A 111,307-nucleotide genomic window follows, 5' to 3' on the forward strand; every position below is an offset into this window, starting at 1 on the left:
GCCGGTCTTGACGAGCACGCCCGGCTGGCTGCCGTCGGCGATCGGCCCCGCGAAGGTGGCGGTGCCGAGGTCGATCTGCAGGGTGCCGGGGCCGGCCAGCGTGATCGGGCGGGCGGTGGCGAAGCCGTCGGCCAGGACCTCGAGGGTGCCGCCGCCGAGGGTCAGGCCGGTGCCGGCGGCGCCGAGATTGGCGTCGCGGGAAACGGCCAGGGTGCCGCCGAGGATGGTGGTGCCGCCGGCATAGGTGTTGGTGCCGGCAAGTTCGAGGGTGCCGAGCCCAACCTTAATCAGGTCGCCAGGCCCGGAGACGTCGCCGCCGAGGCTCGCAACATCGAGCGGGTTCAGCGCCGTCGTACTCATCAGGAAGACGGGAAGGCCGGTCGTGAATTGCGAGGCCAAGCTCAAGCTTCCCTGCAGTGCGATCATCGGCTGGGCAATGAGATCTGCACTTTCGGGGGCAATGCGCTGGTAACCCGCGAACCCGCTATCGGCGTCATAGATGAGATTGAAGCCGCGGAGGATCGTGATCGTCGTGTTGATATAGGTTGCGCCGGTATCAGGCATCGGCGTGCTCTCCGCATAGACCTCGCCCACCGGCGCAAGCGGATTGCGCGTGTCACCAACTCTGAAGCTGTAAAGCGCTACAGGCGGGCTCGTACGACCCGGCATGTAAACTGTTACGAGAGTTCCCTTGGGGATCCTCGCATGGGGTGTGAGGCTGCTGCCATCCGGGAGGATGATGTAGGAGTCGTAGAGGCCCGTATCAGGCAGAACAGTTCCGGAGCCGATGGCGCCCCCAGCCTGCAGGTCGCCCGGCGTCATCTGCCATTCGATGGCGTTCCCCGATTTCGGGCCGGCAGCTAACCTAAGGAACGTCGTCCCTTGTATATTCGCGGCGGTAAGTCCAAGTTGTATTCCGTCCTTAGTTATAATGTAGCCACGCACAAGCTTGGATGCGTCGCCAGCGGCGATATAGTTGATATTGAGCAACGGATTTGCATCGGGTGTCCCATTCGGGAAACCCTTTGCCTCACGGCCGAAGCCGACACCAAACATCTGTGTCTTAATTTCGCCGGTTACGGCAACGCCGCCCACTGTTTCCGCCGTCACCTGCAGTATGGGTACGCGCGCGGCAGCGACAGGTTTTTTCGTTGCCGGGTCGTAAAGCTGCACGGTGGTCTCGTAGAGCTGACCTGTTAAGACACGCTGGCTGCTAGAATATGTGATCTGTCCCGGTCCGATCGGCGCTTGGCCAGGAGCAGGTTGCCAAACTTTAGAGTCCTTTCCGATGGCTATACCCGTCGAACCAGTATCGAGCATGAAATTGCTTGGGCTCATGCCGTCGATACCGACACTCAGCGTTGCTCCGGGGCTATTGTTGCCAAATTCGTCCTTTGCCTTCCAGATAATTGGAGACGCAAATGGGATAGCAATACTGGTAGATTTGTCCGTATATAAGCCCCACGGCAGTCCCTCAGCGCTCCCGGCCGTGGCGGGCATTGAGAACGCCATACCCGCGAGCAGCGCAGCACGATAACGATAGCCGTCTGTCAAAATCATCCAATAAGACTTCTAAATATACGATCGGGAAGATTCAGAAAAGAAACGGAAACATTAACAATCGGTAAACCGTCTCTTAGGGAGTCATCCTCGTTTGTCGATCCGGAAGCTTTGCGCGTCCCATACGGCATTTCTCGAACGGTATAAGTGCTCGGCGTCGTTGACGATGCTGCTGCTCGCCTGCCACGCCGCCTGGGCGCCGTGCACGCCTAGTCCGATCGCCTTCGCGAGCGCCGAGTGCTTTGCAGCATAGCCGGCGACGACCATGGGATAGTCGTGGGGCAGGCCGAAGCGTGCGCGGTAGCTGTCCGGTGTCAGACCGTAGGCCGTGAGGTGCCGCTTCAGCGTCCTGTATTCGCAGCCGTTGATGAAGCTGATCAGCCTGTCCGGGTGGATGGACTTGCGGATCTGGGCGGGTGTCGGGGCGGGGCGGTCGGGCTCCGGCTCGGCGACGATCGGCGGGCCCGCGTCGCCCAGCGCGAGCAGGCCGTCGCGGACGGTGCGCATCAGGCCGGGCAGATCGGCCGCGGCCACCGCTTGGCGGCTGACGAAGGCCGCCACGATGCCGGCGGTGGGCTGAGGAGGTCGTCGGGGGAATCGGACATGGGGTTCTCCTGATCAGAGGGTCGATCGCGAGGACCGGGCGGATGAGGAGCGGCCACGATCAGGCCGCGGAGGTTGCCGTGGGCGGCAGCGGGCTCCCAAAGCGCCAGCCGTCCTGGCCGCCGATGTGGATGGGGGTTCATCATCGGCCTGCCGAGGCGCCGGTAGTGTGCGGCCCACGCTTCCCATCCGGGCGAGTCGTCGCGGACGAAGACGCGGCTGTGCGGCGCCCTGGGCTGGGCAGCGGGGCGAAGTCGGTCTGGCGCAATCACGTCTGCGACGCGAAGGCGTAGCCCGGCTTGCGCTGAGCGTGTGCCGCGTAGGCCCGTGCCGCGGCGATCGCCGCGAGTTGCTCGGATTCGGACAGCACCTCGAAGACGGCGCGGGCATCCCGGGCCCGGCTCCCGACGAGGCCATCCGGCCAGACCGTGACGAGATGCTCGAATCGTACGGCGACCGGATCGAGCTGGCCGCCGGCGGCTGGTCTTCCGCCGGTCCGTGACCCTGCAACTCCGAAGCTACCACCGTCGCTGCCAAGTATTTTGAATACGGGCTCCTTGCCGCTGCTGTGAGAGATGCTCTTCAGCGCGGAGGCCGAATGAGGCGCCGCAGCTGACGTGCTCTGAAGCACCTGAGCTCTCCGAGGTCGGAGATATGTACTCCCGCAGCGAACCGGCGAAATCAACCGGATCGCCCCAGATCAAATTAGATCTGTTCAATGCGCCATCTGTTAACGAAAGCAGCAATCCATGAAGTCCATTGTTGTTGCCGCAGCCATTTCGATCGCCTCGATCGGCGCGGCGAATGCGGGACCTATCATCGCCCTGGATAAGGCATTCACAACCTCCGATCAGCCCCTCGTGTCCAACGTCGCTTGGCTCAGCCGCTACGGCAAACTCTGCTATCACGGCACGAGGTGGATCCCCGCTTGCCATGCCACCAATCGGCCGGTTGGCTACATGAGAGGTCACTGGAACGCGACCCGTACTCGCTTCATTCCGGGGCGTTACTATTGAGGCGCCGGAAACGAAGTGATCCAACCTGCGCCTCATGTGAGGCGCGGTCCGGCCATGTGGCAATTGCAGTAAGCGCAGCTCGTGCTTCGAGATCACAAATGCTGCGCGATCAACACACCTCAAAATTACGACCGGAAATCTGTGGTTTGTTGCAGTATTACAGTCAGATCAGGTAGCAGTATGAGCAAGGCCGCTCTTCGCACCCTTGCCGGTGCATTTGCTGGCGCAGTGGCCAGCGTGACTTTGGTGCCCATGGCCCTTGCAGCGCCAAGTGCGCCCGCCGCTGAGACATGTGACTCGGACGACCCAACCATCTGTCTGAGCCGCCATGGCGAAGCGGCTGTGAATATGTTGTCTAAGGCTTACGCCGACGCATCCAAAAAGGTCGCTCCGATGTGCTTCGAGGTGATCGGCCCGGCCATCGGCGATTGCTTGGAGCGTGCTCAACGAGTCGCGGACAAGGAGCTCAATGAGACCTACGCCCGTGCGATGAAGTCGATAGGCAGCGACGATGACGCAGCCCGCAAATGGCGCGAAAAACTCAAGCTCGCACAACAGGCTTGGCTTCGATTTCGGGATGCCGACTGCGGCGATGTTATATCATTCGAGTGGATGGACGGTACAGGCGCCGGTCCAGCGGGATCAACCTGTCTGGTCGCGCATACCATAGAGCGAGCAGCAGAACTTAAGCGGCGCTACGACCGCAAATAGATTTGAGACGCGGACTTTGGGCCCCTCCTGGCCTTAACGCCCCCGTTTCTAGCCCTCGATGGATTTAGTTTGAGATAGATATACACCGCGCCGGACGAATAGGCGCATACGCTAAGGCAGCACCCGCGGAATATAAAGGTGTCGACGATGAAGGCTCTCGCTCTCTCTATTATTTTATCTGCCGGCTTTCTTAGCGCGGCATACGCTGCACCGAATGATGCGACGCCATCAGCCTCGAAAGAACCGCCGCCCTTGGCCTGCATGGATGACAATACAATAGACGCCTGCCTGAAACGTCATGGTGAGGATGCAGCGAAGGCGCTGTCGAAGGCCTACGGAGATGTTGCGGGCAAACTTGATGCTGCCTGTTCTGAGGTAATCAGCCCAGGGATGACCGCCTGCCTGGGTCGAGCCCAGGAAATCGCAGATAAGAAATTGAACACGATTTACGCACGCGCCATGAAATCGATCAGCATCGAGGATAACGGTAAGAAGTGGCAGGAGGAGCCCAGACTTGCTCAACAGTTTTGGATGCGATTCCGCAATGCCGACTGCGGCGATCTCATCACCGATGAGTGGCATGGCGGTACAGGGACTTATCCAGCTATCGCCACCTGCTTACTCGGGCATACGGAAGCGCGAACCGCGGAGCTTAAGCAGCGCTATGACCGCTGGTAAACGCTAGCATTCTTCTCCCGGTGATACCTCTAGAAGGGCCGCGAGACTGTCGTTGTCGCTACGAATATGTTTAGATGAATGTGCCGAAACGGATCTGACGCTATAGACCGTTTGAGGCCCCCGATAGCAGGCCGAGAATTTGCGCGGATGCAGTTCCATCTCAACGGCTACAAGTCCGGGGATCCAGCGATCGCCGAACCACCAGCGGTAGGAGGAAATCCACACTTAAAGGGCGCATCGCCGGATCTGGTCGATGTCCTAATAATCGGTTGCGGACCGACCGGCCTCACACTCGCCGCGCAACTCGCGGCCTTCCCCAACATCACGACTCGGATCATCGATCGGAAGCGCGGCCGCCTCCTCGTCGGTCAAGCCGATGGGATCGCATGCCGGACGATGGAGATGTTCGAGGCATTCGGCTTCAGCGAGCGCGTCCTCAAGGAGGCGTACTGGGTCAACGAAACCTGCTTTTGGAACCCCGATCCCAGCCAGTCGAACGTGATTACCCGCACTGGCCGCATCGTGGATACGGAGGAGGGATTGTCCGAGTTCCCGCACGTCATCATGAACCAGGCGCGGGTCCACGACTTCTTCCTCGCAACGATGCAGAACGCGCCCACTCGCCTGGAGCCGAGCTACGGACGCAACTTCCTCGATCTGGCTCTCAAGGACGCCGAAACGGGCGACGGCATCGAGCCATCCAGCGACTTCGACTATCCGGTCAACGTCAGGCTTGAGCGGATCGACGATTCGCAGACGTCTGCCGTCGAGACCGTACGCGCGCGCTACATCGTCGGGTGCGATGGGGCCCGCAGCGCCGTGCGTGGCGCTGTGGGCCTTACGGTGCACGGTGACTCCGCCAATCAGGCGTGGGGCGTCATGGATGTACTTGCCGTGACTGACTTCCCGGACATCCGCCTGAAGTCCGCCATCCACTCCGCCAAAGAGGGCAGCCTCCTAATCATCCCGCGCGAAGGTGGTTACCTCGTGCGCATGTACATCGAACTCGACAAGCTCGACGCGAATCGGCGCCTGGCAAGGGACGCGGTGACTGTCGATCACCTGATCGCGGCGGCGCGGCGCATCCTGCACCCCTACACGCTGGAGGTGAAGGAAGTCCCATGGTGGTCAGTCTACGAGATTGGGCAGAGGCTCTGCGAAGCCTTCGATGATGGCGGCCTTGCGCACCGTGAACATCGTTCGCCCCGGATCTTCATCGCTGGCGATGCCTGCCACACGCACAGCCCGAAAGCGGGCCAGGGCATGAACGTCTCGATGCAGGACGCCTTCAACCTCGGCTGGAAACTCGCCGCCGTGGTCCGCGGGCAGTGTACACCGCAGATTCTCCAGACCTACTCGATGGAGCGTCGCGCCGTCGCCCAGGAACTCATCGACTTCGACCGTGCGTTCGCCCGCATGTTCAGCGCCCCGCCCAGGCCATCCGACGTGACGGGCGGCGACGGCGTCGATCCGGCCGAGTTCGAGCGGTACTTCGTCAAGCATGGCCGCTTCACCGCCGGTACCGAGACCTGCTATCCGCCGTCCCTCATCACCGGCCAGTCCACGCATCAGAACCTCGCCGAGGGCTTCAGGATCGGGACACGCTTTCATTCGGCGCCGGTGATCCGGCTGGCCGATGCTAAGCCACTTCAGCTCGGCCACACCGTCAAGGCAGATGGCCGCTGGCGCTTGTTCCTGTTCGCGGATCCGGAGTCGCCCGACGCGCGATCCTCGCGATTGCGCGCCGTGTGCACGTACCTGGCCGAAGCGGACGACGCGCCCATCCGGCGGTTCACACCCGCGGGCGCCGACATCGACTCCGTCATCGACGTGCGGGCGATCCTGCAGCAGGGCCACCGGCAGTTCGTTCTAGGAGCGATGCCACCGCTGCTGCGACCGCCGAAGGGGCGTTATAACCTCGTCGACTGCGAGAAGGTCTTCTGCCCGGACCCGAAGGCCGGCGATATCTTCGCACTGCGCGGCATTTGGCGGGCGGACGGTTGCATCGTCGTCGTGCGGCCGGACCAGCACGTCGCGCATGTGCTGCCCCTGGACGCCCATGCCGAACTCGCGGCCTTCTTCGATCGATTCATGCTGTAGCGGGTGGAAACGCGATGCGCAGCGAGATCGACGCGATCCGGGCCTTCCTGCAGGCGCAGCCGCGGCCGGCGGATCTCGTCGCACGGCGCGCCCGGCTCGACAGCTTCGGCCGCCGCGACGCGCTTCCGCCCGGCACCCGCGTCACCCCTGTCGATGCCGGCGGCGTGCCGGGTGAGTGGACCCTCTGCCCTGGTGGCGATCCCGAGCGCGTCCTCATTTTCCTCCACGGCGGCGGGTACATGGCTGGATCCCTCGACAGCCATCGCCACGTCGTTGCGCGCGCGGGGCAGGACGCCGGCGTCCGCACCCTCGCACTCGCCTACCGGCTCGCCCCTGAGCACCCTTTCCCCGCCGCCCTCGACGACGCGGTGGCGGGCTATAGGTTCGTGCTGGAGCAGGGGATCTCGCCCGAACAGATCGCCTTGTGCGGCGAGAGCGCGGGCGGTGGCCTCGCCGTCGCCGCCGCGCTGCGCCTGCGAGAGGCGGGCGACCCGCTGCCCGGATGTCTCTGGCTCTCTTCACCCTGGATCGACTTGGCCTTGCGCGGCAACAGCTTCAGGACGAAGGCAGCGGTGGATCCCATGATCCAGCGCCTCTACCTCTCCGAACTTGCGGCGGCCTACCTGAGCGGCGCGGATCCTCAGAACCCTTTGGCCTCACCCCTCTACGCCGATTTAAGAGGCTTGCCCCCGACGCTGATCCAAGTCGGCTCGGACGAGACGCTCCTCGATGATGCGGTGTGTCTGGCCGGCGCGGCCGGCAGCGCGGGCATGAACGTCACGCTTCGGATCTGGCCCGCGATGATCCACGCTTGGCATCTGTTCTTCCCGAACCTTGCGGAGGGGCGCGCAGCTCTCTCGGAGGTCGGCACCTTCGTGGATGGCCACCTCAAGCCGAGAAACATGGAGCCTAATATGCGAACTGAGGCTGCGTCCGTATAGCCAGTCAACCGATCCTACCCGCGCATGACTATCGGCTGATGAGCGCAATCCCGACATGAAATTTAATAAGATTTTCATTCCGACTTCGTTCTTTGGAGATTTTAAGCCTAAATAGATAAGCTGAAAATGAACCGCCTCTGCAATCGCGGCAGACTTTCGTAAATCTCATCAGTGTGTCGGGAGGCGGATTGCCTGCCTATCCGGCCAACGATCTCGGAGTAGGTCCAGATTCTTTTGGCCAGACCGTGTTATTCCGCTGCTCGATTGCAATCTTGAGAGCCGCCTCTTGATGAAACGTGCGAGCACGCTGCAGTTCAGCTCTGATTGAAGAGACATGATCACGCAGCCAGCAATGCCAAGAGTTTGGATGAAGGACCGGCCGCGCTGCGGTCACCTTCAAACGAAACTGCCAGCGCTACGTCTTGCAGTCCTCGCACAAAGTGCTAACCATTACCCGTAGACGTTCGTTAGGCTACTGGCGGAAATAGCCTTTTTGGGTTGCAGGTTCGAGTCCTGCCGGGACCACCAGCCTCCCGCGATCGCGGGATCCGCCGGGGGGCAGGTCCCAACCTCCCGGATCGAACGCGCCCCCACCTGTGGCCGCGCGGCGACACCGGCCGACGACGTCGGGTGGACGGCGCGAATCGCTCCGGATCGGTCACGGGCGACCGGCCAGCCCGAGGGCGTCAGCCCGATCCACCCGTCGCGGCGCCCCCCTCTCGCCTTCGCCCCCCGCCATCGCGTAGGTCCAACCGTGCTCACCGCCACGCTCGACCCCGCCGACCGCCCATGCTCCCACAGTACCGCTGGCTCTGGGCCCTGACCCTCCTCCTCGCCTCCGGCGGGGCGGGCCTCCTCTACAACCTGCTCTTCGTCGGCGGGGCCTCGATGCTCGCCGGCCTGGTCTACGCCCTGGCGGTGGGCGGGACGGTGCTGGCCTTCGTGCCCGGCCTGGCCCTGTCGGGCGTCCAGACGCGGCTGCGCCGCCTGCCGGCGCTGGTCTACATGCTGGCTGCCGAACTGCTCTACGTGGTGCTGATCACGCTCGGCTGCGCGCTCGGCGGCTTGGTCGTCTGGACCTTCGGCCTCACCGCCGACAGCCTGTCCACGGCGGTGCGGATCACGCCGCGGTTCCTCGCCTACTCGCTGGCCGTGTCGGCCCTGCTGGTCTTCGTCATGCGCATGCGCGACCTGATCGGCGGCGAGGTGTTCGTGAACTTCATGATCGGCCGCTACCACAAGCCGGTGCAGGAGGAGCGGATCTTCCTGTTCCTCGACGTGGTCGGCTCGACGGCCTTCGCGGAGACCCACGGCGACCTGCGCGCGCAGGAATATCTCAGCGCCGTGTTCGCGACGCTCGCCGAGCCGGTGCGGCGCAACGCCGGCTCCACGGACGACTTCATCGGCGACCTCGCGATGATCACGTGGCCGATGAAGCGTGGCCTCAAGGACGCGCGCTGCGTCACCTGCGTGTTCGAGGTGCTCGACCGGATCGAGGCCGACGCCGCGGCCTGGCAAGCCCGGTTCGGGACGGTCCCGCGGCTGCGGGCGGCGCTGCACGGCGGTCCGGTGGTCACGGCCGAAGTCGGGGTCGACCGCCACAAGATCGCGTATTTCGGCGACGCTGTGAACGTGACGGCGCGGATCGAGGCCCTGTGCCGCCCGCTGGGCGTCGACATCCTGATCTCGCAGGATCTCCTCGACCGGCTGGACCGGATGCCCGACGGCGTCCGCGCCCGCCCGCTGGGGACGCACGCCCTGCGCGGCCGCGGCGCGCCCCTGGCGGTCGCCACTCTCGAGCGCGGCGCGGCGCCGGACCGGCTGATCCCGGAGCAGAGGCCGGCGCCGCCGGTGCTGGACCGCGCCGAGGCCGTCGCGGAACCGCGCTAGGCTCCCCGTAGGGGCCGCGTGTCGGTCGCGTCTCAGCGGCGGCGGACCCAGCGCTCCCACCCGTGCGCCCAGAAGCGCCGGCCCCGCGCGCTCGCCGCGCGCCGCGGGGTCGCGGCCGGGCCGGCCCAGTCGGAGGTTGCCCCGAGCGCCGCCGGCAGGGTGGCGACGAGCGCCGCCGGCCCCTCGATGTCCCAGCCGATCACGCAGCAGCCGCAGCCGGTGCTGCGCACGCGGGTGAGCCGGCCGGCATGGGCCAGCATCCAGCGCTCGGCGGCGGCGACGTCGTCCCCGTCGCCCACGTCCACGCACAGGGAGGCGCGGGCGTGGCCCGGGGCCGGCGGCCCCTCGGGCATTGGGTCGGCCCGCCCGTAGAGGGCCCGCAGGGCGTCGGAAGCCGGTCCGGCGTCGCCGGCGCTCACGGCGCGCCCATCTCGGCCAGCTGCCGTTTGGCGAAGGTGCAGGCCGCGAAGTCCGGGTTGATCGCACAGGCCATGTCGAACGCCGCCCGGGCCCGGGACGCCTCGGCGGCGACGCCCTCGCCGAGGCGATAGGCCTGGCCGAGCATGGCGCAGCCCCAGGCGCCGCGCCGGTCGCAATCGAGACGGAAGCTCCGGGCGAGGCAGGCATCCGTGTCGGCGCGCGGCGCGTCGCGGAAGGGATCCTCCGCGTAGCCGCCGTTCCGGATCCCGGCCGCCCGGTTGGTGCAGCCCGCCGGGAACCCGCCCGCGCAGGCGAGGGCGTAGAGCCGCTCCTTGTCGAGGATGTCGGCGACGTCGAGGGAGTGGTGTTCCAGGGCGAGGGCGAGGTCGAAGCAGGCCGGCGCGTTCGACCACCGGGTGCAGAGCGCGTAGCAGGAAGCGGGCTCGCGCGCGCAGCGGCGCTCGGTGGGCCGGCGGGGCGCGAACGCCCACCGCCAGAACGGGCGCTCCCGCGCGAAGGTGTCGGCCGGGCAGGTGCCGAAGCTGCGCAGCAAGGCCGGGTCCTGCCGCAGCGGCGCCGCGATCTCCGCGGCCTCGGCCTTGTTGAAGACGGGTGCGGCAGGCGCCTCGTCGGCCTGGGACGCCCCCGGTCCGAGCGAGAGGACCGGGGCCAGGGCGAAGAGCGCGGCGAGGCTGGTCCGGAGGTGCCCGGCCGGGAGGCTCCGGGCCAGGCTCATCGGCGCCGGCGCCAGCGGTGCAGCAGGCGTCGCAGGCCGAGGAGCAGGGCGACCGCGAGGACGAGCAGCCCGAGCGCCGGGTGCAGCAGGGCGGCCGCCTGAAACAGGACGAAGATCCCCAGGACGACCTTCCAGGGCTTCATCGGGGTGTCGTCGGGCTCGGCGCCCGCGTCCGGCGCGGCCTCCGCGCGGGCGGCCGGTTCCGGCGCGCCGAGACGCGGTCGCCCGGAGGCCGGCACGCCGCTGCGGCCCGGAACCGGCGCGGCCGCAGCCCTGGCCGCGGCCGCCTCCGCCTGCCGCGCGGCGGCCGCCTCGGCCTCGGCCAGGATCGGGTCCGGCTCGGGCGCGGGGCGGGGGGCCGGCACCCACCAGCGGGCGAGGGGCACCTCGCCCCGCGCGGACCGGGCGCGGAAGTCCGGCTGCCGGGGCGCCGTCACCGGGGCCGAATGGCGGTCCGCGAGGGCGCGGGCCTGCGCGACAAGCGGCGCGCCGGTCTCCGGCGTGACCATCCGGACGAACTGGGCGAAGCCGACCGCGGCGCGGAGCACGCCCGCCTCGCCGGCCGCGCCCCAGCGGCGCCCGGCCGGCCCCTGCCGCTCGAGCCCGTGCAGGAGGGCGCGGAAGCGGCGCAGGGTCTCGCGGGGCACGCCGACCCGCTCGTTGACGGTGAGCCCGGTCACCTCCTGGTGCCGGCCGCGGCGCATCACGCGGGTCTTGTCCGGATGGACGGTGAAGCCCTCCCCGGCAACGATGGCGTGGACGTATTTGAGCAGCGCGCCGACCTTCCCGGCGGCCTCGCCGGAGGCCGAGAAGGTCAGGTCGTCAGCGTAGCGCGTGTAGGTGAAACCGAGGCTGCCGGCGAGGCCGGCGAGCCGGGCGTCGAGCCGGGTGCAGACGAGGTTGGTGAGCGCGGGGCTCGTCGGCGCGCCCTGCGGCAGCCGGCGGGGCCCCCGGGCGGCGTAGAGGCGGGCGCCGTCGATCTCGACCGCGTCCACGTCCGGCTCGGTGCAGAGCAGCGCCAGCACGGTCGCCACCGGCTCGGCGTAGCCCAGGCCCCGGAACTTCCCCTTGATCCGCCGGTAGTCGAGGCTCGGGAAGAAATCCTTGAGGTCGAGATTGACCACGACGTCCCGCCCGACATGGGCGGCGGCGTTGGTGACGATCGAGCGGCCGGGCACGAAGCCGTGGGCCGCCGCGTGCACGGGGACGTGGGCGAGGAGCACGTCGAGGATCCAGTACTGCGCCCGCTTCAGGCGCGGCATCGGCGCCGAGATGCGGCGCAGGCCGCCGGCCTTCTTGGGGATGGTGAAGCGCCGGTAATGGCTCACCGCGCTGAGCGCCCGGTCGTAGGCGAGGAAGCGCAGCTCGCCGAGGCCGATCCCCATGGCCTCGGCCAGCGCCTTCGGGCTCGCCAAGGGCGGGAGACCGGGGGCGGGCCCCCGCCCCGGAGCGTCCGCGTGCGCGAGGCCGGCCGAGACGCCGTCGCCGAGATGGAGGATCTCCGCCTCCCGGCGCGCGTGCCATGCCTGCGCCCGGGCGTGGCGGTCGCGGGCGTTACGCAGCCGCGTCTCGCGCCGCCGCTCCAGCGCCGCCTTCTTGCGGCGGCGATGCATCTCCTTGAGGGCGGCCTCCGGGTCGCGCCACGCCGCCTCCCGCCGGTGCAGGTCGGCGAGGGCGCGGGCGATCTCGCCGCGGCGGCGGATCAGGTCGTCCGGCGGGTTGGGCTGCGCTTCCCCGTCCGGCCAGAAGCCGAGCCGGATCATCTCCTCGAGGATGACCTCGTCCTTCGAGCTCTCGCGGATCCGGTCGTAGAGCTGCTGGCGGGTCAGGCTGCCGGGCTGCTGGCTCATCGGCGGCCTCCGGCGCGGGCAGGAGGCGTGACGGGGGACGTCGGCCGGGATGCCTTCGTCAAGTCTCGGGACTGGCCCGGTCCACTCGACGCCGGCACGACCACCGGTGCGCGTTTGGGTTCAGCGAACCCAAACCGCGAACGCGCACCGGTGGTCAGTGCCGGCCCAGTGAAGAGCGGGCCAGTGACGCTTTGCCGGGCAGGGTGCAGGGACGGCGAATCGCCGCCCGAAATGCAAGGTCCGCCCCGGCCGACGCCCCTCGTCGCGGGGAGGATAGGCCAGGCGCGCGGCCGCATCAATCGGGTCCGTCTCACGCCTGCCACCGCACCGGCTTGCCCTCGACCTGGGCGTGGACGAGGCGGCGCACGGCCAGCATGTGCTCGCAGGGGCCCCGGGTCAGCCGGTTGTGGGTGTAGAAGCCGCACTGGCAGCTGCCGCCGACCATGCGGTCGTCGGAATCGAGCTCCACCGCGGGCGTCAGGCTCCGGCCGTCGTCCAGCACGGTCCCGCTCAGGCGCCGCCTGTCGCCGGCCTGCTCGACGGGCCCGAGGGTGACCAGTCCGGCCGCCAGGAACCGGTCGGCCTTGGCCTCCTGCTCGGAGGCGAAGCGCAGGGCGCCCGGCGCCAGCGGCTCCCGGGTCAGCTCCCGCAGGCGGTAGACCCGCTTGTCGAGGTCGAACATGGCGCGGCCCGCCTGCACGTAGCCGCCGAGCGCCGCCTCCACGGTCGACCGGTCGAGGCCCGTCTCGGCGGCGAGTTGCCCGGTGTCGGCGGCGTGATGGCGCCGGAGCGCCGCGAAAACCCGGGCGGCGGTGTCGGCGTCGACGTCGGCCCGGGGCGCGAGCAGGTCGAACTGCCCGGCCCGGGACCAGTCGTTGGCGGTCCAGCCCGACAGGCCGAGCGTGAAGCGCAGGCCGCCGAAATCCACCACCGCGAAGCTCGGCAGACCGGTGCCGAGGAGGTGCAGCCGCACCGACCGGGCGAGCGGCAGGGTCCGGGCCAGGATCGCGAGGCGCCGCCGGCCCCACAGGCGGATCTCCGCGGTCTCGCCCCCGCGGTAGATCGAGCGCCGGAAGGTCAGCCGCTCGTTCCAGGGCTCGATCAGCACGCTGACCGGCCGGCCGGGCTCGAGCAGGAACCGCAGGGAGCGCGGGCCGTGGCACTCGCGGCGCGCGGCGAGGCGGGTCAGGATCGCGTGCATGTCGACCGGGTGCAGGTCCACCACGTGGGCGGGCTGCGCCATGGCGCTCGACACCTGCAGGAAGCCCCGCATCCAGGAATCGGGCAGGTCGATCTTGTCCTCGCGGTAGGCGGCCTCGCCGGAGGTCTGGACCGCGAAGCCGGTCGGGTCGATCGCCAGCTCGGTGTCGCGGTAGCTGCGGATCTTCTGGAACTCGTCGTAGAGGGCGTGGCTGTAGTCGATGTTGGTCGTGCCGCAGGCCATGTCGCCGATCCGCGCGAACGTGTCGTGGTCGCAGGACAGGCGCCCGTAGCTCGATTCGTCGAGGCTGAACGCCTCGAAGAAGATCTCGTCCGGATGGACCGTGATGACCGGGTCGAGCACGATCCAGGCGTCGAGGTTCTCCCGGTAGAGATAGTCGAAGTACCGCTTCCGCGCGTCGTAGAACGACCGCATCACCGCGTCGGAGCGGGCGGCGATGTCCCGGGACTCGGCGCGCAGCGCCTCGATCTCGGCGCGCAGGCTGTCCTTCTCGGCGAGGGCCTCGGCCAGGAGCTCCTGCTCGTGGGCCTGGAGCCACGCGAAGTAGGCGGTGCGGTCCTTCGGCTTGAAGCGCAGGTCCGACACGACGACGTGGTGCAGGGCGGAGATCGCCTCCCGGAACGGCAGGTGCCGCGCCACCGTCCCGGCGAAGTAGGTCGGCTCGCGCAGGGTGTCGGGAACGAAGCCGAGCCGGGTCGCGTCCGCGTCCGAGACGGCCCGGCTCTCGCCGAGGTAGCGATGGACGAAGTTCATCAGGCCTCTTCCGAGACGGAGACGGGTCCCCGCGCCTCCGGCGGGCGCCGGACGAGGGGCACGGCGAGATCGGGATGCGCGTCGGCGACGTCGCGCAGGGCCAGGATCGCGGCGCTGCGGTCCCGGGCCGTGCCACTCAGGGTCAGGTCGGCGAAGAGCGGCAGCAGCGCCTCGGCGCGGGCGCGGCTGCGCAGGGCCTCGGCCCGGAGGAAGGCGACCATCCGGTCCTTGGCGACCCGGCCGCGCAGCACCTGCAGCATCACGATGCGGGCGAGGGGGATCAGCCGCGCGAAGGCCGCCTCGCTCGCCACGGCCTGCTCGGTGAGCAACTCGGTGAGCAGGAGGTGCATCGACGGGGCGGGGTGCTCCAGGAGGCGCAGGACCTGCGCCTCCGCGTCCTCGGGCCGGAGCCGGCTGCGCAGGAGGTGGCGGGCGAGGGCCAGGACCTCCGGCTTGACGCTGTCGGTGACGACGGCGAGCGCCTCGGGCGTCCAGGCGGTCTCCGGCCACGCGTCGAACAGGCCGCGGGCGAAGGCGAGGGTGTCGGGCCAGTCGCTCTCCACGAGGAGGACGGCCTCGGCCGCCGCGGCCTGGAACCGGGCCGGGTCGGCCGCGAAGGCCGCCGTCGCCCAGTCCCGCACCGCCCGGTACGGGTGGCCGCCGAGCCGGGCGATCTGGCGGACGCTGAGGGCCTCGGGGCGCCGGTCGGACAGGAGGGCGGCGCCGAGGCGGCGGGCGCCGTCGGCCCGCGCCTGCAGCAGGCGCCACAGGGTGCCGTCGTCGAGGGCGGCGCATTCCCCCGGCAGAGCCTCGCGCAGCAGGGCCACGGTGTCGGCCGCGTAGGCGTCGTCGGGCGCCGCGCGGAACAGGCTGCCGATCAGCTCCCCGGCGAGGCGGGGAGCGAGGCCCGGATCCGCCGCCGCGAGGCGCGCCACAAGGGGCCGGGCAGCCCGCCGGACGGCGCTGTCGGGCCCGCTGGCGAAGGCGACGATCCGGTCCGCGTGGGGCCCGAGCCGCGCGTCGTCGAGGCGCGCCAGCAGGACGAGGGCGGCGATCCGGATGTCGGATTCCGCGCCGATCAGCACGTCCCAGCTCTCCGGCGGCAGGCCGGCGGCCCCGGCCTCGGACTGCGCCAGGAGGGCGAGGCCGGCGGACCGGACCGCGGCGGACGGGTGGGCGATCAGGGCGGCGGCGGTCTCGGACGTGACCGGCAGGTCGCGGTCCGGCCACAGGAAGGGCAGGGCGGCGCGCAGACCCCGGATCGCGGCCGTCGCGGCCGCGTCGGGCTCCGGCGGCATCGCCCGCAGCCACGCCACCAGCCGCGCCACCAGGGGCGCCGCGAGCCCGGTGGGCAGCGCCCGCGCCCCGGCGAGGCCGGGGAGGGCCGCCTGGACGTCCGGCTCCGGGCTCGTGAGCAGCGCGGCGGCGAGGTCGGGATCCGACCAGACGATCGGCGCCTCCGCCTCGAGGCGCCGCAGGGCCAGCGCCCGCGCCTCCGGCTCCGGGCTCGCGAGCAGCGCCGCCACCAGGGCGGCGAGTTCGGCAGGCTCGGCGATCCCGGCGGCGAGACGCGCCTGGGCGGTCCGGAACGCGAAGGTCCGCACGGCGTCGTGCGGGGCGGCCAGCAGGCGCCCGATCTCGCTGGCCGTCAGGGCCGCGCAGGCCCGCGGGTCCGCGCACAGCACCCGCAGGCCCAGCCGCGCCACCGGCTCGATCCGCCCCTCCGCGGCGAGGCGGAGCGCCAGGTCCGGGCGGGCGCTCCAGAGGTCGGGGAAGGCCTCGTCGCGCCGGTCGGGATCGACGGCGCCGGTCTCCAGGAAAGTCAGCGAACCCGTCCGCGGCCGGGCCTCCGGGGCGTGACGGTACAGGAGCTGGCTCGCCGTCCAGTTGCGGCCGAGCGGTCCCCGCGCCCGCGCCTGCCGGCCCCAGGTCCCGTCCGGCTTCCGCCCCCAGGCGGTCCAGCGGGTCGGGGGATCGAGATCCTCCGGCCCGAGCGCCAGCAGGAAGCCCGCCGCCAGCGCCGCGAAGGCCGGGTCCCCGACGGCGCCGCGCTTGCGCAGGGCGCGCCAGATCCGCCGCTTCATGTAGGCGCGGGTGGCGGTGGACAGGCCGAGTCGCGCCTCCGGCCCCTGGCGCGCTGCGTCCACCGCGACGTAGCGCCGGAGGTCGGGGACGTAGGCGTGGCTCCGGCCGGCCTGATACATCGCCTGCGCGGTCTCGAAGCGCTGGGCGGTGGCGCCGAACAGGGCGGCATCGTCGGCCATCTCGGCGTGCTTGAAGAGGCGCCGCAGGCCGATCAGGTAGGGCGGCCGCGCCGGCAGCCGGAGCAGGGCGGCGCAGAGCGTCGCGTGCAGGCCGGGCGCCGCCTGCGCCCGGCGGCCGAGCGCCACCAGGGCCGGCCCGACCCGGCCCGGATCGTGCCGGGCAAGGCCGTCCAGCGCCCCGCACAACCCGTCGACGTCGCCCGCCTCGGCCGGCCGGGCGACCATGCCGGGCAGGTCCGGCTCGGCCTCCGGCGGCCGGTAGGGCCCGGTGAGCGGGGCGGTGAGCGCGAAGCGGGCGAGGTCGCGGACCACGCTGCCGGGCGCCTCGGCGGCGATCGCCGCGAGCGCCGGACCGGCCTGTGCGCCCGCCGCCCGGGCGAGCGCCCAGACCAGGGCGTAGCTCGCCCGCGCCGGGCCGAGGCCCCGCGCGAGGGCGATCAGGTCCGGGGCGGTCGCGGCCAGCCGCAGCTCGCCGATGCGCCAGAGCAGGCGGTCGCGGTCACGCTCGGCCCAGCTCTCGCGCAGGCAGGCGGAGAGCCGCGGCCGCAGCACGCCATCGCGCCCGTCGGGCGTCGCCTCGGGTGCGGCGGTCTCCGGGCCGTCGACCCGCCGGTAGCCGCCGTTGATCTTGGAGACGACCACGCTGTCGAACACCCGGGCGGCCGCCTCGGCGGTCACGGGCTGGGGCGTCTTGGAGCCCTCGCGCAGGGTCGCGCCGCGCCGGCCGTAGCGCGTGTTGACGAAGTAGCGCTCGGGCGTCCCGAGGGCCTCGTTCTCGATCAGGTCGACGTCGTAGACCTTGTCGGAGGTGGCGTCCCGCAGGTGGAGGCGCGCCGCGCGGACGACCCTCATGCCACCGCGCCGGCCCGCGCGGCCGGGCAGGGATGCGTCGCGCGCGCGCGACGGTCGACGGGTCCTCGCATCCGGGCTCCTCGCGAAACGACCGGGACGGGCCGGCCGGCGAATCGCGGCGCCCGAAGCCGCGGCAACCTGCCCCAGCGGGACCGAGGGGGCAACCGCGCGCGCACGATTCCGTGATCGGGCCTCATCAGGCCTCTTCCAGCCCGGGATCGTCGCGCATGGCGGCGACCCAGAGGGCGGCCCGGGCGAAGGGCTCGGACTGCGCGCCCGGAGCCGCCAGGGTGGCGGAGAGGAAGGCGGAGAGCCGCGCGGCGGTGGCCGGATAGCCGGTCGCGGCGAGGCGTGCGACTAGGTCGGCCCCGCTGGCGCGGGCGCTGGCCGCGAAGGCCCGCCGCCCCGCATGGAGGGCGTTCGCCAGGAGCGCGGCCGCCTCGTCGAGGAGCGTGGCCGGCCCCAGGTCCGGCGCCGGCGGGATCGGGTGGCCGGCGCCGTCGGGGACGGCGAGGTCGGGCACGACGAGCCGGTCGACCGACACCGACCAGGGATCGCAGACCAGGGCGCCGTCCTCGATCCGCACCGGGCCGGCGACCTGCCGCACGGGTCCCCAGCGCCCCGCGCAGGCGCCCGCGAGGGCGTCCAGGGCGTGCGGCGCGGCGGGGTCGTAGGCGCGGGCGAGATGCAGCGTGCCGCCCGCCCCCGGTAGCGCGACGGCGGCCTGCCACGTCTGGGCGCCGGGCGCCCAGGCCTGTCCCAGGACAGCCTCGACGGGGAAGACGTGGAAGGCCTCCAGCCGGTCGCGCGGGCGCAGGAAGACGGGCGGCCGGTCGGCGAGGCGGCGCAGGATCGACGGGACGTCCCGCGCCGCCAGGGGGGCCGGCAGGGCCACCAGGGCGTCCCGCGGCAGCAGCGCCGTGCGGCCCCGCGCGCCCTGGCCGAGGGCGAGGAGCCCGTCGGCCCGGCGCCGCGCGACGCTGGTCAGGATCTGGCCCTGGCCGGTGCCCGAGACGGACAGGCCCGGGCTCAGGAGGCGCCCGGGCAGGCCGGCCGCGATATCCGCCTCGGCCTCGCCCGGCGCGAACGCGCGCTCCAGCGCCAGGAGCGCGCCGGTATCGGTGTCGGCCAGCGCCACCCGGGCGGTGGCGCCGCGCCCGCGGGCGAGGAGCCGGGCACCCAGGGAGACGAGGCGCGTCTTGCCCATGGCGGTTTCGTAGGGCTGGCCGAGGCCGAGGGCGGCCTCCCCGCCCCGGACGCGGCCGAGGAGTTCCGTGGCGAGCGCCAGGACGACGGCCGCGTCGTAGGCGGCGTGGCGCGCGGCATAGGCCGCGACCTGCCCGTCGAGATCCGCCTCCGCCAGCAGGAGCTGCGTGGCGCCCCGCCTCTCGGCCGCCCGCCGGAGCCGGACGAGGGCCGCGCCGTGCGCCTCCGGTCCGGACACGACCCCGGCCTCCAGCAGGCCGGCGACCACCCGGTCGGCGGCCTCCGCGAGGTCCATCTCCGCCGGCTTCGCCTCCGCTCCGGCCAGGGCCGCGCCGCCGAGGCGGATCTCGGGGGCGCCCGCGGAATCCCGGAAGGCGCGGATCGCCAGGGCGACGTGGGCGCAGCCGCCCCCGGCCGCGCAGTCGCAGCGGGCGTAGCCGACAGCGTCGGGCACGAGGAAGCGCACGGTCGCGGTCGGGAGCCGCGCGGCCGGGACGGCGCCCCGCTCCAGCCCGACCGTGATCCCACCCGCCAGAAGGCGCCGCAACTCCGCCGCCGCCGCGCCGCCAAGCCCCGCCTCGAGGGCCGCGCCGTCGAGGGTGCCGGGATCCCAGGCGACCGGCGCCGCGGCCGGCACCGCCGCACCCTCGGCGGCCCCATCGGCGGCCCCCGCGGAAGACCCATCGGCCGGCCCGTCCGCGACCGGGGCGGCCCGGTAGGCGACGACGAGGGCGACCCGGTGCCGGCACATCCCGCTCGCCGGGCAGGTGCAGCTGGCCTCGCCGGGAGGCCGGCCGGGGCCGAGCCGCGTGACCGTGCCGTCGGCGAAGCGCGCCTCGACGGTGCCGTCCCCGGCCTCCGCGAGGTCCGGCCCCTGGCCGGCGGCCACCTCGCGCAGCGCCCGCTTCACCAGCCCGGCATTGGCGAGCTGGATCAGGCCGTCATCCGTGAGCGCGCGGAGGTCGGGGCGGGCCATCGGCGCCGCTCAGGCCCGGATCGCGGCGGCGAGCCAGCCGGCGAGCTCGCCGGGCGTCATCGCGCCGATCTCGGCGCCGGCCGCCACGAGCCGCTGGGCCATCGCCCGGTCGTAGGCGGGCCGCGCCTCCGAATCGAGGGCCGCGAGGCCCAGCACGCGGGTCCGCTGGCCGGAGAGCGCCCGCACCTGCTCGACCAGGGCGGCCTCGCTCGCCCCCTCGTAGAAGTCGGAGACCAGGACCACGATCGCCCGCTCCGGCGCGGTGATCAGCCCGGCCGCGTAGCGCACGGCGCCTCCGATATCGGTGCCGCCGCCGAGCTGGACCTTCATGAGCAGCTCGCAGGCGTCGTCGCAGTCGCGGGTCAGGTCCACCACCGCCGTGTCGAAGGCGACGAGATGGGTGCGGATGCCGGGGAGCTTCCACAGGCAGGCGGCCATCACCGAGGCGTGGATCACCGAATCGAGCATCGACCCGCTCTGGTCGACGAGCAGGATCACCTGCCAGGGCCGCATCTGGCGCCGGTTCCGGGCGAAGAAGTGCAGCCGCTCGACGGTGATCCGCCGGCTCTCGGGATCGTAGTGGCGCAGGTTGTCGCGGATCGTCCGGTTCAGGTCGAGGTCGCGGGCGCCGGGCAGGCGTGTGTGGCGCCGCCGGTCGAGCACCCCCGAGAACGCCACCGCGAGGTCCCGCGCCAGCCGCTCCATCAGCTGCCGCACCACCTCCTGCACGAGCTTGCGGGCCATCACCAGCACGTCGGGCGCCATCAGGTGCTTGGTGCGCAGGACCGCCTTCAGCAGCGTCTCGTTCGGCTCGACCCGGGACAGCACCTCGGGGTTCGTGACCACGTCGTCGATGGCGTAGAGCTCGATCGCGTCGCGCTCCAGCCGCTCGATCGTCTCGCGGGGGAAGAGCGTGTGGACCGCGTTGATCCAGCCCGGCACCGTCAGGGTCGAGCCCTCGCGCCCGCCCTGGCGGCGCTCCCCCCGCGCCGCGCCCTCGGCGTCGCGGCCGTAGAGCCAGTCGAGCGCCTGATCCATGGCGGCCGCATCGCCCGAGAGGGCGCAGCCGGCCACCGCGCAGGCGGAATCCGCCGCCTCGCCCAGGATGAGCCGCCAGCGCGTGACCGGGTCGAGGCTCACCGCAGCCGCGTCCCGGCAAGGAGGCTCGGCCCGCGCAGGAGCTCGCTCGCCGTCACCGGCGCGAGCTCGCCGAAGGTGCGCTGGCCCGGATCCGACCGGCTGCTCCAGGGCGAGCCGAGGGTCAGGTCGCCAAGGGTCTGCTCCCGGTCCTCGAACTCCACCGCGCCGGTGAACAGGCCCTCCGAGAAGGTCAGCGACGCTTGGCCGGCCGCCCCGCCCGGGAAGGTCACGGCGCGCTCGATCCACCACACCACCCCGGCATCCTGGGGCGCCCCGAGGGGCCAGCCCCGGGCGGCCATGCCGCGCAGGCGGTTGGCCTCCACGACGGTCCCGGCGAAGCGGCTCGTGGTCGATGCGGCGGCCTCGGCTTCCGTGAAGGCGTAGGTCTCGCGGGCGAGCTGCGGGAAGGGCTGGACGATCTCGTAGTCGCCGAACAGCGCCCCCCAGGCCGCCAGCGCCCCGGCGTCGAGTTGCAGGGGATGGACGAGGCCGATCAGGCCCGGGGCCGCCCCGGTCAGGACGAGGTCGAGCGGCGCGTCGTCGGCATCCGTGAAGGTCAGGTCCTCGGCCACCCGGAAGGTCACGCCCGGACCGGTCCGCGGGTCGGCATCCGCGAAGGTGGCCCAGACGAGGCGCTGGGCGAGGTGGCGCACGAGCGGGTGCGCGGCGAAGCAGGGGCCGAACACCGTCGGCTGGACCCGGCGGGCGCCGGCGAGCATCGCCTCCAGGCGGGCCACCTGCAGGCTCGCCACGGCCCGCGCGTCCTTCTTCACGGCGCCCCAGCGGGCCACCGCCGCCGCGGCCTTCCCGGCCTCGTCAGCCTTGGCGGGCTTGGGCAGATCCTTGAGCCTCTGGCCGGCGGCGTCCCGGACCCAGGGCTTGAGGGTCTCGTCGAACCCGACCCGGAACCCGCGGGGGCCGAAATCGAGGTCGAGGCCGCCGCGCTCGTCGAGGTCGAGGTCGGGGGCGAGCCGGTCGGCCAGCTCCTCGGGGGTGAGGCCGCGGGCCTCGGCGAGCTGGGCGATCTTCTGCCGGGCCTTCTCCTGGAGCCCCTTGAACTTCAGCTTCTCGGCGATGCCGTTGAGGTTCATCAGCGCAACGTCGGTGCCGATATCGACCAGCACGTCGAGTCCGGTGACCGCGCGGGCGTGGGCGGCCTCGCCGGGCCAGCGGCGGATCAGGCGGGTCAGGTCGCGGGCGGTGGCGTCGGTGCCGAACCAGCCCAGCGCGCGCAGGGCCCACCCGTCCTTGGAGGGCGTCCCGGCGGCGATCCAGGCGGAGAACAGGTCCCACGCGAAGGCCGCGAGGCTCGCCTCGGTGCAGGCCTCGCGGACCATCGGCACGCCGGCATAGACGGCGTCCGGGTTGGTGAAGGACAGCATCTCGCAGAGGGTCAGGATCGCCGCGTCCGGCAGGGCGGTCCCGTCCCGCAGACGCGGCCGGGTCAGCATGGACGGCACGACCCAGGCGGGCGGCTTGCCGACCTTGGCGGGGACGCGCGCGAGGGGATCGCGGTCGAGCACCTGCGCGACCGCCTCGGTCACGTCCGGTGCCTGGTCCGCGTAGCGCGCGACCACGGAAGCGATGATGGCGCGGCCGTCCGCCCGGTCCTGCGCCAGCACGCGCAGGGCGTGCTCGCCGGCGTCGCGCAGCGCCCCGGGCCGGCCCACGGCGTCGGGCAAGAGGCGGGTGAGGGCGGTCTCGGGATGGCGGCGCAGCCAGGCCAGGGCCGGCTCGCGGGCCTTCTTGAGCTTCGTGAGGGCGCGGGCGGCGGGCCCGGCGAGGCGGGCATCGTCCACCGCCAGGACCGCCGGCAGGAGCCCGACCGGATCGGCCTCGACCAGCCCGACGAGGCCCGGCATCGCCCGCTCGCCGAACCGCGACAGCATCGCCCACACGATCTCCGGCCACTGCGAGACGTGGAAGCATCCCGCGACGACGCGCGACTGGGCCCAGAGGGCGAGCGCCAGGGGCTCGGGCTGCCGCTCCAGGCTGCCGACCAGCTGGCGATAGGGCGAGTTCGCCCAGTAATGGCAGGCCTCGTCGATCTGGGCGACGCGGCCGGCGACCCAGGCGATCAGGGCCGGCGGATCGTCGCGCGGCGGCTCGGAGAGCGGGGGCGGGATCCGGCTCCAGCCCTGCGTCGGATGGGAAAGCTCGGCGGCCGCCACGAAGGCCCGCAGCGCCTCCGGGCCGTCGAGGGTGACGGCATTCCGCGCGCGCCAGTAGCTCGGCGCGACCTCCGGCACTGCGTGGGCGAACGGCGTCGGCAGCGGCGCGAGGGCGAGGACGAGGTCGTCCCGGGTCCGGGCCTTGGCCCGCCAGGGCGGGTCGCGCAGCACCCGCGGCCAGGCGGCGGGCTCCGCGAGGGGCACCGCGCGGGCTTCCGCCAGGGCGTCGAGGATGCCGGCCCCGCGCCCGCCCGACGCCGCGAGCCAGCCGCGGACCGTGTCGAGCCCGTGGGCGTCGAGCGCCCGGTTCACCCGGGCGCGCAGGGCGGGCTCGGACCGGCCGCCCGCGAGGGCCGCGAGGCAGCGGGGCAGGATCGCGGCGGGATCGGCCTCCAGCGCCGCGTCGAGGGCGGCCGCGACGGGCTTCTCGTGGAGGTGGGGCAGCAGGGCCGGGAGCGCCCCGGCCTCGCCCGTCGACAGGATCGCCAGGGCGACCGTGCGACGCTGCTCGTCGAGGGCGTAGTGCAGCAGCCAGTCGAGGGCCGGCAGGGCCGGCTGCCCGGCGGCGCGGGCCACCGCCAGCAGGGTCGCGGCCGCCTCGGCCGCGTCGAGGGCGCAGTAGACGAAGTAGAGGTGGTAGCTGCGCTTGGCACGCCAGCGCGCGACCGCTTCCGGCGGCGCGTCGGCCAGCAGCGGCAGGTAGGCCGTATCGGCCGTGACGTCGATCCCCGCCGACGCGGCGGCCTCGACCACCGCGACGGGCTGGAGCGGGTGCGGGGCGGCCCGGTCGTCGGCCAGGATGAACGCGAAGGCGCAGGCCGCCGGCCAGTCGTGGTCCTCGGCGATCCGGGCGTTCAGGAGCGCGACCGCGGCGTCGTAATCGGCCTCCGGGGCGTGCACGAGGGCGGCCCGCAGGGCGAGGTGGAGCGGCTCGGCCCAGGACAGGCGCTGGTAGGCGCGCGGCGTCTTCGGGGTCGGGCGGCGGCGATCGGCCAGCCGGGCGACGGTCTCCGTCCCGCCCTCGGCCACGGCGTAGCGCAGGACCGCCTCCAGTGCCCCTCGAAGGACGGCGTCGCCGGTGGCGGCCCGGGACGGGTTCCCCTGTCGGCGCGCCTCCGCGGCGTCGACGATCGCGTCCAGCCAGGCGGCAAGGCCGTCCCGGTCCGGCGGCGCGCCGGCGAGGCGCGCGGCCTCGGCATCGCCGAGCGCGGCCGCCAGCGGCGCCGCGATCGCCCGCCAGGCCTCCGCCGCGTCCGGGCGCGGACCGGGGCGCAGGCGGGTCGGCAGCGGCACCGCCGCGAAGACCGCGGCCGGGGCGGGGGGCGGGACGTGCTCCGGCGGAGCCTCGGCCGGCGGCGGGGCGGCCGCCGGCTCCGCGGCTCGCTCCGCGGCTGGCTCGACAACCGTCTCGCCGACCGGCCCGGACGCCTGCGCAGGGGCGGGCTTCGAGGTGGCGGCGGCGGTCGGTGCCGGGGTGGGGGCCGCGACCGGCGCCGGGGCGAGAGCCGCGCCGTCGGCGCGGACGTAGCCCTTGGCGGTCTTCTCGCGGACGAGCTTGTCCTTCTCCTTCACGGCCGCGGCCGCGTCGGCGCAGGTCTTGTCCTTGCTCTGGCCCTGGGTGCCGAGGCGCCCGAAGCGGACGGTGAGCGTCGGGCCGGAGACGCCGACCTCCCAGAACTTGGCCGCGCTGCCCTCGACCAGCTCGTAGCGTTCCATGGCCTGTCTCCCTCTCACGCGTCGCTGGCGGCGGCGAGCAGGCTCGGCGTCCGCAGGACCTCGCTCGCGGTCACCGGGTCGAGGTCGCCGAACCGGTGGGTCGCCGCGGCGCGCCAGCCGGTCTCCGACAGGGTCAGGGTACGCAGCGTCTGGATCCCGTCGCCCTCCGGGCCGGGCCGGTGCCAGAACCCGTCCTCGAATCGGAGGACCGCGACGAGGCGGGTGCCGTCGGGCAGCGCGACCGGACGCTGCACCGCATGGACGTGCTCGCTCCCCGTGTCGGTCGACCAGCCCTGGGGCCGCAGCCCCCGCAGGCGGCGGCCGCCCACCCGGACCCCGTCGAAGCGGTGGGTCTCGGCGGCGCCTCGCTCGGCCTCGGTGAACGCGAAGGTCTCGCGGGCGATCTGCGGGAACGGCTGGGCGATCTCGTAATCGGCGAACAGGCCGCTCCAGGTGGTCCGTTCCTCCGGGTCGAGGTGCAGGGGGTGGACGAGGCCGACCACGCCCTCGGCCGCCGCGACGTCGAGGGCGAGGGCGTGGTCCGCGGCGTCGGTCGGCGAGAGATCCTCCGCGAGGCGGAAGACGTGCCCCGGCGGCGTCGCGGGCGCGGCGTCCGGGTAGAGGCCCCAGACGAGCCGCCCGGCGAGGTGGCGGATCAGCGGGTGGGCGGCGAAGAACGGCCAGAACACCCCGGGGGCGACGCGGCGCTGGGACGCCAGCATGGCCTCGAGCCGGGTGATCTGCAGGCCAGCCGCGGCCTCCGCGTCCTTGCGCACGGCCGCCCAGTGCCGGGACGCCGCCTTGGCGGATTCGGGATCGTCCGCCTTGGTCGGGCGGGGCAGGGCGGCGAGCCGCCGGCCCTCGGCGTCGCGCAGGACGGGCTTCAGGGTCTCGTCGAAGCCGACCCGGAACCGGCGCTCCCCGAAGGACAGGTCGAGCCCGCCGCGCGCGTCGAGGCCGAGATCGGGGGAGAGCCGGTCGGCGAGGTCGACCTCGTCGAGGCCGCGGGCCTCGGCGGCGTCGACGATGGCGGCGCGGGCGGCCTCGCGCAGTTGCAGCAGCGGGCTCTTCTCGGCGATGGCGCTGAGGTTCATCAGCGCCACGTCGGTGCCGATCCCGGCGAGCACGGCGATGCCGGCCTTGCCGCGCGGCCTGAGGCCGGCCTGCCCCCAGGCGCGGATCTGCCGGGTGAGGTCGCGGGCGGCGTGGTCGCCCCCGATCAGGGCGAGCGCCTGCATCGCCCACTCTCCCGTCGCCTTGGCGCCGGCGGCGATCCAGGACTGGAACAGCGCGACGGCGAAGGCGTCGAGGCTCTCCGGCGTGCAGGCGGCGCGGACCTGCGCGACGCCCGCGTAGGGCGCGAGCGGGTCGGAGAAGGCGAGCATCTCGCACAGGGCGGTGACGGCGGCGTCGGGCAGGGCGCCGCCGCTCCGCAGGACCGGGCGGGGCAGGGCGGCGGGGACCACCCAGTCAGGGAGCTTCGGCGGCTTGGACGGCACCTGCTCCAGCGGGTCGCTGTCGACGCCGGCGGCCACCGCCCCGGGCACGCCGGGATCCCGCTCCGCGTAGGCCGCGACGGCGGCGTCGAGGGCGGCGCGCCCCGCGGGTTCGGCGGCGAGGAAGCGCAGGGCCGCGTCGGCCGCGTCGCGGTCCGGGCCGGCGGCCCCGAGGGTCTCGGGAAGGAGCCGCAGCGCGGCGGTACGGGGATGGGCGCGCAGCCACGCGGCCGCGGCCGGCCGGAGCTTGCGGGTGCGGTGGAAGGCCCGGGCGGCAACCGGGGCGAGGTCGGCGGCGTCCACCGGCTCGACCTCCGGCAGGAGCTGCGCCGGATCCGCCGCGACGAGGCGGACGAGGCCGGGCACGGCCCGCGCGCCGAAGCGCGACAGCATCACCGCGATGGTGCGCCGCCATGCGACGTAGTGGGCGCGCTGCGGCCCGGTCTTCTCCCACAGCATCAGCGCCAGGGGCTCGGGCTGCCACCCGACCATCCGGAACCAGGGCCCGTAGTTGAAGTAGAAGAAGCCGGTGAACGCGTCGCGGTCCAGGTCGAGCCGGCGGTCGAGCCAGGCCAGGGCGGTGGCCGGATCCGCGTCGGCGGCGGGCACGGGCTCGGCCGGCGGCGGGATCGGCATGTCGTAGAGGGCCTCCGCCTCGGTGGCGCGGATCCGCGCCGCGAGGTCCGTCATGGACTCCACCAGCGTCCCGGCCTCGAAGTAGAAGGTGCTGCGGTCGAGGGCCTCGTCGGGGTCGAAGCCGTGCGCGAAGGGCGTCGGGATCGGCGCCACCGCCCGTTCCGACCGGGCGCGCGCGGTCCCGCGCCGCCGCCAGGGCGCGTCCCGGAGCACCGGGGGCAGAGCCTCCGGCGCCGCCTGCGGCGCGCTTCCGGCGGCGAGCAGCCGGTCCAGGCGCCCTGCGCCCCGGCCGCCCTCGGCCGCCGCCCAGGCGCGGGCGGTCTCGTGCCCGTGGCGCGCGGCGAGGGTCACGGCCCGGGGGCCGTAGGCGGGCTCCCCCTTGCCCTGGAGCGCGCCCAGATAGGCCCGCAGCATCCAGTCGGGGAAGGCCGCGTCGGCGGCGTCGAGGGCGTCGCGGACCAGCTTGGTGCCCACGAAGGGCAGGAGCGCGTCGAGGGCGTCGGCGGCGCGGGTCTCCAGCAGGGCCCGGGCGACGATCGTGCGCTCGGGGCCGACCGCCCCCTCCAGGAGCCAGACGAGGCCGGGGGTGGCCGGCTCGCCGGCCGCGTCGGCGACGGCGATCACCGTCGCGGCGGCCTCCTCGGCCCCGACATCGCAGGTCGCCAGCGTCGCCCGGTGATACGGCGCGGCGTACCAGGGCGCGGCCTGCGCGGGCGGCAGGTCGACGATCAGCGGCAGGGCGACGTGGGAATTGCCGTAGGCCTTGGGATCGGGCGGGTCGCAGCGCGCCAGCACCGCGCGGGCGGAGAGAGCGTGGTCGGCGCCGGGCCGGTCGTCCGCGAAGATCACCGCGAGCCAGCGGGCGAGGGTGGGCTCCGGGTCCGAAGCGGCGAGCCGGTGGGCCGCGTCCAGGGCCTCCGCGTACGCCGCCTCGGGGGCGGCGACCAGGGCCGCCCGGAGACCCAAGGTGGTGGGGATGTCCCAGGCCGAGACCGGGAGCGAGCCGTAGCGGCCGGAGGGACGGGGCCGCAGCCGGTCGAGCAGGGCCACGAGCGTCCCCCCGGTGCCGGAGCGGGCCACGAGCCAGCGGGCGAGATGCGTGAACGCCGCCCGGGCCGCCGGCCCCTGCGGTCTGGGCTTGGCGCCCCAGGGGCGCTGGCTCAGCGCCGGGCAGGCCGCCTCGAGCCGCTCCAGCCAGGCGCGGACCTCGTCCGGGTCGAGGGCCGGCGGCGCGCTGTCGAGCCGGGCGGCGAGGGCCTCGGCCGGCGCGCGCGCCTCGTCCGGGGCGGCCTCCAGCAGCGGGCGGATCCGCGCCGCGAAGGCGGCCCAGTCGGCGGCGGCGTCGAGGGGCGCGCCGGGCCGGCTGCGGGTGGGCAGGGGCGTACCGGTGAAGATCGGGACGCGGCGCGCCTCCGCGCCGGCGGCGGGGGCGGGCGACATCCCGGCGGTCCCGGTCTCAGCGAACCGGGCCTCGGCGACCTGAGCTTCGGCCGCCGGGGATGCGGCGGCGTTGCCCGTCGCCGCGGCGCCCGCTCCGGAGGCCGGATCCGGTCCGGCCCGCGCGGCCTCACCCGCCGGGCGATAGCCCTTGCCGGTCTTCTCCCGTACCAGCCGGTCGAGTTCGACCTGGGCCGCCTGCGCGCTCGGAAAGCTCTTCGTCTTGGACTGCCCCTGCGTGCCGATCCGGCCGAATCTCACGATGAGAACGCTGTCCTCGGCTCCGGCCTCCCAGAACTTCGCCGATGTTCCCGCCGTCAGCTCGTAACGCTGCATGCAGTCCTCTCCCCATGGCGCGGCGGTAAAATTTTCCTTGTCGCGGCTCAGGTCAACCCGTGGCGGGCGAGCCGCGCGGCGACCCGCGCCTCGCGGGCCAGGGCCTCGGCCTGATCGGCAGGGCGGGCGCGCTGGCGCATCCAGGCCAGGGCCTCGACCTCGGCCCGGGCCTCGCCGAGGCCGCTCCGGCGCAGGATCGCGACGGCGATGCGCTCGCGCTCCCGGGGCGGGAACCACGCGAAGGCCATCCGCAGGGACGGCAGCGCGCGCAGGAAGTCGTCGTCGCCCCAGGCGGCCACCAGACCCTCGACGGAGGCGAGGGTCGCGTCGGCGGCGATCTCCTCGCGGGCGAGGGCGAACAGGCCGGCGAGGAAGTCGCCGAGCGTCGCGGGCAGGCCGAAGCGGCGCAGCCAGGCCAGGGCGGCCTCCGGGTCCGATCCGGCATCGCCGCAGGCGACGCGGAAGCCGAGCGCCGCCCCCGCGAGGGCCGGCGGCGTCTCCGGATCGGCGAGGCGGCGGCCGAGCATGGCGGAGAACGGTGCGCGCAGGTCATCGAGGCCCGGGATCTCCGCGCCGACCTCGCGGAACAGGTCGCGGCAGGCGAGGACCAGCGGGATGGCGCCGAGCCCCGCGCGCGGGTCCCGGACGGCCTCGACGACGAAGAGCGCCCGGGCCGCCAGGACGGCGCAGAGGCGGGCGAGGGCCGGCCGCGCCGGCGCGAAGGCGTCGCCGAACCGGTACAGCCGCACGATCCCGGCCCCGGCGGCGCCCAGGGCGGCAGCGTCGTGCGCCGCCGCGATGCCCGCGCTCAGGCGGGCGAGCAGTTCGCCCTTCAGGGTGAGGCCGGCGAACAGCGCGTCGGACAGGGCCCCGGCGAGGATTTCGAGGGAATCGGGCGCCGCCTCGACCCGGGCGGTGATCCGGGCGGAGGCGGCCATCTCCAGGGTCCCGCCCCCGAGCGAGGCCTCGATCAGGGCGCCGAGCCAGTGCGGGTGGCGCACGAGCGTGAAGCGCTCCCGCGGCAGGCCGGGCCCGGCGCGGTCCGGGCCCTCGCGGGCGATCCCCGGCAACCCGAGCAGGACCAGCCGGTGGAGCAGGTTCGCCCGCGCCCGGTCACCGGGCTCGGCCCAGTCGAGGTCGACGCTGCGGCGGGCCGGCCCCGGCTCCAGGTCGGCGACGCGCAGGCGCTCGGCGACGTCGGCCACGAGGGGCGGCTGCCGGGTGCCGGGGGCGAGGCGTCCCTCGCGCGGGCCGGTGAGCGCCCGCAGCATCGCGGCGAGCGCCGGGTGGCCAGGCGCGGCGCGGCCGGCCGCCCAGGCAGGCGGGCGGTCGAGGGCGTCCTTCACCAGGGCCGCGAGGGCCGCGTCGATCAGGTCGGCGCGCAGGATCGCGGGATGGGCGCGCAGCCGGGCGAGGGCCTCGGCGTGGACCCGCCAGGCGACGCGGTCGGCGGTGGAGACGACCTGCCCGGCCTCGCGCAGGGCCGCGGTGATCGCCGTCATCGCCCAGTCGGCCGCGGGGGCGAGGCCCGACTCGGCCACGCGCTCGTAGTAGCCCGGCGCCGGCATGCCGGCCGCGTAGCCCGAGAACCGGTCGAGCCGGGGATAGGCGTAGGGCACCACGTAGCTGCCGGTGCGCAGGTCCGGCTCCGGCGGCGCCGGCTCGGGCCGGGTCCCGTCCGCCCGCGCGGCGTGGCGCCGGACGGCGTCCGCGTGCCAGCCGCCGCAGACGAGGACGACCGGCCGGTCGCCGGCCGCCCGCAGGGCGTGGGCCGCGTAGGCGCCCATGAAGCGCTCGCGGGCCTCCTCGGCGGGATCGTCCGTGCCGGGCGGGCGCAGCAGGGCGAAGTAGCGGTCGAGCCGGGCCGGCAGCTCCGCCTCGGGCGCCGCCTCGGCGAGGACGTCCCAGAGGGCGTCCTGGTCGGCGACGCCGAGGGCGGCGGCCAGCGCCCGCTCGGCCGCCTCGGCGCGCGCCCCGTGCGGGTCGGCGTAGCGGTTGGCGCGGCGTCCGAAGGCCGGGTCCCAGGCCGGCAGGTCGCAGAACAGCGTCTCGGCACCCACCGCCCGGCCCGCCTCCAGGGCCTGCCATTCCGGCGAGAAGGCGCAGAACGGCGTGTAGGAGGCGGCGCTGCCCGCCGCGTCGGCCCGAAACGAGAAGATCGCCACCGGCAGGTCGTGGCCGAGGGCGAGGTCGGGCAGGTGCGGGTTGAAGTCGACCGGCCCCTCGATCAGCACGCAGGCCGGCCGCAGCGCCGCGATCGTGCGCCGGACGAGCCCGGCGCAGGCCGGGGAATGGTGGCGAACGCCGATGACGGTCAGGCGGCCGGGATCCGGCGCGGGACCGCTCGTTGCGGGGTTCATTGCGGGGTGAGGAGGTGCCGCGCCGCGTAGAACTCCCGCCACGCCGCGCCGGAGCGGCGGCTGACGCGCTGGTCGAGGTAGCGGCGCAGGCGGGCGAGGTCCTCGGCGTCGTCCTTGGCGGCGGTGCCGGCGAGGCAGGCGACGATGTCCTCCGGCCGGCCGGCATCGCCGCGCAGGAAATGGCCCTTCACGCCGATGGCGTGGGCGACGCTGACCGCCTCCGCGGTGCTCATCACGGACGAGAGCCGCTCCATGCCGGTGCCCTCGGTGTCCACGGCCTCGCGCAGCTCCCGGAAGCAGGTCACGAGGAGTTCGAGCACCTCCGGATCCGGGGCGCGGGGCACGCCGGAGCGGGCCAGCAGGGCGGTGGCCTCGCGCTGCACCAGGGCGAGCTCGGCGTCGAGATCGGCGATCGGGAAGACGGTCTCGAAGCCGAACCGGCGCTTGAGGGCCGCCGACATCTCGTTGACGCCCCGGTCGCGGGTATTGGCCGTGGCGATCAGGTTGAACCCCTCCCGGGCGTAGACCATCCCGTCCGCGCCGGTGAGTTCGGGCACCGCGAGCACCCGGTCGGACAGGACCGAGAGCAGGCTGTCCTGCACCTCCAGCGGGCAGCGGGTCAGCTCCTCGAAGCGGACGATCCGCCCCTCGCTGAGGCCGGTATGGAGGGCGCCCGGCACCAGGGCGCGCGGGCTCGGCCCCTCGGCGACGAGCAGCGCGTAGTTCCAGCCGTAGCGGATCTGGTCCTCGGTCAGCGACGCGCCGCCCTGGATCGTCAGGGTCGAGCGCCCGCTGATCGCGGCGGCGAGGAGTTCCGAGAGCAGGCTCTTGGCGGTCCCGGGCTCGCCGATCAGCAGCAGGGCGCGGGAGGTCGCCAGGGTGACCATGGCCCGCTCCACGAGCGCCGGGGCGCAGACCACCTTGGCGGGGGTCGCGCCGTCGCCGCAGATGAAGCGCCGGACGGCCTGGAGCGAGAGCTGCCAGCCGGGCGGCCGCGGCGCCGGATCCTCGGCGCGCAGGCGCGCGAGTTCCGCGGCGTGGACGTCCTCGGACGGGGGTCTCTGACGCGCCTCGCGATCGCCGCCCGCCCGCACCGCCTTCGCCATGCACCCGTCCCCTGCCGTCGCGCCGACCCTGTCGGCGACTCCTGCGATCGGCAGAGCATGCCCCGGCACGCGCGGGTTTCTCAAGCGTCTCCGCGCATCTCCAAGCATCGGCCACCCGGCCGGGGATCCGGCACCGCCCGGGGCGTGGCGGATCGGGCGTAGTCCCGAAGAAAGCCTACATCGACACCAAGCACAGCATCAGGATCGCGATCTCGAAGACGATCCAGCTGCCGAAGACGACGACCAGCTCCCAGTCGGTTCTCTCTCTGGTCTTGGCCAAAGCGTACATGTTCGACCTCCTCGCAGAGCCCGATAGGCCGCAAGCGAATTCAGTCACCACGATGGAATGCAACGCGTCCGAATATTCAAACAGATTCTGCCGCGGATTGCAATTGTGCGCGGCGGCTCAACTCCGTACATAAATCAATACATTGCCTCGCGGAACGGGCTCGCGCCCCGTCTTCGATGCAGAAATATCGCATCGCAGCAAGTATTGTCCCGCAACCCCGGCGCCCGCGCCGGTCCGGTCGCGGCGGCGTGAACGGGATCCGTCCGGCCGCGTTGCCCCGGTACGTCCGGAGAGGCGGCCTGGGGAAGCGCTTGAGGATTCGCACATGAAGACGCTGATCAGCCTGACCGTCGCCGGCCTCCTGGCGACAGGCGCGGCCGCCACGGCCGCGGAGAATACCGGGACCCGCATGCAGGGTTCGCCCAACGCGGCCGGCTACACGGGCCAGGGCGCGGCGGGCCAGGGCGCGACGGGCAAAGGCGAGACGACGGGCACGACGACCGGATCTCCGGGCTCGGAGATGCCGAAGCAGGACGGCCGGATGAAGGGGCCGCCGAACGCGGCCGGATTCCAGCCGGGCGGCAGCGATGGCGGCTCGGCCGGAGCCTCCGGCCGTCGCTGATCCGGCCCTGCCCCGGGCCGGACCGCGGCGGTTTCCCGGAGGTTTCCCGATCGCGGTCCCGGCGTCGTGATTGATGCCGGGGCCCCGGCCGCGATAGGCCTCGATGGCGGCCGAACCGGCTGCGCAACCCGGAAGCTCCCATGAAACACGGCGCGCGCAACGACATCCCCGCCACGGTGACGGCGATCAAGAGCGGGGACGTGATGGCCCAGGTCGAGGTGGAGCTGGTCGGCACCGCCTACCGCATGGCCTCGGTCATGACGGTCGACTCGCTGGAGGAGCTGGGCCTCAAGGAAGGCGACACCGTCCACGTGCTCGCCAAGGCGGTGAACGTGCTGCTGGTGAAGCCGTAGCGGCCTGCGCGGCCGGCATACCGCCGTCATCCCGTTGTCATCCCGTCGTCATCCGGCCGGCCTAGGGCGGCGCCTCCCGCCCACCCGATCGGCTGCGCTCACCCGATGGATTGGTTCGACCTGCCCGAAGACCCCCAGCCGCCGTCGGCCGCCGACGAGAGCCGGATGCGGCTCTACATCGCCGTGGGGCTGATCGGCATCGGCGCCCTCGGCATGGTCGGCGGGATGCTGCACATCCTCCCCGCCTGACGACCGTCCCGCCCGGCGACGGGCGCGGCCGCGGCGCGGGCGCCGTCAGGCGGCGCGATCCGCCACCGGCTCCGCCGTGGGCGCAGCGCGGTCGGCCGGACCGGCGCGCCCGAACCGCGCGTAGAGCGCCGGCAGCACCACCAGGGTCAGCAGGGTCGCGCTGATCAGGCCGCCGATCACCACGGTCGCCAGCGGCCGCTGTACCTCGGCCCCGGTGCCGGTGGCGAGCGCCATCGGCACGAAACCAAGGGAGGCGACCAGCGCGGTCATCGCCACCGGCCGCAGCCGGGTGAGAGCGCCCTCGCGGATCGCCGCCCGCAGCGGCCGGCCCGCGGCGACGAGCTGCTTGATGAAGGTCAGCATCACGAGGCCGTTGAGCACCGCCACCCCCGAGAGCGCGATGAACCCGACCGCGGCCGGCACCGAGAGCGGCATCCCCCGCAGCCACAGGGCCGCGATGCCGCCGGTGAGCGCCAGCGGCACCGCGCTGAACACCAGGAGCGCGTCCCGCGCGCTGCCCAGCGCCGAGGTGAGCAGCAGGAAGATCAGGAAGAAGCACACCGGCACCACCACGGTGAGCCGCGCCTGAGCCGAGGCGAGGTTCTCGAACTGGCCGCCCCAGGTGACGTACGAGCCCGCCGGCAGGGTCACCTGCGCGGCAACCTTCGCCTGCGCCTCCGCCACCAGCGAGCCGATGTCGCGCCCGCGGACATTGGCGGTGACCACGACCCGGCGCCGGCCGTTCTCGCGGCTGATCTGGTTCGGCCCCTCGCTCACCGAGAACTGCGCCACCTGCCGCAGGAGCACGGAGGCGGCCTTGCCGTTCGCGCCCGGGGGCAGGGGGACCGGCAGGTTCTCCAGGGCCTCCCGGTCCTCGCGGACCTGATCGGTCAGGCGCACGACGATCGGCACGCGCCGGTCGCCCTCGAACACGACCCCGGCGTCCCGGCCGCCCATGGCGGCGCCGATCACGTCCTGGATCGCCCCGGTGCTGAGGCCGAGCCGGGCCGCCTCGGTCCGGTCGATCCTGATCTCGAAGACCGGCAGGCCGGTGATCTGCTCGACCTTCACGTCGTCGGCGCCCGGGATCCCGCGCAGGATCGCGGCGATCCTGTTGGCGGTCTCCAGCATCGGCTCGAAGGCGTCGCCGAACACCTTCACGGCGAGGTCGCCCCGCGTCCCGGCGAGCAGCTCGTTGAAGCGTAGCTGGATCGGCTGGGAGAACTCGTAGACGTTGCCGGCGAGCTCGCTCAAGGACGCCTCGATCCGCTCCTGCAGCTCGGCCTTCGACAGGCCCGGGTCGGGCCAGTCCGCCTGCGGCTTGAGCATCACGAAGGTGTCGGAGGAATTCGGCGGCATCGGGTCGGTGGCGACCTCGGCGGTACCGGTCTTCGAGAACACGTAGGCGACCTGCGGGAACTTGGCGATCGCCCGCTCCACCTTGAGCTGCATCGCCTGCGACTGGGTGAGAGAGGTGGACGGGATCCGTGTGGCGTTGAGGGCGATGCTCTTCTCGTCGAGCTGCGGGATGAACTCGGTCCCGAGCCGGGTGGCGAGCAGCCCTGCGCCCGCGAGGAGGAGCAGCGCCGTCCCGACGAACGGGGCGGGCGCCCGGATCGCCGCCGCGAGGACGGGCCGGTAGAGCGCCTTCAGGCCCCGGACGAGAGGGTTCTCGGCCTCGGTGACCCGGCCGGTCAGCGCGATGGCGATCAGGGCCGGCACGAAGGTCAGCGACAGCACGAAGGCCGCCGCCAGGGCGAGGATGACGGTCAGCGCCATCGGCTGGAACATCTTGCCCTCGACCCCCGTGAAGGTCAGGAGCGGGACGTAGACCAGCATGATGATCGCCTGCCCGTAGAGGGACGGCTTGATCATCTCCTCGGCCGAGTCCCGCACCGTCTCCAGGCGCTCCTCCAGCGCGAGCGGCCGCCCGAGGGCGTGCTGCCGCTCGGCGAGGTGGCGGAGCGCGTTCTCGGTGATGATCACCGCCCCGTCGACGATGAGCCCGAAATCCAGCGCCCCGAGGCTCATCAGGTTCGCCGAGATCCTCCCCTCGACCATGCCGGTCACGGTCATCAGCATGGCGGCCGGAATGACCAGCGCGGCGATCAGCGCCGCCCGGATGTTGCCGAGCAGCAGGAACAGGACGACGATCACGAGGGCCGCGCCCTCCGCGAGGTTCCTGCCCACCGTGCGGATCGTGGCCTCGACGAGCTGCGTCCGGTCGAGGACGGTCTGGACGACGATGCCGGGGGGCAGGGCCCGCCGGATCTGGTCCATGCGGGCATCGACGGCGGCCGCCACCGTGCGGCTGTTCTCGCCGATCCGCATCAGGGCGGTGCCGATGACGGTCTCCTGCCCGTTCTCGCTCGCCGAGCCGGTGCGCAGGTCGCGCCCGATCCGCACCGTGGCGACGTCGCGGATCCGCACCGGCACGCCGCCGCGGCTCGCCACGACGACGTCGGCGATCGCCTCCGGACTCTCCAGGCGGCCGGCGGCGCGCACCACGTAGCTCTCGCCGTTATCCTCCAGGTAGCGGGCGCCCTGGTTCGCGTTGTTGGCCTGGAGCGCCCGGGCGACGTCCGCGAAGGACAGGTCGAGGGCGGTGAGCTTCGTGGGGTCCGGCTGGACGTGGTACTGCTTCTCGAAGCCCCCGATCCCGTCGACGCCGGCGACGCCCGGGACGGACTTGATCTGCGGCCGCACGATCCAGTCCTGCACCGTGCGCAGGTAGGCGACCTGCTCCAGTTCCGTCCTGAGCGCCTGACCCTCCGGGGTCCGGTAGCTCCCGTCCGGCTGCCAGCCCGGCCGGCCCGCCGGCACGGCCGCGCGCTCAGGCAACGGCGCGTACTGGACCGACCACATGTAGATCTCGCCGAGGCCCGTGGAGATCGGGCCCATCCGCGGCTCGACCCCGGAGGGCAGCTCCTCCCGCACCTGGGCGATGCGCTCGGCGACCTGCTGGCGGGCGAAGTAGATGTCGAGGGACTCGGCGAAGACCGCGGTGATCTGCGAGAAGCCGTTGCGCGAGAGCGAGCGGGTGTACTCGAGGCCCTTGATGCCGGCGAGCGCCGTCTCGACCGGGTAGGTGACCTGCCGCTCGACGTCGGCCGGCGACAGGGACGGGGCCAGGGTGTTGATCTGGACCTGGTTGTTGGTGATGTCGGGCACGGCGTCGATGGGCAGCCGCGTGAGCGCGGCGGCGCCGAAGGCCGAGGCCAGCAGCACGAGGAGCAGCACCAGCCAGCGCTGGCGGACCGAGACGGCGAGGATGCGGCTGATCATCGTCCGTCTCCTCAGTGGGCGTGGCCGGCGTCGGCCTTGCCGAGCTCGGCCTTCAGCAGGAACGCGTTGCCGACCGCGATCTCGGCACCGGGCTCGAGCCCGGCGGTGACCTCGTAGGCCTCGTCGTCGGAGCGGCCGAGGGTGACCGGCCGCTTCTCGAACCCCTCGGCCGTGCGCGCGAAGACGACGCTCTGGCCCTCGACGGTCTGGACCGCCGCCTTGGGGATCCGGACCGGGACCGCGTCCTGCGCGATCTCGACCTCGGCGGTCACGAAGGTGCCGGGCCGCCACGCGAGGTCGGGGTTCGGCAGGGCGACCACCACCCGGGCCGAGCGCGTGTCGGGGTTGAGGAAGGGGCTGACGAAGATCACGCGGCCCTCCGCCCGGCGCTCCGTCTCGCCCGTCCGGCCGGGCGTGACCGTCACGCGGGCGCCTTCCCGCACCTGGGCGAGGTCCACGGTCGGCACCGACAGCTCGATCCAGACCGTGGAGAGGTCCGCCACCGTGTAGAGGTCGGCCGGATCGCCCTCCTTGCCGACCGCCGTGCCGACATCGACCTTGCGCTCGACGATGCGTCCGGCGAGCGGCGACCGCAGGGGGTAGCGGCGCAGCGTCGACTGGTTCGGCGTCGCCTCGTCGCGCTTCTGGGCGAGGGCGACCTCGGCGGCGTCGAGGCCGAGCGCCGACAGCTTCTGGCGGGCGAGGTCGACCCGGAGCCGGTTCTCCAGATAGGCGGCCCGGGCGGTCTCGAACGCGGCCTCGGAGGCGCTGCGCGAGGCGAGCAGCTTCTGCTGGCGCTCGAAGTTGATCGTCTGCAGCTCGGCCTGGACTTGGGCAGTGAGGTACTCGCTCTTGGCGTCGGCGACCTCGCGGCTGTCGAGGATGGCGACGACCTCGTTCGCCTGCACGGCGTCGCCGAGGCGCTTGCGCATCTCGGCCACGGTCCCGACCACCCGGGCCGGGACCCGGGCGATCCGGTCGGTGTCGGGCGTGATCGTGCCGGGGACGAGGAGGTGGCGCGCCAGCGTGCCGCCCTCCACACTGCGCGTGACGATGTCCTGGCCGGCGACCTGATCGGGCCGCATCCGGATCGTGCCCGCCTCGTGAGGCTCGTCGGCGCCGTGCGCGTCGCCGTGCTCGTTGCCGTGCGCGTGGTTGTGCGCGTGGTCGTGGTCGTGGCCGGCGTGATCGTCGCCCGCGTGCGGGTCGGGCGCGGCTTTGGGCCGGTCCGGTGCGGCCGCCGCGTAGCGCTGATCGTGGTCGTCGGCCGGGGCTCGGGCGAGCCCGACGGACGCGAGGGTCTGCCGGAGACGGTCGGGCAGGGTCGGGGCGCCGGGGGCGGCGGCGCCGAGGGCGAAGCCGGCGGCCAGGAGTGCCGCGGCGGCGGCCACGGACAGGATGATGCGCATGGGAAAGCTGCTCGGCCGGGAGGGCGGGGTGCCGCGCGCGGCGGTCCCGGAGGGTCCCGTTCAGGTGTCGCGTGGGGGTGAACCCGGAGCCGGTTCGGCATCCGGGCGGAGCGCCGCCCGCGGGCGGCGTCAGCTCACGCGCGCGGAGGCCGCGGCAGGCGGTCGGGACTGACGGAGGGGCGGCCCTGGGCGAGGGCGCCCGGCAGCACCCGGCCCGGAGCGGCCGGGGGCGCGATCTCGGTGGCCTCCAGGCGGGCCGCCTGATGGCAGCCGCAATGGAGGTGCTCCGAGAGGCCGGGATCGACGGTCGCGGGCGCCGCCGGCGCGTCGAGGGCCGGGCCCTGGCCCCGGTCGTGATGGGCGCCGGCGTGGAAGGCGAGATCCGCCGCGAGGCCGACGCCCGGAGCGGCGACGGTCAGCGCCAGGACGAGCGCGAGCGCGCGGGCGGCGAGCGCCCACCAGCCCCGCGCCCCGGCCGGGCGCCTATGCCGAACCCCGAAGGTCATCGCGGCCCTTATGAGCCATCCGAGGCCGGGGGCACAAGGTCCGGGGTGCCGACCCCGGCCCCCTCAGGCCGCCAGCTTGAGGACCCACTGGTAGAAGTCGGCCCAGGTCTCGGCCTGGGCCGGCGGCTCCGCGGCCGGGGACCGGTCGGGCTCGGCCGCGGCCCGGTCGCGGACGTCCCGGGGGGCGCAGCCGAACTCCGCGCGGAAGGCCTGGGTGAAATGCGCGGGGCTCTCGAAGCGCCAGCGATACGCCACCTCGGAGATGCGGGCGAAGCGCCCGTCGCCGGTGGCGAGGTCGCGGTAGGCGCGGGCGAGCCGGCGCTGCCGGACGTAGCCGGAGACCCCCCCGAGGGGGACGAACAGCCGGTAGAGGGCGCTCCGCGAGACGCCGAACCGCCGCCCGATCGTCTCGGCGGAAAGGTCCGCGGAGGCCAGCTCGGCCTCGATGAAGCGCCGGATCGCGACGAGCAGAGGCGCCCGCTCGGGCGGCTGCGTGCCCCCTCCGTCCTCCGGCAGGCCCAGGGTCGCCGCGCCGAGCAGCGCGGCGGTGGCCTCGGCCGCCGCCGCGGCCTCCGGCTCCGAGAACCCGGTCGCGTGCGCGCTCAGGGAGTGCAGGTGGTCGCTGAGCATCCGGCCGAACGGGGTCGCGCCCCGGATCACCGAGCCGTGCAGGGCGTCGAGGCCGCTCTGCCGGGATCCGAAGAGCGGGCGCGGCAGCACCACCGTGATGGCCTCGTAGTCCGTGGAGGCGGCGGAGAGCGGCTGCGACAGGTCGAACAGGCAGATGTCGCCGGGGGCGCAGTCCCGCTCCCGGCCGCCGATCGTGACCCGGGACTGCCCGGAGACGCGCATGTGGGCGACGATGTGGTCGACGCCCATCCGGGCGGTCAGGGCCCGCGCGCGCACGAACCGGAGCCCGGAGGCGCGGGCGCTGCAGACGATCGCGGTGCCGAGGTGACGGACCCGGGACTGCCCGCGGAAATCGGGGAGGTCCTCCCGGCGGATCGTGAAATCCCAGAACGGCGCGACGGCGTCGCGCCAGTCGTCGGCCTGACGATGACCCGGGCTCTCGCCCCTGAGCTGCAGGATCGGTTTCGGTCGCATCGCCCGTGTTAGTCCTGACCGAGCGCGGCCCGGTCACGCCGACAATATGGCGATTCTGTCTGCCCAGAAAAGTGGCACTCCGTTCCAATCACCGGACTCCGCGCCGTGCTCCGTCCCGGCGCGGTCGGCGAGAGGCCGGCAAGGGGCCGTGAAACAGAACGTCCCGCAGGCCGGGTGGCCGCGGGACGGTGAGTTGCACGGTTGTGAGGATCGAGGGCTTCGACCCTTATGGTTAACCGGCGGTTACCGGCCGCTCGGGGCCGCGCCGCTGCCGGTGGCGCCGTTGCCGGTGCTGTTATCACCCGCGGGGGCGCCGGGAGACGAGGTGTTGCCGTTGGGCGTGCTCTGCGCGGCGGCCATCCCGGCGCTGCCGGCAACGAGGGCGAGGGCGAGCAGGGCGGACTGAACGGTGCGGCTGGTCATGGTTCTCCTTGGATCCCGAGCGGGGTCTCGACGCGGGTCGTCGCCGTGCCGGCTTGTGCCGGCGTCGGCTGGAGAACCGCACCCCGGCGGCGCCCGTTCCCGCCGGGGCCGGGCCGGCGCGAATCGGCCGCAGCGCGCCCGCCACGGTTCGTCGGGAACACCCGCGAGTCCCCCCGGCTTGTCCGAGGGTCGAGACCGGGAGCGTGGCGTGAAGGTGTTCCGGATCATGCAGGCGGCGACCGGCGCGATTCTCTGGAGCGGCGCGGCGCTCGATCCGATGGCCGCCCTCGACGCGATGGCGCGCGCCGCCGGCTTCCGCGACCGCACGCGGATCCCGAACCACCTGCGGGCCGGCGGCCTCCACGTCGAGGAACTGCAGGCCTGATCCCGCCGCGCCGGCGGACGAGTCTGGAGGGAGACCATGACCAAGCTGTTCATCGCGCAGGTGTGCGACGCGGGCGGCGAGCGGCCGCTCGTGACGGTCCGGGCCGAGGCCGAGGGCGAGGCGCGCCTGTTCCTGGCGGCCGCCTATCCGGACGCCGAGATCGCCCACGTCGCCGAGCCCGGCGACTGGACGAGCGACGCCGATACCGGATCCCGGGCCGGGGACATCCGCGAGCATCCCGGCGTCGCGTGGCAGGCCCCGTCCAGCCTGGCGGACTGAGGCGCGTCCGCCGGGCCGCGGTGCCCGTCCCGGCCGCCGGGGCCGGTGCGTACCGGGAGAACCTGAGGAGAATTTGGAGAGAACCTGGGAATAGCCTGAGGAGAAGCCGGCGGTGCCGACAATTCAAGCGATCCCGTTCACGCGTCCCTAGGGCTCCGCACCGACGGTGGTGCATGCGTTCCGCCGATCCGACACCGCGCCTGTTCGCGGCCGCGGCAGCCCTCACCGGCACCGGGATCCTGATGTGCCGGACCGAGCCGTCCTGGGACGGGATCCTGATCGGCCTGTTCTGCCTCGGGCTCTGGGCCCTCGGCACCTTCGGCACCCTCGCGGCACGGCCTGGCCGACCGGTGCGTTCCGCGCCGCGGATGCGGCCCATCGTGCTGGAGGCGGTCGTCGTCGAGACGCCCCGGTTCCCGCCGGAGCTGCTGCCCGCGCCCCGGCCCCCCGCGGCCCGGGACCGTGCCCTGGCGGGCCCCTCCCGCCTGCCCGAGCTCCCGTCGCACCGGCAGCGCGTGGTCGAGCGCTACACCCGCAGGCGCGGTTGAGCGCGGCGAGGTGGCCGACCAAACCGCGAGGGCGTCGCGACGGCCGACCGGCGCGACGCCCTCGTGGGCGATCCGGAGACGATCCCGGACGCCGACGACGCGGTGGGCGAGGCGGCCTGACGGAGCCAGGGCGGCGTCCGACCGCCGGGCGATGCCCGTCCGCGCGGGATGTTGGGGGCGAGCGCGAGAGGCACCGCGCGGGATCGCCCGCGGGCCGGACCGATCTGGTATGGATCGCGCTCGACGCGTCGTACCGAGAGAGGCCGGCGCCCGGGATCCTTGCGCCACGCCCGTTCCGGCGGCGCGCGGGCCCCGTGACCGGACGGGAGATCGCCACATGGCCACGCCCGAGACCCAGGCGCCCTACCGGCTGCAGTGCATGATCCACCGGGAAAGCGCCGGCGGCATCATCATCCACGACGAGCAGATTCCCGGGCCCCTCGTGGAGGCGGCGGTCGCCGCCGCCAAGGCCCGCTTCGCGGAGCTGCGCGCCGGCCGCGCGGGCTCGGCGGCCCTGCGGGATTCCGCCGGGCGGGTGGTCTGGTCGGCCCGGCAGGACGCCGCGACGCCCGGCACCGGGGGATCGGCAGCCCGGTAGGCTTCGGACCGACGCGCCGTCAGGTGAGGTGGCGCGGCTCCAGATCGATCACGGGGCCGCCCACGTCGAAGAACTCGTCCTCGTACGGGAGCGCCTCGTCCAGCTCCTCGGCCTCGCGCCGCCCGAACGGGATGACCGCGGACAGGATCCCGAGGCAGAGCGCGCCGGCAACGAAGGCAATCAGGATCGCGATGCTCATGACGGAACACTCGGGCGTCGCCGGCGGCGGAGTCGGGCCACGGCGAGACTAAGGCCCGGCTCGCGCACGCCGCAACCGAAATCACCGCCCGTTTGCTCCGGATCGCCCAGCCCGCACGGCGGGCGCGGCCGCAGCACGCGGCACGGGCTCGCCCCGCGATCTCCGGAAGACCGGGAGCCCGCCCCCGGTCGCGGAGCGCGTCCGGGCGATCCGGAACGGGCCTCACCGCGGCGTCGAAACCTGATCCTGCTGCCGGTCGACCGCGTCGCGGACGCCGCGGCCGGCCATGAGGATCTCGGTCATGAACGCCGCGATCGCCGCCACGGTGCAGACCAGCGCCGCTCCGAAGCAGGCGAACAGGACGGACGCGGTCGCCGCGTCGCGCAGCGCGCCGACGAACAGCGTGAGCACGGCAAGACCGATCAGGCCGCCCGCCAGCGAGGCCAGGACCACCGCCACGTCCAGCACGAAGGAGCGCCGCCGCAGGAAGGTCAGCCGGCGGGCGAGGCGGCCGGCCTCGGCTTCCGTCGCCCGGGCGGCCTCCGCCGAGAGGCTGTCGACCTTGTCGGAGATCCGGCCGAGGCGGGTCGAGAACACGTTGAGCAGCGTCGCCAGCGCCGAGAGCAGGAAGGCGGGCGCGAGCGCCACTTGGATGATGTGGGCGATGCTGTCGGGCTCGGTCGCGCTGAGGGAGAAGCCGAACATCGGCGGTCTACGCGGGCGGACGCGTCGCGCCCCGCCTCCGCCGGCCGCCGGGACGGACGGCGGCGCGGCTCCGGACCGGGCGGATCACCACAGGAGGCCCTCCGCCTGCAGCCCGGCCACGAGCAGGCACAGCGCCGAGAGGAACGCCACCGCGAGATACGGGGCCGGCGTGTCGGTCATCGAGGCCTCCCGGCCGGCGCGGGGCCGGCATCCTCGATCCCGGTCCGGGCCCGGAGGGCCGGCATCGAAGGCAGCGCGACGGGGTGCATGCGCGTCTCCTGAAATCTCAACCGACGACGAGGCCGGCAGATAGGGCTTGCGGCGCGCCGGAAAAGCCGCGGCCGCCGCGCCGCCCCGGCGCGGCGGCGCCTTCTCCACAGGCCGGGAGACCGGCGCCGCGCCGCCGCCGATCCCCTGCGAGATCTGCCGGTTCCGAGGAGATCGATCCGGCCGCGGCCGCGCACCAAGACCCGGGGATGCGCGATCAAGACTCGGGCCAGTCGGGCGGCCGGTTTCATCTGTGCAGATCCGCGGCCCGACGCGCGAGTGGTGCCCGCACAGAGGCGCGATGGCGTCCGAAAGCCCCGCAATACGGGACGGGATCGCGCGAGATCTGCGGCGCCGCCCGCACCCGCGCGCCCGGGGATGCGCGGGCACCACCCGTAAATTAATGTTAACCGCTCGCGGGATCGCGATCGGGCTTGCGGGCCGCCGACCGGTAGGATTTATTAAACCTCGAAGCTTCCTGGTTGGTCCTGGGAACGTTCACCGACAAACTGAAGCCCCGTCCGCTCGAGCGCGACGGGGCATTTTGTTTTTGGAAACATTCGGATACCGAAGTTCTTCTCGGGCTAGACCAGTCGATTTCGCGATGTGCTCCAGCGCACCCGGCTGTTTCGGGGTCAAAGACCCGATTCCGAGCTGTTGCAGCGATGCACTATCGCCCCGGCACGTCCTGGCGTTCTGTCCGCCCCGCACACATCCCGCCCAACGGGAGACAGAGGACCAAATGATCAAGAAGCTTCTGCTAACGAGCGCCGCTACGGCTCTCCTGACCGGCGCCGCCTCGGCCGCCGACCTTCCGCGCCGCGCCGCCCCGCCGCCGGTGTTCACCCCCGTCCCGGTCTTCACCTGGACCGGCGCCTACTTCGGTATCAACGCCGGCTACGCCTTCGACGCCAGCAGCAACAACACCAACAGCTTCGGCGTGCCCGCCCCCTACGGCAACGGCACAACCGCCTTCTTCAGCCAGCGCAACCAGGAAGGCTTCACCGGCGGTGGCCAGGTTGGCTACAACTTCCAGTTCACCCCGGGCTCCGGCATCGTCGTCGGTGTCGAGGCCGACGCCCAGTACCTCGACTTCGGCCGCAGCCGGAATAACGCCTTCCTCGTCGGCCCGCTGGCCCCCGGCTACTACGTCACCGACCCGCGCGGCCTCTCCAGCCTCGACTTCTTCGGCACCGTGCGCGGCCGCATCGGCTACGCCTTCGACCGCGTCCTCGTGTACGGCACCGGCGGCTTCGCCTACGGCTCCGGCAGCGCCGACCGCTCCTTCGGCGGCTTCGCCGGCAACGACAGCTTCCGCACCGGCTACGCGGTCGGCGGCGGCATCGAGTACGCCCTGCCCACCGACTCGTTCCTGAACTTCTTCCGCTCGAACGCCGTGACGCTCAAGGTCGAAGGCCTGTACGTCAACCTCGACCGCAACACCCGCAACCAGGGTGCGTTCGTCATCAACGCCGCCAACAACTTCCCGGTGGTGTACAACAACATCGGCCGCCGCGACGACGAGTTCGCCGTCATCCGCGCCGGCCTGAACTACAAGTTCGGCTCGTACTAAGATCCACCCGCGCGCCGTCCCGGTCACCGGGACGGCGCGCGGGCCTCTGGACAAGCCGCATCCCCTCTCGACCTGAGCATCCCCAGCCCGATCAAACTGGCCGCTTGAGCCGAGGAGCGTCCCGGGAGCCATTCCCGGGACGTCTTGCGTCGGGGGCGAGGGCCCGTCGCGGCGCGCCTCAGGCGTGGACCGCGTGCTCCAGCTGCGCCTTCGACATCCGCGACCGGCCGGGCACGTTCTGCGCCCGGGCCTTGCGCATCAGCGCGGCCTTGGTCGTCTCCGCCTTGCCGGACGCCTTGCCGGACGCCTTGGCGGCAGACTTGCCGGTCGTCTTGCCGGACGTCTTGCCTTTTCCGGACGCCTTGGTGGACGTGCCGTCCTCGCGCGCCGCGGCGGCCTTCTCGGCGGCGGCCTTCGGCTGCTTCGAGAACTGCTTGCCCTTCCGGGTATCGGCGCGCTTCTTGGCCGTGCTGGCGGCGTATTCCGTGTCGGTCAGGCTCTCGCGGGCCTTCTTGGGCAGGTATCGCTCGCCGGTCTTGCCGCTCTCTTTGCCAGACTTCGTGCCCCACTCCTCGTCGGTCCATTGCTGGAGATGGTTGTCGGCCGACTTCTTGCCGGCGTAGCCGCCGCCCTCCTTCTTGTATTCGGCGGTCGCGATCTGCGCCTTGCGCGCCGACCACTGGCCGGGCTTCCCGCCCTTCTCGGACTTCGTGACCTGCGTCTTGACCTTGTCCCACAGTTTCGGGTCGGTCTTTTTGGCGGTTCCTGACATCGGCGCCTCGTGAAAAAGATTTGGCAGACAACACGGGCCCCGCGGCCGTGTTCCTGCGGCGCGTTCGCCCGGCTCGCACCCTCCCGCACCTCGATTCGCGCGCAGCGTCCGCCGCCCCGCGGCCGGGGCAGCCGGATACGCCGGCCGCCTGACGGGTTGGCCCTCAGGGGATCAGGCCCATCGCGAGGGATGCAGCATGGCGGACACGCCGGACGACACCCAGGCCGAGCGGATGCCGCACGGCGAGCCGGAGCGCGCGGGCCTGGCCGACAGCCCCCGCGACACCGCAACCGGCACGGTCAGGCCGCAGGACGGCCCGATGGAGCGGGCCGGCACCGAGAAGGAGGAGGCGCGCCGGGGCGGGACCAGCCTCGGCGCGGAGCGCGACCGGCCGGGCGGAGGCCGGGGCTGAGCGCCGCCATCGAGACAGCACGCGAGAGAGGAAGACGCAGCATGCAGATCCGGCACAAGCCCCTGCGCGAGCAGGTGATCGTCATCACCGGCGCCTCCAGCGGGATCGGCCTCGCCACGGCCCGGGCGGCCGCCCGCCGCGGCGCCCGCGTCGTGCTGGCGGCCCGGAACGGCGCCGCCCTCGACGACATCGTCCGCGACATCCAGGAGCGCGGCGGCGAGGCCCGGGCCGTCGTGACCGACGTGTCCCGCCGCGAGGATGTCGAGGCGCTGGCCGCAGAGACCGTGCGCGCCTACGGCGGCTTCGACACCTGGGTCAACAATGCCGGTCTCTCGATCTTCGGCCGCCTCGAGGAGGTTTCGGACGAAGACCATCGCCGGCTGTTCGACGTCAATTTCTGGGGGATCGTCTACGGCTCGACGGTGGCGCTGCAGCACCTGAAGCGGACCGGCGGCGCGCTGATCAACCTGGGCTCCGTCGCCTCCGACCTCGCCTTGCCGATCCAGGGTATGTACTCCGCCTCCAAGCACGCGATCAAAGGCTTCACGGACGCGCTCCGGATGGAGCTCCAAGAGGAGGGCGCCCCGGTCTCGGTGACGCTCATCAAGCCGGCCTCGATCGACACGCCGTTCCCGGAGCATGCCCGGAACTACATGGCGCAGGCGCCCAAGCTGCCGCCGCCGGTCTACGACCCCGCCGACGTCGCCGACGCGATCCTGTACGCCGCGGAGCACGGGCCCCGCGACCTCTACGTCGGCGGCGGCGGCAAGCTGATGAGCGCGCTGCGCAAGCGGGTCCCCGCGGCGACCGACTGGATGGGCGCCCAGGTGATGTCGCGGAGCCAGACGGCGGGCGCGGCCGGCAAGCGGCGGGACGGCGCCCTCCACGCGGCCGGCCGCGACGGGGCCGTGCGGGGCGGCTCGCCCCACCACGTCATGCGCAGCGCCTACACCCGGGCCTCGATCAACCCGGTCCTGACCGGGATCCTGCTGGCGGGGGCCACCGCGGCCGCGGCCTCGCTGCTCGGCCGCGCCGACCGCCGCTAGAGCCCCGCCGCGGCGCCCGTCCCCGCGCGGGCGCCGGCCGGACTGTTTGTTTCTAGACGATGATGGCGGAGGTCAGCCGACATTCAGGCCCGATGACCATTCTAACCGGGTCTTGCGCCGGGCCGAACCGGCGCGGAACCGAACAGAAGGTCTGATGATGATGCACGTGAAGATGATCGCGGCCGCCGCGGCTGTCGTCGGCGGCCTCGGCCTGGCCTCCGCCGGCGCGGCGCCCCTGGCGCCCGCCGGCGCCGATACGCTCACCGGCCCCGCCGCGGTCAGCACCGTCGCCTTCGGCTGCGGCCCCGGCTGGGCGCCCGGCCCGTACGGGCGCTGCCGGCCGATCTACCGGCGGCCGCGCTTCTACGGCCCGCGCTGCTTCTTCCGTCCGACCCCGTGGGGACCGCGGCGCGTCTGCCGCTAAGGTCGCGCAGGCACGCGTCCCGACGCGCGGGTCCGGCGCCGAACCGTGGCCCGACCCACGGGTTGATCCAGGGGCAGGTCCCGTCTCCGAGGAGGCGGGGCCTGCCCCTTTCCCGTTGGCGGTGATGCGGGCCGGCAGCGCCGGGGATGCCACGACCGGGACCGCGGACGGTCCCGCTCCGGTTGGACATGGCCATGGCCCAGGATAAGAGCGGCGGCGCGAACCCCTCGGCGGCGGAACGGGCGGCGGCCGAGCGCGTCGCCCGCAAGCGCCTCGGTCCGGACGGCTGCCCGGAACCGGCACCCGACCGGCGATCGCCGTCCGGACAGGACCGCGGGAGCGAGGCCGCGGCGCCGGACCGCCGGGCGCCTCCGGGGCGGCCGGTCGCGACGCGCCACCGGCCCGAGAGGCTTCCCGAGTAGCGCCCCGAGTAGCGCCCCGAACATTCGCGTGCCCGGACGCGGGAATAAAGCCCGCCGCCGCCCGGTTCCCGATTGTGTGGCACAAGGCTGCAGGCAGGAGCACGAGGGCAGGGACCCCATGGCTTCGCAGGCTCTCGACGGGGCGGGCCCGGCCCGGCCGCCGACATGACGACCCTGGCGCGCGCGCGCTTCAGTCAGCTCGTTCTCCCGCGCCTGGACGAGGGCTACCGGCTCGCGCACTGGCTCACCGGCAACGCCACCGACGCCGAGGACGTGATGCAGGAGGCGTGTCTGCGCGCCTACCGGGCGATCGAGGGGTTCGCCGAGGGCAATGCCCGAGCGTGGTTCCTGACCATCGTCCTCAACACCGGCTATTCCTGGCTGCAGCGGCACCGGCCGCGGGCGGTGGTCTTCGCCGACGACCTCGCCCCCGAGGCCCGCGCCGAGCTGGAGATCGGGGGCGCCCTGATCGAGGTCCCGGAGACGCCCGAGGCGACCCTCATCGCCCGCGACGACGCGGGGCAGCTCGCCCGGGCGGTCGAGGCCCTGCCGGTGGCCTTCCGCGAGGCGCTGGTCCTGCGCGAGTACCACGGCCTCAGCTACCGGGAGATCGCCACGGTGACGGGGGTCCCGATCGGGACCGTGATGTCGCGCCTCGGCCGCGCGCGGCAGCACCTGCTTGCACGGCTCGCGAAGGACGGGCGATGACCGACGACGAGACCCTCCTGCTCCTCAGCGCCTACGCGGACGGCGAGCTGTCGCCCGGCGAAGTCCTGGCCATGGAGCGCCGTCTCGCGGCGGATCCCGACGCGCGGGCCCTGGCGGAACGCCTCCGCGACCTCTCGGCCACCCTGCGCGGGCCCCTCGCGGGGCCGCCCGCCCCGGAATCCCTGCGGGCGCGCGTGATCGAGCAGATCGGCTTCACCGACCCGCCCCCGTCGCGCGGCCGCCTCGGAGGCCCGCTCGGGACCCGGCTCGGGTCCTGGGTCGGGACCTGGGTCGAGGCCTGGGTCGAGGCCTGGCTCGAATCCTGGCGCAGATCCCGGCAGGCGCTGGCCGCGACGCTGCTCGTCGGCCTCGTCGGCGGGGCCGCGCTCGGCAGCGGGATCGCCTATCTCGACCGCCCCGACGGCGCCCCGGATACCGGCGCGGCCGTGCTCGCCGGCCATCTCCGCGGCCTCGCGGCGCCCCAGCCGTTCGACGTCGCCTCCTCGGACCGGCACGTGGTGAAGCCCTGGTTCAACGGCCGGACCACCCTCGCGCCCGAGGCCCCCGACCTGTCCGACAAGGGCTTCCCGCTGGTCGGCGGCCGGGTCGACATCGTCGGCGGAACCCCCGTGCCGACCCTGGTCTATCGCCGCGACAGGCACGTCATCAGCGTCACGGTGGTCCCCGCCGCCGACGGCCCCGGCGCCGGCGAGGAGCGGCGCGACGGGTCCACGATCGAGCGCTGGCGCCTCGGCGACCTCACCTACTGGGCGGTCTCGGACCTCAACCGGCGCGACCTGCGCGCCTTCGCCGACCTGTTCCAGTCCCGGACCGGGGGCCCGCCGGGATGAGGCGGGAATAAGGGACGCCAGTTTCGGGTTATTACTGATATCGTGATGTCGATCCGGCGAGGATCCCAGCGTGATCAGTCAATCCCACCTGCACACCCGCAGAGCCGAAACGATATCCGGGATCGGCTCCGCCCAGGAGCGGCGGGTTCAGGCCGGCGGCACCCCGGCCTTCCCGGACCCGACCCTCGTGGAGGCGGCGCTCCATCTCCTGGCGGAGCATCTCGAGCAGGGGCTGGCGGTGACCGACCGGTACGGGCGGGCCCATTTCCTGAACCGCGCGGCGCAGGCCTTCGTCGCGCGCGGACTCCTGTGCCTGGAGCACGGCGGCCTGCGCGGCGCGACGCCCGAGGACAGCGCGGCGCTGCGCCGGGTCATCGCCCGCTGCGCCGCGGGCCATCGCGGCGGCTCGGTGCGATTGGAGGGCGCGGGCGGGACGCTCCTGGTCGCCGCCTCGGCGATTCCCGGGACGCTCGGCCCGATCGGCGAGGGCGCGGTTCTCCTGCGTCTCACCGACCCCGGGACCCCGCGCCTGCCGGATCCCGGCATTCTCCAAGACCAGTTCGGCTTCACGCCCGCGGAGGCGGCCCTGGCCGTCGACATCCTGGCCGGGAACGACCTCGCGGCGAGCGCCACGCGCCGCCGGATCACCCGGAACACGGCGCGCGTGCACCTGCGCCACCTGTTCGAGAAGACGGGGACGCGCCGCCAGGCCGAGCTGGTGCGCCTGCTCCTGCTCTGCCCGCAGCCGATCGCGGACGCCTAGCGCACTCCGGCAAAAATATTCGCGCCGCGCGCCACCCTTAATCCGAACGGAGGATGCGCATAGTCCGCATTAAAGCGACGCTGATCCGGCCGATCGTGGACAAAACACGGATCTTTCGGCGCAACGGAGGCTGGATCATGATCCTCTCGTTCCTGAAATCTGCCCGAAAGAGCCGCATCGCGGCGCGAAATCTTCGCATTCTCTCGGCCCTCGACGACGAGATGCTGAGCGACATCGGCCTCGACCGGCGCACACTCCGCACGTTCTGCGAGAACGGCTGCGCGCACGTGCCGCCGCCGCCGAGCCAGGCCGAGACGCCCCGGGCCCTGATGATACCCGGTGGGCTCGGGATCGCCTTCCGCTGAACGCCCGCCGCACCGCCCGCCGCACCGCCTCGGGCCCGGCCGGACCGCTCAGATCTCGACGCAGATCTTGCCGAAGTGGCGGTTGCTCTCCTGGTGGCGGAACGCCGCGACGAGGTCGTCGAGGGGGAAGCGGCGGTCGATGACCGGCCGCAGCCCGCAGGCGTCGATGCCGCGGATCATCTCGATCTGGTGGCGCCGGCTGCCGACCAGCACGCCCTGCAGCCGGATCTGCTTCAGGAGCGCCGGCACCAGCGGCAGCTCGCCCGCGACCCCCGAGAGGATGCCGATCACCGAGACGTGGCCGGCGACCCGCGCGGCGGCCATGGACTGCTCCAGCGTCGCCGGGCCGCCGACGTCGAGGACGTGGTCGACGCCGCGCCCGTCGGTCAGGCGCCGGGCGGTCTCGCCCCAGGCCGGGTCGGTGCGGTAGTTGATGACGTGGTCGGCGCCGAGACCGCGCAGGCGCTCCAGCTTGGCGTCGCTGGAGGAGGTGGCGATCACCGTGGCCCCCGCCGCCTTGGCGAATTGCAGGCCGAACAGCGACACGCCGCCGGTGCCCTGCACCAGCACCACGTCGCCGCTCTTCAGGCCGGCATCGGCGTGCAGCGCCCGCCACGCGGTGAGCGCGGCGGTGGTGAGCGTCGCCGCCTCGGCGTGGTCCCAGCCTCGCGGGGCGCGGGTGAAGGCGGTGGCGGGCGCGGTGACGCCCCCGCGGGCGTAGCCGTCGACCCCGTCGCCCGGCACGGTGGCGAAGCCCTCGACGCGCGGCGCGCCCTCCAGCCAGGTCGGGAAGAACGTGCTGACCACCCGGTCGCCCACGGCGAACTCGGTCACGCCTGGCCCCACGGCCTCGACCTCGCCGGCCCCGTCCGACATCGGGATGCGCGGCTCGCTCGGGCCCCACATCCCGCTGACCACCGCGTAGTCGTGGTAGTTGAGGGAGCTCGCCCGCAGGCGGACGGTGATCGCGCCGGGCCCGGGCTCCGGCACGGGCTGCTCGCCGAAGGTCACCTTGTCGAAGCCGCCGCCGGGCTGGACGATGACGGCCCGGGCTGTCGATCCGGTCATGGTGCACCTGTCGCTCCGCGGCCTCGGCCGCCGGGAGGCGGACACTGGCAGGCCCGGCGCGCCGCGTCGAGACGACGGGGCCGGGCCGTCCGCCGCGGGGCGGGGGAGGGCGGCCCGCGCCCGCAACCCCTTCCTGCCCGCGCCGCCCTTGCCGCCGCGCCGCGCCGGCGCCAAGGTCGCGGATCGCATCCCGTCCGTGGAGGGAGGACAGACCGTGTCGACCGAGCGCGTCGTTCTGACCGAAAGCATAGCGCCGACAGCGTCCAAGATCTTCACCCAGGCCGGGATCGGCGCCATCCGGCAGCTGTCGCGCGCGGTCAGCCCCGGGGACGCCGGCGAACTGGCCGACGTCACCGTCCTCGGCATCCGCTCGCGCACGCAGGTCACCGCCGCGCTTCTCGACGCCCTGCCCGACCTCGCCGCCATCGGCTGCTTCAGCGTCGGGACCAACCAGGTCGACCTCGAGACGGCGCGCGCCCGCGGCCTGCCCGTGTTCAACGCGCCGTTCTCGAACACGCGCAGCGTCGCCGAACTGACGATCGGCGAGATCGTGATGCTGCTCCGGCGCATCGTGCCGCGCTCGGTCGCGGCCCATGAAGGCGGCTGGGACAAGTCGGCCACCGGCGCCTTCGAGGTGCGCGGCAAGACGCTCGGCATCGTCGGCTACGGCAATATCGGCGCGCAGCTCTCGAACCTCGCCGAGGCGATGGGCATGCGCGTCATCTTCTACGACCTCACCGACAAGCTGCGCCACGGGAATACCGAGCCGGCCGAGAGCTTCGAGGCCCTGCTCGCCGTGAGCGACGTGGTCAGCCTGCACGTCCCGGAGACGCCGCTGACCCACGGGCTGATGGGCGCGGAGCGGATCCGCGCGATGAAGCCGGGCGCCTACCTGATCAACAACAGCCGCGGCACGGTCGTGGACCTGGACGCCCTGGCGGCGGCTCTGCGCGACGGTCACCTCGCCGGGGCCGCGATCGACGTCTTCCCGGTGGAGCCGACCTCCAACGCGGAGCGCTTCGTCTCGCCCCTGCAGGGGCTGCCGAACGTGATCCTCACCCCCCATGTCGGCGGCTCGACCGAGGAGGCCCAGGACCGCATCGGCGCGGAGGTGGCCCGCAAGCTGGTCGACTACGTCCAGACCGGCTCGACGCTCGGCGCCGTGAACTTCCCGCAGGTGCAGCTGCCGCCGCGCCTGTCCGGCGCGCGGTTCCTCCACGTGCACCGGAACGTGCCCGGCGTGCTCGGGCAGATCAACGCGATCTTCTCGGGCCGGTCGCTCAACATCGACGCGCAGTACCTGCAGACGGACGGCGAGTTCGGCTACGTCGTGGTGGACGCGTCCGTGCCGCCGGGCGAGGCGGACGCGGTGCTCCGCGCGCTGCGGGCCATCGACGGCACGGTGCGGACGCGGCATCTCCGGCCGGCGGCGTGAGGATCCGCGCGCCGCGCCGGACGTCGGCGACGGGTCGCGCGGATCCTCACGCCCGCAGGGCAGGGTTCGGCGGACACGACGCCCCCGCGCCCGCCGGCCGGCGACGCGCCGGTCACGGTCGCGGCAGGGTGTGCAGCGCCCGCAGGAAGGCGTCGACCTCCGCGCGGGTGTTGTAGAAGGCCAGCGAGGCCCGCACCGACTGGTCGACCCCGAACCGGCGCAGGGCCGGCAGGGCGCAGTGATGGCCCGAGCGCACCGCGATGCCGTGCGCGTCGAGGTGGTGGGCGACCGCCGCGTTCGTCTGCCCCTCGATCACGAAGGACATCACGCTCGCCTTCTCACGGGCCGTGCCGATCAGGCGCAGGCCCTTCACGTCGGCGAGCTCGCCCTGGGCGTACGCGAGGAGGTCGTGCTCGTAGGCGGCGATCGCCGGCATGCCGATACCCGCGAGGTAGTCGAGCGCCGCCCCGAGACCGACCGCACCGGCAATGTCGGGCGTGCCGGCCTCGAACTTCTCGGGCGCGCCCTTGTAGACGGTCTTCGCGAAGGTGACGTCCTCGATCATGTGGCCGCCGCCCTGCCAGGGCGGCATCGCCTCCAGCAGGTGGGTCTTGCCGTAGAGCGCGCCGATGCCCGTCGGCCCGAACACCTTGTGGCCGGAGAAGACCAGGAAGTCCGCGTCGAGGGACTGCACGTCCAGCGGCATGTGCGGCGCGGATTGCGCCGCGTCGACCAGCACCGGCACCCCGTAGGCGTGGGCGAGCTGGATGATTTCCCGCACCGGGTTCACGGTGCCGAGCGCGTTGGCCACCTGCGTCACCGAGACGATCTTGGTCCGGCCGGAGAGCAACGCCGCGTACTGCTCGAAGATGATCTCGCCCCGATCGTTGACCGGGATCACCCGGAGCGTCGCCCCGGTCTGCTGCGCCAGCAGCTGCCAGGGCACGATGTTGGCGTGGTGCTCGATGGTCGAGACGATGATCTCGTCGCCCGGGCCGACATTGGCCCGGCCGTACGAGTTCGCCACGAGGTTGATCGCCTCCGTGGTGCCCCGCAGGAAGACGATGTCGTCCTTCGTGGGCGCGTTGAGGAAGCGGCGCACCGCCGCGCGGCCGCCCTCGAACAGGTCGGTGGCGCGCGCCGCCAGGGTGTGGGCGGCCCGGTGGATGTTCGAGTTGTGCCGGGCGTAGAACTCCGAGGTCGCGTCGATCACCCCTTGCGGCTTGTGGGTGGTGGCGGCGTTGTCGAGCCAGACCAGCGGGTGGCCGTTGACGCTCTGGTGCAGGGCCGGGAAGTCCCGGCGGACATGCTCCACGTCGAAGGGCGCCGCCACCGGGCTCGACCCGTGCGACGTCACCCGCGGCGCCGGGCCCGGGTCGCGGGCCGGCTCCACCCGGGGGCTCGCCGGCGCCCTGCGGGCCGGCCCGGGGCCGAGGTTCAGGAAGTAGTAGTCGCCGGCCGGTGCCTCGGGCGCCCGGGACAGCCGGCCGGTCCGGGCGAAGCGCTCCTGCGCCTCATCGCGGCCGGCCTTCGACGGGTCGGCCGGCACGAGAGCCGGGGCGAGGGCGTGCGCGAAGGCGTTGGCGCGCGGGTGGTCCGCGGCGATCTGCCGGTGCAGCTCCGGACCGCCGGGGAGGGCGGCCGCCAGCGCCGGGGCGCCGGCGAAGGAGAAGTCCGGCAGCACCGGGCGCGGGCTCGCCGGGTGGACCGGCGGGATCGCAGCCACGTCTGCGAAGGCCGGGCTCGCGGGTGCGAGGTTCGGCAGGGTCGGCCCGGAGAGACCCGGCAGGCCGACCGGCGGCGCCCCGAAGGAGCGCGCCGCCAGCGCGGAGGCGTCGGGCTGCAGGCCGGCGGGCTGGCCGCCCGCTGGGGCGGAAGGGACGCCCAGGGGCGCACTCGGCAGCGGCGCGCCGCCCGGGCCCTGGGGCAGGCTCTCGAGGGCCTGCGGGACCTGGGGGCCGGCGGGGAGCGCCGGCGCGAAGGGCCGGCTCGCGGCCTGACCCTGCCCGTAGATCTCCCGGGCGAGGCGTCCGACGAGATCCGCGTGGGCCAGCTCGCCCGGGCTCGCCCCGGGCAGCCCGAGGGCGACAGCCTCAGGCGTAGTCATGGTAGTTGCCCAGCAGCACGTTATCGAGGCGGGCGATCGCGTCCTCGACCAGCACGGCGGCCGAGAAGTAGCGGGTCACGAGGTGCGAGGCGATCGAGTGGTCGTTGGTGCCCATGTAGCGCACCGACAGGCCGGGCTCGATCTCGCCGGTCACGCCCGATTTCTGCAGGCCGACCACGCCCTGCTCGCCCTCGCCGACGCGCAGCAGCAGGATCGAGGTGGTCTCGGCCCCGGTCACCGGGTCGAGGTCGATCGGCAGCTTGTCGCTCGGCACCAGCGGCACGCCGCGCCACGTGATGAACGGCGCGCCGAACAGGTGGACGACGACCGGCGGCACGCCGCGGCGGGTCGCCTCCCGGCCGAAGGCCGCGATGGCGCGGGGATGGGCCACGAAGAAGGCGGGCTTCTTCCAGACCAGGGTCAGCAGCTCGTCGAGGTCGTCCGGGGTGGGCGGGCCACCGCGGGTGGGGATGCGCTGGCGCGGGCCGACCTCGCCGAGAAGGCCGAACTGCGCGTTGTTCAGGAGCTCCCACTCCTCGCGCTCCTTCACGGCGTCGACCGTGAGGCGGATCTGCTCGCGGAGCTGGTCGATCTCGTTGGAGTAGAGATCGGTGACGCGGGTATGGGTGTTGAGGATCGTCTGGATGGTCGAGAGGTGGTACTCGCGCGGATCGACCTCGTAGTCGACGAAGGTCGTCGGCAGGCGCGGCTCGCCGGTATGGACCGCCAGCAGCTCGATCCCCTGCTCGCCGTAGGAGTTTGTGTGACCTTTGAGGCGGTCGCGCTCCTCGCGGTACTGCGCGATCTTGGCGCGGATCTCCTCGCTCTCCACCGCGGCGGCGTCGAGGGTCAGGAGGGTCACGGCCGACAGGGCCTTCACGGCCGGGGCGGGCGCGCGCTCACCGGCGAGGCCCGCATCGCCGAAATAGTCGCCCTTCGTGGCGAGCCCCTGGCGCAGGCGACCCTTGTAGGGGCCCGACAGGGTCAGCTCGACGGTGCCGTCGGCCACCACCGTGAGGCTGCGGCCGGCGGAGCCCTCCTCGTGGATCACCGTTCCGGCCTTGTGCCGGCTCTCGGTGAACTTGGCCGCCAGCGCCGCCAGCTCGGCATCGCCCAGCCGGCTGAACAGCGGCACGGCCCGCAGGGAGGCGGGACGGATCACCTTGCCCTCCCCCTTGTCCTCGGCGACGAGATCGATCCGGCCGGGGCGGGCCAGCACGACGGCGCGGCGGTTGACGCGGTAGACCCCGCCCGCCACGTCCACGAAGGGCAGGAGCCGGAGCAGCCAGCGCGGCGTGTTGGCCGCGTTCTGGACCGAGGTGACGGTCGCCGTCGCAAGATTGCGTGCCGCCGTGGCGCTCACGCTCAGACCCGGTCCGCTCATCGTTCGTCCTCACTCCATCCAGGATTTCAGGCGCGCCGCGCCGATCCGCGCGGCGGCAGTGCGCCCCGCAGCCTGTGCGGGGCGGGCGCAAGTCGTTCCGATCAGAACGCGACGACGATCGCGACCCGAGCGGCCGCATCGTCAATAAAATCATGTATTCTCTAGCAGTTCGACAGCCATCGTCGAACGCTCGGCCGGGCCGACTTCATCGTTGTTCCGGCGATGTCTGGATAAAGTCTGATTCGCCCAAGGGTCAACGGAATGATGTCCCTATTTTTCGTCGATTCGTAGAAATGGATCCCGTGGTATGCACGACGAACAGGACACGACCGTCCTCAGACGGGCATGTCAGAGAACTTAATTCTATGGAGTCGCGCCCGGCGGCGGCGCCCGGACGACTTTGTTGTCAGGAAAAATCTTTCGCGCGTCTCAGATGCCGTCCCCGTAGCCGAAGGACTGGTCCATGCTGAGCGCCGGCTCCTCGTCGACGGGCAGGCGCGAGACGACCCGGGCCGGCACGCCCGCCACGGTCGTGTGGGGCGGCACGTCCTGCAGCACCACCGCGGCGGCCGCGACCTTGGCGCCCGCCCCGACGCGGATGTTGCCCAGTACCTTGGCGCCGACGCTGAGCAGCACCCCGCGCTCGATCTTGGGATGCCGGTCGCCGCTCTCCTTGCCGTTGCCCCCGAGCGTCACCGACTGGAGGATCGAGACGTCGTCGGCGATCACCGTGGTCTCGCCGATCACCACGCCGGTGGCGTGGTCGATGAACACCCCCGAGCCGATCCGGGCCGCCGGGTGGATGTCGCAGCCGAACACCTCGGAGATCCGGCTCTGGACGTGCAGCGCCAGGGTCGCCCGGCCCCGGTGCCAGAGCCAGTGGCCGACCCGGTACGCCTCGAGCGCGGCGAGTCCCTTGTAGAACAGGAACGGGTCGAGGTAGCGGCAGCAGGTCGGGTCGCGCTCGCGGATCGCCACGAGGTCGCGCACCGCGTGGGCGCCGGCCTGCGGGTCGGCCTCGAAGGCCGAGAGGCACAGGTCGCGCATCGACAGGCGTGCGAGGTCGCCGTCCCCGAGCCGGTGGGCGAGGCGGTAGGCGAGGGCCTGGGCCAGCGAGCGCTGGTCGAGGATCGTCGCCTGGATGATCCCCGCATAGAGGGGCTCCTCGATCAGGGCCGCCTCGGCCTCGGCGCGCAGGGCGGCCCAGACTTCGGCCTCCGCGGTGCTGCGGCTCGTGATGCGCAGGGGCGGCTGGACCACGGCCATCGTGGCACCCGCGGCGGGCAGGGCAGCGTGATGCATCGGTCGTCGCCGATCACGGCAGGGGGCGGAACGGGCCGGGCCGGCCGCGCTCCAGGGCGTCGTGCCCCTGGACCGTCACGCCCACATTGGCCGGGGCGTCGCCCCGCATCATCGTCCCCGAGGCCATGGTGTCGTCTCCCTCGAACCGGTCGCGGTGGCGGCCCGATTCCGCCGCCGGCGGCGCCGGCGAGAAGTCTCTTCCGGATGCCCCGGCCCGGCGGAGAAGGTTTCGGCCGCACGAGCGCGTTGCCGGAGCATTGTTTCGCTAAGTCATTGTTAAAGAATGATATTCAGGCATCGCGCCGGCTTTGGCAAGTCCCGGGAGCCGGCCGTCGTCGACCGGCACCGGCGATCGATCGCGGCCGCGATCCCGGCATATCTCCGCCGACCCCGTGCTTCTGCTCCGGCTCGCGGCTTCGACGAACAACCTGCGCTGCAAGTCCTCGCCAATTTGGCAGCACATTCTCGGGCACGGCGTCTACATTGACAGTGTCGACATACAGTCGATGCGGAGCCCAACGGAGGTTTGCCGTGATCACCAGCAAGGAACGGTTCGCCCGGATGACTGCGCCGTGTCTGCCGTGTTGCCGCGTCCAAGAGGAGGAGAGCGCACGACATCAGACACGCGAGGCGACCACCGATGCTGACCTATGACACGACCCGGAACACCCGTCCCGACCTGAGCCCCGAACCGGCCGCCGCCCTCGGCCGGGCCCTGTCCCGGAGCGTCCGCTCCCACCCCTCCCACGAACGCGCCGCCCTCGCGAGCGCCCTCGACGACGGCCTGATGCCCGACGAGGTCGCGCAGATCCTCGCCGGCCGCCCGGTGGCCGAGGCCTTCCCGATCCGCTGGGGCGAGAGCCCGGAAGCCTACGCGTCCCGGGCCGTGTCCGAGATGTTCGTCGCCTACCTCCAGTAGGCACGTCGCTGCCGGCCGCGCCGGCCTCTCCGACCACGAACGATGGAAACCTGCCATGTCGGTCTTCCCCCGCGGGTGGAGGCGCCGGACGGGGACGGCCGCCTGCGCGCTCGCCCTGGCGCCCGCCCTGGCGCTCGGTGCCGCCGGCCCGGCCGCGGCCGGACACCCGCCGAAGGGCCGCGGCGCGGCCGGCGTGCCGGACGTCCCGGCCCGGCTCACGGTCGGGCCGGGCGGACGGGACCTGAGGCTCGCGGGCGATCTCGCGGCCGGGGTCGCCGCGCGGGTCCGGGCCATCCTCGCCGCGCACCCGCGGATCGCCCGGATCCATCTCACGAGCGACGGCGGCCTCGTGGAGGAGGGGGCGGCGATCGGGGCGCTCGTGGCGGCCCGCGGCCTCGCCACCTACGTCCCGGACGCCTGCGCCTCGGCCTGCACGCTGATCTTCGTCCGCGGCCGGACGCGCTACCTCGCGACCGGCGGGCGGCTCGGCTTCCACGCCCCCTACGAGATCGGGGCGCGGGGCCGGATGCGCCCGGTGGATTCCGCGCCGGAGCGGGCGGCCTACCGGGCCGCCGGCCTGCCGGCGGCCTTCGTGACGCGGGCGCTGGCGGTACCCCCGGCCGGGATCTGGATCCCGACGGACGGGGAGCTGCGCGCGGCCGGCATCGTCACCGAGGTCGTCGGACCGGACCGCTTCCCCGATTCCACCCTGGACGCGGATCCGAGCGCGGCCGGGGCGCGGGCCGCGATCCTGCGGAACCTGCCGATCCTGCGCCAGGCCGAGGCGGCGGGGCTCGACCCGATCGCCCGGTGGTACCGGGACGGCTACGCCGCCGGCCGGCCGGAGGCGGAGGCCGCCGCGGGGTTGAGGCGGATGGCCGCCGGCTACCTGCAGCGGCGCTTCCGGGCGGCCGACGACGCCGTCGTCCGCGCCCTGGGCCAGCGGATCCTGACGACGCTGGAGCGGGCCGGCGCGGGGGACGCGGCGGCCTGCGGCCTCCTCGCGGCCGGCGACCTCGTGGCGCTCGACGCGCGGCTGCGGGCCGAGCGGCCCTCGTCGCACGGGCTCGCCCCGCTCCTCGCCCGGACACGGGCCGCGCGGCCGGACGGGGCGGCCGCGCCCGCCGCGGACCCGGGCACCGCGCGGTCGATGGCCGCAGCGGCGGCCCCCTCGGGCGACTGCGCCGCCCGGATCGCCGCGACGCGGCGCGCCCTCGACCTTCCGGCCCGCGAATCGGCCGCCGCGCTGCGGGCCCTGTTCCTCGCGGAGCCGCAGCGGATCCTGGCGAGCCGCGACGGGCCGTAGCGGCCCGCCGACCCTCGACACGCCGCGCCGGCGCCTATCTTCGCACCCGCGGCACGCCCCGGACGGGCGCCGGCCGCGGGGAGACGGGGGTTCGACGGATGCCGGATTATCGCCTGCGCGGGGCGGTCCGTGGCGAGGATGGCGAGATCGGCGCGCCGCGCGTCGACGAGGTGCTCACGGCCGCGGACGCGAAGGAGGCGGTGCGCCTCGCCAACAGCCGCTCGCTGACGATCGAGGACGACGCGGTGAACGCCCTGTGGCTGGTCGACGCCCACGGTACCCTGCTCTGGTCCCTGCGCCGGGCCGACCGGGACTCCTGACGCGAGGCCTGACGCGGGCCGGCACCGTCAGCCCGATGCGCGGCGGCCCGTCTCCGGCAGCGCGGCGGCCCCGGCATCGTCGGCGCCCCCGAGATACAGGGACCGGACGTCGTCCCGCGCCCGCAGGGACGCGGCGGTGCCGGCCAGCGCGCTGCGCCCGTTCTCCAGCACCACGGCATGGTGGGCGTGGCGCAGGGCGAGGCGGACGTTCTGCTCGGCCACCAGCAGGGTCAGACCCTCGGCGCGGTTCAGGCCGGCGAGCACCCGGTAGATCTCCTCGACCACGCGGGGGGCGAGCCCCATGGACGGCTCGTCGAGGACGAGCAGCCGGGGCCGCCCCATCAGCGCCCGGCCGATCGCCGCCATCTGCTGCTCGCCGCCCGAGAGCAGGCCGGCGGCGACGCCCCGCTTCGCGGCGAGCCGCGGGAACAGGCCGTAGACCCGGTCCAGATCGGCGCGCACGCCGCCGCGGCCCGTACCGCGCCCGAGGCCGCCCGCCACGAGGTTCTCCTGGACGCTCAGGCTCCGGAAGCAGTGGCGCCCCTCCAGCACGCCCACGAGCCCGGCGCGGACGAGGACGTCGGTCCGGGTCCGCGTCACGTCGCGCCCGTCATAGGCGAGGCGCCCGGCCGTGACCCGGCCGCGCAGGGCCGGCAGCAGGTTCGACACCGCCCGCAGCAGGGTCGTCTTGCCGGCGCCGTTGGCGCCGACCAGGGCGACGATCTCCCCCGCCCGGACCGCGAGGTCGACGCCGTGCAGGGCGTGCACCGCCCCGCCGTAGACGACCTCCAGGGCCTCGACCTGCAGGAGGGGCGGCGCGGTGCTCACCGGGCGCTCACCGGGCCGCCGCGGCGGCCTGCTTGCCGGCCGCGTCCGCGGCCTCCTCGGCCGCGCAGTCGCGCGGGGTGATGCCGCGCTCCTTGGCGTAGGCGGTCGCGGACGCCTCGATGATCGGGCGCAGGCTCGCCCAGTCGGGGGCGATCCAGTCGGACACCACGGTCCACTTCGCCCCGTCCCATTGCTGGAAGGTGACGCGGCCCTCGCCCTCGTGGTTGGCGCAGGTGACGTTGATCGAGTGGAACAGGCCCTTGGCGCCGAGCGCCGCCACCCGGGCCTCGTCGAGGCGCAGGTGCTCGAAGCCCCAGCGCACCTCGTCGCCGGTGAGCGTCCGCTGGCCGAACCGCGCTTGCGCGATCCGCACCGCCTCGACGTTGAGGATGCCGTTCAGCACCCCGAGATTGTGGTAGACGCTGCCGATCCGCTTCCGGTCGGCGAGGTTGCCGTTGCCGGCCCCGTAGACCTTGCCGACGACCTCCTGGATCACCGGGTAGGCGGTGCCCGAGGCCTGGGTCGTGATGGCGACGTAGCCCTTGGCGGCGTCACCCGCCGGGATCACGTCCTCCTCCGAGTTCGACCAGACATTGCCGACGATGCGGTCGGCCGGGAAGCCGGTCTTCTGGGCGGTCTTCAGGGCCACCGGGTTCATCACGCCCCAGCCGCGCAGCACCACGAAGTCGGGCCGCAGGCGCCGGATCGTGAGCCACTGCGACTGCTGCTCGTTGCCGGGATGGGGCACCTCGATCTGCGCGACGGTGAAGCCGTAGCGCTCGGCGAGCCGCGCGTAGATCGGGATCGTCTCCTTGCCGTAGGGCGAGCCGTGGTAGAGCACCGCGACGGTCTTGCCCTTCAGCTTGTCGAGGCCGCCCGCGCGGGTGCCGAGATACTGGATGATGCCGCTCGTCTCGCTGTAGGGGTTGAGCAGCAGCGGGAACACGTAGGGGAAGACGCGCCCGTCGGTGGAGTCGGTGCGGCCGTGGTTGATCGTGATCAGCGGCACCTTGTCGGCGGTGATGCGGTCGATCATCGCGTAGGCGATGCCCACCGAGAGCGGGTTCCAGGCGGCGATGCCGGGCCGGGACTTCAGCCGCTCGTAGACCTCGACGCCGCGCTCGACCTCGTACTGGGTCTCGCCCTCGCTCCAGGTGAGCTTGACGCCGTTCACCCCGCCGTCGCGGGCGTTGATCAGGTTGAGATAGTCGATGAAGCCCCCGAAGAAGCCGGTCCCACCGGCCGCGTAGGGGCCGACCCGGTAGCTCTGGAGCGGGAAATACTGCTCGTCGGCCCAAGCGGCCCGGGGGGCCGCGCCGGCGAGCGCGACGGTGCCGGCGAGGAGCGCGGCGCGGAGACGAGGCGTCAGGGGCATGGTCGTCCTGGGGTTGGTCGGGCGGGGAGGGGATCAGGCCGCGCGGCGGCCGAGGCGGCGGCCCGCCCGGTCGAGGAGGGCGGCGAGGCCGGCGGGCTCGCGGATCAGCACGGCGACGATCAGGGCGCCGAGCACGACGCGCTGGACCATCTCCAGGGTGCCGGAATCGAACCCGTCGCCGAGCAGCGCCGCGCCGAGGCGCGACAGGAGCAGGGGCAGCACCACGATGAAGCCCGCGCCCAGGAAGGCGCCGCGCAGGGTGCCGAGGCCGCCGATGATCACGATGAACAGGATCTGGAAGGAGCGGTCGAGGTTGAACCCCGCCGGCTCGACGGTGCGCAGATACGCGAAGGCCCAGAGCGCCCCGGCGATCCCGATCACGAAGGACGAGGCCGCGAAGGCCAGGAGCTTGGTCCGGGCGACCCGCACGCCCACGAGGCGGGCGGCGGTCTCGTTGTCGCGGATCGCCACGAGGTTCCGGCCCGTGGGCGAGGTCACGAGCCTCCACGCGACGAAGGTCAGCAGCGTGACCACCGTGAGCGTGACCAGGTAGCGGCCGCGCGGGTCGTCGAAGGACAGGCCGGCCACCGCCAGCCGGGGGGCGGTGACGATGCCCGAGGGGCTGTCGTCGGAGATCCAGCCGATCCGGTTCAGCGCCCAGGCCACGAAGAACTGCACGGCGAGCGTCGAGACCGCGAGGTAGAAGCCCCGCAGGCGCAGGGCCGGCAGCCCCGCCACCAGCCCGGCGAGCGCCGCCACGAGGCCGGCGAGCAGGAGTGACGCCGGGAGCGGCAGGCCGGGCAGGCGCAGCGACAGGTTGAAGGCCGCGTAGGCCCCGACCGCCATGAAGGCGGCCGAGCCCAGGGAGAGCAGCCCGGCATAGCCGGTGAGCAGGTTGAGCCCGAGGCCGGCCAGCGCCAGGGCCAGGAACGGCGTCAGCAGCGCCTCGAACAGGTAGCTCGTGCCGGTGAGCGGAAGGATCCCGTAGGCGAGGACCAGCAGGGCGCCGAGGCCGAGGGTCCCGGCGGGCAGGAGCGGGCGCGGCACGGCGCGGGGGAGGGCCACCACGGCGGCTCAGACCCGCTCGACGGCGCGCAGGCCGAGCAGGCCCGACGGCCGGACCAGCAGGAAGCCCAGGGCCGCCACGTAGGCGATCCAGCCCTCGATGCCGCCGCCGATGACCGGACCGAGATAGACCTCGGACAGCTTCTCCGCCGCGCCGACGATCAGCCCGGCCACGATCGCCCCGGCGACGGAGTCGAAGCCGCCGAGCACGAGCACCGGCAGCGCCTTCAGCACCACCAGCGACAGGGAGAACTGCACGCCGAGCCGCGCCCCCCAGAGCAGCCCCGCCACCAGCGCGACGATCCCGGCGGCGATCCAGACCGCCGACCAGATCCGGGGCAGGCGCAGGCCGGTGTTGAGGGCGGCGAGCGGATCGTCCGCCACCGCCCGGAAGGCGAGGCCAGTGCGGGTGTAGCGGAAGAAGGCGGCGAGGACCGCCACCATCAGGCCCGCGACCGCGGCGGCGAACAGGTCGAACCGGCTGACCAGCACGCCGCCGAGATCGATCGGCGTGTCGTCGATGCCGAGGTCGAGCCCGTGGACCTGGGTGCCCCAGGCGAGTTGGGCCGCGCCCTCGATCACGTAGGCGACGCCCAGCGTCGCCATGAACAGGGTGATGGGCGGCTGGTTGACGAGCGGCCGCAGCACCAGGCGCTCCACGCCGAGACCGACCACCACCATCGCGGCGAGCGTCGCGGCCAGGGCCGCCGGGACGGGCAGGCCGCGCTCGGTCAGGCTCACGAAGGTGAGGGCGGCGAACAGCACCATCGCGCCCTGCGCGAAGTTGAGCACGCCCGAGGTCTTGTAGATCAGCACGAAGCCGATCGCCACGAGGGCGTACATGACGCCCGACAGGAGGCCGCCGACGACGACCTCGATCAGGAAGGCGAGATCCGGGCTCATGCGGCGGCCGCGTCCCCGTCTTCGGCCGCGTCTCCATCCGCGTCTCCATCCGCGGCGGGATCAGCGGCGGCATCCGCCTCCCCGTCCGCGAGCCCCAGATAGGCCGCGATGACCGCCGGGTCCGCCCGCACCTCCGCGGGCGTGCCGGTGGCGATGCGGCGACCGTGATCGAGCACGGTCACCCGGTCGGAGAGGCGCATGACGACGCCGATATCGTGCTCGATCAGGACGATCGCGGCCCCGGACCGATCCCGCGCCGCCCGGATGAAGCCGGTCATCTCGGCCTTCTCGGTCGCCGTCATGCCGGCCATCGGCTCGTCGAGGAGCAGGAGCCGCGGCCCGGCCACCAGGGCCCGGCCGAGCTCGACCCGCTTCTGGAGCCCGTAGGGGAGGCTGCCGGCGGGGCGGTCGGCCACCGCCGCGAGGCCGAGGCGTCCGATCACCGCCTCGGCGGCGGCGCGGTGCGCGCGCGCCTCCCGCCGGGCGGAGGGCAGGCCCAGGATCTGGGCCGCGGGCCCGGCGCGCCGCGCGGCCGAGAGCCCCGCGAGGACGTTGTCGCGCACGCTCAGGCCCGCGAACAGGGCGAGGTTCTGGAAGGTCCGGGCGACGCCCAGCGCGGCGAGCCGCCCGGCCGGCACCCGGGCGAAGCTCTCCGCGCCGAGCCGCACCCGCCCGGCCCGCGGTGCGTAGAGGCCGGTGATCGCGTTGATCAGCGAGGATTTGCCGGCGCCGTTCGGCCCGATCACGGCGTGGATCTCGCCGGCCCCGACCGCGAGGTCGATCTCCGCGAAGGCGACGGTGCCGCCGAAGGCGAGGGACAGCCCCTCGACCGACAGGACCGCGTCCGCCCGGTCCCGGTGCGGGCCGCCGCCGGGGCCTGCCGCCGGGCGGGGGGCGGGCCGGGGGAGGGGGCCTCGCCCGTCCCGGACCGGGCGGACGAGGCGCAGCGCAGGCTGCATAGGAAGGAATCCGTCCACGATAGGCCGTCCGCTGCGGCGCGAACCGGCGGAACCCGTTGAGAGAAGGCGAGGAACAGGACGACGACGTGTCCCGAGCCGATATTTCGGCATTCCCGCCCGTCAAATCGTGCTCCGCCGGGTCCACGAAGTCAAAAGCACAGTCTTTTCAATTTCGACACGACGCGCGAACATTCTCCCTCCGAAGGAGTCCGGCGCGGGATCACTGCCCTAGTCCTGACGACGGGCCACCCGAACCGCCGAGATCTTGCCGCCTCGCGACGGTGACGGGCCCGGATCCGGGCGATTCGGTGGGGTGCGGCGGGCGGAAAGACACCTTACGGTAGCATAAACTAATCTGCGTAAGTATTCATGGCTTCGAACAAAATGTAGGTTCGCGCCCCCACGCCGTCGTGGAGACGCCGCCATGCCAAACCCGCTCGCGCACAAGCTAAGTTGCTATGTCCGGCTCTCCGAAGACGACCGGATGTGCTTGGCCGACGCCATGAGCCCGAGCCGCATGGTCGCCGCCCGCACCGACATCATCCACGTGGGCGACGATCCGCGCGCGATCACCGTGATCCTCGAGGGCTGGGCCTGCCGGTACCGGCAGTTCGCCAACGGGCGCCGCCAGATCGTCTCGCTCCTGCTCCCGGGCGACCCGTGCGACCCGCACATCTTCCTCCTCGACGAGATGGATCACGCGATCGGCGCGATCACGCCCGTGCTCCTCGGCCAGATCTCCGGCCCCGCGATGCGGGACGTGATCGCCCGCAGCCCGCGGCTCGACATGGCCTTCCATCGCGAGGCCCTGGCCACCGCGGCGATCCAGCGCGAGTGGACGGTCAGCCTCGGCAGCCGCACCGGGATCGAGCGCCTCGCCCACCTGTTCTGCGAGGTGCACGCGCGCCTGGCGGCCATCGGCCTGAGCGACGGGAATACCTGCGCGATGCCGATGACGCAGAACGATCTCGGCGACGCGATGGGGCAGACCAGCGTGCACATCAACCGCACGCTCCAGGAACTGCGCGGCATGGGGCTGATCACCCTGCGCAGCCGGCGCCTGACGATCCACGATCCGACCGCGCTCGCCCGGCTCGCGCATTTCGACACCGCGTACCTCCATCTCACCGAGGCCGGCCACGCCGCCGCGCGCTGAACCCTGGCCGCCCCGCGGTGATTGAGCCAGGTTGAACGACATCCGGAGTGGCCCGGCATGACAGACCCTCGCGATCCGGCGGAGCGACTCGCGGCCCTCGAGGCCGACAACGCGCGCCTGCGCCGGCTGCTCGACGCGGCGGGGCTCCCGGACGGCCTGCGCCACGGCATGCGCAACACGATGGCGATGATGCGCACCGTCATGCACCGCTCCGCCGAGAGCGCCGCGGATGTCGAGAGCTACGTGGCGCATCTCGACGGCCGGTTCGGGGCGATCATGCGCGTGCAGGCCGCCACGGACGCGTTCGGCGATGCGGACCTGCACACGCTGATCTCGGACGAGCTGATGTTCCACCTCGCCCGCGAGGGCGAGCAGGCCAGCCTCGCGGGCCCGCGGGTGCGCCTCCGCCCCAAGGTCGCCCAGGTCGTCGCGCTGGCCCTGCACGAACTGGCGAGCAACGCGGTGGAGCACGGATCCCTGGCGCTGCCCCAGGGCCGGATCCGCGCCGCGTGGCGGGTGACGGACGCGGAGGCCGGACCGCCCGTCCTCAGCCTCGACTGGGCCGAGACCGGCGGCAGCGGTGTCCAGGCCTCCGGACGGCGCGGCTTCGGCACGGACGTGCTGACGGAGATGCTGGCCTACGATCTCGGCGCGGCGGTCGACCTGCGCTACGAGCCGGACGGGCTGCGCTGCGCGATCCGCGTGCCGCTCACGGCCCAGATCGGGCGCCGCGTGGCCGAGGATCCCGAGACGGACTGGGACGGCGACGGCCGGTGAGCCTCACGATCCGGACGCCGCCCGCACCTGCCCGGTCATCTGCGGCAGCGCGCCGAGCGCCTCCACGGGCGGGTTCGGGCCGGGCAGGAGCAGGTAGTCGGGCGTGAACCCGGAAAACTCCCGCAGACGCTCGAGATTCGGCACGCGCACGCTCTTGCGCCCGCTCTCGATCAGGCCGGCCCTGCGCAGATCGGAGAGGACGCGCGAGAGGTGGACGTTCGAGAGCCCCGCCGTGTCGGCCAGTTCGGACTGCGCCAGCGGCAGGCGGTAATCGGGCTCCAGGCCGAGGCCGACGGCGTTCAGGCGCGCGAAGAGCTCGCAGATGATGTGGGCGACCTGCCTGTCGGCGGACCGGCGCCCCACCCCGACGAGCCATTCCTGCAGGACGGCCTCGTCGACCAGGATCGACCACCAGAGGGCGCGGTAGATGTTGGGCCGGAGGGCGGCGAGCTCCTTGATCGTCCGGTAGGGGACCGAGGCGACGGTGCAGGGCGTCAGCGTCGCCACGGAGTGGATCGCCCGGTTGAGCAGGGACGCGTGCAGGTCGCAGCCGTCGCCGGGCACGAGGTAGGCGAGGATCGAGCGCCCCCCGTCGGGCACCAGCTTGTAGCGGCAGGCGAACCCGTCGAGGATCACGTAGGCGGCGTCGGGTCGCACGCCTTCCGAGACCAGGTCGCGGCCCGCCTCGACCTGCGCGACATCGCTGGTGGCCGCTGCCAGGGCGGCCACGTCGCCCTCGTCCAGGTTCGCGCGCAGGGCCAGCTTCCGAAGGAAGGGGTTCAAGGGATCTCCCGGACATCCTGCCCCGCGCGCGGAGCCGCCTCTGCGTAAACGCGCGACGGCTTATCCTTACTCCGCGAACGCATCAAATGATCGCCACGCCCGGATGCGGCTCTCGGCGCGATCGGACCGGGGCCGCCTCCCGGCATCGGCCGCGAAGGTCGTACCGGATCGCGCTGGGGTCGCGCCGCGCCGTGCCCGTCGGGGCATGGGGCCGGGTCGGCGTATCAGGAGAGCGGCAGCGTGCGCAGGACGGTGCCGTTCGCGTCGTGGATCTCCATCCGCCAGCCCGCCGCGGCGTCCGGCAGCTCGCCGGCCTTCCGGAACTCCTCGATCAGCACCAGCGCCTCCGCCTCCGCGTGCGCGACCGACGCGGCGAGGACGCCGGTCTCGTCCTCGATCGTCTCGCCCTCGCTCCTCAGGCGGAAATAGTAGCGCTCTGCCATGACAGCCTTCAGCCCAGGACCCCCTCCCGCCCCGGCGGACGGGCGCCGCCCGCCCCGCGGGCTGAGGTAAGTGGCATCGATCCGCATCCGTTCAACGTGCTGGCGAGATTGCGGTCGCCGGTGCCCACCGCTTGGTCCGCCCGCCCCCCGACGCGCCCCCCGACGCCGCAGGACGCGGCACGGCGCTGCCGCTCCGGCGGGCGAAACGCCGTCCTTCTGGGCGCCGGCGCGCCCCGAGCAGCCTCCCGGCGCGCCATGCCTAAATAATTGGCACACGATTTGCGAAGCCCGGCCCGTCGCGAGGAAGACGACGCAGGGGACCGCCATGAAGGCATTTGGAACTTGGGCCTCGGCCGCCGCGCTGGCCGCCGGGCTGGCGATGGGCACGCTGGGAGCGGGCGCCGCCCGGGCGCAGGAGACCATCAAGGTCGGGATCCTGCACTCGCTGTCGGGCACGATGGCGATCTCGGAGACCACCCTCAAGGACGCGATGCTGATGCTCATCGCCGAGCAGAACGCCAAGGGCGGCGTGCTGGGCAAGAAGCTGGAGCCGGTGGTGGTCGATCCGGCCTCGAACTGGCCGCTCTTCGCCGAGAAGGCCCGCGAGCTGATCAGCAAGGACAAGGTCGCGGCCGTGTTCGGCTGCTGGACCAGCGTGTCGCGCAAGTCCGTGCTGCCGGTCTTCAAGGAGCTCGACAACATCCTGTTCTACCCCGTCCAGTACGAGGGCGAGGAGAGCGAGCGGAACGTGTTCTACACCGGCGCCGCCCCGAACCAGCAGGCGATCCCGGCGGTGGATTACCTGATGTCGGAGGATGGCGGCGGTGCCAAGCGCTGGGTGCTCGAGGGGACCGACTACGTCTACCCGCGCACCACCAACAAGATCCTCGAAGCCTATCTCAAGTCCAAGGGCGTCAAGGACGAGGACATCCTGATCAACTACACGCCGTTCGGCTTCTCGGACTGGCAGACGGAGGTGTCGAAGATCAAGGCGTTCGGCTCGGCCGGCAAGAAGACCGCCGTGGTCTCGACCATCAACGGCGACGCCAACGTGCCCTTCTACAAGGAGCTCGGCAACCAGGGCATCAAGGCCACCGACATCCCGGTCGTCGCCTTCTCGGTGGGCGAGGAGGAGCTCGCCGGCATCGACGCCAAGCCGCTGGTCGGCCACCTCGCGGCCTGGAACTACTTCGAGTCGATCAAGACGCCGGAGAACGAGGCCTTCATCAAGAAGTGGCAGGCGTTCAAGAAGAACCCCAAGGCCGTCACCAACGACCCGATGGAGGCCCACTACATCGGCTTCAACATGTGGGTGAAGGCGGTCGAGAAGGCCGGCACCACCGATCCCGACAAGGTGATCGACGCGCTGCCGGGCATCGAGCAGAAGAACCTCACCGGCGGCACCGCGAAGATGCTGCCGAACCACCACATCACCAAGCCGGTCTTCATCGGCGAGATCGAGGCGAACGGCCAGTTCGACGTGGTCTGGAAGACCGAGGGCCTGATCCCCGGCGAGGCGTGGTCGAAGCAGCTCGAGGGCTCGAAGGACCTCGAGGCCGACTGGGTCAAGCTCAAGTGCGGCAACTACAACACCAAGACCAAGTCCTGCGGCGGCGCGTAAGCCCTGCACCTCCTCTCCCCGCGAGCGGGGAGAGGGGACACGCGCCTCACCCGTGTGGGGCGCACCGCTCCCGGCTCGCAGAACGGCCCCGATGCTCCGTCTCCTGACCCTCCTCTTCCTGCTGCTCTGCGCCCCGGCGCTCGCCCAGGCGCCCGATCCCTACGCGCAGCTCGCCGGCGACGGCTACGCCGAGATCGAGGCCGGCGTCTCCGGCCTCGCCGCCTCTGGCGACCCGCGCGCCGACGCGATCCTCTCGGCCCTGTCGGACGGCCGCCTGCTGCTGGGCCCGGACAAGTCGCTGCTCATCCGGCAGGGCGGCGCCGTCGTGGACGCGAGGACAGGCGCCCCGGCCGCCGACAGCCCCGACCTCAAGCCGGTGCGGGCCAACAACCGCGTCCGCCGGGCGATCGAGGCCGCCCGCGGGCAGCTCGACCTCGCGAGCCCCGACCCGGCCCGGCGCCGGGCCGCCGCCGACGCGGTGTTCAAGGCGCGGGACGCGGCCGCGCTGCCGGCCCTCGACGCGGCGCTCGCCCGCGAGACCAGTCCGGGCGTCCGGCAGGCGCTCACCGAGGCCCGCGCCGCCGTGCTGCTCGCGAGGCCCGGCACCGCGGAACCCGACCGGATTGCCGCGATTCCCGCCATCCAGGCCCGGGGCGATGGCGACGCGATGGGCATCCTGCGCGGTCTCGCGGCGGATCCGAGCGAGGCCGTGCGCGCCGCCGCCGCCCGCGGCATCGCGGCGATCGAGACGCGGCTCGCGATAATCGGCGCCCTCCAGAACGTCTGGTACGGCATCTCGCTCGGCTCGGTCCTGCTGCTCGCCGCCATCGGGCTCGCCATCACCTTCGGGGTGATGGGCGTGATCAACATGGCCCACGGCGAGATGGTGATGCTCGGCGCCTACACGACCTACCTCGTGCAGGAGCTGATCCGCACCAAGGCGCCCGTCCTGTTCGGCTGGTCGCTGGCGATCAGCATCCCCTGCGCGTTCCTGGTCGCCGGCCTCGTCGGGGTGCTGATCGAGCGGTTCATCATCCGCTTCCTGTACGGGCGCCCGCTGGAGACGCTGCTCGCCACCTTCGGGGTCAGCCTCGCGCTGCAGCAGGGCGTGCGCTCGATCTTCGGCCCGACCAACCGCGAGGTCGGCGCCCCCGCCTTCATGAGCGGCGCCTTCGACTTCTACGGCCTGTCGATCACCTGGGGCCGGATGTGGATCATCGTGTTCGCGTTCGCCGTGTTCCTGGGCCTCCTGTTCGTGCTGCGGAAGACGTCCTTCGGCCTGAAGACCCGGGCGGTCACCCAGAACCGCCGCATGGCCGCCGCGATGGGCATCCGCACCCCCTACGTCGACGCCCTGACCTTCGGGCTCGGCTCCGGCATCGCGGGGATCGCGGGCGTCGCCCTCTCGCAGATCGACAACGTGTCGCCCAATCTCGGCCAGGGCTACATCATCGACTCGTTCCTCGTGGTGGTGTTCGGCGGCGTCGGCAACCTCTGGGGGACGCTGGTGGCGGCGCTGACGCTCGGCGTCGTGAACAAGCTCGCCGAGCCGTATATCGGCGCGGTGCTCGCCAAGATCGGCCTCCTGATCTTCATCATCCTGTTCATCCAGAAGCGCCCGCGCGGCCTGTTCGCGCTCAAGGGCCGGGCGGTGGAATCGTGAGCCCCATGCCGCCTCGCACCCCCCTCATCGACCTGAAGGGCTGGATCTTCCTCGCCGTCCTGGCCGCCTTCTGCCTCGCCGTGCCGGTGCTGAATCTCGCGGTGCCGGAGGGCTCCGGCCTGCACCTGCCGACCTACCTCGTCTCGCTCTTCGGAAAATACCTCGCCTACGCGCTGCTCGCGGTCAGCCTCGACCTCGTCTGGGGCTATTGCGGCATCCTCTCGCTCGGCCACGGCGCGTTCTTCGCCCTCGGCGGCTACGCGATGGGCATGTACCTGATGCGCCAGATCGGCGCCCGGGGCGTCTACGGCAACCCGGTCCTGCCCGACTTCATGGTGTTCCTGAACTACAAGGCGCTGCCCTGGTACTGGTACGGCTTCGACCACTTCGCCTTCGCGGCCCTGATGGTGCTGCTGGTGCCGGGCCTGCTGGCCTTCGTGTTCGGCTGGCTCGCCTTCCGGTCGCGGGTGACCGGCGTCTACCTGTCGATCATCACCCAGGCGCTGACCTACGCGCTGATGCTCGCCTTCTTCCGCAACGACATGGGGCTCGGCGGCAACAACGGGCTGACCGACTTCAAGGATCTCCTAGGCGTCTCCGTCCAGTCCCAGAATTTCCGCGTCGGCATCTTCGTGGCCACCGGAATCGCGCTGGCTTTGGGCTACCTGATCGCCCGGGTCATGACGGTCTCGGCCTACGGCAAGATCCTGATCGCCGTGCGCGACGCCGAGAGCCGCACGCGCTTCCTCGGCTACCGGCCGGAGCACTTCAAGACGCTGGCCTTCACGGTCTCGGCCATGATGGCGGGCGTCGCCGGCGCCCTCTACGTGCCGCAGGTCGGCATCATCAACCCGGGGGAGTTCGCGCCCACCAACTCCATCGAGACGGTCATCTGGGTGGCGGTGGGCGGTCGCGGCACGCTGGTCGGCGCGGCGCTCGGCGCCGTGCTGGTCAACTACGCCAAGACCGTGCTCACCGGCGCGATGCCGGACGCGTGGCTGTTCGCGCTCGGCGGCCTGTTCGTGTTCGTGACGCTGTTCCTGCCGCGCGGCCTCGTCGGCACCGCGATCGAGCGGTTCGGCTCCCGGCGCGCCGCCGCCAAGCTGCCGCCGGAGCCCGCCATCGCCCCGAAACTCGCCGAAGAAGGGCAGGGCTCGTGAGCACCGACCTCCTCGAACCGCCGGATGCCGCTGCCCGCGGCCCTGCCAACCGGAAGCGCGAGACGGACGCGCTCCTCTATCTCGACGACCTGCGGGTGACCTTCGACGGCTACAAGGCCCTGCGCGGCCTGTCGCTGACGCTGGCCCGCGGCGAGTTGCGGGCGATCATCGGGCCGAACGGCGCCGGCAAGACCACCATGATGGACTGCATCACCGGCAAGACGCGGCCGGACAGCGGCATCGCGCTGTTCGACGGCACCCACGACCTGCTCAGGAGCGACGAGCCGGCGATCGCCGACCTCGGCATCGGCCGCAAGTTCCAGAAGCCCACCGTGTTCGAGAGCCACACGGTCGCCGACAACATCCTGCTCGCCCTCAAAGGGCCACGCGCGGCCTTCGCGTCCCTGTTCGGCTGGCGCAACCGGGTGGAGACCGCGCGGATCGACGCCCTGCTGGAGACCGTCGGCCTGCTGGCCCACCGGGGCCGCCCGGCGGCCGATCTCAGCCACGGCCAGAAGCAGTGGCTGGAGATCGGCATGCTGCTCGCGCAGGACCCCAAGCTCCTGCTGGTCGACGAGCCGGTGGCCGGCATGACCGACGCCGAGACCGCCGAGACCGCCCGCCTGCTGCGCCGCATCGCCGGCGAGCACGCCGTGCTGGTGGTCGAGCACGACATGCACTTCGTCCGGGACCTCGGCTGCCGGGTCACCTGCCTGCACGAGGGCGCGGTGCTGGCCGAGGGCTCGATCGACGCCGTCTCGGCCGACCCGCGGGTCGTCGAGGTGTATCTGGGACGATGACCATGCTCTCCGTCGACGGCATCGACCTCTATTACGGCGCCGCGCAGGCGCTCCGCGGCGTCTCGCTGACGGCCGAGGCCGGGCGGGTCACCACGGTCCTGGGCCGCAACGGCGTCGGCAAGACCTCGCTGCTGCGGGCGATCGTCGGCCAGCAGCCGGTGCGCTCCGGCGCGATCCGTCTCGACGGCCGCCCGATCCAGGGCCTCGCGCCCTACGACCGGGCGCGCGCCGGGATCGCCTTCGTGCCCCAGGGCCGCGAGATCTTCCCGCTGCTCACCGTCAAGGAGAACCTGGAGACCGGCTTCGCGCCGCTGAAGCGCCGCGACCGCCATATCCCGGGGGAGATCTACGACCTGTTCCCGGTGCTCAAGGACATGCTGCACCGGCGTGGCGGCGACCTCTCGGGCGGCCAGCAGCAGCAGCTCGCCATCGGCCGGGCGCTGGTGACGCGGCCGAAGCTCCTCGTGCTCGACGAGCCCACCGAGGGGATCCAGCCCTCGATCATCAAGGATATCGGCCGGGCGATCACCTACCTGCGCGGCAAGGGCGAGATGGGGATCGTGCTGGTCGAGCAGTATTTCGAGTGGGCCCGGGACCTCTGCGACTCCTACGCGGTGATGGATCGCGGGCAGGTGGTGCTGGCCGGCCCCCGGGCCGGGATGGTCGAGGCCGACGTGCTCCGCTGGATGTCCGTCTAGCGCGCCCGCCGCACGTCCCGCCGCACGTCCCGCCGGCGCCGGGCCCGGGAATACGGCACTTCGATCCGGATATCGGGACGGATAATCAACAATCGGAGCGCGGCCGGGGCCGATATCGACCGCCAAATCTGTGCACACGGCCCCGGTTGGCCAATGTTAAAACACAATTCAGGTCCGCCATGGGGCACAACCACGGGGGGCCCATGACGATCCTGGATCCGATCACCGGCGAGCTGGTCACCATCGCCGTTCCGCGGCCGCGGCCGCAGGCCGGCCCGCGCTGACGGGCGGCGCGCTGTCATGACGAACGCGACCGATCGAAGGGCCGGCCGCCGCGGCGTCCGCGGCGGCCGTGCCCAGGTCCGGACGGTGCCGCCGGGCCTGCTGCTGGCCGGCGGCGTGGGGGCGAACGCCCCGCTGACGGCCGTTGACCTGATCGCCCAGGCCCGCGCGGCCCGGCGGGAGGCCGAGGCCCGCGACGGCGCGGACCGCGCGGAGCAGGGCTGACGCGGCGACCGGGGCCGCCGAGCCGGCCGCCCGCCTCTTGAGATCACCCGCGCGGGATGGTCAGAAGGCCGGCAGTCTCGCGGCAGCCGGCGGGTGAGTCATGAAGTTCGGCGTCCTGATCCTGGCCGGCGCCTGCGGCGTCCTCGTCGGGATCGTCATCGGATACGTCGCGGGAACGCGGCTCAGCCAAGCCTTCGCGCAATTGCCGGTGACGGACCGCTCCCCCGCCGCGCAGGCGCTCCGGATCGTGGACCGCATCGCGACCGAGCACGGCCTCGCGCGGGACGCGCTGCTCCGGGCGATGCTCGACCAGCAGGGCGGCCGGACGGGGACCGCGCGTCCCGGCGAGGAGCCGGGCAGGGAGCCGGGCAGGGCCCCGGGCGAACCGGCCCGGTAGGGCGCCGACCGCGCCTCACGCGGCCGGCGCCGGCCGGGGGCGCAGCCGGAGGCTCGCGGCGGTGAGCACGGAGCGCAGCTCGGCCGGCCGGACCGGTTTCGAGAGGATCGGGATGTCCGGCGCCCCCAGATCCTCGCGCACGCGCGCCTCGTCGTGGCCGCTCATCACCACCGCCGGCAGCGGGCGGCCGGCGAGCCTCCGGACCGCCGCGATGCAGTCGGTCCCCGTGACGCCGTTCCCGAGCTCGAAATCGGTGATGAGGAGGTCGATCTCCGGCACGGCGTCGGGGATCCCGGTCTCGGGCCGGACGCGGCAGCCCCATTTCTCCAGCAGGCTGGCGGTCGCCCGCAGCACGGCAGCGTCGTCCTCCACCAGCAGCACGCGCAGGCCGCCGATCGTCGCCGGCGGGTCGAGCCGGGCGGGGAGGACCACGGGCTGCGGGGCCCGGGCGAGGGGCAGGTCACCGATCGTCACGCAGGTCCCGCGCCCCGGCACCGAGCGCAGCGTCACCGTCAGGTCCAGGAGCGCGCCGAGCCGCCGGACGATCGGCAGGCCGAGGCCCACCCCCTCGACGTCCCGGTCGCCGCGGCGGCGGACTTGGTAGAACTCGTCGAAGACCCGCTCCTGATGCGCGACCGGGATCCCGGGGCCGCGATCGTAGACCTGGATGGCGAGCCGGTCGCCCCGCCGGCGGCAAGCGATCAGGATCGGCCGGCCGGGCGCGTACTTGATCGCGTTGTTGACGATGTTCTGGACCATGGTCGTGAGCAGGGCCCGGTCGGTGCGCACCACGACCGCGCAGGCGCGGCTGCGCAGGGCCGTCCCGGCGATCTGGGCGGCCTCGGAGTTCTGGCGCCGGACATCCTCGAGGATGTCGTTGATCGCGACGGGCTCGGGCCGGGGCTCCACCCGTCCGCTGTCGAGGGTCGAGATGTCCAGGAGCGACTTGAACAGGCGCGAGACGCTCTGCAGCGACCGGTCGATGTTCTCGACCATCTGCAGCTCCTCCGGCCCCAGCCGGGCGCCGCGCAGGCAGGCGGTGAACAGGCTGATGGCGTGGATCGGCTGGCGCAGATCGTGGCTCGCCTGCGCCAGGAAGCGCGACTTGGACAAGCTCGCCTCCTGCTCGCGCTCGTAGGCGCCGCGCAGGCGCTCCAGCAGGCTGTAGATGTAGGTCGGCACGAGGACGGTGATGGCCGTCAGCGTCAGGACGAGGAACGGGTTCGCGCGCCAGTACGCGTTGAAGTACGTGGTCACCGCGATCGAGACCAGGGCCGCCGCCGTGGACGCCTTCAGGGCGGTGACGCCGTAGCGCAGGCCGTTGCCGACGATCAGCCGGATGACGATCGCGTAGAGCGGCAGGAACGGCGCGCCGCCCACCGCCATCGTGTAGGTCATCCCGCCGAGGTCGAGGAGGAAGGTGACGACGCGGCGCGGCGTGTTGCTGCCGGGATTGCGGCTGATCCAGCCGTACAGCGCCACGGCGAAGACCCAGTGGCACGTCACCAGATAGGCGACGAACCGGGCCTCCGGCGGGGCTATCCCGCCGTAGATCTGGGGCAGGAGATACAGGCAGGCGAGGCCGATGACGACGGCCCGGATCAGCGCCTGCGCCTTCTCGTTGTCGTACGCCTCGTCCCGCCGGCGCCGCGACCCGAACATCGGCGGCTCAGGCCCGGCCGGCTGCGACGCCGAGACCGAGATCGAGGCCGGGCACCCGCTCCGCCGGGGCCGACCCCGCGGCGTCCGCCCTGAATCGCGCCGTGCCGGCCCCGGTCTCCCGCTGTCGCTTCATCGTGCAGTCGCCCTGCCGCGTCGCCGCCCGGGATCCGGGCAACGGCGCGCCGCCGTCGCCGATCGCGGACAGATCTGACAAGTCTACCTGAAGGTGATCGACGCCACCAGACGCGACGGGAGCCCGCGATGTGGCGGCGCGGACGAGTCTTCGGTGCTAGAACCGCTTATTCAGTCTCCGCTACAATGGTCCCCGTGCTGCAGCGAGACGTTCCGGCGGAAAATATGCGGCAGATTATTTTTTACTTCACTGCAGGTCTGATCTCGTCGACCGGCCGCACGCACGGTCGCGGGCGCCGTCAGCGGTAGGTGCCGGCGCCCGGATCGAATCGATAGACCCGGGCATCCCGGTCCGTGGCCGGACGCAGCACCCCGTCCGCGCCCAGCACGGTGCCGCTCAGGGCGACTCGGACCGGGGGCCACGCGGCGGGGTCGCGCGGATCCTCCGGCAGGATCTCCAGCCGTCCCGTGCTCGATCCCAGCCGGCAGGGATCCTCCGAGCAGCCGGCCGTCTCGTCGGCGCCCGCCGCGACCTCGCCCGCGAGCGTCCAGTGCGCCGGCGCGTCGCGGAACTGGAGGAGGAGGTACGAGAAGCCCTGCGATCCGGCCGTCCCGTAGACCGTGAGGCGCAGGCCCATCAGGAGGCGGCCCCGGCTCAGCGGCCTGAACACGGCGCCGAGCCGCTCGTCCACCTCCGGGGCGCCGCCGTTGCGGTTCCCGGTCCCGATCCGGCCGGACAGGACCTGCACGTCTTCGAGGCGCCAGCGCATATCCTTGAGGACGTAGGTGGCGGCCGCGACGCTCAGCCGGTCGGGCGCCGCGGCGTCCGCGCCCGGGGCCGGCATCGTGACGAAGCCGGTGAACCGGCTCCCGGTCTCGGTGGAGAACATCGCGGCGGTCCAGAATTCCGCCGTGCGGCCGTCCTTCATCCGGCAGGTCTCGGCCTCCTTGTCGGCGGGCCGCCCGCAGATCGCCGCCAGCACCGTGGCGCGCGGCAGCATGGCGAGGTCGGGATCGGCCGCGGCGGGCGCGGCAGCGAGCCCGGCCGCCAGTCCGGCCGGCAGCACCGGCAGCACCGCCAGGGCCGGGCCCGTCAGAAAACGCCCGCGGGCCGCGCGCCCGTCTCCCCGTCCCGCCCGTCTCATGCGCCGGGCTCTGCCACGGAGCCCGGCACCGGGCCATTCGGACAGGTGTACGATCGGCCCCGCCGCACGGTCCGCGCCCTCAATCCCCGACGCCGGCCGTGGCGGCCTTCGCGGCCGCGGCGGACCGGGAGGTGACGTCGAGGGCGCGCAGCAGCGCCGAGACGTGGATGCGGACGGTGAAGGGAGAGATCTCCAGTTCCCGGGCGATCTCCTTGTTGGTGCGTCCCAGCGCGACGAGGCGCAGCACGTCGCGCTGGCGCTGCGTCAGGGGCGGGAGCGGGCCGCGCGGCGCGGCGAGACCCGAGACCGGGCTGCGCCGGATCACGAACTCGCCGTCGCGGATCGCCGCGATCGCCTGGGCGATCTCCGCGGCGGGCAGCGCCTTGCCGATGAAGCCGTCGGCACCCTCGGCCATGACGGTCCGGATCAGGCCCTCGTCCTCGATCATCGACACGACGATGATCGAGGCCCGCTCGAACTCGACGCGCAGCGCGCCGATGGAGTGGCGGGGATCGAGGCCGGGGAACAGGAGGTCGAGGAGGAACGCCCGCGGGGGCGCCCCGGCGCGGGCCATCGCCAGGACCTGCTCCATGGTGGCGGCCTCCCGGACCAGGGCCTGCGGGTAGAGCCGCTCCGCGATGCGCCGCATGCCCTCGCGGAACAGCGGGTGATCGTCGGCAACGATGAGGGTCTCTCGCGCGGAGCCGTTCATGCCACTCCCGGTCGCAGCATCGGAATCTATCCCCATGACGTCGCGGCGCGGAGCCATGCCGAGGAAAATCCCCGGCGTGTCAAGGCTGCGACGATAGGTCATATACACTAGTAGACCGGTTTTTTCCGCCTGCCTAGAAGTCGGCCGGTCATGGTGACAGGCATCGGCCCGCTAATTTCTTCGAATCTTTCCAAAAAGAGCGAGGCTGCAGGTCATGTCGTGCGCGCCGACGCGACGCACGAATTACGTCGTTCCATGTTCGGGGGCCCGCTGGATGTCGGAAGTCGAACACCAGAATGCTGAGCGGCAGGCTCAGGATAGGCTTTCCGAGCCTCGCGCGGCCCCGAGCGCCCCGCCCGCCGCCAAGCCGGGCCTCTCGCCGAGCCTCATCGCGATCGTGGGCGGCCTGGTGGCGGCGGGCGCCGTCGCGGGCGTGCTGCTCTCGGGCGGCGGCGAGACCGCCGGGACGGCCGCGCGGCCGGCCCTGACGCTGGTCAAGGCGGGCGAGATCGACAAGGCCGCCGAGACCCTGCCCTCCGACGAGAAGGACAAGATCGTCGCGGAGGCCAAGGCCTGCCGAGCCCCCCTGGGCCAGATGCGCCTGTCGAAGATGGCGGCCGATGCCGGCGGCGTGGTGCGCATCCGGGCCGGGAACTACCTGTCCCCCGCCTTCAACGTCGCCGACGGCCCGATCAACATCGCGGTCCCGTTCCCGGCGCCCTACGAGACCGGCAAGGGCGAGATCACCATCGAGGGCGCCGCCAAGGACGTCTTCGTCGAGCTGACGCCGGGCCTGAAGATCGACACGACCGGCGGCGTCCAGCGGATCCCCGTGATCTGGAATACCAGCAAGCCCTGCGGAGGCTGACGGATGTCGAAATCCGCCATCCTCCCCTTCGTCGTCTCCGGGCTGGTGGTCGCGGTCCTCACCCCGCTCCTGCTGAGCACCGATTACGGCCCGGTCGCTTGGTGGAACGCCGCCGGGCCGGAGCTGCGCTGGAAGGCGGCGATCGGGATCGCCGTCGCCCTGCTGGCGGCTCTGGGCCTCGCCGCGACCGCGACGGCCGCGCGGAAGGCGGAGGCCGGCCTCGGGCAGCCGGCTGGCGGCCTGCTGGCCCTGCCGCGCCTGATCGTGGCGCCGCGCCGGGTCGTGGAGGCCCGGTCCCCCGAGGCCGTGATCGCGAATCTCGAGGCCATGGTCGGGCTCGCGCCGGTCAAGCGCGAGGTCAACGCCCTGATCGCGCGGCTGGAGCTGGAGCAGCGGCGGCGCGCCGAGGGCCTGCCGGTGGCGGCGATCAGCCAGCACATGGTGTTCACCGGGCCGCCCGGCGTCGGCAAGACCGAGGTGGCGCGGGCGATCGGCGAGATCTACCGGTCCCTCGAGGTGCTGCGCCGCGGGCATCTCGTGGAGGTCGACCGCGCGGCCCTGGTGGCGGGCTATGTCGGCCAGACCGCGGCCAGGACCCTCGAGAAGTGCCACGAGGCCCTCGACGGCATCCTGTTCATCGACGAGGCCTACACCCTGGCCGCCGGCGGCGGGGGCGGGAGCGACTTCGGCAAGGAGGCGATCGACACCCTCCTCAAGTTCATGGAGGACAACCGCGACCGGATCATCGTGATCGTCGCCGGCTACACCAACGACATGCGCCGGTTCATCGACACCAATCCCGGTCTCGCCGGCCGGTTCACCAAGACCGTCGAGTTCCCGCCCTACAGCCCGAAGGATCTCTGCGAGATCCTGAAGCGCATGGCGGCCCGGCAGCAATTCGCGCTCCCCGAGGGGTTCGAGGCGGCGCTGACCCCCTGGCTCGCGCAGCGGTCCCGCGCCGACGACTGGTCGAACGCCCGCGAGATGCGGACCCTCTTGGAGAAGGCCCGCGAGGCCCAGGCCGCCCGGGTCGCCCTGCAGGGCGGCGACCTGCGCCGCCTGGAGATCGTCGATCTGCTCCGCGCCACCGGCGAGGACGCCTGAGGGCGGCCCGAGGGGCCACGCGCGCCCAGCACCCAGGCCATCACCCAGGCCATCACCAGGGCCAGCACCAGGGCCAGCACCAAGGTTCGCCACGTCCATGGAACGCCTCGACAAGCATCCGGTCGCGCTCTTCGCGGTCATCGTGCTGGGTGCCACCGGCCTGCTGGTCGCCCTGCGGCCGGACGTGCTCGGGTCGCTCGCCGCGACGCCGTCGGCGCTGCTGCGCAACGGCCTGATCCTCGGCGGCCTCGTCGGCGGCCTGCTCGCGGCGAGCTACATCCCGGCGCGGATCGAGGCGACGCGGCGCGCCCTGGACCGGGCCCGGGCGAGCCGCAAGATCCGCCCGATCCGCTTCGTCGACGACGGCGCGGCCGCGGAGAAGAAGGACCTCCTGGCCACCGCGCTCGCGACCCTCGACGGCATGGTCGGGCTCGACCCCGTGAAGCTGGAGGTGAAGGGCGTCATCGCCCGGATGCAGGTGGAGCAGCAGCGCCTCGCCCAGAACCTGCCGGTGGCGGCCATGAGCCAGCACATGGTGTTCACCGGGCCACCCGGCGTCGGCAAGACCGAGGTGGCGCGGGTCCTCGGCAGCGTCTTCAAGGCGCTCAAGGTGCTGCGCAAGGGCCACCTCGTGGAGGTCGACCGGGCCGGGCTGGTGGCGGGCTACGCCGGCCAGACCGCGATCAAGACCCTGGAGCGCTGCAAGGAGGCCCTCGACGGCATCCTGTTCATCGACGAGGCCTACGCGCTGGCTCCCGGCGGCGGGAGCGGCGGCGAGTTCGGCAAGGAGGCGATCGACACCCTCCTCAAGTTCATGGAGGACAACCGCGACCGGATCATCGTGATCGTCGCCGGCTACACCAACGACATGCGCCGGTTCATCGACGCGAATCCCGGCCTCGCCAGCCGGTTCACCAAGACCGTCGAGTTCCCGCCCTACAGCCCGCCGGAGCTCGCCGAGATCCTGAAGCGCATGGCCGCGGGCCAGGGCTTCGTCATGCCGGAGGGGTTCGAGAAGGACCTCGCCGCCTATGTCGGGGCCCGGTCGAAGGCCGAGGACTGGGCCAACGCCCGCGAGATGCGCACGGTCCTGGAGAAGGCCCGCCAGGCGCAGGCGCTGCGCCTCGCCGCCAGCCCCGGCGGCGACATCAACCGGCTCGAACCCGCCGACATCGCCGCGGCCCTCGGCCGCCAGGCCGGCGGCGCGGTCGACATGGACGCGGCCCGGAAGGTCATGGCCCGCCTCGACGCGATGATCGGGCTCGCGCCGGTCAAGGAGCAGGTGAAGACCGTGGCGGCGCGGGTGCTGGTCGATGCCCGGCGCCGCGCCGAGGGCATCGAGGTCGGCGCGGTGAGCCAGCACATGGTGTTCACCGGGCCGCCCGGCGTCGGCAAGACCGAGGTGGCGCGCATCATGGGCGACATCTTCCGGACGCTCGGCGTCCTGCGGAAGGGGCACGTGGTCGAGGTCGACCGGGCCGGGCTGGTGGCAGGCTACGTCGGCCAGACCGCGGCCAAGACCCTGGAGCGCTGCCGCGAGGCCCTCGACGGCATCCTGTTCATCGACGAGGCCTACACGCTGGCCGAGGGCGGCGGGGGCGGCAGCGACTTCGGCAAGGAGGCGATCGACACCCTCCTCAAGTTCATGGAGGACAACCGCGACCGGATCATCGTGATCGTCGCCGGCTACACCGGCGACATGGCCCGGTTCATCGACACGAATCCCGGCCTCGCCGGCCGTTTCACCAAGACCGTCGCGTTCCCGGCCTACGACCCGTACGACCTCGTCGAGATCCTGCGCCTGATGGCGTCGCGGCAATCGTTCCGGCTGCCGCCGCGCTTCGAGACCCTGCTGATCCCGTGGGTCGAGCAGCGCGCGCAGCGGCACGACTGGGCGAATGCCCGCGAGATGCGCACGCTCCTGGAGCGCCTGCGCGAGGCCCAGGCGATGCGCCTCGCCAGCGATCCCCTGGGCGATTACGGCCAGTTCGAGCTCGTGGATGTCGAGCGGGCGCTCGGCGGCGGGGCCCCGCGCCCCGCCGCCCTGTCGTGACGGCCCGGGACCCGTCGCAGCCATGAGCATCGCCCGCGACGACTGGCTGCGCGCGCACGCGGCCCTCTGGTACGACGATCGCCGCTACCGCCTGGCCTGGCTCGCCCTGCCGCAGGCCGTGACCTGCGCGGTGGCGGGCCTGTGCATGGCGCTGGCCGCGCAGGGTGTCTGGGGTCAGCCGGCCACCGCCTCGAAGGCGCGGCTCGCCGAGCTGAGCGCCCTGCGCGACCGGGCCGGCAAGGACGGCGACCGCGAGGCGTTCGACGCGCTGACCGCCGCGGCCACCCAGGGCCAGATCGACGCCGCGACCAAGCTCGGGACGCTCTACGACCCCCTGACCGCCGCCTACTTCCCGAACAAGCCCGCGCCGAACGATTTCGTCCGGGCGGCCGCCCTCTACGGACCGGGCGCCGCGATCGGCGATCTCCTGGCGGTCACGCGCCTCGCGGACGTGCTGCTCGACCCGGCCAACCCCAACCGCGACCTGCGGCGCGGCTGCCGCCTGGCCCAGACCTGGATCGACGCCCCCGAGACGCTCGAGCGCACGATCACCGGCGAGGAGCGGCTGACCGTCAAGCTCGCCACCTGCTACGTCGAGCCCGAGAGCGGCCTGCCGCAGGACCCGGTACGGGCCGGGGGGCTGGTGACCGCGGTGCTGTGGCGCCGCCACCGGCCGACGATGGACGCCTTCATCAACAATCTCGGGCAGCAGAACCCCGCCCTGGTGTCGGGCATCCAGCGCCACCTGGCCGAGCAGCGCCGCTACATCGGCCCGGTGGACGGGCGGCCCAATCCCGGGATCATCACGGCCCTCCAGGTGGAGGCGGGGATCACCAACACGGTCGCGACCCCGCGGCCCGAGCCGCGGCGGGTGACGCCCAAGGGTCCGGATCCGGAGGTGCTGGCCCTCCAGGCCGCCGCCCGGACCGGCGACCGGCGAAAGATGGCCGACCTGAAGAGCCGCGCCGAGGCCGGGGACGCGGACGCGCTCACCGCCTACGCGCGCCTGTTCAACCCGGTGATGAACAAGGGCGACGTCTTCGCGCCGGACGCGCAGGTCGCCGTCGCCGCCTACGAGCGCGCCGCGGCCGCCGGCAACGGCATGGCGGCCGGCGAGGCGGCGGTGCTGTACGATTCCGGCTACGGCAACGTCGCCAAGGATCCCCGGAAGGCCGCCGCCCTCGCCCTGCGGGGCGTCGACCTCAAGGACGACCAAGTCACCTTCTGGCTGCTGTACCCGGAGTCGAGCAGCTGGAGCGACGGGTTCTGGGGCGCGATCCAGGCCGCGCTGACCGCCCGCGGCTTCTACACGCTCCCGGTCGAGAACAAGCGCAATTCCGCGGTCATCACGGCCCTGCGCGCCTACATGAAAGCCAAGTCATGAGCGGCGTCACGATCGGGACCGACCGGCTCCGGGCGCACGCGACGCTCTGGTACGCGGACGCGCGCTACCGCCTCGCCTGGCTAGTCCTGCCTCAGGCCGCGGTCGCCCTCCTGGCCGGCCTCGCCCTCGCGCTGCTGAAGCCCGCGGGCGAGTGGGGCAAGCCCGCCGACAGCAAGGAGAACGAGAAGCTCTATCTCGACCTGCTCGACAAGGCCGGCAAGGACGGCGACCGGGCCGCCTTCGAGAAGCTGCGGACGGCCGCCGAGGCCGGCGACGTCAGCGCCCGGTCGTTCATGGGCGCCCTCTACAATCCCGAATGGGCCGCGGTCTACGCCAAGAACCCGGTCAAGCCCGACGCCGCCAAGGCGCTGACCTACTACCAGAGGCCCGCCGACCTCGGCTTCCCCGGGGCCCAGCGCGGCATGACCGAGCTCCTGCTCGACCCCGCCCGCGGCCAGCACGATCTCAAGCGGGGCTGCCGCTACGGGCTGGCCTTCCAGGCGAACCCGGTCGCGGCCCGGAACAACTACCTCGATTCCTGGTCGACGCTCTACTGGATCGCCGGCTGCTACACCGATGCCGGGAGCGGCGTCCCGCGGGATCCGCAGAAGGCCGCCGACCTCTACATGAACACGGTGGCGGCCAAGCTGCCGCGGGCGGTCACCACCTTCACGGACGAGCTCGGCCGCCAGCCCCCCGACCTCGTGGCGGCGATCCAGCGCGACCTCGCCAAGCGCGGCTTCTACACCGGGCCGGCCGACGGGACGGCGACGCCGCAGACGCGCGCGGCCGTGCAGGCCCTGGCCGGCCGGGGTGCCGGCCCGCAGGGCAGCGCGGGAGCTGGCAGTGCGGGGGCGGGCAACCCCGGAGCCGGCAACACCGGCGCCGCGAAGCCCGCCGGCCCGCCGCCTCCGGCACCGCCCGCGGCGACGCCGAGCGTCGAGGACCTCATCGCGCTGTCGAAGAGCGCGGTCTCCAACGCCGCCGACGCGGCGAAGCTCCGGGGCCTGGCGGAGAGCGGCGTCCCGGTGGCGCAGTACCTCTACGCCGCGATGCACCTGTCCCCGGCCAACCGGGAGCAGCGGGTCACCGCGCCGGACGGCCCCCTGGCGGCCCGGTATCTCGAGCGCCTCGCGGTCGAGCGCTCCTTCGCCCCCGCGGCGGCCTCGGCGGCCTTCCTGTACGATCTCGGCGGCGCCGGCCTGCAGCGGGATCCCGCGAAGGCGGCCGACCTGACGATCCGCGCCCTCGAGCTCAAGTCCACCGAGATCCTGCAGAATCTCGAGCAGGACCAGTGGGGCGCCGGCTTCTGGGCCGCCCTCCAGCAGCGCCTCGCCGACCGGAATCTCTACCAGGGCCGCGTCGTCGACCAGCGCAACGACCGGACCATCCAGGCGGCGCGCCGCCTCCTCGGCAATCCATAGGAGACGGCCATCATGGGTCCCCGCCGCAAGGATCCCGCGCGGTTCCCGGTTCCCCGGGCCGGAAGCCGCATCGGCCACCGCACCGCCGCCCTGATGGCGGGCCTGCTGGCCGGCCTCCTGATGCCCGCCGCCGCGCAGGCGCAGATCAAGGTCCGCAAGGCCGACTGCTTCTTCGCGGCCGACGGCAGGACCGTCATCGACGGGGTCTGCGAGTTCCTGACCGACGCGCGCAGCTACGGGGTGGGCGGGTTCCGCCTCGCCACCTACACCGACGGCTACCTGCGCGACGGCGTGGTCGTGTCGGTGACGGCGCCCGGCCAGGGCACGGCGACCTGGAACCGGGAGCCCGGCGGCAAGCCCGAGGACGGCCCCGCCGACAGCGTCACCGCGGAGGGCGCCTGCTGGACCGGGTCCCGGAGCCGGATCTGCGCCTGGAAGGTCGGCGAGGGCCGCCCCGGCTTCGGCGGCGCCCCCGCGGCGGCGCCCGAGGCCGGCGCCCCGCGGGCCGCCGACTGCTACCTCGAGGTCGCGGGCGATGTCCGCCTCGACGGGGCCTGCCAGTTCCGGTCGGAGACCGGGCAGACCGGCGCCCGCGGCTTCGAGATCCGCTCCTACGCCGCGGGCAAGCTCGACGTCGTGGCGCAGCTCGTCCGCGACCCGCAGAACCCGCTGAAGGCCACGGCCTTCTGGAACGGGTCGTCCGGGGGCCTGCGCGCCGCCGAGGCCCTCGGCGCCCTGTCGCCGAGCGGCCCCTGCTGGGACAATGACGGCGCCCGTCTCTGCGTCTGGCAGCCCGGCCAGCCGCGCGGCGGCTGGGACCGGCGGGCCGAGGCCCGGGCTCCGGCCCCGCCCGAGACTCCGCCGTCGCCGCCGCCGTCGCCGCCACCGGCACAGGCGCCGTCACAGGCGTCGCCTCCGCCGCGCGACGGCGCGGAGGGGCGCGATCCGCCGCCGGGCACCTTCCTGAAGCTGTCCTTCAAGGGCCGCTGCGAGTCTCTGATGATGGACGGGGAGGACCTCACCGCGACCTGCGCCCCGGAGGCGGTGAACACCTCCGTCGTCGGCAGCCCGAAGGCCGGGTTCATCTTCGGCACCACCGACGGCAAGGCCATGGCGTTCATGGCCTCGGCCAAGGGCTTCGTCGAGGGCGGCACCCTGCACCAGCCCGTCGACGAGCTGATGTACGCCGAGCGCGACCAGTCCACCTTCAAGGTCAAGGGCACCTGCGAGATGCCCAACCCGATGGGCGGCCCGGTGGTCATCACCTGCAACGCCCAGTCGGCGAACAGCACCTACGCGGTCCGGTTCCGCACCGACGGCGGCAAGCCGGTCCTGACGCGCGGCGATGCGAAGTGAGGCTCTCGCCGCGGACCGGAACCGCCCGACCCGCGAACCCGAGGAGGATGCCATGGCACGACGCGTTACGACGGGAGGGGCCGGCGGCACCGGGATCCTCGTCGGCCTCCTGGGGCTCTGCCTCGCGGGACCGGCGCTCGCGGGATCCACGAGCGTGACCGCGCGGCCCGGGGAGCGGGTCCGCCTCGACGGCTACGCCACCCACGAGACCCGACCGGGCTGCCCGTCCGTTCCGGCGGCCGCGATCGAGCTGGTCACGCCCCCGCGCGGCGGCCGCATCGAGCAGCGGCGCGAGTTCCTGGTCCTCGGCCAGAACATCGACGGCACCCCGTCGCGGGACGGCTGCCAGGACGTCGAGCGGGACGCGCGGACGCTCTACTACACGGCCCGGCCCGACTTCGCCGGCCACGACACGGTGTCGGTGATCGTCACGTTCGTCACCGGCGAGGAGGCCACCTACACCTACAGGATCACGGTGCCCGAGGGCGAGGGCCGGCGGGCGCCGGCGGTGTCCCAGGCACCCGCCCCCCGCGACGCGGGCCTCGCGCGGCCGGCCCCGGCGGCGCGCGCCGCTCCGGCCGAGCGGGCGACTCCGGCCGCGACTCCGGCTGCGACTCCGGCTCCGGCGCCCCGGGAGGCCAGCACCGGCGACTTCCTGCGCGACGCGGTCCGGGGCGCGGTCCCGGCCACCCGGCCGGCGCCGGCCGCGCCGCCCCCGAAGGCCGCCGAGGCCGCGGCGCCCGTGCCCGGTACGCCCGCACCGCCCGCGCCGCCGCCACAGCAGCTGGCACCGCCGCGCCCGCCCGCCGCGCCGCAGCTCTGACGCAGCTCCGGCGCGGACGGCCGGACCGGCCGCCCGCGCCCCCACCGCCAAGCCGAGGACGAGTCCCGTGCATCAGCGCCTCCCGAACGCCCCCCGATTTGCGGCACCGACCCGACCGCGTCGGCGCATCGGCGCCGGCGTCCTCGCCCTCGGATCGGCGCTCTGCCTGCCTCTCTGCCTGCCGCTCTGCCTCGCCCTGCCGGCCCGGGCGGAGGTTGAGAACAAGACCGCGCGCGCCGGCCAGCGGATCTTCCTCCAGGGCTTCACCTACTACTTCGCCACGCAGGGGTGCCGCTCGCGCGCGGCCACGATCGAGCTCGTCAGGCCGCCGCGCGGCGGGCGCATCGAGCAGCGGCGCGAGTTCCGGATCCTCAGCGGCAAGGTCGACGAGACCGGGGCGCAGATCCGGCAGCCGGACGGCTGCGAGGACGCCAAGAAGGATTCGATGTCGCTCTACTACACGGCGCGGCCCGACTTCTCCGGACTCGACACCCTGTCGATCGACGTCACCTTCGGGGATGGGTCCACGGTGCCGTACACGTTCCGGATCACCGTGCCGCCGGGCGAGCCCCGCCGGGCCCCGGCGGTGTCGCAGGCGCCCGTCCCGCGCGCGGGCGGCGCCGGGCAGGCCGTGCCGGCGGCCCGGGCGACGCCGGCTCCGGTCCCCCGGGAGGCCGGAACCAGCACCGGCGACTTCCTGCGCGACACGGTCCGCGGCTCAGTCGCGGCCCCGCGGCCGGCACCGGTCGCGGAGCCTCCGAAGTCCGAGGCGGCCGCGGCGGACGCGCCGCCTCGGACCGAGCCTCCGCCGCCACGCGCGATGGCGCCGGCGCCGCGCCCCCGGCCAGCGGCCACGCCGCAGCTCTGAGACCCGCAGGGCCGGCCGGTGCGGCCCGGCCTCGCTCATCCGACGAATCCACGCCTGACCGGCCCCCGCTGCACAGGTCCGGCAGGTCATCGACAGAGCCACCAGCAGAGCGAAGTGAGAGGCGCCCCATGGGATCGATGCGGAACGCGTTCATCTACGCGGCCATCCTGTCGACGCTCCCGCTCCCCGCGGCCGCGGCGGAGACGTGCCGCGACCATTATCGGAGCGAGGGGACGCCGATGCTCCAGGCCATCACCTACAAGACGTGGATGATCTTCCCCTCGGTCAGCCCCAGGGCCGCGTTCGACCGGGTGACGCGGGCGGTCCTGGCCGAGGGGTTCGTGGGCGTGCACGTGGAGAAGGCGCTCGGGACCCTGACGGCCCAGCAGGAGACATCCGGTTCGGGGCGACCGCAGACGCTGCGGGTCGTCGTGCGCAAGGCCGGGGCGGGCAGCCGGGTCGACGCCCTGTTCATGGTGCAGGCCGGCCAGATCGGCCAGGACGTCGATCAGAACCTGTGCCGCATCGTCGATGCCGCGGCGCAGTAGGCCCCCGATGTCGACCGGCTCCAGGCACGCGGCCCAGAGGCGAGGTTCCGATGCGCAGTCCGGTGCGAGCTTCGGGGCGATGCTCAGCGCGATGCTCAGCGCGGGGTCGGCCGTGACGCGCCTCCCGGCGGCCACCCTCGCGGCAGCCCTCGCCGCTTCCCTCGCCGCAACCCTCCTGGCGCCGTCGTCGGCCCGCGCAATTGACTGCCGCAAGGCGGCCAGCCCGCTCGAGCGCGTGATCTGCGCCGACCCGGCGCTCCGGAAGGCGGACGCCGCCCTGGGTGCGGCCTATTCCGGCCTCCTGCACAGCACGGACGACGCCGAGATCCGCGCGATGCTGGTCGCCAGCCAGAAGCGCTGGGTGGCGGCCCGGGACACGTGGCTCGGCGACCTGGACGCGGCCGACGCGCGCGCCGTCGTGCTGGAGGCGATCCGGGCACGGACCGAGGACCTGTCCGGCCGCTCGAAGAGCGATCCGGCCCGACCGCACTGGATCGCGGCGGCGCTGCGGCAGCGGGCCTTCGCGGCGCGGTTCACCGGCGGCCCCTTCGCGGGGTTCGACGCGGCGTGCGACTTCCTCCCCGTCGGGCGGGACCGGGTCTACGGGTGCTTCGGCAGCCGGCGCTACCAGAACGGCGACCGGGTCTGCACGCTGTCCGACGACTGGGCGAGCGGCCACACCTCCGAGACGCGCACGGTCGCGCGGGTCGTCGACGGCGCCGCGCGCACGGTCGCGACCTGCACGATCGGCGGGGGCGACGACGCGGAATGCCCGGGTCCCGACAACGCCGACGGCCGCTGGGCACGGCCTGCCGCCCCGGCCGCCGCCGGCGCGGCAGCGGCACCCGCGGGCCCTCGGCCCGTCCTCGACGTCGAGCTGGCCCCGGACGCCGATGCCGAGACCTGGCTCTCGGCCTGCCTGACCGACCCCGCCTATCCGCCGCCCGACCCGGTTCCGGCGGCCCGGTCGGCCCCGGGACCGACCCCGCCCGCGCCTGCGGGCGCCCCGAGCAGCCGGTGACGATGGGACCGCACGCCCCCGCGCCTGATCCGGCCCCTGCGCCGGCCCGGGGCCGCCGGCACGCTCTCGGTGACTACGACGGGCGACGGCGAACTGCCCGAGGTCCACGAATACGGAGTCGCGTGCCGATGAGACGGATCCTGCGGGCGCTGCCGCTGATCGCCGTGACGGGCTTGGCCGCGACCGCCGCGGTCGCGGCCCCCATTCCCCCCTGCGCAGCCGACGCCGAGCGGCAGGCCCTCAAGCTGCTGCGCTTCCACAGCGACGGCGACGCGCGGGCCACGGTCGATCCCGCGTCCGTCCGGTCCGTCGGCACCGTCGCGTCCCTGGTCGGGACGCGGCGCTTCCAGGTGATCGAGGTGGAGGGCAGCATCTACAAGGGCGCGTATCGGATCCGGCTGATCTACGCGCCGATGCCCGGGAGCTGCGTGCTGATGGGGCAGGAGATCCTCGAGCGCTCCGATCCCTACTGAGCACCGGCCCGCGGCCGGCCCTCCGGCCGCCCCGCGGGCGCTGTCCTCAGCGCACGCCGAGGCAGCCGGTCCCGGGCGCCGGCAGGACCAGCCAGGCACCGCCCGCGTAGAGGCGCCGGACCGCGCCCGGCGCGGCGGGCCGGAGCACCAGGTACGCGCGGCCGGACGAGACTAGGGCCCCGTCGTCGGCGGCCGCCAGGGCGGCGGGGTTCCCGAGCGCCACCACGGTCTCCGGCTGGACCGCGAGGGCGGTCAGCGCGGTCACGCCGAGCCCCCCGGCGAGCGCCGCCGCGACGGCGCCGACCGGCAGGCCGCGCCGCGGGCGCCGATCAGTAATCGTAGGCATGCTCGAACCGGCCCCCCGCGGCCTCCACGGCGCGGATCTGCGCGACGAGCTGCTCCACCGCGGTGTCGTAGCCGACGCGCTGCCAGCCCGGCTCGGACTGGATCGGCATCGCGAACAGCGGCTCGGCCCCGGCGAGGGTGACCGTCCGGCCCGGCGGCAGGAGGACGGTGGTGAGGATCCGGTGGTTGCCGGCGATCTCCAGGACGGTCCGGCCCCGCGCGCCGAGGCCCCGGACGATCTCCGTGAAGGCCCGGTAGCGCGAGGTCTCCATCAGGGCGGCCGGGCCGCCGTCGCCGGCCGGGACGGGGCCGAGGAGGGTGATGCGCGGGTCGGCGGCCGCGTCGCCGGCATCGAGCCCCGCCACGACGCTGCGGATCGTCAGGCCGGCCGGGTCCATCCCGGCGAGCCACGCGATCCCCTGGGCGTAGGCCCATTTCACCCCGTATTGCAGCGTGAGCGCGCCGCGCCGCTCGACCGCCCGCAGGGACGGCGTGAACGGGACCTCGTGCCAGAGCCGGGACAGCTCCGCGTCGAACGGGTAGCGGTACCAGGGGGTCTGGCGCAGGAACGCGGCGTAATCCCCGAGCAGCCGGGCGTTGAACCGGTCCTCGTCCGTCGGCTCCGGCCCCCGCCACCGCGCGGTCAGCGCCCCGAGGGTGCGCTCGTAGGCGCCCTGGATCAGCATCTCGGCCGTGAAGCTCAGGCCGATCACGTAGTTGGCGACTTTCTGGCCCGCGGTGACGTCGCCGGTGCGCCCGGCCGCCCGGGTCGCTCCGCACAGGCTCGTCCAGAAGCCCGTCGTCGCCGCCCAGTAGTCGAAGGCCGATTCCGAGGCGGAACGCGTCACCCCGGCGAGGTCCGCGTAGGCGTGGACGATGTCCCATTCGGGGAAGGTGAGGTAGCTGTCGCCGGCCGCGCGCTTGTAGCCCTCGGGGGCGATCCCGAAGCGCGAGCCGCCCGCCGAACGCCCCGGCCCGGCGGGATCGGGCCTGACCGTGCAGCCCCCCTCGATCGCCGCGACGGGCAGGGCGCAGGCGAGGGCCAGAACGGCGAGGCCGGCGACCGCCCAGCGGACGACCCGTCGCCGGCGGCGGGGGGGCCGGGGGCTCACGCGGCGACCCCGGCCGCGTTCCGGGCGCGCCACGGCCACCAGCCGAGCACGACGCCGGCGAGGCCGAGGCTCAGGTGCGGGCCGTTGGACAGGAGCGGGCTGTCCTGGAAGCCCTTCAGGAACAGCGACAGGTCGAGGAAGCTCGACCCAGTGAGCACGCCGACGACGCCGTCGAGGAGGTAGATCGCCCCGAAGGCCCGCAGGAAGGTCACGGCGGCGGAGCGCGACCACAGGCCGGCGGCCAGCGCCCACAGGCCGGAGGCGAGGTGGAGCGCGTCCTTGTAGACGTCGAGCCAGAACAGGCCGAAGACGCGGCCCTCCGCGTCCCGGAAGGCCGGGACGTAGTCGGTGGCGGCGGCGAACAGCAGGATGGCCGCGAAGGCGAGGGCGGCCACCTGCGGGGGCGTGGGTCTCATGGGCGTCTCCTGAGTCGGCACGCGCGGCCCGCGCGAGGCGGATCCGTGCCGGGGCGCGGTCAGGCCATGTAGGTCGACCACAGAGCGTTCCGGAACAGCAGCCCCGGATCGTAGCGGCGCTTGGCCGCCACGAAGGCGTCGAGCCTGGGATAGGCCCGGGCCATCTGGTCGCGCCGGGCGTGCAGGCGGTAGGGCAGGTAATAGGCCCCGCCGATCGCCACGACGCGCTCGATCAGGGCCTCGGTCATGCGCATCATCCCGGCCTCGTCGCCGGGGGTGAGGCCCTGCGAGAACGACATCACCGCGCCGATGCGCGGGCCCGGCGCGTAGGCCAGCGTCGAGTCCGGGTCCGCCGCCACGTAGCGCAGGGTGACGTTGAGGCAGTCGCAGCCCGAGCGCGGGATGGTCTCGCGGCAGGCGGCGAGGAACGCGTCGAAGCGCTCGGGCGGGACGAAGTACTCGTGCAGGATGTCGGTGCGGCTGCGGTCGCGCGAGGCGAGGTTGGCGACCGGCTCGTTCATCAGGCTGTTGCGGGTGGCGAGGCCGGGATCGAGCGTCGGGTTGAGCCGGGTCTCGGCGATCCAGCGGGCGCGCTTGCCGAACTCGCTGCCGACCTGGGCGCGGTAGATCTCCCGCGAGACCGCCGAGAACGCCCCCTGGGCGGCCGCCGCGGGCAGGACCTGCGGCGGCTGCTCGGCCACCGCGTAGGTGACGAGGATCGCCTCGTCGAAGAATCCGGCCTGCGCGACCGAGAGCCGGCCGTAGGCCATCCGCAGGCGGGCGTCGCGCGCTACCGCCGCCGCGAAGGCCGGCGCGAAATCCGCGGCCGGCATCACCGCGAAGGTCGGCGTCAGGAGGCGGTTCGGCACCATCTCGACCACGAGGTCGACCACGATGCCGAACAGGCCGTAGCCGCCCATCGCCAGCCCGAACAGCTCGGCGTTCTCCTCGCGGGAGCAGGTCACGAGGCTGCCGTCGGCCAGGACGAGGCGGAGGGCGCGGACGGTGGAGCCGAACGGGCCGTGCGGCGCGGGCCAGCCGTGGGCGTTGACGCAGAAGGTCGAGCCGACCCCGAAATCGCTGTTCGACTGCATGACCGTCGGCGAGTAGCCGATCCGGTCGAGCTGCCGGATGACCTGCGACCAGCGCGCGCCGGCCCCGACCCGGTAGAGGCCGGCGGCTGTGTCGGGCTCGATCGGGCCGCCCTCCAGGGTCACGGCCGTCCCGTCGCGGGCGAGGCTCTGGCCGCCCATGGAATGGCGGGCGACGCCGACGGCGACCGGCCGGCCGGCGGCGGCGGCGTCCCGGATCTCGGCGCGCACGGCCTCGATCAGGGCGTCGGTCGACCCCGTCGGGAGCACGGCGTGGCGCGTCACCGGGGTCGGGTTGAGGCCGCTCGCGTCGTTGAGGATGATCCGCGGCGCGGCCCGGGCCGCCCGCGGCAGCAGCGCGGCCGCCGCCGCGGCGCCGCCGCCCGCGAGGATCCCGCGCCTGCTTGGTCCTGTCCCGGCCATGCCCACCCTCGATTCGCGCCGGCGGGGCGACCGGCTCGCCCCGCCGGCCAACCCTGCGACGGGTTCGGATCCGGCGGCGTGAGATCACGCACGGAGCGCGGCGCGCTGCCGGCCGGGACGATGCCACGCCGCCCCCGGCGCGGTCGAGCGTCCGCGCTCCGGCCGTCGGCGCCGCGCGCCGATCCGTCCTCAACCGCGATTCCTCGACGGGTCGCGGATCGCGACGTTGACAGGCGTCCGACGCCGCGGCACGGCGGCGGAGGACCCGCGTGGCCGGAGCCCACGATCGCCGAGGAGGGAGATCCGCCATGCCGTCAGGCGCTTCGAACCGGACGGCAGGGGAGGCCCCGCGGCCGGAGCGGGAGCCGGTCCTGCTGCAGGATCCGCACGCCGTCCGCGAGCCGCGCGAGAACAACCTCGAGCGCGCGATCGGCCACGCGGTGCGCGAGCGCCGGAAGCGGCTCGGCATCACCTCGGCGGACCTCGCCGCGACGACCGGCCTGTCGCCCGGCATGCTGTCGAAGATCGAGAACGGCAACATCTCGCCGTCCCTGACGACGCTGCAGTTGCTCGCCCAGGCGCTCGGCATGCCGATCACCGGCTTCTTCCGCGGCTACGAGGAGGTCCGCAACGCGGTCTTCGTCAAGGCCGGGGAGGGGATCGAGCTGGAGCGGCGCGGCACGCGGGCCGGGCACCAGTACAACCTGCTCGGGCACATCCACGAGAACACCAGCGGCGTGACGGTCGAGCCGTACCTGATCACGCTCACGACCGATTCGGACGTGTTCCCGACCTTCCAGCACCCCGGCCTGGAGTTCCTCTACATGCTGGAGGGCGAGGTGCTGTACCGGCACGGGGACCGGCACTTCCACATGCAGCCCGGCGACAGCCTGTTCTTCGACGCCGATGCCCCGCACGGGCCGGCGGAGCTGCTCGTGCTGCCGGCCCGCTACCTCTCGGTGATCGCGTATCCACAGTCGGGCCGCACCGGCTGACAGGCCGCGCTGTTCTCAGGAAGAAATCTTATTTCTTGAGGGTTGATTTCCGCCGCGCAGGCCACCTATGCTCCGGTCGAACCCGCGACGGAGGTGGTGCCATGTGCGGCATCGTCGGATTGTTCCTGAAGGACCCCGCCCTGGAGCCGCGGCTCGGCGCGCTGCTCGCCGACATGCTCGTCACCATGACGGATCGGGGGCCGGACTCGGCCGGCCTCGCGATCTACCGGCCGCCGGCCCCCGGCCTGTCGAAGATCACCGTGCAGTCGGCACGCCCGGAGGCGGATTTCCCCGCCCTGGAGCAGCGCCTCGCGGAGGCCTCCGGCGGCTCGGCGCGGGCGGCGGTGAAGAGCTCGCACGCGGTCATCACCGTGGCGTCCGACTGCCTCGCCGCGACGCGCGGCGCCCTGAAGGGCCTCGCGCCCGATCTGCGCGTGATGGGCGCGGGCGAGAGCGTGGAGATCTACAAGGAGGTCGGCCTGCCGAAGGACGTGGTGGCGCGCTTCGGCATCGCCGGAATGTCGGGCACCCACGGCATCGGCCACACCCGGATGGCGACGGAATCGGCCGTGACCACGATGGGCGCGCACCCGTTCTCGACGGGCGCCGACCAGTGCCTCGTGCATAACGGCTCGCTGTCGAACCACAACAACCTGCGCCGGAGCCTCGCCCGGGACGGTATGGCCTTCGAGACGGAGAACGATTCCGAGGTCGCGGCGGCCTATCTCACCACCGCGATGGCGCGGGGCCGGGACCTCGGCGCGGCGCTCGCGGGGGCGCTCACGGATCTCGACGGGTTCTTCACCTTCGTGGTCGGCACCAAGTCCGGCTTCGGGGTGCTGCGCGACCCGATCGCCTGCAAGCCGGCGATCATGGCCGAGACCGAGCGCTACGTCGCCTTCGGCTCGGAATACCGGGCGCTCGTCGGCCTGCCGGGGATCGAATCCGCCCGCGTCTGGGAGCCCGAGCCGGCGACCGTCTACTTCTGGGATCAGCGGCGGGCCGCCTGAGCCGCCCCCGCAGCCTTCTCGTCACGGATCTCGTCACGGATCTCGCCCATGCCTGTCTTCGATCTGGCGGCGACGCCCCTGCGCGCCCTGAACCAGGCCCTCCACGGCGTCGCTCCGGGCGCCAACGACACCGAATTCGAGGTGCTGAACCCGCGGGGCCAGCACGCGGTGGCGGTCGGGATCGACGGGCCCGTCACCGTCACGGTGCGGGGCTCGGTCGGCTATTACTGCGCCGGCATGAACGACGGCGGCACCGTCACGGTGCAGGGCTCGGCGGGCCCCGGCGTCGCCGAGAACATGATGTCCGGCACCGTCGTGATCGAGGGCGACGCCTCGCAATATGCTGGCGCCACCGGGCGCGGCGGCCTCCTCGTCATCAAGGGCAACGCGGCCTCGCGCTGCGGCATCTCCATGAAGGGCATCGACATCGTCGTGCACGGCTCGATCGGGCACATGTCGGCCTTCATGGGCCAGTCCGGATCCCTCGTGGTCCTGGGCGATGCCGGCGAGGCGCTGGGCGACTCGCTCTACGAGGCGAAGCTGTTCGTCCGCGGCAGCGTGAAGAGCCTCGGGGCCGACTGCGTCGAGAAGCCGATGCGCCCCGAGCACCGCGCGCACCTCGCGGCCCTGCTGGACCGCGCCGGGGTCGCGGACGTCCGGCCGGAAGAGTTCCGGCGCTACGGCTCGGCCCGCAAACTCTACAGCTTCAATATCGACAACGCCGACGCCTACTGAGAGCGCGCCGCCGGAGTGGATACCGGTTCGGCGCGAGCGAGCGCGTCGAATCAAGGACTTAAAGCCGCTCCCGATCGGGAGCGGCTCAAGCGGGAGACCGGGCATGACCTATCAGAACCCGCCGATGCCGCCGCGCAAGTCGGCGACCTTCGACGACCACACCCTGGCGGAGATCCGCCGGGCCGCGGCCACCGGCATCTACGACATCCGCGGCGGCGGCACGAAGCGCAAGCTCCCGCATCTCGACGACCTGCTGTTCCTCGGCGCCTCGATGTCCCGCTATCCCCTGGAGGGCTACCGGGAGGCCTGCGGGACCGGCATCACCCTCGGCACGCGATTTGCCAAGAAACCGATCGCGTTGAAGATCCCGATCACCATCGCCGGCATGAGCTTCGGATCCCTGTCCGCCAACGCCAAGGAGGCCCTCGGCCGCGGCGCTACGCTGGCCGGCACCTCCACCACCACGGGGGACGGCGGCATGACCGACGAGGAGCGCGGCCATTCCGACATCCTCGTCTACCAGTACCTGCCCTCCCGCTACGGCATGAACCCGCGCGACCTCCGGCGCGCCGACGCCATCGAGGTGGTGGTCGGCCAGGGCGCCAAGCCCGGCGGCGGCGGCATGCTGCTCGGCCAGAAGATCTCCGACCGGGTCGCCGCCATGCGCGACCTGCCCAAGGGCATCGACCAGCGCTCCGCCTGCCGGCATCCGGACTGGACCGGCCCGGACGATCTCGAGATCAAGATCGGCGAACTGCGCGAGATCACCGACTGGGAGAAGCCGATCTACGTGAAGGTCGGCGGCGCCCGGCCCTATTACGACACCGCACTGGCCGCGAAGGCCGGGGCCGACGTCGTCGTCCTCGACGGCATGCAGGGCGGCACGGCGGCGACTCAGGACGTGTTCATCGAGCATGTCGGCCAGCCGACGCTCGCCTGCATCCGCCCCGCCGTGCAGGCGCTGCAGGATCTCGGCCTGCACCGGAGCGTGCAGCTCGTGATCTCGGGCGGCATCCGCTCGGGCGCGGACGTCGCCAAGGCCATCGCGCTGGGGGCGGACGCGGTCTCGATCGGCACCGCGGCGCTCGTCGCCATCGGCGACAACGACCCGGCCTACGAGGAGGAGTACCGCGAGCTCGGCTCCACGGCGGGTGCCTACGACGACTGGCACGAGGGCCGCGACCCGGCGGGCATCACCACGCAGGACCCCGAGCTAGCGGCCCGCCTCGACCCGGTCCGCGCCGGGCGGAAGCTCGCCAACTACCTGAAGGTGATGACCCTGGAGGCGCAGACCATCGCCCGCGCCTGCGGCCACAACCACCTGCACAATCTGGAGCCCGAGGATCTCGTGGCGCTGACGCTCGAGGCCGCCGCCATGGCCCGCGTGCCGCTGGCCGGCACCGACTGGTACCCGGGCAAAGCGGGCTTCTAGGGCCCTTCAACCCCGCCGGTCGCGCCGGAACGGGGCGCGGCCGGCCCCCAAACGATCCGCGCTCAGGGGGCTGCCGTGACGACCGACCTTTCGACTTACGCCGCCGAGCACGGCGTAAAGTACTTCATGATCTCCTACACGGACCTGTTCGGCTGCCAGCGCGCCAAGCTGGTGCCCGCGCAGGCGATCGGCGCCATGCAGCGCGACGGCGCGGGCTTCGCAGGCTTCGCCACCTGGCTCGACCTGACACCGGCCCATCCCGACCTGTTCGCGATGCCGGACGCCGCCTCGGTGATCCGCCTGCCCTGGAAGCCGGACGTCGCCTGGGTGGCGGCCGACTGCACCATGGCGGACGCCCCCGTCGACCAGGCGCCCCGGGTGGTGCTGAAGCAGCTCGTGGCGCGGGCCGCCGACGAGGGCCTGCGGGTCAAGACCGGCGTCGAGGCCGAGTTCTTCCTGCTGAGCGCGGACGGATCGGCGATCTCGGATCACCACGATCGGGCGGAGAAATCCTGCTACGACCAGCAGGCGCTGATGCGCCGCTACGACGTGATCGCCGAGATCTGCGACCACATGCTGGCGCTCGGCTGGAAGCCCTACCAGAACGACCACGAGGACGCGAACGGCCAGTTCGAGATGAACTGGGAATACGACGACGCGCTGGCCACCGCCGACAAGCACGCCTTCTTCAAGTTCATGGTCCGCTCGGTCGCCGAGCGGCACGGCCTGCGGGCGACCTTCATGCCGAAGCCGTTCCCGGGGCTGACCGGCAACGGCTGCCACTGCCACGTCTCGGTGTGGAACGCGGCCGGCACCGTGAACGCCTTCGCGGATCCCGAGATGCCGTTCGGCCTCTCGACCCGGGGCCGGCACTTCCTCGGCGGGATCATGCGGCACGCGCCCGCGCTCGCCGCGATCACCAACCCGACGGTCAATTCCTACAAGCGCATCAACGCGCCCCGCACGATCTCGGGCGCGACCTGGGCGCCGAACGCCGTGACCTGGACCGGCAACAACCGCACCCACATGGTGCGCGTGCCCGGGCCGGGCCGGTTCGAGCTGCGCCTGCCCGACGGGGCGGCCAATCCGTACCTGCTCCAGGCGGCGATCCTGGCGGCGGGCCTGGACGGCCTGGCGTCGGCGGCCGATCCCGGGCCGCACAGCGACGTCGACATGTACCGCGACGGCCACGCCGTCACCGGCGCGCCGCGCCTGCCGCTCAACCTGCTGGACGCGCTGCGGGCCTTCGAGGCCGACGAGGCCCTGCGGGACAATCTGGGCGGCGCGTTCTCCGTCGCCTACCTCAAGTTGAAGCAAAATGAGTGGGACAGCTACTGCGCCCATTTCACCGCCTGGGAGCGCGAGACCACGCTCGATGTCTGAGCCGGTGCTGCCGGTGACGCGCCGAACGGCGGACCGGCTCTTGCAAGGCCCAGTTCGATCCTGGCGACGGGGAGCGGGACGCGGACCGACATGCGTGTGATCCATCGTATCCTGGGCAGCCGGCACGAATCCGGGATGGCCGAGCGCCTGCACCATCTCGCGCATCACGGCGCGGTGGACGTGCTCGTCGTGTCGAGCACCGACGTCGCCCGGCGGCGGATCCGCGCGACCACCCAGTCCGGCGAGGAGATCGCCCTCGCCCTGCCGCGGGACGAGCCGCTCTTCGACGGGGCCGTGCTGGCGCTGGACGCGGACCGCGCCCTCGTCGCCCGGGTCGGCTCCGAGCGCTGGCTCCGCCTCGTCCCGGACAGCCAGGCCGCCGCCCTCGAACTCGGCTACCACGCCGGCAACCTCCACTGGCGGGTCCGCTTCGCCGACGGCGCCCTCCTGGTGGCCCTGGACGGGCCGGCCGACGCGTACCTCGTCCGCCTCGGCGCCCTCGTCACCGACCGACAGGTGACCCACACCATCCTCAACGAGGCGGCACCGTGCTGAGCCGGCTCCTGGCGTTCCAGCAGGCCGACGCCGCCTTCCCGAGCGGGAGCTTCGCCTTCTCCAACGGGATCGAGGGGCTCGTCGCGAGCGACCCGGCCTTCGACACGGGGAGCCTGACGCGGACGCTCACGGCCCTCGTGCGCTTCCGGTGGGCGGAGAGCGACCGCGTCGCCCTGATCCTCGCCCACCGCGCCGGCCCCGATCCGGCCCGGCTCGGCCGCATCGACGCCGCCGTGGAGGCGGCCACCCTCGTCGAGGCGATGCGCACCGGCAGCCGGCGCAACGGCGCCTCCCTGCTGACCACCCACGCGCGGCTGGCGACGCCCGGTGCCGGGGACATCCGCGCCGCGATCCGGTCCGGGCTCATGCTGGGGCACCTCGCCACCGTGCAGGGCGCCCTGTGGCGGGGGCTGGGCCTGTCGGAAGCGGAGGCGGCGGCCGTCGCCGGCTACCAGCTCGTCTCCGGCCTGGTCTCGGCCACGGTCCGGCTCGGTCAGGTGGGCGCCATCCAGGGCCAGCAGGCCCTCCAGACGGTGCTGCCGCTCGTCGCGGAGATCGCCGAGCGGCCCGTGACCGAGGACCCCGACGGCGCGATCGTCCTCACGGGCTTCACGCCGCTGATCGAGGTCGCCGCGATGCGGCACGCGCGCGCCGACCTGCGCCTGTTCGCCAACTAGGGAGCGGGTGATGCTGCTCACGCCCACCGAGCTGGAACGGCTCACGATCTTCACCGCGGCCGAGCTCGCCCGCAAGCGCCGGGCCCGCGGCCTCAAGCTCAACTACCCCGAGGCGGTGGCGCTCATCACCGACGAGATCCTGGAGGGCGCGCGCGACGGGCGCAGCGTCGCCGACCTCATCGGCTGGGGCTCCACGATCCTGTCGACCGAGGACGTGATGCCGGGCATCGCCGCCATGCTGCCGATCCTGCAGGTCGAGGGCGTCTTCCCGGACGGCACCAAGCTCGTCACGGTCCACGAGCCGGTCCGCGCCCGGGCGGGCGCCCCCGCCGACACCCTGGAGCCCGGCGCGATCCTGCCGGCCGACGGCGCGATCGAGCTCGCCGCGGGCCGCCCGCGGGTCACCCTCGACGTCGTCAACACCGGCGACCGCCCGGTCCAGATCGGCTCGCACTACCACTTCTTCGAGGTGAACCGGGCGCTCGACTTCGACCGGGCGGCGGCCCTGGGACACCGCCTCGACATCCCGGCCGGGACGGCGATCCGCTTCGAGCCGGGCCAGCGCAAGACCGTGACGCTGGTCGGCTTCGGCGGCGCCCGGGAGCTGACCGGGCTCAACGACCTGACGCAGGGGACCCTGCCCGACGACGCGGCGCGGGCGGCGGCCCTCGCCCGCGCCAAGGCCCGCGGCTTCAAGGGCGCCTAGGGAGAGTGCCATGGTGACGATCCCGCGCCGCGACTACGCCGCCCTCTACGGGCCGACCACCGGGGACGGGGTGCGGCTCGCCGACACCGCCCTGGTGGCGGTCGTCGAGCACGACCACGCCGTCTACGGGGACGAGTGCCTGCACGGCGGCGGCAAGACCCTGCGCGACGGGATCGGGATGGCGCCCGGGGTGACCGCCGCGCAGGGCGCGCTCGACTTCCTCCTCTGCAACGTCGTGGTGATCGACCCCGTCCTCGGCATCCAGAAGGGCGATCTCGGCATCAAGGACGGGCGGATCGTGGCGCTCGGCAAGGCCGGCAACCCGGCGATCATGGACGGCGTCGACCCGCGCCTGATCGTGTCGGCCGGGACGACGGTGCGCGACTGCGAGGGCCTGATCGCGACGCCCGGGGCCATCGACGTGCACGTGCACTTCGACTCCGCCGGCCTGCCGGACCACGCGATCGCCTCCGGCGTCACGACCCTGCTCGGCGGCTCGCTCGGGCCGATCACCGTCGGCATCGATTCCGGCGGCCCGTTCAACACCGGCCGCATGCTCCAGGCCGCCGAGGCTTGGCCGGTGAATTTCGGCTTCCTCGGGCGCGGCAACACCCACCGGCCGGCCGCCCTGAAGGAGCAGCTGGAGACCGGCGTCCTCGGCCTCAAGATCCACGAGGACTGGGGCGCGATGCCGGCGGCGATCGACGCCTGCCTGGGCTTCGCCGATGCGTACGACTTCCAGGTCCAGCTCCACACCGACACGCTGAACGAGTCGGGCTTCGTGGAGGACACGCTGGCGGCGATCGGCGGCCGCACCATCCACATGTACCACACGGAGGGGGCCGGGGGCGGCCACGCGCCGGACATCATCCGGGTCGCCGGGCTGCCGCACTGCCTGCCGTCGTCGACGAACCCGACCAACCCCTACACGGTCAACACCTTCGACGAGCACCTCGACATGACGATGGTGTGCCACCACCTCAACCCGGCCCTGCCGGAGGACGTGGCCTTCGCGGAGAGCCGCATCCGCGCCCAGACCATCGCCGCCGAGGACGTGCTCCACGACATCGGGGCGATCGCGATGCTCGGCTCCGACAGCCAGGGCATGGGCCGGATCCACGAGGTCGTCTGCCGGACGTGGCAGCTCGCCTCGAAGATGAAGGACCAGCGCGGCCCGCTCCCCGAGGAGAGGCCGGGCTTCGGCGACAATGCCCGGATCAGGCGCTACATCGCCAAGTACACGATCAACGCGGCGCGCACCTTCGGCATCCAGGAGCATGTCGGCTCGCTGGAGCCCGGCAAGATGGCCGACATCGTGGTCTGGCGGCCGGCCTTCTTCGGGATCAAGCCGGAGCTCGTGATCAAGGGCGGCTTCATCGCCTGGGGCGCGATGGGCGATTCCGCCGCCTCGCTGATGACCTGCGAGCCGGTGCTGATGCGCCCGCAATGGGGCGCCTTCGGGCGCGCCAAGCAGGCGCTCTCGGCCTGCTTCGTCCACCCCCTGGCGATCGAGGCCGATCTCGGCGGCCGGCTCGGCCTGCGCAAGGCGCTCCTGCCCGCCCGCGGGACCCGCACGCTGACGAAGGCCGACATGCTCTGGAACGACGCCTGCCCGGAGATCCGCGTCGACCCGCAGACCTTCGACGTCTTCGTCGACGGCGTGCTCGCCACCTGCGAGCCGGCCCGGACCCTGCCGCTCGCCCAGCGCTACATGCTGCGCTGAGCGCCGCCGAACCCCGCCACCCCTCTCACGGCCCCGCTCTCCATGACCGACGTGACTCCCGCGAGCGCCGCCCGGATCGGGATCGGCGGCCCGGTCGGATCCGGCAAGACCGCGCTGATCGAGCGGCTGATCCCCGTGCTGCGGGCGCGGGGCGTCGATCTCGCGGTGATCACGAACGATCTCGTCACCAAGGAGGATGCCGAGCGGCTGCGCCGCTCCGGGCTGATCGATCCGCGCCGCGTCGAGGCGGTGGAGGCCGGGGCCTGCCCGCACACGGTGATCCGGGAGGACCCGACCCTCAACATCGCCGCGGGCGACGCGCTGGAGGCGCGCTTCCCGGGCCTGCAGCTGCTCGTCTTCGAATCCGGCGGCGACAACCTCGCCTCGACCTTCTCCCTCGACCTCGTGGACTGGTGGATCTTCGTGATCGACGTGGCCGGCGGCGACGACATCCCGCGCAAGCGCGGCCCGGGCGTGCTGCGCTGCGACCTCCTCGTGATCAACAAGATCGACCTCGCGCCGCATGTCGGCGTCGACCTCGACGGGATGCTCGCGGAGGCCGCGCGGGTCCGGAGCGGCAGGCCGGTCCTCGCCACGAACGCGCGCGCGGGCCTCGGCATCGACGCGGTGGCGGATGCCATCGGCCGGGCCGTCCTGTTCGCGCCCTAGCGGTGCCCGACGACGTCCAGACCGGCCGCCGCGCGACGGCCCGCCTCGGCTTCGTGCGCGGCGGCGGGACCAGCGTGCTCGCCGACCAGCACGTGCCGTACCCGTTCCACATCACGAAGCCGTTCCGCCTGTATCCGCAGCGGCCGGAGCTGATCACGCTGTACCTGCAATCGGCCTCCGGCGGCCTCTACCGCGGCGACCATCTCGGCCTCGACATCGCGATGGGTCCGGGCTCGGCGGCGCACGTCACCACCCAGGCCGCCACGGTCGTCCATCGCAGCGCCGACCAGCCGGCCCGCCAGGACACGCGGATCCGCGTCGGCGCCGATGCCTTCCTCCACTGCGTGCCCGATCCCCTGATCCTGTTCCCCGGCGCCGCCCTCTCGGCCTCGACCCGGGTCACGCTCGAGCCCGGGGCCCGTGCCGTCGTCTCCGAGAGCATTGCGTGTCACGACCCGGAGGGCCGCTGCAGGCCGTTCGAGCACGTCGAGCTCGCCCTCGGCATCGAGACGGCGGCGGGGGCCGTCCTGGTCCGCGAGCGGGCGCGCATCGCCGGCGCCGAGTTTTGCGATCCGGCCTCGCCGCTCGGCCCGTGGCGGGCCTACGGCGCCCTCGTCATCCTCGGTCCGGCCCCGTGCCTGCCGGATCCCGGGGACGTCCAGGCCGCGGCCGACCGCACCGGCTGCCGGGCCGGGCTCAGCCCGCTGCCGAACGCGGCCGGGCTCGGCCTCCGGCTCCTCGCGCCCGACGGCGGCACCTTGGCGGCGGGGCTGGAGGCGGTCGCCGGTCGCGCCTTCGCGGCGCTGACCGGGCTCGCCCCGGCGCGCCGCCGCAAATAGGAAGCCGGCGCCCGGGAGCGCAGCCGCCGATATGGGCAGGCTGCCGATGTTTTCATCTTGCGAAATTTATTTTCTTTTGAAGAAATGTGCCTAAGGAGACGATCCGTGCGCGACGGCTGATCCGGTGCGGACGGGGCGGCCCACCTTCTCGAACGATCTGAAGGATTTGCCCCCCATGGCGACAGACGATCCCGCGCACTTCACCCTCCGCCGGCGCCTGCTGCTCGGGCTGGCGGCGGCCCCGCTCGCGGCATCGCTGCCGCGCGTCGCGGCGGCCGCCGAGGCCGGCGCTCTGGCGGTGACCGACAGCGAGGTGACGGTCGGCATCCTGCACTCGATCACCGGCACCATGGCGATCTCGGAGACCGGGCCGAGCCAGGGCGAGAAGCTGGCGATCCAGCAGATCAACGACGCCGGCGGCGTGCTCGGACGCAAGATCAAGATCATCCAGGAGGACGGCGCCTCCGACTGGCCGACCTTCGCCGAGAAGGCCAAGAAGCTCCTCGTCAACGACCATTGCGCCGCCGTGTTCGGCTGCTTCACCTCGGCCTCGCGCAAGGCGGTGCTGCCGGTCTTCGAGCAGTACAACGGCCTGCTGTACTATCCGACCTTCTACGAGGGCCTGGAGCAGTCGAAGAACGTCTTCTACACCGGCCAGGAGGCCACGCAGCAGATCCTCGCCGGCCTCGACTGGGTCCACAAGGAGAAGGGCGGCGACAGCTTCTACTTCATCGGCTCCGACTACATCTGGCCGCGCACCTCCAACAAGATCGCCCGCCGGCACATCGAGACCGTGCTCAAGGGCAAGGTCGTCGGCGAAGAGTACTTCCCCCTCGGCCACACGCAGTTCAACTCGGTCATCAACAAGATCAAGCTCACCAAGCCGAAGGTGATCTTCGCCACGATCGTGGGCGGCTCGAACGTGGCGTTCTACAAGCAGCTCAAGGCGGCGGGCATCGACCTGTCGAAGCAGGTGCTGATGACGCTGTCGGTGACCGAGGACGAGGTCGACGGAATCGGCGGCGAGAACATCGCCGGGGCCTACTCGTGCATGAAGTACTTCGAGTCGATCCAGAACGAGAACAACAAGGCGTTCGTGGCCGCGTTCAAGAAGATGTGGGGCGAGAAGACGGTCATCGGCGACGTGACGCAGGCGGCCTATCTCGGCCCGTTCCTGTGGAAGATGGCCTGCGAGAAGGCCGGCACCTTCGACGTCGACAAGGTCGTGGCGGCCTCGCCGGGCCTCGAGTTCAAGGGCGCGCCGGAAGGCTACGTGAAGATCGACGAGAACCATCACCTCTGGTCGAAGACCCGGGTCGGCCGGGCCAAGCCCGACGGCCAGTTCGAGATCGTCTACACCAGCCCCGAACTGATCAAGCCCGATCCGTTCCCGAAAGGGTACCAGTAGGCCAGGCTGACGGCTGCGAGGATGCGCGTCGATCCGCTCGGAGAGCAGCGTCAGGCCAGCGGCCACGACTCGGTGCTCGGTTCCGATCCAGCTGACAGCGGCCGGGATCTGCGGGAAGTCGGTTCGATGGCAGGAGAGGTCACGCCTTGGGCCTCAAGAGCCTTGGCGCATTCGGGTCGCAGACGTCGACCTGTCCGAGCGCCGGATGGCTGCTGCCGACGGTCGCTGACGCCCTCCCTTGAGGCCTCCCCCGCTTTGGGGATACTGGATACATAATCTCGTTCGGGAGAGGGGTCAGATGGCACGACTGAACGTCAACGGCGTCGTGCGTGAGGTCGATGCCGAGGCCGACACCCCGCTCCTCTGGGTCATCCGCGAGCAGATCGGTTTGACCGGCACCAAGTACGGCTGCGGCATCGCCCAATGCGGCGCCTGCACCGTGCATATCGACGGAGCGGCCGTCCGCTCCTGCTCCGTGCCGCTCTCGGCGATCGAGGCGGGGCAGAAGATCGTCACGATCGAGGGGCTAGCCCCGGATGCCCGCCATCCGGTCCAGCAAGCCTGGGCCGAGCTCGACGTGCCGCAATGCGGCTTCTGCCAGCCCGGGATGATCATGGCCTCGGCGGCGCTGCTGGCGCAGAACGCGCGTCCGAGCGAGGAGCAGATCCGCCAGGAGATCACCAACATCTGCCGCTGCGGCACCTACAACCGTGTGCTCGCCGGCATCAAGATCGCCGCCGAGCGCGGCCAGTCCGGCTGACGGGGGACGAGCAGATGAGCCTCGAATCCAAGGCCTCCCCGAAGGCTGCCCGCCCCAGCCGCCGCACGCTGCTCGCCGGCGCCGGTCTCTTCACCCTCGGCTTCCACATCCCGTTCCCCGCACGGGCTGCAACTCTCGACGCGGCGCCCACCGCGCCGGAGGTCAATGCCTGGGTCGTGGTGAAGCCGGACGAGACCGTGGTCATTCGCATCGCCCGTTCGGAGATGGGCCAGGGCACGCTCACCGGCCTCGCGCAACTCGTCGCCGAGGAGCTCGACTGCGACTGGGCCAGGGTCACCACCGAGTATCCGAGCCCGGGCCAGAACCTCGCCCGCAAGCGCGTCTGGGGTGATTACTCGACCGGCGGCAGCCGCGGCGTGCGCGATTCTCACGAGTACGTGCGAAGAGGCGGCGCCGCCGCCCGCACGATGCTCGTTGCCGCCGCCGCGAAGGGCTGGGGCGTACCCGCCGCCGAGTGCCGCGTCGAGCGGGGCGTGATCACCCACGGCCCCTCCGGCCGCAGCATCACTTACGGCGCCGTCGCCGCGGAGGCGGCCAGGATCGAGCCGCCCAAGGACGTGGTGCTCAAGGATCCGAAGGACTGGACCATCGCCGGCAAGCCGCTGAAGCGGCTCGACACCCTGCCCAAGCTCGACGGCAGCCAGGTCTACGGGATCGATCTCAAGCTGCCCGGCCTGCTCAACGCCGCGATCCGCGACTGTCCGGTGACCGGCGGCAGCGTGAGGAGCTTCGACGCCGCGGCTGTGTCGGGCATGCCCGGTGTCCGAAGAGTGCTCCAGGTCGGCGACAGCGCGGTCGCGGTGGTGGCCGACACGTTCTGGCGCGCCAAGACCGCCCTCGACGCCCTGCCGGTCGCCTGGGACGAGGGACCGAACGCGACGGTTTCCAGCGAGACCATCGCGGCGACCCTGCGCGAGGGACTCGACGCCGAGCAGGCCTTCGTCGGCAACAAGGCCGGCGATGTGGCCGGCGCCCTCAAGGGCGCCGCCAAGGTGGTGGAGGCCGTCTACGGCGTACCGTTCCAGAATCACGCCACGATGGAGCCGATGAATGCCACCGCGCTCTGGACGCCGGAGCGCTGCGAGGTCTGGACGCCGACGCAGAACGGCGAGGCGGCTCTGGCCGCGACCGCCGACGCCGCCGGGCTGCCGGCCACGTCGTGCGAGGTCTACAAGATCCATCTCGGCGGCGGCTTCGGCCGGCGCGGCGCCACGCACGACTGGGTGCGTCAGGCGGTGCTCATCGCTAGGGAGATGCCGGGCACGCCGGTCAAGCTGATCTGGACCCGCGAGGAGGACATGACGCATGGCCGGTACCACCCGGTCACGCAGTGCCGGATGCGCGCCGCCCTCGACGGGGACGGCAACCTGATCGGCCTGCACATGCGCATCTCCGGCCAGTCGATCCTGGCCTCGGTCGCCCCCCAGCGCATGGTCGAGGGCCGCGACCCGGTCACCTTCCAGGGTCTCAACCCCGGAGGTCCGGAGGCCGCGATCGGCTACACGATCCCCAACATCCTGGTCGATCACGCGATGCGCAACCCGCACATCCTGCCGGGCTTCTGGCGGGGCGTGAACCTGAACCCGAACGCCATCTATCTCGAATGCTTCATGGACGAGCTGGCCCACGCCGCCGGCCAGGATCCGCTCGCCTTCCGGCTGAAGCTGATGGACAACCACCCGAAGCACCGGGCCGTGCTGCAGGCGGTGGCCGAGCGGATCGGATGGGCCAGCAAGCCGCCCGAGGGGGTCTACCGCGGCATCTGCCAGACGATGGGGTTCGGCAGCTACGTCGCGGGCGCGGCCGAGGTCTCGGTCTCCGACCAGGGCGAGCTGAAGATCCACCGTATCGTGGCGGCGACCGACCCCGGCCACGCGGTCAACCCGCAGCAGATCGACGCGCAGGTGGCGGGCTCCTTCGTCTACGGTCTCTCGGCCGCGCTGTACGGCGCCTGCACGGTGAAGGACGGGCGCATCGAGCAGACGAACTTCGACAGCTATCCCGTGATGCGGATGGACGCGATGCCGGCGGTCGAGGCCATCCTGATGCCGTCCGGCGGTTTCTGGGGCGGCGTCGGCGAGCCGACGATCGCGGTCGCCGCGCCGGCCGTGCTCAACGCGATCTTCGCTGCGACCGGCAAGCGCGTCCGCCAGCTTCCGCTGAAGGACACGGATCTCCGCCGGGCATGAGGGCGATGACGCCGGCGCTCGCGCTGCTCGCCGCCCTCGCCGGCGGAACGGGCGCGGGCGCCGCCGAGATGCGGCCGCCGCCCGGCGCCTCGTCCTGCACCGGATGCCACGCCGAGGGCTCCGCGATGGGCGTGCTCGCGGGGCGGCCGGAAGCCGAGATCGTCGGCGCCCTCGAGGCCTTCCGGACCGGCGCGCGCCCGGCGACGCTCATGAACCGCATCGCCAAGGGCTTCGGCGCGCAGGAGAGCCAGGCCATCGCCGCCTGGTTCGCGGCGCAGGGATCGCGGTGATGCGCGCTCCTTCTCCGACCCGCCGCGCCCTGATCGGCGGAGCCGCGGCCGCCGCGCTGGCGCGCCCGGCCCTCGGTGGCACAGCGCCGCGCGTCGTGGTCGTGGGCGCCGGGTTCGGGGGTGCCACGGCGGCGCGCTGCCTCGCCGCGGGCGGCGTCGACGTGACCCTGGTCGAGGCGGCCGAGCGCTATGTCGCCTGCACGGGCAGCAACGCGGTCGTCGTTGGCCTGCGCGGGATCGAGGCCCAGACCTTCGGCTACGAGGCCCTCGGCCGGGCTCGGCTCCGCTTCGTGCGCGGAACGGCGGATGCGGTCGACCCTGTGGCGCGCCGGGTGACGCTCGGCGACGGCACAGTCCTGCCCTACGACCGCCTGGTGCTCTCGCCGGGCATCGCGCTGCGCTTCGACGCCGTGCCCGGCTACGACGCGAAGGCCGCCGAGGCGATGCCCCATGCCTGGAAGGCCGGGGCGCAGACGGTGCTCCTCGCCCGCCAGCTCGAGGCCATGCCGGAGGGCGGCACGGTGGTCCTCTCGGCACCCGCCAACCCGTATCGCTGCCCGCCCGGCCCCTACGAGCGCGCGAGCCTGATCGCGCATTTCCTGAAGACCCGGAAGCCGAAGGCGAAGCTCGTCCTGCTCGACGCCAAGGACACGTTCTCGAAGCAGAAACTGTTCGAGGCGGCCTGGGCGAAGCTGTACCCGGACGTGCTCGAATACGTGCCGCTCGCCTCGGGCGGTGCGGTCACGGAAGTCGACGCCGCCGCGATGGTCGTTCGCACGGACTTCGCCGAGTACAAGGCCGATGTGGCGTGCATCATCCCGCCCCAGCGCGCCGGCCCCATCGCGGCGCAGGCCGGCTGCGCCGACCGCAGCGGCTGGTGCCCGATCGATCCGGTGACCTTCGAATCGCGCCTCGTGCCGGGCATCCATGTCATCGGCGACGCGGCGATCGCAGGGGCGATGCCGAAATCCGCCTTCTCGGCGAACGCGCAGGCCAAAGTCTGCGCGCAGGCGGTGATCGACCTGATGGCCGGACGGGAGCCCGAGAACCCGAGGCTCATCAACACCTGCTGGAGCCTCGTCGCACCGGGCAACGGCATCTCGATCGCGGGCGTCTTCCGCCCGACCGACGGCCTCCTGGCGGACGTTCCGGGAGCCGGCGGCATCAGCCCCCTCGACGCGCCCGACGCGGTGCGCGCGCAGGAGGCGGCCTACGGCGAGAGCTGGTACCGGACGATCACCCGGGA

General features: G+C 73.0%; 103 protein-coding genes (1 of these 103 cut by a window edge). 62 read left to right on the forward strand and 41 right to left on the reverse strand.

The annotated features are described in order from the left end of the window. From BLW78_RS32050 to BLW78_RS30935, 3 genes are all read right to left on the reverse strand, one after another. Positions 1-1,560, reverse strand: a 1,560-nt coding sequence (locus BLW78_RS32050; protein ID WP_280142472.1) for an autotransporter-associated beta strand repeat-containing protein, incomplete at its 3' end; no start/stop codon positions are given. Between the two features lie 84 nt (positions 1,561-1,644). Next, positions 1,645-2,121, reverse strand: coding sequence for a Ros/MucR family transcriptional regulator (locus BLW78_RS18995; protein WP_348272457.1), 477 nt, complete (start codon positions 2,119-2,121; stop codon positions 1,645-1,647). 310 nt (positions 2,122-2,431) lie between these two features. Further along, positions 2,432-2,794: a hypothetical protein gene (locus BLW78_RS30935; RefSeq protein ID WP_139307697.1), complete on the reverse strand. Its 363-nt coding sequence runs from the start codon at positions 2,792-2,794 to the stop codon at positions 2,432-2,434. A gap of 118 nt (positions 2,795-2,912) precedes the next feature. Here BLW78_RS30935 and BLW78_RS30940 point away from each other — a divergent pair, with 118 nt between their 5' ends. From BLW78_RS30940 to BLW78_RS19020, 6 genes are all read left to right on the forward strand, one after another. Then, the gene (locus BLW78_RS30940; RefSeq protein ID WP_128083444.1) at positions 2,913-3,179 is read left to right on the forward strand and encodes a hypothetical protein; all 267 of its coding nucleotides are present in this window, start codon (positions 2,913-2,915) and stop codon (positions 3,177-3,179) included. 180 nt (positions 3,180-3,359) lie between these two features. Continuing rightward, entirely contained in the window at positions 3,360-3,890 is a 531-nt protein-coding gene (locus BLW78_RS19000) for a lysozyme inhibitor LprI family protein (protein WP_091681406.1), read from the forward strand. 147 nt (positions 3,891-4,037) lie between these two features. Beyond that, positions 4,038-4,568 carry a lysozyme inhibitor LprI family protein gene (locus BLW78_RS19005; protein WP_091681408.1) on the forward strand — a complete coding sequence of 177 codons (531 nt, stop codon included), beginning with the start codon at positions 4,038-4,040 and terminating at the stop codon, positions 4,566-4,568. Positions 4,569-4,715: 147 nt separating this feature from the next. Further along, entirely contained in the window at positions 4,716-6,668 is a 1,953-nt protein-coding gene (locus BLW78_RS19010) for an FAD-binding monooxygenase (protein ID WP_091681409.1), read from the forward strand. A 14-nt stretch (positions 6,669-6,682) separates the two neighbouring features. Beyond that, positions 6,683-7,609, forward strand: a complete 927-nt coding sequence (locus BLW78_RS19015; RefSeq protein WP_091681411.1) for an alpha/beta hydrolase — start codon at positions 6,683-6,685, stop codon at positions 7,607-7,609. A 789-nt stretch (positions 7,610-8,398) separates the two neighbouring features. Beyond that, positions 8,399-9,499 carry an adenylate/guanylate cyclase domain-containing protein gene (locus BLW78_RS19020; RefSeq protein ID WP_091681412.1) on the forward strand — a complete coding sequence of 367 codons (1,101 nt, stop codon included), beginning with the start codon at positions 8,399-8,401 and terminating at the stop codon, positions 9,497-9,499. A 32-nt stretch (positions 9,500-9,531) separates the two neighbouring features. On the opposite strand, the gene BLW78_RS19025 is transcribed toward BLW78_RS19020, so the two are convergent. The 11 genes from BLW78_RS19025 to BLW78_RS19075 all read right to left on the reverse strand — a co-directional run bounded on the left by BLW78_RS19025 (position 9,532) and on the right by BLW78_RS19075 (position 32,176). After that, entirely contained in the window at positions 9,532-9,918 is a 387-nt protein-coding gene (locus tag BLW78_RS19025) for a hypothetical protein (RefSeq protein ID WP_091681414.1), read from the reverse strand. Then, positions 9,915-10,655, reverse strand: a complete 741-nt coding sequence (locus BLW78_RS19030) for a hypothetical protein (protein WP_091681416.1) — start codon at positions 10,653-10,655, stop codon at positions 9,915-9,917. Before BLW78_RS19030 ends, BLW78_RS19025 begins: the two co-directional genes overlap by 4 nt. Continuing rightward, positions 10,652-12,505, reverse strand: coding sequence for a reverse transcriptase family protein (locus BLW78_RS19035; protein WP_091681417.1), 1,854 nt, complete (start codon positions 12,503-12,505; stop codon positions 10,652-10,654). The genes BLW78_RS19030 and BLW78_RS19035 overlap by 4 nt, the downstream gene beginning before the upstream one ends. Before the next feature lie 310 nt (positions 12,506-12,815). After that, positions 12,816-14,480: a hypothetical protein gene (locus tag BLW78_RS19040; protein WP_091681418.1), complete on the reverse strand. Its 1,665-nt coding sequence runs from the start codon at positions 14,478-14,480 to the stop codon at positions 12,816-12,818. Then, positions 14,480-17,596 carry a hypothetical protein gene (locus BLW78_RS19045; RefSeq protein ID WP_091681420.1) on the reverse strand — a complete coding sequence of 1,039 codons (3,117 nt, stop codon included), beginning with the start codon at positions 17,594-17,596 and terminating at the stop codon, positions 14,480-14,482. The genes BLW78_RS19040 and BLW78_RS19045 overlap by 1 nt, the downstream gene beginning before the upstream one ends. A gap of 196 nt (positions 17,597-17,792) precedes the next feature. After that, positions 17,793-19,778 carry an SWIM zinc finger family protein gene (locus tag BLW78_RS32055; protein WP_091681422.1) on the reverse strand — a complete coding sequence of 662 codons (1,986 nt, stop codon included), beginning with the start codon at positions 19,776-19,778 and terminating at the stop codon, positions 17,793-17,795. Positions 19,779-19,787: 9 nt separating this feature from the next. Further along, positions 19,788-20,918, reverse strand: coding sequence for a VWA domain-containing protein (locus BLW78_RS19055; protein ID WP_091681424.1), 1,131 nt, complete (start codon positions 20,916-20,918; stop codon positions 19,788-19,790). Beyond that, positions 20,915-24,805 (reverse strand): DUF4132 domain-containing protein, encoded by a 3,891-nt coding sequence (locus BLW78_RS19060; RefSeq protein WP_091681426.1) that lies wholly within the window; start codon positions 24,803-24,805, stop codon positions 20,915-20,917. The genes BLW78_RS19055 and BLW78_RS19060 overlap by 4 nt, the downstream gene beginning before the upstream one ends. Positions 24,806-24,819: 14 nt before the next feature. Then, positions 24,820-28,710 (reverse strand): WGR and DUF4132 domain-containing protein, encoded by a 3,891-nt coding sequence (locus tag BLW78_RS19065; protein WP_091681428.1) that lies wholly within the window; start codon positions 28,708-28,710, stop codon positions 24,820-24,822. A gap of 47 nt (positions 28,711-28,757) precedes the next feature. Beyond that, positions 28,758-31,070 carry a DUF5682 family protein gene (locus BLW78_RS19070; RefSeq protein WP_091681429.1) on the reverse strand — a complete coding sequence of 771 codons (2,313 nt, stop codon included), beginning with the start codon at positions 31,068-31,070 and terminating at the stop codon, positions 28,758-28,760. Next, positions 31,067-32,176, reverse strand: coding sequence for an ATP-binding protein (locus BLW78_RS19075; protein WP_056530677.1), 1,110 nt, complete (start codon positions 32,174-32,176; stop codon positions 31,067-31,069). Before BLW78_RS19075 ends, BLW78_RS19070 begins: the two co-directional genes overlap by 4 nt. Positions 32,177-32,790: 614 nt before the next feature. Between BLW78_RS19075 and BLW78_RS19080 the strand changes: the two genes are divergently transcribed. The 3 genes from BLW78_RS19080 to BLW78_RS31420 all read left to right on the forward strand — a co-directional run bounded on the left by BLW78_RS19080 (position 32,791) and on the right by BLW78_RS31420 (position 33,689). Continuing rightward, on the forward strand, positions 32,791-33,087 hold the full coding sequence (locus tag BLW78_RS19080) for a hypothetical protein (protein ID WP_091681431.1): 297 nt from the start codon (positions 32,791-32,793) through the stop codon (positions 33,085-33,087). Between the two features lie 140 nt (positions 33,088-33,227). Next, on the forward strand, positions 33,228-33,440 hold the full coding sequence (locus BLW78_RS19085) for a TOBE domain-containing protein (RefSeq protein ID WP_091681433.1): 213 nt from the start codon (positions 33,228-33,230) through the stop codon (positions 33,438-33,440). Between the two features lie 105 nt (positions 33,441-33,545). Then, positions 33,546-33,689 (forward strand): hypothetical protein, encoded by a 144-nt coding sequence (locus BLW78_RS31420; protein ID WP_020095101.1) that lies wholly within the window; start codon positions 33,546-33,548, stop codon positions 33,687-33,689. A gap of 45 nt (positions 33,690-33,734) precedes the next feature. Here the strand turns inward: BLW78_RS31420 and BLW78_RS19090 are convergent, their stop codons facing one another. The 5 genes from BLW78_RS19090 to BLW78_RS19110 form a co-directional block, all read right to left on the reverse strand. Then, on the reverse strand, positions 33,735-36,974 hold the full coding sequence (locus BLW78_RS19090) for an efflux RND transporter permease subunit (protein WP_091681435.1): 3,240 nt from the start codon (positions 36,972-36,974) through the stop codon (positions 33,735-33,737). Between the two features lie 11 nt (positions 36,975-36,985). After that, positions 36,986-38,383, reverse strand: a complete 1,398-nt coding sequence (locus tag BLW78_RS19095; protein ID WP_091681436.1) for an efflux RND transporter periplasmic adaptor subunit — start codon at positions 38,381-38,383, stop codon at positions 36,986-36,988. Positions 38,384-38,517: 134 nt separating this feature from the next. Next, positions 38,518-38,889 carry a hypothetical protein gene (locus tag BLW78_RS19100; protein WP_091681438.1) on the reverse strand — a complete coding sequence of 124 codons (372 nt, stop codon included), beginning with the start codon at positions 38,887-38,889 and terminating at the stop codon, positions 38,518-38,520. 63 nt (positions 38,890-38,952) lie between these two features. Continuing rightward, complete coding sequence (locus tag BLW78_RS19105; RefSeq protein WP_020095105.1) at positions 38,953-39,993, reverse strand: AraC-like ligand-binding domain-containing protein; 1,041 nt, start codon at positions 39,991-39,993, stop codon at positions 38,953-38,955. A gap of 243 nt (positions 39,994-40,236) precedes the next feature. After that, complete coding sequence (locus BLW78_RS19110) at positions 40,237-40,416, reverse strand: hypothetical protein (protein WP_020095106.1); 180 nt, start codon at positions 40,414-40,416, stop codon at positions 40,237-40,239. A 208-nt stretch (positions 40,417-40,624) separates the two neighbouring features. On the opposite strand from BLW78_RS19110, the gene BLW78_RS31425 reads away from it, so the two are divergent. The 4 genes from BLW78_RS31425 (at position 40,625) to BLW78_RS19125 (ending at position 42,226) form a co-directional block, all read left to right on the forward strand. Then, positions 40,625-40,801, forward strand: coding sequence for a hypothetical protein (locus BLW78_RS31425; protein ID WP_020095107.1), 177 nt, complete (start codon positions 40,625-40,627; stop codon positions 40,799-40,801). Between the two features lie 36 nt (positions 40,802-40,837). Next, complete coding sequence (locus BLW78_RS19115) at positions 40,838-41,080, forward strand: hypothetical protein (RefSeq protein WP_091681439.1); 243 nt, start codon at positions 40,838-40,840, stop codon at positions 41,078-41,080. A gap of 173 nt (positions 41,081-41,253) precedes the next feature. After that, complete coding sequence (locus tag BLW78_RS19120) at positions 41,254-41,628, forward strand: hypothetical protein (protein WP_042671492.1); 375 nt, start codon at positions 41,254-41,256, stop codon at positions 41,626-41,628. Between the two features lie 337 nt (positions 41,629-41,965). Beyond that, on the forward strand, positions 41,966-42,226 hold the full coding sequence (locus BLW78_RS19125) for a hypothetical protein (protein ID WP_091681441.1): 261 nt from the start codon (positions 41,966-41,968) through the stop codon (positions 42,224-42,226). A gap of 19 nt (positions 42,227-42,245) precedes the next feature. On the opposite strand, the gene BLW78_RS19130 is transcribed toward BLW78_RS19125, so the two are convergent. Together BLW78_RS19130 and BLW78_RS19135 are read right to left on the reverse strand one after the other, a co-directional pair. Beyond that, a complete protein-coding gene (locus BLW78_RS19130; protein WP_020095111.1) occupies positions 42,246-42,425 on the reverse strand; it encodes a hypothetical protein in 180 nt (59 codons plus the stop codon). A gap of 222 nt (positions 42,426-42,647) precedes the next feature. Next, entirely contained in the window at positions 42,648-43,130 is a 483-nt protein-coding gene (locus tag BLW78_RS19135) for a DUF2721 domain-containing protein (RefSeq protein WP_020095112.1), read from the reverse strand. 1,009 nt (positions 43,131-44,139) lie between these two features. Here BLW78_RS19135 and BLW78_RS19140 point away from each other — a divergent pair. Further along, complete coding sequence (locus BLW78_RS19140; protein ID WP_091681443.1) at positions 44,140-44,970, forward strand: outer membrane protein; 831 nt, start codon at positions 44,140-44,142, stop codon at positions 44,968-44,970. Positions 44,971-45,148: 178 nt separating this feature from the next. On the opposite strand, the gene BLW78_RS19145 is transcribed toward BLW78_RS19140, so the two are convergent. Then, positions 45,149-45,742, reverse strand: coding sequence for a hypothetical protein (locus BLW78_RS19145; protein WP_091681444.1), 594 nt, complete (start codon positions 45,740-45,742; stop codon positions 45,149-45,151). A gap of 196 nt (positions 45,743-45,938) precedes the next feature. Between BLW78_RS19145 and BLW78_RS19150 the strand changes: the two genes are divergently transcribed. From BLW78_RS19150 to BLW78_RS19185, 8 genes are all read left to right on the forward strand, one after another. Next, positions 45,939-46,154: a hypothetical protein gene (locus BLW78_RS19150; protein ID WP_170855188.1), complete on the forward strand. Its 216-nt coding sequence runs from the start codon at positions 45,939-45,941 to the stop codon at positions 46,152-46,154. A gap of 41 nt (positions 46,155-46,195) precedes the next feature. Then, positions 46,196-47,200: an SDR family oxidoreductase gene (locus tag BLW78_RS19155; protein ID WP_091681446.1), complete on the forward strand. Its 1,005-nt coding sequence runs from the start codon at positions 46,196-46,198 to the stop codon at positions 47,198-47,200. Positions 47,201-47,357: 157 nt separating this feature from the next. Further along, a complete protein-coding gene (locus BLW78_RS19160; protein ID WP_026605238.1) occupies positions 47,358-47,624 on the forward strand; it encodes a GCG_CRPN prefix-to-repeats domain-containing protein in 267 nt (88 codons plus the stop codon). Between the two features lie 194 nt (positions 47,625-47,818). After that, positions 47,819-48,046 (forward strand): hypothetical protein, encoded by a 228-nt coding sequence (locus BLW78_RS19165; RefSeq protein WP_244492105.1) that lies wholly within the window; start codon positions 47,819-47,821, stop codon positions 48,044-48,046. Positions 48,047-48,211: 165 nt separating this feature from the next. Further along, positions 48,212-48,754, forward strand: coding sequence for a sigma-70 family RNA polymerase sigma factor (locus BLW78_RS19170; RefSeq protein ID WP_091681447.1), 543 nt, complete (start codon positions 48,212-48,214; stop codon positions 48,752-48,754). Beyond that, on the forward strand, positions 48,751-49,605 hold the full coding sequence (locus tag BLW78_RS31430; protein ID WP_170855189.1) for an anti-sigma factor family protein: 855 nt from the start codon (positions 48,751-48,753) through the stop codon (positions 49,603-49,605). The genes BLW78_RS19170 and BLW78_RS31430 overlap by 4 nt, the downstream gene beginning before the upstream one ends. A gap of 70 nt (positions 49,606-49,675) precedes the next feature. Beyond that, complete coding sequence (locus tag BLW78_RS19180; protein ID WP_091681452.1) at positions 49,676-50,368, forward strand: helix-turn-helix transcriptional regulator; 693 nt, start codon at positions 49,676-49,678, stop codon at positions 50,366-50,368. Positions 50,369-50,505: 137 nt separating this feature from the next. After that, on the forward strand, positions 50,506-50,733 hold the full coding sequence (locus BLW78_RS19185; RefSeq protein ID WP_020095124.1) for a YjiS-like domain-containing protein: 228 nt from the start codon (positions 50,506-50,508) through the stop codon (positions 50,731-50,733). A gap of 48 nt (positions 50,734-50,781) precedes the next feature. Here BLW78_RS19185 and BLW78_RS19190 read toward each other — a convergent pair whose 3' ends face one another. Next, positions 50,782-51,801, reverse strand: coding sequence for a zinc-dependent alcohol dehydrogenase family protein (locus tag BLW78_RS19190; RefSeq protein ID WP_091681454.1), 1,020 nt, complete (start codon positions 51,799-51,801; stop codon positions 50,782-50,784). Positions 51,802-52,015: 214 nt separating this feature from the next. Between BLW78_RS19190 and serA the strand changes: the two genes are divergently transcribed. Then, positions 52,016-53,236: a phosphoglycerate dehydrogenase gene (gene serA, locus BLW78_RS19195; protein WP_091681566.1), complete on the forward strand. Its 1,221-nt coding sequence runs from the start codon at positions 52,016-52,018 to the stop codon at positions 53,234-53,236. Positions 53,237-53,348: 112 nt separating this feature from the next. Here serA and BLW78_RS19200 read toward each other — a convergent pair whose 3' ends face one another. From BLW78_RS19200 to cysE, 3 genes are all read right to left on the reverse strand, one after another. Continuing rightward, positions 53,349-55,343 (reverse strand): family 2A encapsulin nanocompartment cargo protein cysteine desulfurase, encoded by a 1,995-nt coding sequence (locus BLW78_RS19200; RefSeq protein ID WP_091681456.1) that lies wholly within the window; start codon positions 55,341-55,343, stop codon positions 53,349-53,351. Continuing rightward, positions 55,330-56,727, reverse strand: coding sequence for a family 2B encapsulin nanocompartment shell protein (locus BLW78_RS32060; RefSeq protein WP_091681458.1), 1,398 nt, complete (start codon positions 56,725-56,727; stop codon positions 55,330-55,332). Before BLW78_RS32060 ends, BLW78_RS19200 begins: the two co-directional genes overlap by 14 nt. A 429-nt stretch (positions 56,728-57,156) precedes the next feature. Further along, positions 57,157-58,029 carry a serine O-acetyltransferase gene (gene cysE / locus BLW78_RS19210; protein WP_091681459.1) on the reverse strand — a complete coding sequence of 291 codons (873 nt, stop codon included), beginning with the start codon at positions 58,027-58,029 and terminating at the stop codon, positions 57,157-57,159. A gap of 640 nt (positions 58,030-58,669) precedes the next feature. Between cysE and BLW78_RS19215 the strand changes: the two genes are divergently transcribed. The 3 genes from BLW78_RS19215 (at position 58,670) to BLW78_RS19225 (ending at position 60,574) form a co-directional block, all read left to right on the forward strand. Continuing rightward, on the forward strand, positions 58,670-58,948 hold the full coding sequence (locus BLW78_RS19215; RefSeq protein WP_020095131.1) for a hypothetical protein: 279 nt from the start codon (positions 58,670-58,672) through the stop codon (positions 58,946-58,948). Between the two features lie 55 nt (positions 58,949-59,003). Beyond that, on the forward strand, positions 59,004-60,254 hold the full coding sequence (locus BLW78_RS19220) for a hypothetical protein (RefSeq protein ID WP_091681461.1): 1,251 nt from the start codon (positions 59,004-59,006) through the stop codon (positions 60,252-60,254). A 98-nt stretch (positions 60,255-60,352) separates the two neighbouring features. Beyond that, positions 60,353-60,574, forward strand: a complete 222-nt coding sequence (locus tag BLW78_RS19225; protein WP_091681463.1) for a hypothetical protein — start codon at positions 60,353-60,355, stop codon at positions 60,572-60,574. 27 nt (positions 60,575-60,601) lie between these two features. Here BLW78_RS19225 and BLW78_RS19230 read toward each other — a convergent pair whose 3' ends face one another. The 5 genes from BLW78_RS19230 to BLW78_RS19250 are packed head-to-tail and all read right to left on the reverse strand — an operon-like array spanning position 60,602 to position 65,704. Then, positions 60,602-61,402 (reverse strand): ABC transporter ATP-binding protein, encoded by an 801-nt coding sequence (locus BLW78_RS19230; protein ID WP_091681464.1) that lies wholly within the window; start codon positions 61,400-61,402, stop codon positions 60,602-60,604. Between the two features lie 7 nt (positions 61,403-61,409). Further along, positions 61,410-62,777, reverse strand: a complete 1,368-nt coding sequence (locus BLW78_RS19235; RefSeq protein WP_091681466.1) for an ABC transporter substrate-binding protein — start codon at positions 62,775-62,777, stop codon at positions 61,410-61,412. Between the two features lie 33 nt (positions 62,778-62,810). Beyond that, positions 62,811-63,824 (reverse strand): branched-chain amino acid ABC transporter permease, encoded by a 1,014-nt coding sequence (locus BLW78_RS19240; RefSeq protein WP_244526988.1) that lies wholly within the window; start codon positions 63,822-63,824, stop codon positions 62,811-62,813. Positions 63,825-63,851: 27 nt separating this feature from the next. Then, positions 63,852-64,745 (reverse strand): branched-chain amino acid ABC transporter permease, encoded by an 894-nt coding sequence (locus BLW78_RS19245; RefSeq protein ID WP_042675144.1) that lies wholly within the window; start codon positions 64,743-64,745, stop codon positions 63,852-63,854. Then, positions 64,742-65,704 carry an ABC transporter ATP-binding protein gene (locus BLW78_RS19250; protein ID WP_091681470.1) on the reverse strand — a complete coding sequence of 321 codons (963 nt, stop codon included), beginning with the start codon at positions 65,702-65,704 and terminating at the stop codon, positions 64,742-64,744. Before BLW78_RS19250 ends, BLW78_RS19245 begins: the two co-directional genes overlap by 4 nt. Positions 65,705-66,128: 424 nt before the next feature. Between BLW78_RS19250 and BLW78_RS19255 the strand changes: the two genes are divergently transcribed. Continuing rightward, positions 66,129-66,860 carry a Crp/Fnr family transcriptional regulator gene (locus tag BLW78_RS19255; protein ID WP_091681471.1) on the forward strand — a complete coding sequence of 244 codons (732 nt, stop codon included), beginning with the start codon at positions 66,129-66,131 and terminating at the stop codon, positions 66,858-66,860. A gap of 57 nt (positions 66,861-66,917) precedes the next feature. Further along, entirely contained in the window at positions 66,918-67,637 is a 720-nt protein-coding gene (locus tag BLW78_RS19260) for an HWE histidine kinase domain-containing protein (protein WP_056530743.1), read from the forward strand. Between the two features lie 3 nt (positions 67,638-67,640). On the opposite strand, the gene BLW78_RS19265 is transcribed toward BLW78_RS19260, so the two are convergent. Beyond that, entirely contained in the window at positions 67,641-68,420 is a 780-nt protein-coding gene (locus tag BLW78_RS19265) for a Crp/Fnr family transcriptional regulator (protein ID WP_020095141.1), read from the reverse strand. 224 nt (positions 68,421-68,644) lie between these two features. Then, positions 68,645-68,863, reverse strand: a complete 219-nt coding sequence (locus BLW78_RS19270; protein ID WP_091681473.1) for a DUF6894 family protein — start codon at positions 68,861-68,863, stop codon at positions 68,645-68,647. 325 nt (positions 68,864-69,188) lie between these two features. On the opposite strand from BLW78_RS19270, the gene urtA (BLW78_RS19275) reads away from it, so the two are divergent. The 7 genes from urtA (BLW78_RS19275) to BLW78_RS19305 all read left to right on the forward strand — a co-directional run bounded on the left by urtA (BLW78_RS19275) (position 69,189) and on the right by BLW78_RS19305 (position 75,709). Next, complete coding sequence (urtA, locus tag BLW78_RS19275; protein ID WP_091681475.1) at positions 69,189-70,484, forward strand: urea ABC transporter substrate-binding protein; 1,296 nt, start codon at positions 69,189-69,191, stop codon at positions 70,482-70,484. A 91-nt stretch (positions 70,485-70,575) separates the two neighbouring features. Then, positions 70,576-72,147, forward strand: coding sequence for an urea ABC transporter permease subunit UrtB (gene urtB / locus BLW78_RS19280; RefSeq protein WP_091681476.1), 1,572 nt, complete (start codon positions 70,576-70,578; stop codon positions 72,145-72,147). A 5-nt stretch (positions 72,148-72,152) separates the two neighbouring features. Further along, positions 72,153-73,307: an urea ABC transporter permease subunit UrtC gene (gene urtC, locus BLW78_RS19285; protein WP_056530760.1), complete on the forward strand. Its 1,155-nt coding sequence runs from the start codon at positions 72,153-72,155 to the stop codon at positions 73,305-73,307. After that, positions 73,304-74,107 (forward strand): urea ABC transporter ATP-binding protein UrtD, encoded by an 804-nt coding sequence (gene urtD / locus BLW78_RS19290; protein ID WP_091681478.1) that lies wholly within the window; start codon positions 73,304-73,306, stop codon positions 74,105-74,107. The genes urtC and urtD overlap by 4 nt, the downstream gene beginning before the upstream one ends. A 2-nt stretch (positions 74,108-74,109) precedes the next feature. Further along, positions 74,110-74,805 (forward strand): urea ABC transporter ATP-binding subunit UrtE, encoded by a 696-nt coding sequence (urtE, locus tag BLW78_RS19295; RefSeq protein WP_091681479.1) that lies wholly within the window; start codon positions 74,110-74,112, stop codon positions 74,803-74,805. A 300-nt stretch (positions 74,806-75,105) separates the two neighbouring features. Then, on the forward strand, positions 75,106-75,312 hold the full coding sequence (locus tag BLW78_RS19300) for a hypothetical protein (protein ID WP_020095148.1): 207 nt from the start codon (positions 75,106-75,108) through the stop codon (positions 75,310-75,312). A 100-nt stretch (positions 75,313-75,412) separates the two neighbouring features. Then, entirely contained in the window at positions 75,413-75,709 is a 297-nt protein-coding gene (locus tag BLW78_RS19305) for a hypothetical protein (protein WP_042675131.1), read from the forward strand. Between the two features lie 15 nt (positions 75,710-75,724). On the opposite strand, the gene BLW78_RS19310 is transcribed toward BLW78_RS19305, so the two are convergent. The 4 genes from BLW78_RS19310 to BLW78_RS19325 all read right to left on the reverse strand — a co-directional run bounded on the left by BLW78_RS19310 (position 75,725) and on the right by BLW78_RS19325 (position 79,360). Further along, positions 75,725-77,371 (reverse strand): hybrid sensor histidine kinase/response regulator, encoded by a 1,647-nt coding sequence (locus BLW78_RS19310; RefSeq protein ID WP_091681481.1) that lies wholly within the window; start codon positions 77,369-77,371, stop codon positions 75,725-75,727. A gap of 7 nt (positions 77,372-77,378) precedes the next feature. Beyond that, positions 77,379-77,504 (reverse strand): hypothetical protein, encoded by a 126-nt coding sequence (locus tag BLW78_RS32065; RefSeq protein ID WP_280142473.1) that lies wholly within the window; start codon positions 77,502-77,504, stop codon positions 77,379-77,381. 298 nt (positions 77,505-77,802) lie between these two features. Further along, positions 77,803-78,648 (reverse strand): hypothetical protein, encoded by an 846-nt coding sequence (locus BLW78_RS19320; RefSeq protein WP_244526984.1) that lies wholly within the window; start codon positions 78,646-78,648, stop codon positions 77,803-77,805. Between the two features lie 79 nt (positions 78,649-78,727). Beyond that, positions 78,728-79,360: a LuxR C-terminal-related transcriptional regulator gene (locus tag BLW78_RS19325; RefSeq protein ID WP_042671988.1), complete on the reverse strand. Its 633-nt coding sequence runs from the start codon at positions 79,358-79,360 to the stop codon at positions 78,728-78,730. A 274-nt stretch (positions 79,361-79,634) separates the two neighbouring features. Between BLW78_RS19325 and BLW78_RS19330 the strand changes: the two genes are divergently transcribed. From BLW78_RS19330 to BLW78_RS19380, 11 genes are all read left to right on the forward strand, one after another. Next, positions 79,635-80,228 (forward strand): hypothetical protein, encoded by a 594-nt coding sequence (locus tag BLW78_RS19330; protein ID WP_042671987.1) that lies wholly within the window; start codon positions 79,635-79,637, stop codon positions 80,226-80,228. Positions 80,229-80,231: 3 nt separating this feature from the next. Next, entirely contained in the window at positions 80,232-81,332 is a 1,101-nt protein-coding gene (locus BLW78_RS19335; protein ID WP_091681486.1) for an AAA family ATPase, read from the forward strand. Between the two features lie 97 nt (positions 81,333-81,429). Continuing rightward, positions 81,430-83,385, forward strand: a complete 1,956-nt coding sequence (locus tag BLW78_RS19340; protein WP_091681488.1) for an AAA family ATPase — start codon at positions 81,430-81,432, stop codon at positions 83,383-83,385. Between the two features lie 22 nt (positions 83,386-83,407). Next, on the forward strand, positions 83,408-84,769 hold the full coding sequence (locus BLW78_RS19345) for a hypothetical protein (protein WP_091681567.1): 1,362 nt from the start codon (positions 83,408-83,410) through the stop codon (positions 84,767-84,769). Then, positions 84,766-86,193 (forward strand): peptidoglycan-binding protein, encoded by a 1,428-nt coding sequence (locus tag BLW78_RS19350; protein ID WP_091681490.1) that lies wholly within the window; start codon positions 84,766-84,768, stop codon positions 86,191-86,193. The genes BLW78_RS19345 and BLW78_RS19350 overlap by 4 nt, the downstream gene beginning before the upstream one ends. A gap of 12 nt (positions 86,194-86,205) precedes the next feature. Further along, a complete protein-coding gene (locus tag BLW78_RS19355; RefSeq protein WP_091681491.1) occupies positions 86,206-87,549 on the forward strand; it encodes a hypothetical protein in 1,344 nt (447 codons plus the stop codon). Between the two features lie 52 nt (positions 87,550-87,601). Next, the gene (locus tag BLW78_RS19360; protein WP_091681493.1) at positions 87,602-88,372 is read left to right on the forward strand and encodes a hypothetical protein; all 771 of its coding nucleotides are present in this window, start codon (positions 87,602-87,604) and stop codon (positions 88,370-88,372) included. Between the two features lie 67 nt (positions 88,373-88,439). Then, on the forward strand, positions 88,440-89,240 hold the full coding sequence (locus tag BLW78_RS19365; protein WP_091681494.1) for a hypothetical protein: 801 nt from the start codon (positions 88,440-88,442) through the stop codon (positions 89,238-89,240). A 128-nt stretch (positions 89,241-89,368) separates the two neighbouring features. Further along, positions 89,369-89,788: a hypothetical protein gene (locus BLW78_RS19370; RefSeq protein WP_056530795.1), complete on the forward strand. Its 420-nt coding sequence runs from the start codon at positions 89,369-89,371 to the stop codon at positions 89,786-89,788. 79 nt (positions 89,789-89,867) lie between these two features. Continuing rightward, positions 89,868-90,809, forward strand: a complete 942-nt coding sequence (locus BLW78_RS19375) for a lysozyme inhibitor LprI family protein (protein WP_244526985.1) — start codon at positions 89,868-89,870, stop codon at positions 90,807-90,809. A 128-nt stretch (positions 90,810-90,937) separates the two neighbouring features. Continuing rightward, positions 90,938-91,282: a hypothetical protein gene (locus BLW78_RS19380; RefSeq protein WP_020095162.1), complete on the forward strand. Its 345-nt coding sequence runs from the start codon at positions 90,938-90,940 to the stop codon at positions 91,280-91,282. Positions 91,283-91,328: 46 nt separating this feature from the next. Here the strand turns inward: BLW78_RS19380 and BLW78_RS19385 are convergent, their stop codons facing one another. Genes BLW78_RS19385 through BLW78_RS19400 form a run of 4 tightly spaced genes read right to left on the reverse strand, consistent with a single transcriptional unit; the run spans position 91,329 to position 94,669 of the window. Beyond that, positions 91,329-91,628 (reverse strand): hypothetical protein, encoded by a 300-nt coding sequence (locus tag BLW78_RS19385; protein ID WP_056530802.1) that lies wholly within the window; start codon positions 91,626-91,628, stop codon positions 91,329-91,331. Then, complete coding sequence (locus BLW78_RS19390; protein WP_244526986.1) at positions 91,612-92,739, reverse strand: hypothetical protein; 1,128 nt, start codon at positions 92,737-92,739, stop codon at positions 91,612-91,614. Before BLW78_RS19390 ends, BLW78_RS19385 begins: the two co-directional genes overlap by 17 nt. Continuing rightward, positions 92,736-93,155, reverse strand: coding sequence for a DUF4383 domain-containing protein (locus tag BLW78_RS19395; protein ID WP_091681498.1), 420 nt, complete (start codon positions 93,153-93,155; stop codon positions 92,736-92,738). Before BLW78_RS19395 ends, BLW78_RS19390 begins: the two co-directional genes overlap by 4 nt. Positions 93,156-93,214: 59 nt before the next feature. Further along, a complete protein-coding gene (locus BLW78_RS19400) occupies positions 93,215-94,669 on the reverse strand; it encodes an FAD-binding oxidoreductase (RefSeq protein WP_091681499.1) in 1,455 nt (484 codons plus the stop codon). Between the two features lie 308 nt (positions 94,670-94,977). Here BLW78_RS19400 and BLW78_RS19405 point away from each other — a divergent pair, with 308 nt between their 5' ends. The 16 genes from BLW78_RS19405 to BLW78_RS19480 all read left to right on the forward strand — a co-directional run. Further along, positions 94,978-95,664, forward strand: coding sequence for a helix-turn-helix domain-containing protein (locus BLW78_RS19405; protein WP_020095167.1), 687 nt, complete (start codon positions 94,978-94,980; stop codon positions 95,662-95,664). Between the two features lie 101 nt (positions 95,665-95,765). After that, a complete protein-coding gene (locus BLW78_RS19410) occupies positions 95,766-96,674 on the forward strand; it encodes a class II glutamine amidotransferase (RefSeq protein ID WP_091681501.1) in 909 nt (302 codons plus the stop codon). Between the two features lie 48 nt (positions 96,675-96,722). Next, complete coding sequence (locus tag BLW78_RS19415; RefSeq protein WP_091681502.1) at positions 96,723-97,409, forward strand: GltB/FmdC/FwdC-like GXGXG domain-containing protein; 687 nt, start codon at positions 96,723-96,725, stop codon at positions 97,407-97,409. 103 nt (positions 97,410-97,512) lie between these two features. Continuing rightward, the gene (locus BLW78_RS19420) at positions 97,513-98,841 is read left to right on the forward strand and encodes an FMN-binding glutamate synthase family protein (RefSeq protein WP_091681504.1); all 1,329 of its coding nucleotides are present in this window, start codon (positions 97,513-97,515) and stop codon (positions 98,839-98,841) included. 75 nt (positions 98,842-98,916) lie between these two features. Beyond that, complete coding sequence (gene glnT, locus BLW78_RS19425; RefSeq protein ID WP_091681506.1) at positions 98,917-100,224, forward strand: type III glutamate--ammonia ligase; 1,308 nt, start codon at positions 98,917-98,919, stop codon at positions 100,222-100,224. Positions 100,225-100,314: 90 nt separating this feature from the next. Continuing rightward, entirely contained in the window at positions 100,315-100,779 is a 465-nt protein-coding gene (gene ureE / locus BLW78_RS19430) for an urease accessory protein UreE (protein WP_091681508.1), read from the forward strand. Continuing rightward, positions 100,773-101,456, forward strand: a complete 684-nt coding sequence (locus BLW78_RS19435; RefSeq protein ID WP_091681510.1) for an urease accessory protein UreF — start codon at positions 100,773-100,775, stop codon at positions 101,454-101,456. Before ureE ends, BLW78_RS19435 begins: the two co-directional genes overlap by 7 nt. A 10-nt stretch (positions 101,457-101,466) precedes the next feature. Then, a complete protein-coding gene (locus tag BLW78_RS19440) occupies positions 101,467-102,162 on the forward strand; it encodes an urease subunit gamma (protein WP_091681511.1) in 696 nt (231 codons plus the stop codon). 10 nt (positions 102,163-102,172) lie between these two features. Further along, a complete protein-coding gene (gene ureC, locus BLW78_RS19445) occupies positions 102,173-103,885 on the forward strand; it encodes an urease subunit alpha (protein WP_091681513.1) in 1,713 nt (570 codons plus the stop codon). A gap of 42 nt (positions 103,886-103,927) precedes the next feature. Beyond that, positions 103,928-104,554 (forward strand): urease accessory protein UreG, encoded by a 627-nt coding sequence (gene ureG / locus BLW78_RS19450; protein WP_091681514.1) that lies wholly within the window; start codon positions 103,928-103,930, stop codon positions 104,552-104,554. A gap of 2 nt (positions 104,555-104,556) precedes the next feature. Beyond that, positions 104,557-105,393, forward strand: coding sequence for an urease accessory protein UreD (locus BLW78_RS19455; protein ID WP_091681516.1), 837 nt, complete (start codon positions 104,557-104,559; stop codon positions 105,391-105,393). A gap of 175 nt (positions 105,394-105,568) precedes the next feature. Then, positions 105,569-106,801 carry an urea ABC transporter substrate-binding protein gene (gene urtA / locus BLW78_RS19460; protein WP_091681517.1) on the forward strand — a complete coding sequence of 411 codons (1,233 nt, stop codon included), beginning with the start codon at positions 105,569-105,571 and terminating at the stop codon, positions 106,799-106,801. Between the two features lie 298 nt (positions 106,802-107,099). Then, entirely contained in the window at positions 107,100-107,561 is a 462-nt protein-coding gene (locus BLW78_RS19465) for a (2Fe-2S)-binding protein (RefSeq protein WP_020095607.1), read from the forward strand. A 14-nt stretch (positions 107,562-107,575) separates the two neighbouring features. Next, complete coding sequence (locus BLW78_RS19470; RefSeq protein ID WP_091681519.1) at positions 107,576-109,771, forward strand: xanthine dehydrogenase family protein molybdopterin-binding subunit; 2,196 nt, start codon at positions 107,576-107,578, stop codon at positions 109,769-109,771. Further along, a complete protein-coding gene (locus tag BLW78_RS19475; RefSeq protein ID WP_026605315.1) occupies positions 109,768-110,061 on the forward strand; it encodes a c-type cytochrome in 294 nt (97 codons plus the stop codon). The genes BLW78_RS19470 and BLW78_RS19475 overlap by 4 nt, the downstream gene beginning before the upstream one ends. After that, positions 110,061-111,307 carry the 5' portion of an NAD(P)/FAD-dependent oxidoreductase gene (locus tag BLW78_RS19480; protein WP_170855190.1) on the forward strand. Its footprint extends 13 nt past the window's final position, so the window shows 1,247 of its 1,260 coding nt (coding positions 1-1,247); it begins with the start codon at positions 110,061-110,063; the stop codon falls past the right edge of the window. Before BLW78_RS19475 ends, BLW78_RS19480 begins: the two co-directional genes overlap by 1 nt.

The sequence above is a fragment of the Methylobacterium sp. 275MFSha3.1 genome (assembly GCF_900108435.1).
Lineage (GTDB): Bacteria > Pseudomonadota > Alphaproteobacteria > Rhizobiales > Beijerinckiaceae > Methylobacterium.

What these genes read in the sequence shown, in the direction of transcription:
- BLW78_RS30940 (WP_128083444.1), top strand. Translation starts at nt 2,913, where the DNA reads ATGAAGTCCATTGTTGTTGCCGCAGCCATTTCGATCGCCTCGATCGGC.
- BLW78_RS19000 (WP_091681406.1), top strand. Translation starts at nt 3,360, where the DNA reads ATGAGCAAGGCCGCTCTTCGCACCCTTGCCGGTGCATTTGCTGGCGCA.
- BLW78_RS19005 (WP_091681408.1), top strand. Translation starts at nt 4,038, where the DNA reads ATGAAGGCTCTCGCTCTCTCTATTATTTTATCTGCCGGCTTTCTTAGC.
- BLW78_RS19010 (WP_091681409.1), top strand. Translation starts at nt 4,716, where the DNA reads ATGCAGTTCCATCTCAACGGCTACAAGTCCGGGGATCCAGCGATCGCC.
- BLW78_RS19015 (WP_091681411.1), top strand. Translation starts at nt 6,683, where the DNA reads ATGCGCAGCGAGATCGACGCGATCCGGGCCTTCCTGCAGGCGCAGCCG.
- BLW78_RS19020 (WP_091681412.1), top strand. Translation starts at nt 8,399, where the DNA reads ATGCTCCCACAGTACCGCTGGCTCTGGGCCCTGACCCTCCTCCTCGCC.
- BLW78_RS19030 (WP_091681416.1), bottom strand. Translation starts at nt 10,655, where the DNA reads ATGAGCCTGGCCCGGAGCCTCCCGGCCGGGCACCTCCGGACCAGCCTC.
- BLW78_RS19035 (WP_091681417.1), bottom strand. Translation starts at nt 12,505, where the DNA reads ATGAGCCAGCAGCCCGGCAGCCTGACCCGCCAGCAGCTCTACGACCGG.
- BLW78_RS19040 (WP_091681418.1), bottom strand. Translation starts at nt 14,480, where the DNA reads ATGAACTTCGTCCATCGCTACCTCGGCGAGAGCCGGGCCGTCTCGGAC.
- BLW78_RS19045 (WP_091681420.1), bottom strand. Translation starts at nt 17,596, where the DNA reads ATGAGGGTCGTCCGCGCGGCGCGCCTCCACCTGCGGGACGCCACCTCC.
- BLW78_RS32055 (WP_091681422.1), bottom strand. Translation starts at nt 19,778, where the DNA reads ATGGCCCGCCCCGACCTCCGCGCGCTCACGGATGACGGCCTGATCCAG.
- BLW78_RS19060 (WP_091681426.1), bottom strand. Translation starts at nt 24,805, where the DNA reads ATGGAACGCTACGAGCTGGTCGAGGGCAGCGCGGCCAAGTTCTGGGAG.
- BLW78_RS19065 (WP_091681428.1), bottom strand. Translation starts at nt 28,710, where the DNA reads ATGCAGCGTTACGAGCTGACGGCGGGAACATCGGCGAAGTTCTGGGAG.
- BLW78_RS19070 (WP_091681429.1), bottom strand. Translation starts at nt 31,070, where the DNA reads ATGAACCCCGCAACGAGCGGTCCCGCGCCGGATCCCGGCCGCCTGACC.
- BLW78_RS19075 (WP_056530677.1), bottom strand. Translation starts at nt 32,176, where the DNA reads ATGGCGAAGGCGGTGCGGGCGGGCGGCGATCGCGAGGCGCGTCAGAGA.
- BLW78_RS19080 (WP_091681431.1), top strand. Translation starts at nt 32,791, where the DNA reads ATGAAGACGCTGATCAGCCTGACCGTCGCCGGCCTCCTGGCGACAGGC.
- BLW78_RS19085 (WP_091681433.1), top strand. Translation starts at nt 33,228, where the DNA reads ATGAAACACGGCGCGCGCAACGACATCCCCGCCACGGTGACGGCGATC.
- BLW78_RS31420 (WP_020095101.1), top strand. Translation starts at nt 33,546, where the DNA reads ATGGATTGGTTCGACCTGCCCGAAGACCCCCAGCCGCCGTCGGCCGCC.
- BLW78_RS19090 (WP_091681435.1), bottom strand. Translation starts at nt 36,974, where the DNA reads ATGATCAGCCGCATCCTCGCCGTCTCGGTCCGCCAGCGCTGGCTGGTG.
- BLW78_RS19095 (WP_091681436.1), bottom strand. Translation starts at nt 38,383, where the DNA reads ATGCGCATCATCCTGTCCGTGGCCGCCGCCGCGGCACTCCTGGCCGCC.
- BLW78_RS19100 (WP_091681438.1), bottom strand. Translation starts at nt 38,889, where the DNA reads ATGACCTTCGGGGTTCGGCATAGGCGCCCGGCCGGGGCGCGGGGCTGG.
- BLW78_RS19105 (WP_020095105.1), bottom strand. Translation starts at nt 39,993, where the DNA reads ATGCGACCGAAACCGATCCTGCAGCTCAGGGGCGAGAGCCCGGGTCAT.
- BLW78_RS19110 (WP_020095106.1), bottom strand. Translation starts at nt 40,416, where the DNA reads ATGACCAGCCGCACCGTTCAGTCCGCCCTGCTCGCCCTCGCCCTCGTT.
- BLW78_RS19115 (WP_091681439.1), top strand. Translation starts at nt 40,838, where the DNA reads ATGACCAAGCTGTTCATCGCGCAGGTGTGCGACGCGGGCGGCGAGCGG.
- BLW78_RS19120 (WP_042671492.1), top strand. Translation starts at nt 41,254, where the DNA reads ATGCGTTCCGCCGATCCGACACCGCGCCTGTTCGCGGCCGCGGCAGCC.
- BLW78_RS19125 (WP_091681441.1), top strand. Translation starts at nt 41,966, where the DNA reads ATGGCCACGCCCGAGACCCAGGCGCCCTACCGGCTGCAGTGCATGATC.
- BLW78_RS19130 (WP_020095111.1), bottom strand. Translation starts at nt 42,425, where the DNA reads ATGAGCATCGCGATCCTGATTGCCTTCGTTGCCGGCGCGCTCTGCCTC.
- BLW78_RS19135 (WP_020095112.1), bottom strand. Translation starts at nt 43,130, where the DNA reads ATGTTCGGCTTCTCCCTCAGCGCGACCGAGCCCGACAGCATCGCCCAC.
- BLW78_RS19140 (WP_091681443.1), top strand. Translation starts at nt 44,140, where the DNA reads ATGATCAAGAAGCTTCTGCTAACGAGCGCCGCTACGGCTCTCCTGACC.
- BLW78_RS19145 (WP_091681444.1), bottom strand. Translation starts at nt 45,742, where the DNA reads ATGTCAGGAACCGCCAAAAAGACCGACCCGAAACTGTGGGACAAGGTC.
- BLW78_RS19150 (WP_170855188.1), top strand. Translation starts at nt 45,939, where the DNA reads ATGGCGGACACGCCGGACGACACCCAGGCCGAGCGGATGCCGCACGGC.
- BLW78_RS19155 (WP_091681446.1), top strand. Translation starts at nt 46,196, where the DNA reads ATGCAGATCCGGCACAAGCCCCTGCGCGAGCAGGTGATCGTCATCACC.
- BLW78_RS19160 (WP_026605238.1), top strand. Translation starts at nt 47,358, where the DNA reads ATGATGCACGTGAAGATGATCGCGGCCGCCGCGGCTGTCGTCGGCGGC.
- BLW78_RS19165 (WP_244492105.1), top strand. Translation starts at nt 47,819, where the DNA reads ATGGCCCAGGATAAGAGCGGCGGCGCGAACCCCTCGGCGGCGGAACGG.
- BLW78_RS19170 (WP_091681447.1), top strand. Translation starts at nt 48,212, where the DNA reads ATGACGACCCTGGCGCGCGCGCGCTTCAGTCAGCTCGTTCTCCCGCGC.
- BLW78_RS31430 (WP_170855189.1), top strand. Translation starts at nt 48,751, where the DNA reads ATGACCGACGACGAGACCCTCCTGCTCCTCAGCGCCTACGCGGACGGC.
- BLW78_RS19185 (WP_020095124.1), top strand. Translation starts at nt 50,506, where the DNA reads ATGATCCTCTCGTTCCTGAAATCTGCCCGAAAGAGCCGCATCGCGGCG.
- BLW78_RS19190 (WP_091681454.1), bottom strand. Translation starts at nt 51,801, where the DNA reads ATGACCGGATCGACAGCCCGGGCCGTCATCGTCCAGCCCGGCGGCGGC.
- BLW78_RS19200 (WP_091681456.1), bottom strand. Translation starts at nt 55,343, where the DNA reads ATGACTACGCCTGAGGCTGTCGCCCTCGGGCTGCCCGGGGCGAGCCCG.
- BLW78_RS32060 (WP_091681458.1), bottom strand. Translation starts at nt 56,727, where the DNA reads ATGAGCGGACCGGGTCTGAGCGTGAGCGCCACGGCGGCACGCAATCTT.
- cysE (WP_091681459.1), bottom strand. Translation starts at nt 58,029, where the DNA reads ATGCATCACGCTGCCCTGCCCGCCGCGGGTGCCACGATGGCCGTGGTC.
- BLW78_RS19215 (WP_020095131.1), top strand. Translation starts at nt 58,670, where the DNA reads ATGCTGACCTATGACACGACCCGGAACACCCGTCCCGACCTGAGCCCC.
- BLW78_RS19220 (WP_091681461.1), top strand. Translation starts at nt 59,004, where the DNA reads ATGTCGGTCTTCCCCCGCGGGTGGAGGCGCCGGACGGGGACGGCCGCC.
- BLW78_RS19225 (WP_091681463.1), top strand. Translation starts at nt 60,353, where the DNA reads ATGCCGGATTATCGCCTGCGCGGGGCGGTCCGTGGCGAGGATGGCGAG.
- BLW78_RS19235 (WP_091681466.1), bottom strand. Translation starts at nt 62,777, where the DNA reads ATGCCCCTGACGCCTCGTCTCCGCGCCGCGCTCCTCGCCGGCACCGTC.
- BLW78_RS19245 (WP_042675144.1), bottom strand. Translation starts at nt 64,745, where the DNA reads ATGAGCCCGGATCTCGCCTTCCTGATCGAGGTCGTCGTCGGCGGCCTC.
- BLW78_RS19250 (WP_091681470.1), bottom strand. Translation starts at nt 65,704, where the DNA reads ATGCAGCCTGCGCTGCGCCTCGTCCGCCCGGTCCGGGACGGGCGAGGC.
- BLW78_RS19255 (WP_091681471.1), top strand. Translation starts at nt 66,129, where the DNA reads ATGCCAAACCCGCTCGCGCACAAGCTAAGTTGCTATGTCCGGCTCTCC.
- BLW78_RS19260 (WP_056530743.1), top strand. Translation starts at nt 66,918, where the DNA reads ATGACAGACCCTCGCGATCCGGCGGAGCGACTCGCGGCCCTCGAGGCC.
- BLW78_RS19270 (WP_091681473.1), bottom strand. Translation starts at nt 68,863, where the DNA reads ATGGCAGAGCGCTACTATTTCCGCCTGAGGAGCGAGGGCGAGACGATC.
- urtA (WP_091681475.1), top strand. Translation starts at nt 69,189, where the DNA reads ATGAAGGCATTTGGAACTTGGGCCTCGGCCGCCGCGCTGGCCGCCGGG.
- urtB (WP_091681476.1), top strand. Translation starts at nt 70,576, where the DNA reads ATGCTCCGTCTCCTGACCCTCCTCTTCCTGCTGCTCTGCGCCCCGGCG.
- urtC (WP_056530760.1), top strand. Translation starts at nt 72,153, where the DNA reads ATGCCGCCTCGCACCCCCCTCATCGACCTGAAGGGCTGGATCTTCCTC.
- urtE (WP_091681479.1), top strand. Translation starts at nt 74,110, where the DNA reads ATGCTCTCCGTCGACGGCATCGACCTCTATTACGGCGCCGCGCAGGCG.
- BLW78_RS19300 (WP_020095148.1), top strand. Translation starts at nt 75,106, where the DNA reads ATGACGAACGCGACCGATCGAAGGGCCGGCCGCCGCGGCGTCCGCGGC.
- BLW78_RS19305 (WP_042675131.1), top strand. Translation starts at nt 75,413, where the DNA reads ATGAAGTTCGGCGTCCTGATCCTGGCCGGCGCCTGCGGCGTCCTCGTC.
- BLW78_RS19310 (WP_091681481.1), bottom strand. Translation starts at nt 77,371, where the DNA reads ATGTTCGGGTCGCGGCGCCGGCGGGACGAGGCGTACGACAACGAGAAG.
- BLW78_RS32065 (WP_280142473.1), bottom strand. Translation starts at nt 77,504, where the DNA reads ATGAAGCGACAGCGGGAGACCGGGGCCGGCACGGCGCGATTCAGGGCG.
- BLW78_RS19320 (WP_244526984.1), bottom strand. Translation starts at nt 78,648, where the DNA reads ATGAGACGGGCGGGACGGGGAGACGGGCGCGCGGCCCGCGGGCGTTTT.
- BLW78_RS19325 (WP_042671988.1), bottom strand. Translation starts at nt 79,360, where the DNA reads ATGAACGGCTCCGCGCGAGAGACCCTCATCGTTGCCGACGATCACCCG.
- BLW78_RS19330 (WP_042671987.1), top strand. Translation starts at nt 79,635, where the DNA reads ATGTCGGAAGTCGAACACCAGAATGCTGAGCGGCAGGCTCAGGATAGG.
- BLW78_RS19335 (WP_091681486.1), top strand. Translation starts at nt 80,232, where the DNA reads ATGTCGAAATCCGCCATCCTCCCCTTCGTCGTCTCCGGGCTGGTGGTC.
- BLW78_RS19340 (WP_091681488.1), top strand. Translation starts at nt 81,430, where the DNA reads ATGGAACGCCTCGACAAGCATCCGGTCGCGCTCTTCGCGGTCATCGTG.
- BLW78_RS19345 (WP_091681567.1), top strand. Translation starts at nt 83,408, where the DNA reads ATGAGCATCGCCCGCGACGACTGGCTGCGCGCGCACGCGGCCCTCTGG.
- BLW78_RS19350 (WP_091681490.1), top strand. Translation starts at nt 84,766, where the DNA reads ATGAGCGGCGTCACGATCGGGACCGACCGGCTCCGGGCGCACGCGACG.
- BLW78_RS19355 (WP_091681491.1), top strand. Translation starts at nt 86,206, where the DNA reads ATGGGTCCCCGCCGCAAGGATCCCGCGCGGTTCCCGGTTCCCCGGGCC.
- BLW78_RS19360 (WP_091681493.1), top strand. Translation starts at nt 87,602, where the DNA reads ATGGCACGACGCGTTACGACGGGAGGGGCCGGCGGCACCGGGATCCTC.
- BLW78_RS19370 (WP_056530795.1), top strand. Translation starts at nt 89,369, where the DNA reads ATGGGATCGATGCGGAACGCGTTCATCTACGCGGCCATCCTGTCGACG.
- BLW78_RS19375 (WP_244526985.1), top strand. Translation starts at nt 89,868, where the DNA reads ATGCTCAGCGCGATGCTCAGCGCGGGGTCGGCCGTGACGCGCCTCCCG.
- BLW78_RS19380 (WP_020095162.1), top strand. Translation starts at nt 90,938, where the DNA reads ATGAGACGGATCCTGCGGGCGCTGCCGCTGATCGCCGTGACGGGCTTG.
- BLW78_RS19385 (WP_056530802.1), bottom strand. Translation starts at nt 91,628, where the DNA reads ATGCCTACGATTACTGATCGGCGCCCGCGGCGCGGCCTGCCGGTCGGC.
- BLW78_RS19395 (WP_091681498.1), bottom strand. Translation starts at nt 93,155, where the DNA reads ATGAGACCCACGCCCCCGCAGGTGGCCGCCCTCGCCTTCGCGGCCATC.
- BLW78_RS19400 (WP_091681499.1), bottom strand. Translation starts at nt 94,669, where the DNA reads ATGGCCGGGACAGGACCAAGCAGGCGCGGGATCCTCGCGGGCGGCGGC.
- BLW78_RS19405 (WP_020095167.1), top strand. Translation starts at nt 94,978, where the DNA reads ATGCCGTCAGGCGCTTCGAACCGGACGGCAGGGGAGGCCCCGCGGCCG.
- BLW78_RS19410 (WP_091681501.1), top strand. Translation starts at nt 95,766, where the DNA reads ATGTGCGGCATCGTCGGATTGTTCCTGAAGGACCCCGCCCTGGAGCCG.
- BLW78_RS19415 (WP_091681502.1), top strand. Translation starts at nt 96,723, where the DNA reads ATGCCTGTCTTCGATCTGGCGGCGACGCCCCTGCGCGCCCTGAACCAG.
- BLW78_RS19420 (WP_091681504.1), top strand. Translation starts at nt 97,513, where the DNA reads ATGACCTATCAGAACCCGCCGATGCCGCCGCGCAAGTCGGCGACCTTC.
- ureE (WP_091681508.1), top strand. Translation starts at nt 100,315, where the DNA reads ATGCGTGTGATCCATCGTATCCTGGGCAGCCGGCACGAATCCGGGATG.
- BLW78_RS19440 (WP_091681511.1), top strand. Translation starts at nt 101,467, where the DNA reads ATGCTGCTCACGCCCACCGAGCTGGAACGGCTCACGATCTTCACCGCG.
- ureC (WP_091681513.1), top strand. Translation starts at nt 102,173, where the DNA reads ATGGTGACGATCCCGCGCCGCGACTACGCCGCCCTCTACGGGCCGACC.
- ureG (WP_091681514.1), top strand. Translation starts at nt 103,928, where the DNA reads ATGACCGACGTGACTCCCGCGAGCGCCGCCCGGATCGGGATCGGCGGC.
- urtA (WP_091681517.1), top strand. Translation starts at nt 105,569, where the DNA reads ATGGCGACAGACGATCCCGCGCACTTCACCCTCCGCCGGCGCCTGCTG.
- BLW78_RS19465 (WP_020095607.1), top strand. Translation starts at nt 107,100, where the DNA reads ATGGCACGACTGAACGTCAACGGCGTCGTGCGTGAGGTCGATGCCGAG.
- BLW78_RS19470 (WP_091681519.1), top strand. Translation starts at nt 107,576, where the DNA reads ATGAGCCTCGAATCCAAGGCCTCCCCGAAGGCTGCCCGCCCCAGCCGC.
- BLW78_RS19475 (WP_026605315.1), top strand. Translation starts at nt 109,768, where the DNA reads ATGAGGGCGATGACGCCGGCGCTCGCGCTGCTCGCCGCCCTCGCCGGC.